Origin of the sequence: Thermanaerosceptrum fracticalcis, from assembly GCF_000746025.2 — a bacterium.
GTDB classification, from domain to species: Bacteria; Bacillota; Peptococcia; order DRI-13; family DRI-13; genus Thermanaerosceptrum; species Thermanaerosceptrum fracticalcis.
In genome coordinates this window covers 3,416,123-3,531,465 of sequence record NZ_CP045798.1, presented here as the reverse complement: position 1 = coordinate 3,531,465, position 115,343 = coordinate 3,416,123, and the positions used below count along the sequence as shown (strand labels likewise).

Annotated in this window: 103 protein-coding genes, 2 pseudogenes and 2 riboswitches (1 of these 107 cut by a window edge); of the genes and pseudogenes, 12 read left to right on the top strand and 93 right to left on the bottom strand. The window is 45.9% G+C overall.

All coding sequences use genetic code 11. The annotated features are described in order from the left end of the window. Positions 1-405 carry the 3' portion of a response regulator transcription factor gene (locus tag BR63_RS17885; RefSeq protein WP_034423525.1) on the top strand. 282 nt of this gene lie to the left of the window's left edge, so 405 of the gene's 687 nt are visible here — the last part of the coding sequence; its start codon lies beyond the left edge, outside the window; it ends in the stop codon at positions 403-405. Further along, positions 395-1,636 carry a sensor histidine kinase gene (locus BR63_RS17880; protein ID WP_034423527.1) on the top strand — a complete coding sequence of 414 codons (1,242 nt, stop codon included), beginning with the start codon at positions 395-397 and terminating at the stop codon, positions 1,634-1,636. The genes BR63_RS17885 and BR63_RS17880 overlap by 11 nt, the downstream gene beginning before the upstream one ends. A gap of 287 nt (positions 1,637-1,923) precedes the next feature. On the opposite strand, the gene BR63_RS17875 is transcribed toward BR63_RS17880, so the two are convergent. After that, positions 1,924-3,126 carry an MFS transporter gene (locus BR63_RS17875; protein ID WP_034423528.1) on the bottom strand — a complete coding sequence of 401 codons (1,203 nt, stop codon included), beginning with the start codon at positions 3,124-3,126 and terminating at the stop codon, positions 1,924-1,926. A 250-nt stretch (positions 3,127-3,376) separates the two neighbouring features. Between BR63_RS17875 and BR63_RS17870 the strand changes: the two genes are divergently transcribed. Next, positions 3,377-4,195, top strand: a complete 819-nt coding sequence (locus BR63_RS17870) for an RMD1 family protein (RefSeq protein WP_034423530.1) — start codon at positions 3,377-3,379, stop codon at positions 4,193-4,195. Here BR63_RS17870 and BR63_RS17865 read toward each other — a convergent pair. The 21 genes from BR63_RS17865 to BR63_RS17765 form a co-directional block, all read right to left on the bottom strand. After that, the gene (locus tag BR63_RS17865) at positions 4,148-4,621 is read right to left on the bottom strand and encodes a YaiI/YqxD family protein (protein WP_034423533.1); all 474 of its coding nucleotides are present in this window, start codon (positions 4,619-4,621) and stop codon (positions 4,148-4,150) included. The two genes, BR63_RS17870 and BR63_RS17865, sit on opposite strands and share 48 nt — an antisense overlap. 56 nt (positions 4,622-4,677) lie before the next feature. Beyond that, complete coding sequence (locus BR63_RS17860) at positions 4,678-7,854, bottom strand: AAA family ATPase (RefSeq protein ID WP_034423534.1); 3,177 nt, start codon at positions 7,852-7,854, stop codon at positions 4,678-4,680. Beyond that, positions 7,835-9,115, bottom strand: a complete 1,281-nt coding sequence (locus BR63_RS17855) for an exonuclease SbcCD subunit D (RefSeq protein WP_034423536.1) — start codon at positions 9,113-9,115, stop codon at positions 7,835-7,837. Before BR63_RS17855 ends, BR63_RS17860 begins: the two co-directional genes overlap by 20 nt. A gap of 186 nt (positions 9,116-9,301) precedes the next feature. Then, positions 9,302-10,765 (bottom strand): 4-hydroxyphenylacetate 3-hydroxylase N-terminal domain-containing protein, encoded by a 1,464-nt coding sequence (locus BR63_RS17850; protein ID WP_034423538.1) that lies wholly within the window; start codon positions 10,763-10,765, stop codon positions 9,302-9,304. Positions 10,766-10,955: 190 nt separating this feature from the next. Continuing rightward, positions 10,956-12,440 carry a sigma-54 interaction domain-containing protein gene (locus BR63_RS17845; protein WP_051965943.1) on the bottom strand — a complete coding sequence of 495 codons (1,485 nt, stop codon included), beginning with the start codon at positions 12,438-12,440 and terminating at the stop codon, positions 10,956-10,958. Between the two features lie 65 nt (positions 12,441-12,505). Further along, the gene (locus BR63_RS17840) at positions 12,506-13,093 is read right to left on the bottom strand and encodes a CBS domain-containing protein (RefSeq protein ID WP_051965944.1); all 588 of its coding nucleotides are present in this window, start codon (positions 13,091-13,093) and stop codon (positions 12,506-12,508) included. A 77-nt stretch (positions 13,094-13,170) separates the two neighbouring features. Further along, positions 13,171-15,090, bottom strand: a complete 1,920-nt coding sequence (locus tag BR63_RS17835) for an aldehyde ferredoxin oxidoreductase family protein (protein WP_034423540.1) — start codon at positions 15,088-15,090, stop codon at positions 13,171-13,173. Beyond that, positions 15,091-15,384, bottom strand: coding sequence for a 4Fe-4S dicluster domain-containing protein (locus BR63_RS17830; protein ID WP_051965945.1), 294 nt, complete (start codon positions 15,382-15,384; stop codon positions 15,091-15,093). It lies immediately after the preceding gene. A 59-nt stretch (positions 15,385-15,443) separates the two neighbouring features. Next, a complete protein-coding gene (locus tag BR63_RS17825) occupies positions 15,444-16,817 on the bottom strand; it encodes a solute carrier family 23 protein (RefSeq protein WP_051965948.1) in 1,374 nt (457 codons plus the stop codon). Between the two features lie 246 nt (positions 16,818-17,063). Continuing rightward, positions 17,064-18,368 carry an acetyl-CoA hydrolase/transferase family protein gene (locus BR63_RS17820; RefSeq protein ID WP_034423542.1) on the bottom strand — a complete coding sequence of 435 codons (1,305 nt, stop codon included), beginning with the start codon at positions 18,366-18,368 and terminating at the stop codon, positions 17,064-17,066. 257 nt (positions 18,369-18,625) lie between these two features. Next, positions 18,626-20,083, bottom strand: a complete 1,458-nt coding sequence (locus BR63_RS17815; RefSeq protein ID WP_051965951.1) for a sigma-54 interaction domain-containing protein — start codon at positions 20,081-20,083, stop codon at positions 18,626-18,628. A gap of 15 nt (positions 20,084-20,098) precedes the next feature. Then, positions 20,099-21,088, bottom strand: a complete 990-nt coding sequence (locus BR63_RS17810) for an electron transfer flavoprotein subunit alpha/FixB family protein (RefSeq protein ID WP_034423544.1) — start codon at positions 21,086-21,088, stop codon at positions 20,099-20,101. Positions 21,089-21,116: 28 nt separating this feature from the next. Beyond that, the gene (locus BR63_RS17805; RefSeq protein ID WP_034423546.1) at positions 21,117-21,872 is read right to left on the bottom strand and encodes an electron transfer flavoprotein subunit beta/FixA family protein; all 756 of its coding nucleotides are present in this window, start codon (positions 21,870-21,872) and stop codon (positions 21,117-21,119) included. 36 nt (positions 21,873-21,908) lie between these two features. Continuing rightward, positions 21,909-22,757, bottom strand: a complete 849-nt coding sequence (locus BR63_RS17800) for a methyl-accepting chemotaxis protein (RefSeq protein WP_034423548.1) — start codon at positions 22,755-22,757, stop codon at positions 21,909-21,911. 13 nt (positions 22,758-22,770) lie between these two features. After that, positions 22,771-23,955 carry a M24 family metallopeptidase gene (locus tag BR63_RS17795; RefSeq protein WP_034423550.1) on the bottom strand — a complete coding sequence of 395 codons (1,185 nt, stop codon included), beginning with the start codon at positions 23,953-23,955 and terminating at the stop codon, positions 22,771-22,773. A 58-nt stretch (positions 23,956-24,013) separates the two neighbouring features. Further along, positions 24,014-24,796 carry a short-chain-enoyl-CoA hydratase gene (locus BR63_RS17790; protein ID WP_034423552.1) on the bottom strand — a complete coding sequence of 261 codons (783 nt, stop codon included), beginning with the start codon at positions 24,794-24,796 and terminating at the stop codon, positions 24,014-24,016. A gap of 15 nt (positions 24,797-24,811) precedes the next feature. Beyond that, a complete protein-coding gene (locus BR63_RS17785; RefSeq protein WP_034423553.1) occupies positions 24,812-25,678 on the bottom strand; it encodes a 3-hydroxyacyl-CoA dehydrogenase family protein in 867 nt (288 codons plus the stop codon). Positions 25,679-25,714: 36 nt separating this feature from the next. Beyond that, positions 25,715-26,674, bottom strand: a complete 960-nt coding sequence (gene fabD, locus BR63_RS17780) for an ACP S-malonyltransferase (protein ID WP_051965953.1) — start codon at positions 26,672-26,674, stop codon at positions 25,715-25,717. Between the two features lie 22 nt (positions 26,675-26,696). After that, a complete protein-coding gene (locus BR63_RS17775) occupies positions 26,697-27,356 on the bottom strand; it encodes a 3-oxoacid CoA-transferase subunit B (protein ID WP_034423557.1) in 660 nt (219 codons plus the stop codon). A gap of 12 nt (positions 27,357-27,368) precedes the next feature. Further along, positions 27,369-28,016 carry a CoA transferase subunit A gene (locus BR63_RS17770; protein ID WP_034423558.1) on the bottom strand — a complete coding sequence of 216 codons (648 nt, stop codon included), beginning with the start codon at positions 28,014-28,016 and terminating at the stop codon, positions 27,369-27,371. A gap of 93 nt (positions 28,017-28,109) precedes the next feature. Further along, entirely contained in the window at positions 28,110-29,255 is a 1,146-nt protein-coding gene (locus BR63_RS17765; RefSeq protein WP_034423559.1) for an acyl-CoA dehydrogenase, read from the bottom strand. Positions 29,256-29,801: 546 nt separating this feature from the next. Between BR63_RS17765 and mmdA the strand changes: the two genes are divergently transcribed. From mmdA to BR63_RS17745, 4 genes are read left to right on the top strand one after another with little or no spacing between them, the layout of a single operon-like run. Further along, positions 29,802-31,352 carry a methylmalonyl-CoA decarboxylase subunit alpha gene (gene mmdA, locus BR63_RS17760; RefSeq protein ID WP_187142746.1) on the top strand — a complete coding sequence of 517 codons (1,551 nt, stop codon included), beginning with the start codon at positions 29,802-29,804 and terminating at the stop codon, positions 31,350-31,352. A 29-nt stretch (positions 31,353-31,381) separates the two neighbouring features. Continuing rightward, entirely contained in the window at positions 31,382-31,717 is a 336-nt protein-coding gene (locus BR63_RS17755) for an OadG family protein (RefSeq protein WP_187142744.1), read from the top strand. Between the two features lie 30 nt (positions 31,718-31,747). Next, a complete protein-coding gene (locus BR63_RS17750; protein ID WP_034423870.1) occupies positions 31,748-32,137 on the top strand; it encodes a biotin/lipoyl-containing protein in 390 nt (129 codons plus the stop codon). A 40-nt stretch (positions 32,138-32,177) separates the two neighbouring features. Further along, the gene (locus BR63_RS17745) at positions 32,178-33,356 is read left to right on the top strand and encodes a sodium ion-translocating decarboxylase subunit beta (protein ID WP_187142742.1); all 1,179 of its coding nucleotides are present in this window, start codon (positions 32,178-32,180) and stop codon (positions 33,354-33,356) included. Between the two features lie 91 nt (positions 33,357-33,447). Here the strand turns inward: BR63_RS17745 and BR63_RS17740 are convergent, their stop codons facing one another. The 3 genes from BR63_RS17740 to BR63_RS17730 all read right to left on the bottom strand — a co-directional run bounded on the left by BR63_RS17740 (position 33,448) and on the right by BR63_RS17730 (position 35,139). After that, positions 33,448-33,606 (bottom strand): hypothetical protein, encoded by a 159-nt coding sequence (locus BR63_RS17740; protein ID WP_153802164.1) that lies wholly within the window; start codon positions 33,604-33,606, stop codon positions 33,448-33,450. Between the two features lie 14 nt (positions 33,607-33,620). Next, on the bottom strand, positions 33,621-33,965 hold the full coding sequence (locus tag BR63_RS17735) for a hypothetical protein (protein WP_051966135.1): 345 nt from the start codon (positions 33,963-33,965) through the stop codon (positions 33,621-33,623). A gap of 352 nt (positions 33,966-34,317) precedes the next feature. After that, on the bottom strand, positions 34,318-35,139 hold the full coding sequence (locus BR63_RS17730) for a pyrroline-5-carboxylate reductase family protein (RefSeq protein WP_034424752.1): 822 nt from the start codon (positions 35,137-35,139) through the stop codon (positions 34,318-34,320). A 284-nt stretch (positions 35,140-35,423) separates the two neighbouring features. Between BR63_RS17730 and BR63_RS17725 the strand changes: the two genes are divergently transcribed. Then, on the top strand, positions 35,424-36,140 hold the full coding sequence (locus BR63_RS17725; RefSeq protein ID WP_034424749.1) for a FadR/GntR family transcriptional regulator: 717 nt from the start codon (positions 35,424-35,426) through the stop codon (positions 36,138-36,140). A gap of 130 nt (positions 36,141-36,270) precedes the next feature. On the opposite strand, the gene lepB is transcribed toward BR63_RS17725, so the two are convergent. The 17 genes from lepB to BR63_RS17640 form a co-directional block, all read right to left on the bottom strand. Next, a complete protein-coding gene (gene lepB / locus BR63_RS17720) occupies positions 36,271-36,795 on the bottom strand; it encodes a signal peptidase I (RefSeq protein WP_243270030.1) in 525 nt (174 codons plus the stop codon). A gap of 84 nt (positions 36,796-36,879) precedes the next feature. Next, complete coding sequence (locus BR63_RS17715) at positions 36,880-37,662, bottom strand: ABC transporter permease (protein WP_034424747.1); 783 nt, start codon at positions 37,660-37,662, stop codon at positions 36,880-36,882. Next, positions 37,659-38,627: a daunorubicin resistance protein DrrA family ABC transporter ATP-binding protein gene (locus BR63_RS17710; protein ID WP_034424744.1), complete on the bottom strand. Its 969-nt coding sequence runs from the start codon at positions 38,625-38,627 to the stop codon at positions 37,659-37,661. Before BR63_RS17710 ends, BR63_RS17715 begins: the two co-directional genes overlap by 4 nt. Positions 38,628-38,703: 76 nt before the next feature. Beyond that, complete coding sequence (locus BR63_RS17705) at positions 38,704-40,059, bottom strand: hypothetical protein (RefSeq protein WP_034424742.1); 1,356 nt, start codon at positions 40,057-40,059, stop codon at positions 38,704-38,706. A gap of 87 nt (positions 40,060-40,146) precedes the next feature. After that, positions 40,147-41,058 carry an RluA family pseudouridine synthase gene (locus tag BR63_RS17700; protein ID WP_034424741.1) on the bottom strand — a complete coding sequence of 304 codons (912 nt, stop codon included), beginning with the start codon at positions 41,056-41,058 and terminating at the stop codon, positions 40,147-40,149. A gap of 154 nt (positions 41,059-41,212) precedes the next feature. After that, a complete protein-coding gene (gene ilvD, locus BR63_RS17695) occupies positions 41,213-42,886 on the bottom strand; it encodes a dihydroxy-acid dehydratase (RefSeq protein ID WP_034424739.1) in 1,674 nt (557 codons plus the stop codon). Positions 42,887-42,927: 41 nt separating this feature from the next. Continuing rightward, entirely contained in the window at positions 42,928-44,211 is a 1,284-nt protein-coding gene (locus tag BR63_RS17690) for a TRAP transporter large permease (RefSeq protein WP_243270029.1), read from the bottom strand. 26 nt (positions 44,212-44,237) lie between these two features. Further along, entirely contained in the window at positions 44,238-44,702 is a 465-nt protein-coding gene (locus BR63_RS17685; protein WP_161781899.1) for a TRAP transporter small permease, read from the bottom strand. 72 nt (positions 44,703-44,774) lie between these two features. Next, positions 44,775-45,785 carry a TRAP transporter substrate-binding protein gene (locus tag BR63_RS17680; RefSeq protein WP_207724733.1) on the bottom strand — a complete coding sequence of 337 codons (1,011 nt, stop codon included), beginning with the start codon at positions 45,783-45,785 and terminating at the stop codon, positions 44,775-44,777. A 116-nt stretch (positions 45,786-45,901) separates the two neighbouring features. After that, positions 45,902-47,176, bottom strand: a complete 1,275-nt coding sequence (locus BR63_RS17675) for a nickel-dependent lactate racemase family protein (RefSeq protein ID WP_034424734.1) — start codon at positions 47,174-47,176, stop codon at positions 45,902-45,904. A gap of 12 nt (positions 47,177-47,188) precedes the next feature. After that, positions 47,189-48,196 (bottom strand): 4-hydroxythreonine-4-phosphate dehydrogenase PdxA, encoded by a 1,008-nt coding sequence (gene pdxA, locus BR63_RS17670; protein WP_034424731.1) that lies wholly within the window; start codon positions 48,194-48,196, stop codon positions 47,189-47,191. A 5-nt stretch (positions 48,197-48,201) separates the two neighbouring features. After that, positions 48,202-49,494, bottom strand: coding sequence for a four-carbon acid sugar kinase family protein (locus BR63_RS17665; RefSeq protein ID WP_051966132.1), 1,293 nt, complete (start codon positions 49,492-49,494; stop codon positions 48,202-48,204). 173 nt (positions 49,495-49,667) lie between these two features. After that, on the bottom strand, positions 49,668-51,509 hold the full coding sequence (locus BR63_RS17660) for a sigma-54-dependent Fis family transcriptional regulator (RefSeq protein WP_034424729.1): 1,842 nt from the start codon (positions 51,507-51,509) through the stop codon (positions 49,668-49,670). 231 nt (positions 51,510-51,740) lie between these two features. Next, positions 51,741-53,834: a glutamine synthetase III family protein gene (locus BR63_RS17655; RefSeq protein WP_034424727.1), complete on the bottom strand. Its 2,094-nt coding sequence runs from the start codon at positions 53,832-53,834 to the stop codon at positions 51,741-51,743. A 200-nt stretch (positions 53,835-54,034) separates the two neighbouring features. Next, positions 54,035-54,931, bottom strand: a complete 897-nt coding sequence (locus tag BR63_RS17650; RefSeq protein ID WP_034424722.1) for a radical SAM protein — start codon at positions 54,929-54,931, stop codon at positions 54,035-54,037. A gap of 10 nt (positions 54,932-54,941) precedes the next feature. After that, positions 54,942-57,668, bottom strand: coding sequence for a UPF0182 family membrane protein (locus BR63_RS17645; protein ID WP_051966130.1), 2,727 nt, complete (start codon positions 57,666-57,668; stop codon positions 54,942-54,944). A 40-nt stretch (positions 57,669-57,708) separates the two neighbouring features. Beyond that, the gene (locus tag BR63_RS17640; RefSeq protein WP_051966129.1) at positions 57,709-58,353 is read right to left on the bottom strand and encodes an HAD family hydrolase; all 645 of its coding nucleotides are present in this window, start codon (positions 58,351-58,353) and stop codon (positions 57,709-57,711) included. Between the two features lie 145 nt (positions 58,354-58,498). Here BR63_RS17640 and BR63_RS17635 point away from each other — a divergent pair, with 145 nt between their 5' ends. Then, positions 58,499-59,002 carry a flavin reductase family protein gene (locus tag BR63_RS17635; protein ID WP_034424721.1) on the top strand — a complete coding sequence of 168 codons (504 nt, stop codon included), beginning with the start codon at positions 58,499-58,501 and terminating at the stop codon, positions 59,000-59,002. Between the two features lie 291 nt (positions 59,003-59,293). Here the strand turns inward: BR63_RS17635 and BR63_RS17630 are convergent, their stop codons facing one another. The 5 genes from BR63_RS17630 to BR63_RS17610 all read right to left on the bottom strand — a co-directional run bounded on the left by BR63_RS17630 (position 59,294) and on the right by BR63_RS17610 (position 66,189). Then, the gene (locus BR63_RS17630) at positions 59,294-59,635 is read right to left on the bottom strand and encodes a hypothetical protein (protein WP_034424719.1); all 342 of its coding nucleotides are present in this window, start codon (positions 59,633-59,635) and stop codon (positions 59,294-59,296) included. 242 nt (positions 59,636-59,877) lie between these two features. After that, on the bottom strand, positions 59,878-63,393 hold the full coding sequence (nifJ, locus tag BR63_RS17625) for a pyruvate:ferredoxin (flavodoxin) oxidoreductase (protein WP_187142740.1): 3,516 nt from the start codon (positions 63,391-63,393) through the stop codon (positions 59,878-59,880). Positions 63,394-63,576: 183 nt separating this feature from the next. Then, positions 63,577-64,050, bottom strand: coding sequence for a NanQ anomerase/TabA/YiaL family protein (locus BR63_RS17620; protein ID WP_034421200.1), 474 nt, complete (start codon positions 64,048-64,050; stop codon positions 63,577-63,579). Positions 64,051-64,188: 138 nt separating this feature from the next. Continuing rightward, positions 64,189-65,259, bottom strand: a complete 1,071-nt coding sequence (buk, locus tag BR63_RS17615) for a butyrate kinase (RefSeq protein ID WP_034421199.1) — start codon at positions 65,257-65,259, stop codon at positions 64,189-64,191. A 21-nt stretch (positions 65,260-65,280) separates the two neighbouring features. Continuing rightward, positions 65,281-66,189 carry a phosphate butyryltransferase gene (locus BR63_RS17610; RefSeq protein ID WP_034421197.1) on the bottom strand — a complete coding sequence of 303 codons (909 nt, stop codon included), beginning with the start codon at positions 66,187-66,189 and terminating at the stop codon, positions 65,281-65,283. Positions 66,190-66,348: 159 nt separating this feature from the next. Between BR63_RS17610 and BR63_RS17605 the strand changes: the two genes are divergently transcribed. Then, the gene (locus BR63_RS17605) at positions 66,349-67,530 is read left to right on the top strand and encodes a cation diffusion facilitator family transporter (protein ID WP_034421195.1); all 1,182 of its coding nucleotides are present in this window, start codon (positions 66,349-66,351) and stop codon (positions 67,528-67,530) included. Between the two features lie 190 nt (positions 67,531-67,720). Here the strand turns inward: BR63_RS17605 and rd are convergent, their stop codons facing one another. The 33 genes and pseudogenes from rd to BR63_RS17450 form a co-directional block, all read right to left on the bottom strand. Continuing rightward, positions 67,721-68,407 carry a rubredoxin gene (gene rd, locus BR63_RS17600; protein ID WP_034421194.1) on the bottom strand — a complete coding sequence of 229 codons (687 nt, stop codon included), beginning with the start codon at positions 68,405-68,407 and terminating at the stop codon, positions 67,721-67,723. A 25-nt stretch (positions 68,408-68,432) separates the two neighbouring features. Continuing rightward, positions 68,433-68,681 carry a PGPGW domain-containing protein gene (locus BR63_RS20090; RefSeq protein WP_051965567.1) on the bottom strand — a complete coding sequence of 83 codons (249 nt, stop codon included), beginning with the start codon at positions 68,679-68,681 and terminating at the stop codon, positions 68,433-68,435. 16 nt (positions 68,682-68,697) lie between these two features. Then, entirely contained in the window at positions 68,698-69,144 is a 447-nt protein-coding gene (locus BR63_RS17590; protein ID WP_081908079.1) for a gamma-glutamylcyclotransferase family protein, read from the bottom strand. After that, entirely contained in the window at positions 69,144-70,337 is a 1,194-nt protein-coding gene (locus tag BR63_RS17585) for a DEAD/DEAH box helicase (RefSeq protein WP_153802043.1), read from the bottom strand. The genes BR63_RS17590 and BR63_RS17585 overlap by 1 nt, the downstream gene beginning before the upstream one ends. Positions 70,338-70,369: 32 nt before the next feature. Next, entirely contained in the window at positions 70,370-72,016 is a 1,647-nt protein-coding gene (locus tag BR63_RS17580) for an NAD+ synthase (RefSeq protein WP_034421190.1), read from the bottom strand. Between the two features lie 21 nt (positions 72,017-72,037). Further along, on the bottom strand, positions 72,038-72,997 hold the full coding sequence (gene pfkA / locus BR63_RS17575; RefSeq protein WP_034421188.1) for a 6-phosphofructokinase: 960 nt from the start codon (positions 72,995-72,997) through the stop codon (positions 72,038-72,040). Between the two features lie 297 nt (positions 72,998-73,294). Then, positions 73,295-74,512 carry an ABC transporter permease gene (locus tag BR63_RS17570; protein WP_034421186.1) on the bottom strand — a complete coding sequence of 406 codons (1,218 nt, stop codon included), beginning with the start codon at positions 74,510-74,512 and terminating at the stop codon, positions 73,295-73,297. Beyond that, positions 74,513-75,727 (bottom strand): ABC transporter permease, encoded by a 1,215-nt coding sequence (locus BR63_RS17565; protein ID WP_034421184.1) that lies wholly within the window; start codon positions 75,725-75,727, stop codon positions 74,513-74,515. A gap of 58 nt (positions 75,728-75,785) precedes the next feature. Then, complete coding sequence (locus tag BR63_RS17560) at positions 75,786-77,468, bottom strand: DUF6583 family protein (RefSeq protein WP_034421182.1); 1,683 nt, start codon at positions 77,466-77,468, stop codon at positions 75,786-75,788. A gap of 24 nt (positions 77,469-77,492) precedes the next feature. After that, a complete protein-coding gene (locus tag BR63_RS17555) occupies positions 77,493-78,203 on the bottom strand; it encodes an ABC transporter ATP-binding protein (RefSeq protein WP_051965564.1) in 711 nt (236 codons plus the stop codon). A gap of 144 nt (positions 78,204-78,347) precedes the next feature. Continuing rightward, positions 78,348-78,452, bottom strand: a complete 105-nt coding sequence (locus BR63_RS19890) for a TraR/DksA C4-type zinc finger protein (protein ID WP_338056066.1) — start codon at positions 78,450-78,452, stop codon at positions 78,348-78,350. Between the two features lie 55 nt (positions 78,453-78,507). Continuing rightward, positions 78,508-78,654, bottom strand: a complete 147-nt coding sequence (locus BR63_RS19675) for a YigZ family protein (protein WP_338056065.1) — start codon at positions 78,652-78,654, stop codon at positions 78,508-78,510. 35 nt (positions 78,655-78,689) lie between these two features. After that, positions 78,690-79,232, bottom strand: a complete 543-nt coding sequence (locus BR63_RS17540; RefSeq protein WP_034421180.1) for a hydrolase — start codon at positions 79,230-79,232, stop codon at positions 78,690-78,692. Positions 79,233-79,551: 319 nt separating this feature from the next. Further along, positions 79,552-80,409: a 3-methyl-2-oxobutanoate hydroxymethyltransferase gene (gene panB, locus BR63_RS17535; protein ID WP_034421178.1), complete on the bottom strand. Its 858-nt coding sequence runs from the start codon at positions 80,407-80,409 to the stop codon at positions 79,552-79,554. 353 nt (positions 80,410-80,762) lie between these two features. Next, the gene (locus BR63_RS17530) at positions 80,763-81,734 is read right to left on the bottom strand and encodes a DUF1848 domain-containing protein (protein ID WP_034421176.1); all 972 of its coding nucleotides are present in this window, start codon (positions 81,732-81,734) and stop codon (positions 80,763-80,765) included. Beyond that, entirely contained in the window at positions 81,731-82,081 is a 351-nt protein-coding gene (locus tag BR63_RS17525) for a hypothetical protein (RefSeq protein ID WP_051965561.1), read from the bottom strand. Before BR63_RS17525 ends, BR63_RS17530 begins: the two co-directional genes overlap by 4 nt. A gap of 177 nt (positions 82,082-82,258) precedes the next feature. Next, positions 82,259-82,486 (bottom strand): IS1096 element passenger TnpR family protein, encoded by a 228-nt coding sequence (locus tag BR63_RS20085; protein WP_476718259.1) that lies wholly within the window; start codon positions 82,484-82,486, stop codon positions 82,259-82,261. Positions 82,487-82,572: 86 nt separating this feature from the next. After that, positions 82,573-82,644, bottom strand: a pseudogene (locus BR63_RS20130) (hypothetical protein); the annotation flags it as partial. Further along, on the bottom strand, positions 82,619-82,774 hold the full coding sequence (locus BR63_RS20125; protein ID WP_476718253.1) for a YrrC family ATP-dependent DNA helicase: 156 nt from the start codon (positions 82,772-82,774) through the stop codon (positions 82,619-82,621). The pseudogene BR63_RS20130 and the gene BR63_RS20125, both read right to left, overlap by 26 nt. Before the next feature lie 16 nt (positions 82,775-82,790). Continuing rightward, positions 82,791-82,883, bottom strand: a pseudogene (locus BR63_RS20080) (chloramphenicol acetyltransferase); the annotation flags it as partial. Positions 82,884-83,009: 126 nt separating this feature from the next. Further along, positions 83,010-83,891: a CoB--CoM heterodisulfide reductase iron-sulfur subunit B family protein gene (locus tag BR63_RS17510; RefSeq protein WP_034421171.1), complete on the bottom strand. Its 882-nt coding sequence runs from the start codon at positions 83,889-83,891 to the stop codon at positions 83,010-83,012. Next, positions 83,888-84,844: a succinate dehydrogenase/fumarate reductase iron-sulfur subunit gene (locus BR63_RS17505; protein ID WP_034421170.1), complete on the bottom strand. Its 957-nt coding sequence runs from the start codon at positions 84,842-84,844 to the stop codon at positions 83,888-83,890. The genes BR63_RS17510 and BR63_RS17505 overlap by 4 nt, the downstream gene beginning before the upstream one ends. Continuing rightward, positions 84,844-86,553 carry an FAD-dependent oxidoreductase gene (locus tag BR63_RS17500; RefSeq protein ID WP_034421168.1) on the bottom strand — a complete coding sequence of 570 codons (1,710 nt, stop codon included), beginning with the start codon at positions 86,551-86,553 and terminating at the stop codon, positions 84,844-84,846. Before BR63_RS17500 ends, BR63_RS17505 begins: the two co-directional genes overlap by 1 nt. A 146-nt stretch (positions 86,554-86,699) precedes the next feature. Further along, complete coding sequence (locus BR63_RS17495; protein ID WP_034421167.1) at positions 86,700-87,260, bottom strand: Fe-S-containing hydro-lyase; 561 nt, start codon at positions 87,258-87,260, stop codon at positions 86,700-86,702. Positions 87,261-87,422: 162 nt separating this feature from the next. Then, a complete protein-coding gene (locus tag BR63_RS17490; RefSeq protein WP_034421165.1) occupies positions 87,423-88,268 on the bottom strand; it encodes a fumarate hydratase in 846 nt (281 codons plus the stop codon). A 12-nt stretch (positions 88,269-88,280) separates the two neighbouring features. Further along, positions 88,281-89,459, bottom strand: a complete 1,179-nt coding sequence (locus BR63_RS17485) for an NAD(P)-dependent malic enzyme (RefSeq protein WP_034421163.1) — start codon at positions 89,457-89,459, stop codon at positions 88,281-88,283. A 210-nt stretch (positions 89,460-89,669) separates the two neighbouring features. Then, on the bottom strand, positions 89,670-90,959 hold the full coding sequence (locus BR63_RS17480) for a 2-hydroxycarboxylate transporter family protein (protein WP_034421162.1): 1,290 nt from the start codon (positions 90,957-90,959) through the stop codon (positions 89,670-89,672). A gap of 106 nt (positions 90,960-91,065) precedes the next feature. Then, on the bottom strand, positions 91,066-91,737 hold the full coding sequence (locus BR63_RS17475) for a response regulator (protein WP_034421161.1): 672 nt from the start codon (positions 91,735-91,737) through the stop codon (positions 91,066-91,068). Continuing rightward, positions 91,734-93,317 (bottom strand): DcuS/MalK family sensor histidine kinase, encoded by a 1,584-nt coding sequence (gene dcuS / locus BR63_RS17470; protein WP_034421159.1) that lies wholly within the window; start codon positions 93,315-93,317, stop codon positions 91,734-91,736. Before dcuS ends, BR63_RS17475 begins: the two co-directional genes overlap by 4 nt. 531 nt (positions 93,318-93,848) lie before the next feature. Continuing rightward, positions 93,849-94,088 (bottom strand): hypothetical protein, encoded by a 240-nt coding sequence (locus tag BR63_RS17465; RefSeq protein ID WP_034421158.1) that lies wholly within the window; start codon positions 94,086-94,088, stop codon positions 93,849-93,851. A 46-nt stretch (positions 94,089-94,134) separates the two neighbouring features. Beyond that, a complete protein-coding gene (locus BR63_RS17460; RefSeq protein ID WP_081908075.1) occupies positions 94,135-95,349 on the bottom strand; it encodes a Ger(x)C family spore germination protein in 1,215 nt (404 codons plus the stop codon). Then, positions 95,346-96,995: a spore germination protein gene (locus BR63_RS17455; RefSeq protein ID WP_051965559.1), complete on the bottom strand. Its 1,650-nt coding sequence runs from the start codon at positions 96,993-96,995 to the stop codon at positions 95,346-95,348. The genes BR63_RS17460 and BR63_RS17455 overlap by 4 nt, the downstream gene beginning before the upstream one ends. 43 nt (positions 96,996-97,038) lie before the next feature. Then, positions 97,039-98,142 (bottom strand): GerAB/ArcD/ProY family transporter, encoded by a 1,104-nt coding sequence (locus BR63_RS17450; RefSeq protein ID WP_034421156.1) that lies wholly within the window; start codon positions 98,140-98,142, stop codon positions 97,039-97,041. Between the two features lie 320 nt (positions 98,143-98,462). Between BR63_RS17450 and BR63_RS17445 the strand changes: the two genes are divergently transcribed. After that, positions 98,463-98,681, top strand: a complete 219-nt coding sequence (locus BR63_RS17445; protein ID WP_034421155.1) for a hypothetical protein — start codon at positions 98,463-98,465, stop codon at positions 98,679-98,681. 651 nt (positions 98,682-99,332) lie between these two features. On the opposite strand, the gene BR63_RS17440 is transcribed toward BR63_RS17445, so the two are convergent. Genes BR63_RS17440 through BR63_RS17415 form a run of 6 tightly spaced genes read right to left on the bottom strand, consistent with a single transcriptional unit; the run spans position 99,333 to position 104,166 of the window. Beyond that, positions 99,333-101,189, bottom strand: coding sequence for a DUF342 domain-containing protein (locus tag BR63_RS17440; RefSeq protein WP_034421153.1), 1,857 nt, complete (start codon positions 101,187-101,189; stop codon positions 99,333-99,335). Between the two features lie 17 nt (positions 101,190-101,206). Beyond that, entirely contained in the window at positions 101,207-101,518 is a 312-nt protein-coding gene (locus tag BR63_RS17435) for an STAS domain-containing protein (protein ID WP_034421151.1), read from the bottom strand. Next, the gene (locus BR63_RS17430) at positions 101,508-102,233 is read right to left on the bottom strand and encodes a PP2C family protein-serine/threonine phosphatase (RefSeq protein WP_034421150.1); all 726 of its coding nucleotides are present in this window, start codon (positions 102,231-102,233) and stop codon (positions 101,508-101,510) included. The genes BR63_RS17435 and BR63_RS17430 overlap by 11 nt, the downstream gene beginning before the upstream one ends. 7 nt (positions 102,234-102,240) lie before the next feature. Beyond that, on the bottom strand, positions 102,241-102,567 hold the full coding sequence (locus BR63_RS17425; RefSeq protein WP_243270026.1) for an STAS domain-containing protein: 327 nt from the start codon (positions 102,565-102,567) through the stop codon (positions 102,241-102,243). A gap of 9 nt (positions 102,568-102,576) precedes the next feature. Continuing rightward, positions 102,577-103,839 carry an ATP-binding protein gene (locus tag BR63_RS17420; protein WP_034421147.1) on the bottom strand — a complete coding sequence of 421 codons (1,263 nt, stop codon included), beginning with the start codon at positions 103,837-103,839 and terminating at the stop codon, positions 102,577-102,579. 15 nt (positions 103,840-103,854) lie between these two features. Further along, positions 103,855-104,166, bottom strand: a complete 312-nt coding sequence (locus BR63_RS17415) for an aspartyl-phosphate phosphatase Spo0E family protein (RefSeq protein ID WP_034421146.1) — start codon at positions 104,164-104,166, stop codon at positions 103,855-103,857. Positions 104,167-104,263: 97 nt separating this feature from the next. Beyond that, positions 104,264-104,348, bottom strand: a riboswitch (cyclic di-GMP riboswitch). 147 nt (positions 104,349-104,495) lie between these two features. Next, positions 104,496-104,583, bottom strand: a riboswitch (cyclic di-GMP riboswitch). Between the two features lie 252 nt (positions 104,584-104,835). Here BR63_RS17415 and BR63_RS17410 point away from each other — a divergent pair. After that, positions 104,836-105,702 carry a LysR family transcriptional regulator gene (locus BR63_RS17410; protein ID WP_034421145.1) on the top strand — a complete coding sequence of 289 codons (867 nt, stop codon included), beginning with the start codon at positions 104,836-104,838 and terminating at the stop codon, positions 105,700-105,702. A gap of 63 nt (positions 105,703-105,765) precedes the next feature. Here the strand turns inward: BR63_RS17410 and BR63_RS17405 are convergent, their stop codons facing one another. From BR63_RS17405 to BR63_RS17375, 7 genes are all read right to left on the bottom strand, one after another. Further along, positions 105,766-107,154: a putative bifunctional diguanylate cyclase/phosphodiesterase gene (locus BR63_RS17405; RefSeq protein WP_051965557.1), complete on the bottom strand. Its 1,389-nt coding sequence runs from the start codon at positions 107,152-107,154 to the stop codon at positions 105,766-105,768. A gap of 430 nt (positions 107,155-107,584) precedes the next feature. Beyond that, positions 107,585-108,475, bottom strand: coding sequence for a GGDEF domain-containing protein (locus tag BR63_RS17400; RefSeq protein WP_034421144.1), 891 nt, complete (start codon positions 108,473-108,475; stop codon positions 107,585-107,587). Positions 108,476-108,769: 294 nt separating this feature from the next. Beyond that, on the bottom strand, positions 108,770-110,971 hold the full coding sequence (locus BR63_RS17395; RefSeq protein WP_034421142.1) for a sensor domain-containing diguanylate cyclase: 2,202 nt from the start codon (positions 110,969-110,971) through the stop codon (positions 108,770-108,772). Between the two features lie 168 nt (positions 110,972-111,139). Beyond that, positions 111,140-111,271: a hypothetical protein gene (locus tag BR63_RS20075; protein ID WP_153802044.1), complete on the bottom strand. Its 132-nt coding sequence runs from the start codon at positions 111,269-111,271 to the stop codon at positions 111,140-111,142. A 356-nt stretch (positions 111,272-111,627) separates the two neighbouring features. Beyond that, positions 111,628-111,813 carry a response regulator gene (locus tag BR63_RS17385; RefSeq protein WP_034421141.1) on the bottom strand — a complete coding sequence of 62 codons (186 nt, stop codon included), beginning with the start codon at positions 111,811-111,813 and terminating at the stop codon, positions 111,628-111,630. Positions 111,814-111,927: 114 nt separating this feature from the next. Next, a complete protein-coding gene (locus BR63_RS17380) occupies positions 111,928-114,180 on the bottom strand; it encodes an HD domain-containing phosphohydrolase (RefSeq protein ID WP_051965555.1) in 2,253 nt (750 codons plus the stop codon). 2 nt (positions 114,181-114,182) lie between these two features. Further along, entirely contained in the window at positions 114,183-115,316 is a 1,134-nt protein-coding gene (locus BR63_RS17375; RefSeq protein WP_034421139.1) for an FIST signal transduction protein, read from the bottom strand. Between the last annotated feature and the right edge of the window lie 27 nt (positions 115,317-115,343).

Sequence of the window (115,343 nt, the reverse complement as noted above, 5' to 3'; positions counted from 1 at the left end):
GCTGACGATTACCTGATAAAGCCCTTTGCCACGGAAGAACTCTTAGCCAGGGTCAGAGCTTTGAGCCGCAGACAAACGGAACTGCTGCGGGATGAAAAAATACGGCTATCTTCCCTTACCCTGGACACACTGCGCTCTGAAGTTACTATTGGTGCTGAAACCATTAAACTAACCAACAAGGAAGCACAGCTCCTGGAACTTTTTCTTCGTAACTATGGTCAAGTCATTACCAAAGAACAAATTTTTGACCGGGTTTGGGGTCTGGATACAGATGTAGAAATCAATAACCTGGAGACCTATATTCACTTTCTCCGCAAAAAGCTCAATTCCCCCCAATGTCCCGTCCGGATTGAGACAGTCAGAGGTATTGGTTACTGCCTTAAGGAGGATACCCATGTTCAATAATTTACGCATAAAACTCACGCTGATTAATGTCCTGGTAGTAGGCTTAATCCTTCTCGTTATGATGTCAGGCATCTATGTAGCCAATTCTAAAATTATACTCCGTCAATCGGAACAAATCATGCGGGTCATGGCCGCTGAAGCCGTCTCCGGTTCCAAAAGTCAACTTCCGGAAAGGCAAAGGCGTATTTTTAATTACTTTTTCGCCAAAGTGGATAAAAACGGTCAACTCATAGACACTTCTCCCAACCTGCCCATCACCCAGGAACAGTTGGCTTTACTTTTGGAAAAAGTCTCGCACTTATCACCCCATAAAGGCAAAGTATCTTTAAATAATATTGAATCTTACCGTTATCTTAAACATTCCCTCACGGATGCTGGGGAAACTGTCTACGTATTTGTTAATACCAGATCAGAAAAGGAAATCCTCAGAAACCTCCTGGCGGCCCTAATCGTATCGGGTCTGATAGGACTCGCCCTCACCTTTTTCGGCAGCCTTTTCCTGGCCGACAGGGCCTTAATCCCTATCAAAAAATCCTGGCAGCGGCAAAAGGACTTTATCGCCGACGCTTCCCACGAACTTCGTACCCCCCTGGCAGTGATCCAAACCAATCTGGAACTTGTGTTGGATAATCCCCGGGAAACTGTGGAAAGCCAGTTTAAATGGTTAGAAAACATTCAGATAGAGAGCAAAAGGATGACGAAACTGGTGGACGATCTTCTGTTTCTGGCCCGAGCGGACTTTCACGAGGAAATGCAAGACATGGCCTGTTTTCCCCTGGACCTGGCTGTAAAAGAGGCCCTGGCTCCTTTTGAACCGGTGGCAGTCAAAAAGGGCATCACATTAGAGTCATCCATTGTGCCTAATTTATCTATCTTAGGGAACGAAACCCGTCTCAAACAGTTGATTGTCATCCTCCTGGACAATGCCATCAAGTATACACCTGCCGGGGGCTCCATTGTCCTGGAACTTAAAGACAAAGGCTCTCATATTGAAATCTCCGTACAAGATTCAGGAGAAGGTATTGAAACAGTTCACCTGGAAAAAATCTTTGAACGTTTCTACCGCGTGGACAAAGCCAGGTCCAGGCAAAGCGGGGGAACAGGGCTAGGCCTGGCTATCGCCGAATGTATCGTCAAGGAACACCGCGGGACGATTAAAGTTTTCAGTACCCCGGGACAGGGTACCACTTTTCAGGTAAGCCTCCCTAAATCGAGTAGGAGGGGGCGATAAACCCCCGTCCCCTCACACTACCTAGCATGCAGTACACATTGCTATGCACCACACAAGACTCGGTACATGACTGTTGGTTAAACTTTATCATGGTAACCATTTCAGGTTACTTGTTACTCATGCGCTTTCAAGGCGCAACACGATGGACACCCTTGCCGTCAGCTAACGGTAGGCACTCGCCAGCCCCCGTTCGGGACTTTCACCCTAGAGATGACGCCCATGCTGGGCGTACAGGGAAAGACCTGACATGGTAATGTCAGGTCTTTCCCTTTTTATATAGCTGTACACTATTCCAGGCAGGAACAGGTTTCTACCCTTGATTTTAGCACATCCACAGCCTTATGGCGGATTTTCCACACGGCATAACCAGCCAGGACAAAAAGCACCGCGCTGCCATGAAAAGCGCTGGGCGTACCCAGATGTTCACCAAGGAATCCGCCCATCAAGGGCCCGAAAACAGCGCCAAAGGCCGTCAGTCCATTTAATGTACCGAAAACCCGTCCCCGCATCTCCTCTCCCGCACACTGGGTAATGAGCACATTGCCGCTGACGTTAACGGCGGCATTGGCAAAACCGAAAAGAAAACGCTGGACGCCTAACAGTAATACAGAGTAGGTTAAACCTTGAACCACACTCAACAATGCACAAAGCAATAACCCTCCCAGGAGAATTGTTACATAATTGGCTTTTTTAATTTTACACACAAGTGGTGAACCTATAGCCAGCGAAATACCAATTACAGAAAATATTATTCCTGTTATCAATTCCACATTTCCCCTGGTAAGTTCAGCTATGCGTATGGGTAAAATAGGCTGGATCATATAGGTAGCCCCTTGCAGCATGACCATACAAAAGAAATATACTTTCAGAGATCTATTAGCCATGATGCTTTTAAGGTCCTGCCAGAGGTTCACTTTTACGGCCTGCTTAATTATCCGTTCTTTCGTGCCAAATACAGCCAGGGCTGAAGCAATAAATAACAGGCCTGCCGAAATATAAAAGATCATCCTTAGCCCCAAATACTGAACCATGGCCCCTCCCATAAAGGGCCCCATAATACCCCCCAGGGCAATAAAGGTATTGAGAATACCCAAGGCATATCCCATATCCTCTTCCGGGGTATTCGTTGCGACAAACATAATGGCAGAAGGAATAAAACCGGAAAGGAGACCGTTCATGGCCCGAAAAATAAAAAGCTGCCAATGGTTAGCGGCTAAACCCATAAAGACATATGTTACAGCTATACCAAAACCCGAACGCATAAACATTACCCTTTTACCGTGAAGGTCCGCCAAAGAACCCCAAATCGGCGCCATGATGGCATAGGTTACAAAGTTAACGGAAATCATTATCCCTGACCAAAGGGATAGATTTTTTTCAAGGCCCAACTCTTCAAGAAACCTGGGTAAAAAAGGCATATTCAAGGTAAAGGACAGGTTAGCAATGAAGACGGCGATGGATAAAAACCAGAGATTTCTTCTCCACTGCACGATAAATCACCCGCTTCTTAAAACAATACGTTTATTATAACAAAATAATAAAAATTACCCTATTCTTATTTTCTATTAAATTGGGGAAAAAATAAAAGAGAAGATACTCCTTCTCTTTGATAATATCATTTACTTAAGTTATAGTTTTTTTTGCATCTGCTTAAGCACAAATAGGTTTATATTTCTCCTTCTTTTTCTGAACACTGCCGGCCAGTGTAATAATTTAATACATTTCAGAAGGAATGATTTTATGGAATCGGCTGTTTTTACCGCCGTTGTCTTAACCAACGAGATTAACCTTAACAAACTGGCAGTTCATTTTGGCATGCATAAAAAACTGCGCTGGGAAGACCCCCTTGTCCTCCAGGAAGATAACTTGCAGGGCATTCTCAGGGATTCCCACAATAAATATGTTTTTGTATTTTATTTCGGTACCGTTGTCTTTATCAATTTCTCTCACCATGAAATGATGGACGTTGTTATCTATCTAAAAAGAATAGATAAGAACATTCAGCAAATCTCCTCTTTCACTTTCCAGGATGATTTTAAGCTCTTAATAAGGCCCGATGACGAACCCTCCATTAATTATGAAGACATGGTGGCTCCGGCCTTTAAAGATTACTACCTGGAAATCGTATCCACTGTTTTAGCCAAATCCGTTGCCCTGGAAAAAATCGAACACGACATCGACGTTCTTTTTGATGATATCGAAGACATTGTGGATTATCTGGCCAAAGGCCGTTTTCAGATATCGGATAACCGGCTGGCCAAAACCTCAGCCACCATCTTGCGCTTTAAGTACAATACCATCTCCTACATTATGCTGTTGGATAAACCTGATATTACCTGGGTCAATGAGGAAGCGGGGAACCTTTTTGCCAAGCTTAGCAGTCTTTTCGAACTGGAGGAAAGGTATGAAACCTTACGCCATAAAACGGAAACGCTGATGGACATTACCGAAGTATTTACGGGTTTGACCCATGCCCAAAGAGGGACCAGACTAGAGTGGATGATCATTGGCCTAATCGCCTTTGAGATTGTTCTCTCTCTCCTGGACAAGTTTTTCTAAAGCTTTTCTAAACTTTTCGTCATCTGCTTTGGTACGGGCCGCAGGTCCCTTGGTACGCCCGCCCATTCTACGGTATTTGGCTTTAAGATGCCGTTCCTCCAGGAGAAACTCCATTCTTTCTTCGCGGAAGATATACCCATGAGGTGAAAGTGCATCTCCTCCCTTCCCCAAAACCAGGGCAGCCAATCCCCAGTCCTGGGTAACGACGATATCGCCCCTTTTTAGCAAGTTGAGAATGACGAGGTCAGCTGCCTGGGCCTCGTCACCTGCGACGATATGATGGTGTGCCCCCTCCACCCGGTGATGAAAAGATGCCACGGTCACAACCTCCCAACCGTATTTTTGTGCAATCTCACATGTAATCTCTCTCACCTTTTTAGGAGAGGCATCGGCGTCTACAATAATCCTCGGCTTACGCTCAGTCATACAGCAACCTCGCCACAAACATATTTACATTAAGTCTGCATACCGCAGCATAATCTCTAATTTATTTTTACCACTACACGGCTGCCCGTCCCATCCTGCTTAGCCGGTATAACTTCCAGGTAACGCGGCATTCTGCTTTTCAACTCCGGCACATGAGTAATAACCCCCACCATCCGCTGGGCATCGTGGAGTTTTTCCAAAGCGCCCATTACCAACTCCAATTTTTCCGGATCTAAAGTACCAAATCCCTCGTCGAGAAAGAAGAAGCCCAGGGGGTATTTGCCCTTAAGTTGGATTTTAGACGACAAAGCCAGAGCCAGGGAAAGAGAGGTTAAGAACGTTTCTCCCCCGGACAGGGTGTTCACCGGACGGCGCTGGCCGCCGCTGTAATCGTCCCGCATGACAAATCCGCAGCCCTCGTCTAATTCCAGGGCAAAGCGCTGCCCGGTTAAAGTTCCTAATCTTATGGAAGCCTCGCCGGCCATGTCCCTGAGATGCTCTGCAGCCAGGAACTGCACAAAACGCCGTCCTTTGAGGAGGTTTAAAAGCCTTCCTACCAGTTCTTTGCGTCCTGTAAACTTTTGATTTAGTGTCTCAAGTTCCTGCAAAGTGATTTGTTTTGCCTGCAAATCCTCCAGTTCTTTCTGAAGAGCGCCTTCCTGCCTCATATCCTCGTTATATTCCCGGTTCACTTTATGCAATAACTCCTTTTGCTCCGCCATCTCCTGTAAATTAAAGGGCTGGTGGATTATTTTGGCCTCTAATCCCAGGAGTGTCTGTTCCACATGGTTGAGGTTCTTCTCGTACTCCTGGATTCGCTGGCTTATTTGGGCTCTAGCGCTGGAATCCAGTAAGGCCTCCTTAATTTCCTCCAAAGTCTTAAATCCTTCCCTCGCGGCAGTATCGCTCAAGTCAGCGCGAATTTTCGCAAGGTGCTCACGGGTCTTTAAGAGGGAAACTTTACTTTCCGCTAAAGCTTCAGCAGTTTCCTGCTTTCTTTTAGCCGCTTCCTGCCACTCTTTTTCAGCTTCACTTAATTCCTGTTCTAGCTGACCCATTCTTTTTCTAACTTTCCCTGCAAATTCTGCCAGGTCTAGTCCGCCCAGTAACTCCCGGAGTCTATGCTCCAGTTCCGTTAACGAATTTTCCAGTGCCTGCACATTTTTTTCCAGGTTAACCTTATCTGCTTTTAACGTGATTAGTTTTGCTCTTAATTCGTCCATATCCTTTTCTACAGTTATTTTCTGCTGTTCTAAATTTCCTTTTTGCTCAGTAAGGACCTTTAACTGGCCGTCCGCCTTCACCAGATGCTCTTTAAGCATTCTCACCATGTCCCTTTCCGGTTTGTGGAGAGCAGCGGGTAAGATGTCTCTAACTGTATTCTTAAGATTTACCGTTTCTTCTATAAATCTATGGCGGAGCAAGTTGGCAGCTTTCACCCTGGCCTCATAATTGGGCAGGTGTAGGGATTGCACATCATCTTGCAGGTGCTGGAATTTATTAAACTTTATGTTTACTTTTTCAGTCCAGGGCCGGAGTTTTTCTAACTCCTCTTTTAATTTTAGGACCACTTGTTTAGCCCTTCCTAATTCCTCACTGCTTACCCCTTTTCCGGCAGGCTTAGGATGGTGGGCAGATCCACAAACAGGACAAGGTTCATTTTCTGTAAGTTTTTCGGCCAGTACCTGGGCCATATTTTCATAAACCAAATGGTCGTACAGTTCTTCTGCTTTTAGCTGCTCGGTACTGACCTTCCCGAGAAGCGCAGGCAACATCTCCATAAACTGACTGATAGAGACTTTCAAGGGATCTACATTAAAATATTCTCTTTTTTCGGCCAGTATTAATTTAAGCTCCTCTTCCTCTCTTTTAAGGACTTTTTCTCTTTCCTCCAGAAAAGAAGAAGCCTCTCTTTCCAGTTTTTCAGCATTCTCCAGTTCAGATAAAAGGCTTAAGACTCTGTCTATCTCCTCCCGGCAGGCCAGGACTTGAAAAAGATCTTTCAGTCCCTGCTCATATCCCTTGAGCTTGGTTTCCAACTGTTCCAACATTGCTTTTTTCTGCAAGCCTAAAGCTGTGGTTTTCTCAATCTCAATTTGCGTGGCCTTAAGAGCGTTCCTGATATTATTGAGTTCCGCCTGCAGTGTCAAGACCTGTTTTTCATATTCCCCGGCGACATTGATTTTAGGAAGATCTTCTTCTTTTAGGTGATTAAGTTCCGCTTGGCCCTCCCGGGCTTTGTTCAGTCTTTCCTGAGCCTCTATGAATATTTCTTCCGCAGCACGGTCTTTACCAGTCCTTTCAGCCAGAATTTTTGCTTCTGCCTGTTCCCGCATGAATAGGTCTTCCAACTGGTTGAAAAGACTACGCAGGGGTTCGGCTTTTTGCGCCCTTTCCAGGGTAACTTTATCCCCGGCAATTTGGGGCTTCATCCCCTCCAATCTTTCTCTTTCTTTAGCCAGCACGGCAATTTCCTCGTAGATCCTGGCTAACTGTTCAAGTTCTTTCAATTTGTTCTCGAGCTCTTTTTTAAGGGCCTCTTTTTTCTTTATTTCCTCTTTTTTAGCCTGAAGCTCTTCCCGGATTTTCTGAATAACCTCATCGGAAACATCCCCCAACTGGGTCATCAGTTTTACGTTCGTATGGATTTCCTGCTGGAGCTGGGCTTCCAGGTTTTTGGCCCGTAGGAGAAGTTCTTCTCCAAATTCCTCCAGGCAAAAGATTTTTTCCAGCATCTTGGCCCGTTCCCCTTCCGTAAGCTTGAGGAACTGATCAAACTTATTTTGGGGGAGAATGACGGCCCTGGTAAAATCCTTGAAGGTCATACCCAGGAGTCTTTCTATGGTTTCAGTAACATCCGTGGCTTTGTCAGCCAGGACTTCCACAGTGCTGCCCGTTTTCACCAGGCGGGCACCTTTATTAAGTACCGACTCATCATCATGTTTATTTCTTACATAAGAGCGCTCCACCAGATACGTTTCCTGTCCCAGCAAAAATTCAAAGGAGACAAAAAGTCTCTCGGCAAAGTGGTTCATAATCCCTTTGGTCCCACCCACCGCCCTTTCCACATTGCCAAAGAGCGCTAAGGTGACGGCATCCAGAATCGTCGATTTGCCACTGCCCGTGGGACCAAAGATACCAAAAAGCCCCAGGGAACCCAGTTCGACAAAATTGATCTCCTGTTCTTCCCGATAGCTTTGGAGCCCTGAGAACTTAAGACGGATTGGTTTCATCACCTTCACCTCCACCGGCCAGTTCTAAAAAGAGAGTCACCAGTTCATCGTCAGGGGCGTTACCCGTTTCCCTGGCTACAAACATGCGGAACTTCTCCTCCAGGGACAATTGGGAAAGCCGCTCTCCTTCTTCGCGATTTGAGCTCCCCGGCAAAATGACCCTGCGAAAAATAATGCCGGGATGGGCTTTGTTCAGCTGGTCCAGTTCCACCCCCGAGAGGGGCTCTGGAGACTCTATCTCCAGGTAAACCCAAGCCTCTTTGTTCTCTGGAGCCGCACACCATTCATAAGCCTCCTGGTAGGATTTAAATCTTTTTAACAACATGGGCTTTCCGCTGGTGAGTTTCCGCGACCATATCTTAACATCCTGCCCCGGGGTAACTTCTACGACCACCACCTCTTTCTGCTGGTCAGTTTCTGAAAAACTGTAACAGAGTGGTGAACCTGAGTAACGACAGGGCACAGGACTGCCCCCCACCCTCTGGGGCCGGTGCAGGTGTCCCAAAGCAACATAATGGGCGTTGGCCGGCAGGGCAGCAGGTTCTACCACATAGGCCCCACCCAGCTGGATATCCCGTTCAGAATCAGAGGTATGTCCACCCAGGACATATAAGTGGCTCACCACAAGGTTAACGGTGTCCTCCCGGAAAAAAGCCGCCCCCTGAGCCAAGGCCAGGGCCACACGCTCTGAATAGGCTTTCTGCATAGCCTGCTCTTCTAAAGAATCACTTAACACCTGGTTCAGCCGCTGCTCAGAAGGATAGGGAAGGGTAACGAGAACGGCATGTTCCCGGCAGCCGGGAACGGCTATTTCCAGCCAGCCAGGCCCTCCCTGTACTATATAAGCTTGCTCTCCTGGAAAAGAAAATTGACCCGCCGCTGCCACCTCATTCAAAGCAGGGCCGGGATTGGTCTTTTGAGGCAGGTCCTCGCCCGGAAACCCCAGGAGGAAAATTCCCTGTTTAGAGGCCAGGGGCTGGGCCGCTTTCAGCCTGTCAGGACTGTCGTGATTTCCTGCAATAGCCACTACGGCACGCCTGCCATTGGCACTTAACCTTTCCAGGGCACTAAAAAATAACTGTTCCGCCCCGGCCGGGGGGTTATAAGTATCGTAAACGTCACCGGCAATTAAAACCAGGTCAATCTTCTCCTCGTCAAGGATGTCACAGAGCTCATCCAGGAATTCCACCTGCTCAGGAATACGGCTGTGACCCTCCAGGGTCCGTCCCAGGTGCCAGTCCGATGTATGTAAGATACGCATAAAAAAACCCCTTTTATAGCTTGTTTTTCAATCCATAATTAGGATTCTTTTTCTCCCTAAGAGAATCCTGCTGGTTTAAGCCACAAAAAGAGGCAATGTTTTTTAAAGGGAAAAGTTGCCTAGAAAAGAAGGGTCCCCTCCCCGTAAAGGGTGAGAGGCCCACAGGATTTATCTATGTGATTTAGGTTATTTCTTGGGAGCAGCGGGCTCAGCTAATTCTGCCGTAATACCGGCAATCCTCTTGGCTTCTTTAGCAAATTCCTCCCAAGGCGTCATGGCTTTTACCACTAACTTGGCACCGTCGGGAGACCCGCCGCCGTGCATACAACCGGGGATACCGCCGCCAACAGTGAGCCACTCCACTAAGCGGGCGGCACGGGCGCGGGTTTCACCGTCGGTACCGGCGGCCAGGGATTCAAGAAGCTTTTTACCGTATTCGGGATGCCGGAAGTCTACATAGGGAGGCATACAACCGGTTTCGGCAATACCGCCGCTGATATCCTGGCACATTACTTTTGTTTGATAGGGCAGCCTGGCTACCTGGGTCTTATTGGTATGGGCAAGGAGCGGGTTGGGAATGAATGTCCCGGATTCAGTCTTCTTGCCTTTCAGCATAGCGCCCAGTCCCAGACCGTAAGTAATTTCATTGTTGATAGCCATTTCGTTGAGTTTATCCTGGAAGACTTTTTGCGACAAGCCGTTGGCACGGGCCATATTGATGGCAGCACCAATCATGACATCTCCCTGTCCGGCAACACAGGCGCCGATAGCGGCCCGGTAAATGGCGGCAAAATCGCCGATAATCTTGCCTGTGTACTTGAATTCACCGGCCAGGAAAATACGCTCATTGGGTACAAATACGTCTTCGAAGATGATAAAAGCCTGGGTGATGTTGCCAACTTTAGGAGCATCCCAGCCTTCTTCCAGATCCCTTTCGTCACTGGGGCGGCGGGTTTCCACGATAGTTATGCCCTGTGCATCGCGGGGTACAGCTCCAGCTACACAGTAATCTGCATCTTCAGCGCCGAAACCGCTGGTGGGAATAAAGACGATTTCGTTACATGCCGCCACACCGCAGATTTGGATTTTGTAGCCGTTGATTACTACACCGTCAGAACGCCTTTCCTTGATGCGCAGGTAATGGTCGGGGTTGGGCTGCTGGGAAGGCTTCAGAGCACGGTTCCCTTTAGCATCTGTAATGGCACCCGACAGGGCCAGGGCGTTTTCTTCCACATGCAGCATATAATTTTTTAGTCTTTCATGGTAGTTGGTGCCGTTTTCCTTGTCACACTTATAGGTCGCATCCCAAAGGGCAGTGAGGATCGTCCAGCCGGCACAAGTAGCCCCCTGACAAGTACCGGACCAGCGGTACTGGTCACGTTTCATTTCAGAATTACCAACAAGATCTTCCACGCTGGTCATCAGAGTATTCCAGCGGTGGGCTTTTTTGCCCGTTAAGAAAGAAGTAGTTGTATAAATGGGAGCTTTTTTCTCGTCAAAGGCCATATCATAGGAATGAGCAACAGATTCAACGTGGAGTCTTGTAGCGGGATGGGAAGTTACATCCTCAATAAGTTCACCAAACTTGTAGATGTTGGGTCTCATTTTTCTGAGGCTTTCTTTGTACTGTTCACCTGTTTTTAAGGTCATACTAAATTTCCTCCTTACTAATAATTAAAATATAATTGTATTTACTCTACTGATTATCAATGCAATTTATATGCCAACTCCAGACAAACTTCAAAGTCTCATTCCCACAGGTTTTTTTGTGAGAACAAAATTAAAACTGATGCGTGTTCGCATCAGTTTGGCTGTTCTTGTATTCTTTTTACTAATTTTATTATATTCTTATCTGATGCACCCAGACTTCATTTTGATTCTCCTGTGCATCTTCTCGACAGATATTATAATATTTTATTTTTCTGACGATGGTTGATTGGTTTACCTCAAGAAGCTGGGCAACCTTGCGGGTCGTCCTGTGTTCTTTTAGGGCGTGTTCAATTAACTGGGCTTCCACATCCTCAATTGCTGTTTTTAAAGGTACTATCCCATTTACTGTTATAGCTTTAGACTTAGCTCTGTTTTCCTGTAAAAACTCAGGCAGGTGCATTACTTGAACATGGGGTTCATTGACCAGGACCACTAAGCGTTCTACGAGATTCTCAAGTTCCCGTACGTTCCCGGGCCAATCGTACTGCAGGAGTCTTTCCACAACAGGTCCGGTGAGCTTTTTGTCCAAACCGTATTTTTCATTGAACTTTTTCAACACCTTAAATAAAAGGGGAACAATATCCTCCCGGCGCTGCCGCAAAGGAGGGATATTGATATTGACTACATTCAAGCGATAGAACAGGTCCTCGCGGAACGTCCCTTTTCTTACCATAGACGCCAAATCTTTATTAGTAGCTGCAATTATGCGGACATCCACAGGTATAGCCTTTAAACCACCTACCCTGATAATTTCCTTCTCTTGAATAGCCCTTAACAACTTTACCTGCAGGTTTAAAGGCAGTTCTCCAATCTCGTCCAAAAAGAGTGTTCCCTCTGAGGCCAATTCAAACATACCGGGTTTTCCTTCTTTTTTCGCCCCGGTAAAAGCACCTCCTTCATAACCAAAGAGTTCAGACTCCAGGAGGTTTTCCGGAATTGCGCCACAGTTAATTTTTATTAGGGGCTTGTTTTTTCTTTTACTTAAAAGATGTATCTTTTTCGCGATAACCTCTTTCCCTACCCCTGATTCTCCGGTAATAAGAACCGTTGATTCTACTCTTGATACCCTGGCCACCAGTTCCAAAACCCTTTGCATGGCAGGACTCTGGGCAACCAGGTCATCCATTTGTAATTGTTGTATCTGCATCTCCTGAAGTTCTGAAGCATAATGCCTTATGTCATCCAGTTGTTTCTTTAGATTTTCAAGTTCGGTAATATCACGAACGTTTACTACCACCTGCTCGATCTCACCCTTCTCATCGAATACCGGAGTGCTGGTGGCCATAATTTTTTGGCTGGCTTTGGGCCCTGAAGTCATTTCCAGCATAACCGTACATGTCTTTTTTGTTTCCAGAGCCTTCGTAGCAGCCGATTTGTTGTAAAGTCCCTCAGCTACCAGGTTATAGGCGCTTTTGCCGACAACATACTCACGGGAAACACCGCAGATACGTTCCCAGGCTGTATTTACATTAGTAACAATCCCATTTTTATCACAGATATATAAACCGTCATAGGAAGATTCAATAATGGCATTAAGTTTGCGGACAAGAGCCTTATGTTTATTTAATTCCTCTATGACAGACTCCAGGGTGGATATATCGAGGAATACACCCATAGCACCCACAACCTGCCCATTATAGACGAGAGGCGAGCGGTTGGAAAGAATTGTCTTCCCATTTATTACGATCTTAACGCCAATGGAAACGCTTCCCTTTGCCAGTGTCTCGATGAGGCCCCGTTAGCCGGGTCCAGCTCCGAAATATGTTTACCCAGGTACTGCTTTGCCTCACGTTCTAAAATTCTTTCTGCCGCAGGATTAAAAACAAATATTTTCCCTTCCGTGTCTATGGCAATAATGCCGTTATACGAAGAAGCCACTACCTGGCTGTATTTTTCTGCCGTTGTTTTATACCACATTAAGGCAGAGTCGATCAGGTCTGTTTTCGTAATCAACCCTACTAACATCTTACTGTCGTTCACAACGGGTATTATATCAAAATGGTCCTGTTCAAGCACTTGGAATACTTTATCATTTTCTTTCACAGGCTCATTAGGAAGGCAGAGTTGATTGATGGACGATTCATACGAAAGCTTCTCTAAGTGAGCAAAAATATCCTGAGCCTTTATAATTCCCACATATTTCCCTTCCCCGTCCATAACGGGTAAGGCAGAAAATGAGTACTGGGAAAACACCTGTATTATTTGCCTAAAAGAAAGATTCAAGCTAAGGAATGGACCTTTCAGTATGTTCAAATCTGATATTCTCATCCCATTTACCTCCGTTGCAAGCTGTATAGAAATATTCCACAACAATCTAAATATTCCTTCTCTTGCGACAAAATGGACTACACAGATATCTCCAGTTCCCGTAATTTCTCTTTTGTGGGAATACCCGCGTCCCGGTCCCAGCCACGGGCCTCATAGTACTCTTCCAATGTTTCTTTAACCTTAGCAGGATCAAGGATTCTTCCCCGGCTAGGGCCATCGGGGAGCATCTCTTGATAAAACCGCTGGGGATAAACACTGTCCTCTTTTTTCTCTCCTTCACGCAGGTTAAAAAGTTTTTGGAGATTCCAAACCCTTTCCCCTGCTCTCATTAGTTCTTCCCCTGTTATTTCTATTCCGGTAAGGGAGGAATAAAGCTCAGCAAGGAGAGTAGGCCCAACGGCCTGAAGCACTGGAGGCCGAATACACATGCCAAGGGTATTGTATAAGGAAATCAGATCCTCCGCCCACTTGGACATCTTAGGAATATTCACATCTTTTGATTCGGGATGGAATATTTCCTCCTTAATTTTCTGGGGCATATCCAGGTACTCATATAGCTCATCGGGAAAGCCAAACGCTTCCCAATTATATTCGAGAGGATTCTTATTATATCTTAAATTTTCCACAGGATTCCGGTTGCGCAGGTGGTCCCCGCCCCTGATATTGGTAATATTTCCAAAAGTCCATGTGGACCAGCGGCCCCGGGGATCGGCCATAGGTATTTCTAATCCCTTGATTTGCATGGCATAATAGGATGCTCCCGGTATTTTCTCTCCGGCTCTTTTTGTGCCCTCCGCTAAAATGTCGCCTATACCTTCCCGCCTAACAATTAAATCAATCAACCGGAAAAGGGCAGCCTCATTGCCCCATTCCAGCTTAAAACCAATCTCTTTTTCTGATAAGATGCCTCTTTGGTATAACTCCATGGCAAAAGCCACCGTGCCGGCAGTGGAAACCAGATCAATTCCGTATCGCTGGCATATTTCGGTAATTTTAGCCACAGCAGGAATGTTATTAATATCACACCCTGCCGCAAAGCCAATTAAAGGCGTTACTTCCATATCCTTTACCTGCAGGCCCGCATAAGGTCCTTCTTTTACCTCAACCCAGTGAGCGCAGGCTATAGGACAGGCTATACAGGCAATTCCCCGTTTACTGTATTTGGGTACCAGATTACGGCTGCGGGTCTCCAGCCAGCCCTTTAAAACCCCTGTTTGGAAATTTCGGCCGGGAAGTGCACCAAATTCATAATAGGGGATGGTTGCCAGCATGGTACCAAACTTACTGAAAGGACCGTAAAAGGGAGATTTATAAATAGCCTCACGGCATTTTTCCACGGCTTTCTGATATTTCTTTTTATCATGAACGCGAAGAGGTTTATTGCCCCGTACGGCAATAGCTTTTAAATTTTTTGAGCCCATTACAGCTCCCAGTCCTGTCCGGCCCCAGGCGTCATAGGGACCGTTCTGGATACTGGCAAAACGACATAATTTTTCTCCACCAGGCCCTATAGCTGCAACCTGAATCTCCTCATCCAAAAACTTTTGCCTGATAAGGCCTAACGTATCCCAGGCATCCTTGCCCCAGAGGTGAAGAGCGGGTAAAATTTCTACTTTATCGGTCGTTATATAGAGATAAACGGGTGTAGCAGCCCGCCCCCTGATGATAATCCCGTCGTAACCGGCATATTTCAGTTCACTTCCCCAAAAACTCCCGGAATTTGACGTACCAAACAGCTCTGTAGCCGGGGATTTGGCGGAAACTTCAGTACGGCAGGCCGTAGGAATATTTGTGCCGGTTAGTACTCCTACAGCAAAGCAAATTACGCTTTCCGGCCCCAGGGGATCTGCCCCGGGAGGCACTTGATCATAGACAATCTTTGTGGAAAATCCCACACCACTAATATATTTTTGTATCAATTCCGTCTCCAGAGGGATTTCTTTTACGTATTGCCTTGATAAATCAATATCCAGCAATTTCCCTGCATACCCGTACATTTATTTTCCTCCCTCCTGGATATCATCCAATAATTTAACAGAACGCAGACACCCGGATGGGCAGACTTCCGCACAACGATGGCACTTTAGACAGGTGGATAAAAATGTTATTTCGAATACTCCTTCTACATCATGTTTCCTAATTCTAATGTGAGACTTGGCCAGGTTAAATTCATTGTGGTACGTGATAGAGCAGGTTAAGGCACACGTAGTACAGCCCGTACATTTGCCCGGTGTTAATACCAGTTCTTTAGCCATATTTTGTACCTCCAAAAGCTTTATGAGGAAACACATTCAGGTTGCCTCCCCCCGGAAGGCAACCTGAATACAGCAAAATGCTAATTGGTATGAGTTTATTCTGCCAGGGCATTCCCTGCCGGTTTTGCAGGGGCTGCCGCCGGTTTACCATCGTTAACACCAATAACCAGGTGAAGAATAATACCTACAGCCAGCCCCCAGGCTGCTGTCTTAGTAGCTAAAAACAGGGCCATAATTCCTGCCACACCGCGCTCTTCCTTGGTTTTAACCATATCCATGGCAATATAACAGCAGGCAAATCCCTGTACCAAAAGGGTTAAGGAGAGGGCCGCCGGTAAAACCGGTTTAACCAGACTGATAATGGGCAGGAAGAATCCGGCAATAAACATAGCAATGGTAAAGGAACCGGCACCACCCCAGATAGAGTCCATAGCCTTGCGTCCATGCTTATAACGTTCAGCTATAGCGATAGTACCGCCGGCCCAGAGGGGACCGCAGAGAGGTCCGTAGGGAGCGAAAAGGCCCATAACCAGGTTACGGAAACCGGAAATGATGTTGGAACGGTTGGGGTTAAACTCGATGATCTCGTCATCGCGGACAGCGTCAGCTTCTTTGGTAACAACCTCAGCCAGCACAAAGTCTCCGAAAGCGATAATGTAAGCAGCAATAACTAAGGGTATAGCATCGATAAAGTATTTTATTCCCGGAAAACCAACAGCAAATATAGTATATTTAGAAACCAGTTCACCGAACAAACTAAGATCTATAATACCCATTTGAATTTTCGGAATGGGTATTTCTCCGATAATGGGACCGACAATAGCTGCCACGATAATCCCGGGAAGCATGCCATACTTGGACAACTGAGCCAGGAAAGCATTTTTTTCCTTAGCCACGGCAAACCGCCAGGAGAACAAGACCAGGAAACAGATGAGAGCACCGGTAAGAATAGTAACCTCTTGACCGGTCATACGGCCCTTGGGCTGAATAACACTAATGGTAGCAGCCAGTCCGGCGCCTAAGATAATCCCTGCCCGCATGGAAACGGGTACAAAAGAGACTATCTTTTTGGCTAATCCAGTAAAACCTAAAAAGAAAAATACGAAAGCCATTGATAATTGCAGGGCAATAATTGCCTGTATCCTATCGGGGCCAGCGGTATAACCTTTACACCAGGCAAGTACTAACGGAATAGCAGGCGTGATCCAACCTGGGAATACAGGGTCGCCAAAGGTGGGATGCAGGATGTAAAGTAAGCCGTTTAACGCCACCATAACCAGGGCCACTTCAAAAGGTACCCCCAGGATTTCCTGATGAACGGGGATAGAACCCAGGGCAACTGCTACCAGAATAAGTCCCTGTAAAGCCTCCGGCCATTCCCATTTGTAATGAATGAAGGGAAACCGAACCTTGAACAGCCCCATTGGTATATAAGGTTGTTCCTTGCCATGTTCACGGTAAATTGCCATAATTTTTCCTCCTCTTCTTGACATCTTGCGAATTTTGCACTGACCTAACCTATCCCAAATATCCTTTCTTTGTTACTAGAGACCTTATTTGTTGTAAAAATTACGGTGGTCTCTTTCTCTTAAAACCACAACCAAAATGAGTCCCCATTTGCTTCTTATAAGCTTTTATTTATCACCTCCTGGTTAATCGCGACGAATTACCGTTGCGTATTAGCCCAGATTGCACAAAACCATAAAAGTAAAATCCTAGATAACCAAATTCATTTTCCTGGCAGCAAAGGTCAATTCTTCCCTGAAATTAGGATGCGCAATAGCAATCAGCGCCTTGGCCCTTTCGCTTGCTGTTTTGCCTTTCAGTTTTGCAATACCATATTCCGTTACGATATAGTCAACATCATTTTTGGAAGTTGTCACTACAGCGCCCTCTGTAAGCATAGGCTTAATTTTACTGATGGTATTGTTTTTGGCCGTGGAATACATGGCAATAAAGGCTTTCCCACCTTTTGACCTGTTGGCGCCCCGTACAAAATCCACCTGCCCGCCAGTTCCGCTAAAGTTCTTAGGCCCTATGGATTCAGAGCAAACCTGTCCCAACAAATCAACTTCCAAACAGGCATTTATGGAAATAAAATTGTCGTTCAAACCAATAATAGTAGGTTCGTTGACATAATCAACAGGATGAAATTCTACACCCGGGTTATCATCCAGATAATCATACATTCTGCGGGAACCAAAAGCGAAAGAGGCTACGGATTTGCCTGTATTAATATTTTTCTTTTTATTGGTGACAACACCGGCTTCAATCAAATCCACCATGCTGTCAGTGAACATTTCACTGTGAATACCAAGATCTTTCTTAGACATCAGAGCTTTTCCCACAGCATTGGGGATCCCTCCGATGCCTAACTGGATGGTGGCTCCGTCTGGAATCATCTCGGCGATGCTGTTCCCCATAATAATATCTATCTCCGACAAAGGTTCGCTGGGCAGTTCAGGGAGGGGAATATGGGCTTCACAAAGGGCATCAACTTCTGAGATATGAACAAAGGCCGAACCATGAATCCGGGGCATATACTGGTTCACTTCCAGGAAAATCTTCTTGGCCCGGGACATCTGGGCTCTAGGTTCGCTGGCCGCTACGCCAAAACTGAAATACCCGTGTTTATCCATAGGAGAAACCATGGCATAAAATACATCAGGTTCCCTGTATTCCCGCCAATACCGGGGTACCTCATGGTAAAAATTGGGCATATAGTCGGCTCTTCCTTCCTGGACTGCGGGTCTGGCCGCTCCACTGGTAAACCAGGCAACATGAGTAATCCTTCCTGCGAGTTCAGGGGATAGGTACTTCCATTTCCGGCAAGCAAGGAGCATATGATGGGTAATACCCCTTAAGTCTTCCCGCAGAGCTCTTTCGGCAAGGGTCTCTACAATGGCTGCAGGCTCACCCAGAGCAGAAGGACAGCAGCAAACATCCCCCGACTTGATTTTTTTTACAATCTCCTCCGCCGAAGTTAATTTTTGCTTATACATTTCTTGCCATTTACTCATAGAAATGCTCCTTTCTGAATGTTTTATCTATTCTGTATAATAAATGCTACAAATATATAGAGATGCAACTTTTGTGCCAGACCAAACAAAATTCCCAAGACCCCGGACCATGGCTTAACCCGCTTCCTGAGTGCTTCTGATTTTCATTTTCCATATTTTTTAAAAAACAAAACGGGCAGCATTGATGCATATGAACATCATCATAAGCACTATAGACTTGCTAATCTAAGTTTTTTTTGTATCAACAATAGATGCGCTCAAGCACCATTAAGATGTTCCAAAGCATCATTTTTATCCATCCTATATTGTCTCATCTTCCTGACGATGGTGGACTGGTTTACACCCAATGCCTTGGCCATGGCCCGGGTCGAACCGTATTTTTCGAGAGCCATAGCGAGCATTTGGTATTCCACTTCTTCAACGGCTGTCTTTAAAGGCACAATAGAATCAAAGGTGATTATTTTATTATGATGAGATTTTTCCTCCTTTAAATAATCAGGCAGATGGTCTATGCCGATAACATCTTCATTTGTAAGGACTACAAGTCTCTCCAGGGTATTTTCAATTTCTCTGATATTCCCCGGCCAATGGTATTTTAAAAACCGCTCCATTACCTGTGGAGATAGTTTTTTCCTCAGGTTGTACTTTTCGTTAATTTTGTGCAGGATGACTGGTATTAATGCTACCAGGTCTTCACGACGTTCCCTTAAAGGAGGGATCTCAATATTTACTACATTAAGCCGGTAAAATAAATCTTGACGGAAGGTGCCCTTTTTCAGCATGGCTGTCAAATCCTTATTTGTAGCTGCAATTATGCGAGTATCCACCTGAATGGGTTTTATTCCTCCCACCCGGGTGATTTCTCTTTCCTGCAATACCCTTAATAACTTCACCTGCAAGTTTAGGGGTAAGTCCCCTATCTCATCTAAAAAGAGGGTACCACCGGAAGCAAGTTCAATCATGCCAGGTTTTCCTTCCCGCCTTGCACCGCTAAACGCGCCTGCCTCATAGCCAAATAATTCCGACTCCAAGAGATTCTCGGGTATGGCACCACAGTTGATTTTAATGAGAGAGTTGTTTTTCCTGTTACTTAAAAGGTGGATTTTCCTGGCAATAATCTCTTTACCCACCCCTGATTCCCCGGTAATAAGTACTGTAGAATCAACCCGGGAAACACGGACAACCAGCTCAGCAATCCTCTGCATTGAAGGGCTCTTCACCACAATATCATCAATTTTTTGTTGCTGAAGGCGTATTTCTTCCAATTCGTCGGCATAACGCCTGGTTAGTTGCATGGTTTCATTGAGCTGGGCCTTAAGGTTTTCTAAATCCGTAATATCCCTTACATTAACAACAACCTGTACAAGCTCACCTTTTTCGTCCAGGATAGGGGTTCCAGTAGCCATGATAACCTGTCCTTTTTTAGGCCCCGAAGTGATCTTTAACATGGTAGTGGATGTTTTTTTGCTTTCTATGGTTAATAATGCGGCAGAATTATCATAATAACCCTCCTCCACCAGTTCTTTCACGTTTTTTCCTATTACTGCCTGCCTGGGAAAACCGGATATTTTTTCCCAGGCACTATTAACCCTGACCACACGCCCATCCTTGTCACATATATACAAACCGTCATAAGAAGCTTCAAATATGGAGTTAAGCTCTTGAGCCATTATTTTATTCAGGTCAGAGTCGGAGGTTCTCCTGTCCTCATACATAGTGTCACACTCTTTTTACACGTCTTTTTTTAGTACTTTCTTCAGTTCTCTTGTCAGCAGAGGTACTATTTCAAAAAGATCGCCCACAATACCATAATCGGCTATCTTAAATATGGGAGCATCCGGGTCTTTATTGATAGCCACAATGACCTGGGATGTGGACATCCCTGCTAAGTGTTGAATAGCTCCCGAAATCCCACAAGCAATATAAAGTTTAGGGGATACCGTTTTCCCTGTTTGCCCAACCTGAGCGGAATGGTGGCGCAGCCCGGCATCAACTGCCCCTCTTGAGGCACCAACTGCTCCATCTAAAACCTGGGCTAACTCTTCCAAGATTAGGAAATCATCAACTTTCTTTAAACCTCTTCCCCCGGAAACAATAATTTCAGCTTCGTTTAAGTTTTTTTCCACTTTGCTTTTCTCTACAATCTTTTTAACCACATAAAGCAGATTGTCGGGTAAATCAAAATTTAGGTCTGTTATACGGGGCTTTTGATAACTCACAGAGTGTTTCCCCAGAGTGTTAGGTCGAACGGTTACGAAGGTGAGTTTGTTATTAAACTCAATATTTTCGAAAACCTTACCGCCATAAATAGGCCTGACAAAACTTATACCATTAGAAGTAAAATTAATGCTAATAACATCGCTAACCATAGGTGCAGTAAAATCCTGGGCCAGCCGGGGGGCCAGGTCTTTTCCTATAGCTGTATTTCCGAACATAACAAGCTGGGGTGCCTCTTCCCTGATAATATTAGCCAATATGTGGCAGGCAAGCTGGGGATTGTGTACTTTGAGTTTCTCATTGTTCACTGTAATTATGTCATGCACACCCCAGTGACCTATCTGTTGATACATACCTTCCGAAATTTTTTCCCCATACAATACAGCTTTTACAGAAAATCCTTTTGCTCTGGCCTGGTTGCTGGAAAAACTTAACATTTCTTCCACTACACTTTTTAGCTGACCATTTGCCTGTTCCGCGATAACCAGGATATTTTTTATCATGTTCTAATACACCTTCTGAATTTGAAAATTATAGTACCTTGTCTTCCTGTAATTTCTGTACTAACTGGAACACAGCTTGCTGGGGATCAGAATTGTCAAATAACAAGGCAGCTTTTCTTTTCCGCGGAATCTGGTAGGTAATAACTGAATCGTGTTTATTTTCCACTTCCGGGAAAATTATCTGAATCTTTTTCTTTCTAGCCTGCAAGATATTTTGCACCGTGGGATAACGAGGCACGTTAATACCTTTTTGCACAGCTATAACGGCTGGCAATTCGACCTCCACAATTTCCTGTACGCCATCTGCCTCACGTTCACAAAGGATTTTTCTCTGCTTTATGTTTATATTTAATTTTGTTACCACATTTACCAGGGGAAGCCCTAACAAAGTGCTTAGCCGGCCAGGCACTTGGGCATTATTGTCATCTATGGCAATCCAGCCCGCCAGGATTAGGTCGAAATCAGGATCTTTCTGTTTGATTGTTTCCGCCAGCAGTTCTGTAACCGTCTGGCTGTCTTTCGCACCCGCTGTGATTAACATAGCCCTGTCAGCCCCCATGGCCAGGGCATTTTTTAAAGTTGCGGCCCCATCCTTCCTGCCCACGGTATAAAGGATAACCTCCCCTCCCATATCTTCTTTAATTTTTACTGCCTCTTCCAAAGCATATTCATCATAAGGGTTAACAATATAGCTAACCTGTGTATCATCTATTTTCCCAGCGGGTGTTAAAACAACTTTAAAATCGGTAGCAAAAGTTTCTTTAAGCAATACAAGGATTTTCATACGACATTACCCCTTCTTGCCAGGCTATTTTTAATACTAGTTGTTTTCGTCACTTTCCAGTGATTCCGCCAGTTTGTTAAGGCCCTCGGACATGGCGGCAAGCTGCTCAACCGCACCTGCTACACTGGTAATAGCCGAAGCAATCTGGGAAATAACGTCATCCACATGACTTATTTGTTCGTATACGTGGTCACTATCGTATTGTATTGACTTAACCACTGATTCTATTTTTTTTATGGATTCACTGCTGTTGGAGGCCAGTTTTCTTATTTCTTCCGCTACTACTCCAAAGCCCCGTCCCTGATCACCAACCCGCGCCGCCTCAATAGCCGCATTAAGGTCTAATAAATTGGTTTGCTTGGCGATAGTTTTTATAAATCCAAGCACTTGATCAGTCTCCTGAATCCGCATTTTCAGTTGTTCAGCCAAGTGGGACAGGGTCTGGCAAACAGATGCTATTTCTTCGGTCTGAGCAGAAATCTCCTGGGTTGTACTAGCCAATACACTCGCATTTTCATACAACTTATCCGATATTTCCCTGCACTCATCAAACTTATCCAAAGGCTCAGTAATGGCAATACCTCCAATTACCTCTTTAAAACCGTTATAGATGGGTAGTGCCACTACCAGATAGGGCCGGCCATATACGGCTTTATCAATACGGACAAAAATCCTGCGTTTTTCAGTCATAGCACGGTGAACACCACTTCCGGCTTTAACTGGGTCACCGGGTTTAGCCCCCAGGTCCAGTTTTTTCCCCGGTACATAAAGCAGGCACTTTTCCCTGTCGAAGAGCCCAACACCTATATCAATGGGCATCATTTCATTCAAGAGGGGTACAAATTCCAAATATCTTTGTAGAATATCCTTATCTTCCTCTCTCATCAAATAGGCCTCCCTAACAATACTGGATTCCTTCATCAAAACTTGTTAAGTGCTCCAGTCCCTGTTTGCCCACTACAAATGTATTTTCAATCCCTACAGCACCTTTTGGAAAGACAAATTTGGGTTCAATGGCTATCACCATTCCCTCAACCAGCTGTGTTGCAATCCCCGGTGCTATGACAGGCAATTCGTCAACCTCCAAACCAACCCCATGCCCGATAAAGGATACAGGTCTATGCATGCCCATAAAATGGTCAATCAAGCCATATTTACGTACTTTTTCCCGTGCTTTCTGAAAAAGTTCCTCACATTTTATCCCTGGTTTTCCCAGATCTTTTAACAATTCTTGTATCTCCACTGCCACATGGTAAGCTCTCTCCATATATCCGGGAAGCCGTCCTACACAAAAGGTACGTGTCATATCCGTCATGTATCCGCCTACCCATGCTTCATAATCAACGATAACAGATTCATCACGTCCGATTATCCGGTTACAAGGTCCATAGGGAAAGGCAGTTGTGGCCCCGGATCCGCCCAGGGGCCCGTTGGCATAGCTCGGCACACCTCCCCCCGGCCCAGATAACAACAGGACGGGAACCAGGTCCTGATTAAATCCCCTGGTGCGTATAAACCCGGGATGGCCTTTTTCCCGGGAAAGCTTCTCAATCATACCCACTATCTGGAACTCAGCCATCCCGGCCCTTAAGTTTTCACTTACAAAGGCCATTATCTCGCTTCCCATTTTTCCTGCTTCACGGATCAGTTCCAGCTCATAAGGTGATTTAATCATCCGTACGGAACGTATCAGGGGGCTGATATCAACTGCTTTAGCAGGAGAAAATAGTTTTTCATACCGCCGGTACAAATTAAAGGTTAATACATCCCCCTCAAGACCTATGGTTTTCAGAGAACCGTACCCGAATTCACTAAGTATACCTCTTAAATCCTTTGGCTGCGCTAAATCTACAATACAATCCAGGAATGACTCACTCCGTGCCCTTTCTGTACTCTTGGTAACGAATAGCACCGGTTTACCTTCTGCGGGAATAAACAGATGGGCATGCTGGATAGTCCCTGAAAAATAAAACATATCTACATTTTGTGTAATCAAGGCACACTCTACATCCTGCTCACGTAACCCTATTTGAAAACGTGTAATACGGGCATCAAGTTCTGACTTGGGGGTGTAGTACCGCATTCATTGCCTCCTATGGGAGGCCCCCGTTTCTATCAATAAAAACGGGGGTCTTTATTTGTTATTTACCTACGAAGGTTGCTTTCCGTTTTTCCACAAAGGCGGACATACCCTCTTTTTTATCTTCCGTAGAACAGGTAACACCAAAGAGAGTAGCCTCATAATCCTGACCTGCATCAAGACTCACATCCAGACCGAGGTTAACGGCTGCTTTACACAAAGCTACAGCATAGGGTGCATTCTTCATAATTTTCTGGGCCATAGTTTTAGCTGCCTGCATTAGTTCTTCGGGGGGCACAACTTTATTGACCAATCCTATACGGTATGCCTCTTGGGCGTCAAACATTTCTCCGGTAAAGAGGATTTCTTTGGCCCGTCCCTTGCCTACTAGTCTGGGCAGGCGCTGAGTCCCAGCAAAACCGGGCACAATACCCAAACCAACTTCGGGCTGGCCAAATTTAGCCTTTTCCGAGGCAATACGTATGTCACAGGCCATAGCCAGTTCGCAGCCGCCGCCTAAGGCAAAACCGTTAATTGCAGCAATTACAGGCTTCGGCATATTTTCTATTTTGTTAAATGTGGCCTGGCCTAAGAGACCAAAGGCACGACCTTCAGCACTCGTCATGTGCAGCATCTCGGTGATATCTGCCCCCGCTACAAATGCTTTTTCTGCACCGGTAATTACTACAACCTTAATGGAATCGTCCTTGGCGATTTCGTCAAGTAATTGAGAAAGCTCACTTAATGTCTCAGTGTTTAACGCGTTAAGGGCTTTCGGACGATTCATCGTTAAAATCCCTATGCCGTCCTGATTTTCAAAGAGTAAGTTTTTATATTCGCCCATGGATTTAACCTCCTTTTATTTTTTGTAATCGTTGTAGAAACCTCTTCCTGTCTTCTTACCCAGCCAACCAGCTTCCACATATTTTTTCAGCAAGGGACAGGGACGGTATTTGGGATCGCCCAAATCCTCGTAGAGAACTTCCATTACATAAAGGATGGTGTCAAGACCGATAGCGTCACACAGGCGGATGGGGCCGATAGGATGATTGAATCCCAGCATAGCAACACTGTCAATAGTTGCAGGATCGGCAACTCCCTCATATATAGTGTAAATGGCTTCGTTAATCATGGGGATCATAATCCTGTTTCCGACGAAACCGGGGAAGTCTTTGACTACGATAGGAGTTTTGCCATTGGGTAGGCTTGCACCGAGTTCCACAACAGCCTTGATTGTCTCTTCACTGGTGGCGAGTCCTTGAACCACCTCAATCAGCCTCATGATGGGCACAGGACTAAAGAAGTGCATGCCAATTACCTTTTCCGGACGCTTGGTTACGGAGCCAATAGCTGTTACAGAAAGGGTAGAGGTGTTGGTAGCAAGAATGGTGTTGGGAGGACAGAATTCGTCCAGTTTCTTGAAAATAGCCTTTTTCACTTCCAGGTTCTCGACTACGGCTTCAATAGCAATGTCAACGTCACAGTCCTTGGCAGTCCACTCGACGCCGCCGCTGATGCGCTTCATGATGGCATCCTTCTGCTCTGCAGTTAACTTGCCTTTTTCCACGTCTTTGGCCAGGTTCTTCTCAATACCAGCAAGACCCTTGTCCACAAACTTCTGGTCGACATCAAACATGGCCACTTCCCGGCCGGACATGGCCATGACCTGGGCAATACCGCTTCCCATTTGACCGGCTCCAATGATTAAGACTTTTTTGATGTTCATAATTAACACTCTCCTCCTTTAATAAATTATTAGTTCTTATTTAAGTTCTTTTTCCATATTCCGAAGCAAGGCCTCCAATGTTTCAATATCCCGTACATTTATACAACGTACTTCCTTGTTGTGTTTTTGGGCACATCTTATGTTTAAATTGGTAAGGACATTTTTCGAACCAAGTTCAATAAATGTATCTACACCTGCCTCCAGCATAGAATCCATGGAGTCTTCCCACATAACAGCTTTATAGACATGTTCTTTTAAAAGTTCCTTTAGGTCATCTTTTTCCGGATCAAAATATTTGCCCGTAACATTGTCAACGTACTGGATTTGGGGGTTCTTAACTTCAATCTTGTCTAGTTCTTCCCTTAACTTAAACCCAGCTTCGTAAAGGAGCCTGGTGTGGAAAGGACCGCTCACTCTAAGAAAATCCGCACCTTTAGCACCTCTCTCCAGGGCCAGTTTCTGGGCATACTCAACTGGGGCATTATATCCGGCTACAATAATCTGACCGGGACAATTGAAATTGGAAGGTTCGATATGTCCCAGGTGTTTCGAATCTTCAACTATTTGCAAAACCTGTTCCCTGCTGAGTCCTGTGATCCAGCACATTTTGCCCATACCCAGGGGAACGGCATTCTGCATCAGCATTCCCCTGGTCTTTACCAGTTTTACCGTATCCTCAAACTTTAGAGCACCGGCATAAACAAGGGCAGAATACTGGCCTAAACTAAAGCCGGCAGTAACCCCAGCTTTAATGCCGTATTTTTCTACAACTTTCAAAATCGCAATACTGGTTGTATGAATGGTAGGCTGGGAATTTTCAGTTTTAACAAGTTCTTCCTCGGGCCCCTCAAAACACATTTTAGCAAGGTCAAAACCCATTATCTCGTTTGCCTGTTCATATACATCGGCGGCCTCTTTATATCTCTTGGCCAATTCAAGACCCATCCCCACGTAATGGGTTCCCTGTCCGGGGAAAACAAAAGCAATGTTGTTCACATTTTCACTCCTTGTGCCCATTTTATTCCACGCTGATAATTTTTAAATCAGGATCAACGGTAAAATCGGCTTCCGTGGCTGCACGCACCTGCTCAACGGTTACACCAGGCGCAATTTCTTTCAGGACAAGACCTTGGCTGGTTACAGCCATAACCGCCTTTTCTGTCACAATGAGGTCGACACATTTCAGCCCAGTCAGGGGAACATTACATTTCTTGACGATTTTGGGCTCACCCTTGTTGGTATGTTCCATAGCAATAATTACTCTTTTAGCCCCAACGGCTAAATCCATGCCGCCTCCCATACCTACCGTCTTCTTGCCGGGCATCCGCCAGTTGGCCAAATTACCCTCCTGGTCAACCTGCAATCCCCCCAGAACTGTTGCCGCCAGGTGACCGCCGCGAATGATACCAAAAGATACAGCACTGTCGAAAAAAGCTCCACCGGGAAGAATTGTGACAAACTGGTCACTGGCATTGATCAGTTCTCTATCAATATCCTCCTCAGAGTTAGGCATGGGGCCAATGTGTGTAAAACCATTTTCCGAATGGAAGAATACGCGTACTCCTTTAGGAATGTAATTCCCTACTAAGGTAGGTATACCAATTCCCAGGTTGACAAAATCCCCGTCCTTGAATTCCTGGGCTACACGTTTAGCAATAAAAACATCCTTTGTGTCCATCTCATAACCCCCTCAGCCCTGGACCAGATAGTCCACGAAAATACCGGGCGTCATAACTTCATCAGGGTCAATCTCCCCGATTTCTAAAATTTCATCAGCCTGGACAATAGTAATATCTGCTGCTGCGGCCATTAAAGGATTAGTGTTGCGTGCCGCTTTCCGGTAGACCAGGTTCCCCGCTTTATCTGCTTTATGGGCTTTAATTAAAGCCACATCAGCCCGTAAGGGTTTTTCCAGAAGATAATCGCGGCCATCTACAGTAATGCGCTGTTTTCCCTGTTCTATCTCAGTACCTACCCCGGTGGGAGTCAAGATACCGCCCAAACCAAACCCGCCGGCCCGGATTCGTTCTGCCAGTGTACCCTGAGGAACAAATTCAACCTCCAGGTCACCGGACTCATACTGCTCCGAGGTGGCCGGGTTTCTCCCGATATAGGATACAATGACTTTTTTTAACTGGCGGTTAGCCACTAACTTACCAACACCTTTCGTGGGCAATGCCGTTGAAATACTGATGCTTGTAAGATTCTTTGTCCCCTTTGCCACCAGAGCATCGATAAGTTTTTCCGGTGTTCCCACCCCCCAGAACCCGGCAACCATAATGGTCATCCCGTCTTTAATCATATCCACAGCTTCTCCAATAGATATAACCTTAGCCATAAACACCCCCCTTTAGTAAAAAAACTCTGCCTACACCATTTCCCTAAGACCCCTCCCTTGGCGGGAGGGGCCAAGGAAATGGCAGGTTAAACACTACCGTAAAATAATCCCTGAAATTACCACATTTTGAATTTCGTTGGTGCCTTCGTAAATTTGCGTAATCTTGGCATCACGCATCATTCTTTCTACTGGGTGATCTCTTAAGAAACCATGGCCGCCCAGGATCTGTACAGCTTCAGTGGTAACTTCCATAGCCGTATTGGTGGCAAACTTCTTGGCACTGGCAGCTTCTGCCGAAAAAGGCAGCCCGAGATCTTTTTTATGTGCCGCATAAAGGGTAAGGAGCTTAGCTGCATCGATCTTGGTAAACATATCCGCTAATTTAAAAGCAATAGCCTGCTGCTGGGCAATAGGTTTACCAAACTGGTGACGTTCCTTGGCATACTTAAGGGCATACTCATAGGCCCCCATGGCGATACCCGCTCCCTGGGCAGCAATTCCGATACGACCGCCATCCAGGGTAGTCATGGCAATCTTAAAGCCTTCGCCTTCTTTGCCCAGAAGGTTTTCCCTTGGTACTCTTACATTCTCCATAACGATTTCCCGCTGTACAGTGGAACGAATACCCATTTTCCTTTCCTGCTTGGCAAAATTAAAGCCAGGTGTATCTTTTTCCACAATGAAAGCACTAATGCCCTTAACGCCTTTGGACTTATCAGTCATAGCGAAGACCACATAGACATCTGCAAAACCGGCGTTGGTGCAGAAACATTTTGTCCCGTTCAAGACGTAATGATCCCCATCTAAAACGGCAGTACACTGGCTGGCACCGGAATCACTGCCCGCATTAGGTTCAGTCAATGCAAAAGCTCCTAATTTTTCTCCTTTGAACATAGGAACTGAGTATTTCTGTCTTTGCTCCTCGGTACCGTAATAAAAAATAGGCCAGCCAGACAAGGAAATATGCACGGAATACGCGCATCCCAGGGAAGCATCTACCCGGTTGATTTCAAAACCTACCAGGGCGTAAGTAATCTGGTCGGCACCGGCTCCCCCATACTCTTTGGGATAAGGAAGTCCCATAAGTCCCAGTTTTCCCATTTTTTTCAACAGTTCATATGTGGGGGCGAAACTTTCCCCTTCATCCCGTTCAGCGGCTCCGGGGGCAACCTCCTTCTCTACAAAGTCCCTCACCATTTTTCGAATGTTTTCCTGTTCCTCAGTAAACCTGAAATCCATAACATTACCTCCTTTTAATTTTTTCTCAATTTTGCATAATCATCTGTAATTTTCTGATCGAAACGAGCCTGTTCCCATACCTCCTTTTCAGACTTACGTGCCTTTTACATATAATTTACCTTGCAACTTTCATGCCAATTATCCCCGTGAAGAAAATACTAGAAATTCAACATATTTTCTTTACTTCATCAGGCCAATAAAGAAAAAATGATGCCAGATTGCATCATAATGTTTTTTGTAACTTTTTTTACAAGCTTTTCCCGGTTTGCGGGGGTTTAATTAAAGATATTTATTCATTCCGATGCTTTTCCAACTATGTTTGATGCAGCAAAACATCATAATTTATGTCTAAGCCCTAATTCTCCGCATCAAAATCCCATCCATCATTGCTTCTCATCATTGCTTCTTTATTAGAATTAGTTTTTTTCTTCAGAAATCATATATCCACAACCATATCCTACAGCTAATCCCAAGAAGCTGGCACGATAGTTGCATGGAATAGTACCCGGGAATTAACAAAAAACATAAAAGGAGTGATTAAATGCTATGAGTACCAAAGCTAAAATTGATGATCTTTTGGCCCGTAGTAAAAAGATTGAATCAGGCGGCGGTCAAAAAGCCATCGATAAGCAGCACCAGAGCGGTAAACTCACTGCCCGTGAGCGCATCGAGAAACTCCTGGATCCGGGAACCTTTACTGAACTGGACAAGTTTGTTGCCCATCGTTGTGTAAACTTTGACATGGCCGGCAAAGAAGCCCCCGGTGAAGGCGTAGTAACGGGATATGGCACTATTGATGGCCGTCTGGTTTATGTCTTTGCCCAAGACTTTACAGTACTGGGCGGTTCTCTCGGGGAAATGCATGCCGCCAAGATCTGTAAAGTAATGGACCTGGCGGTAAAAATGGGTGCACCCTGTATAGGGCTTAACGACTCCGGAGGGGCCCGTATCCAGGAAGCGGTAGATGCCCTTTCCGGTTACGGTCAGATTTTCTACCGCAATACCCTGGCCTCAGGGGTTATTCCCCAAATTTCCGTGATTATGGGACCCTGTGCCGGTGGCGCCGTATATTCTCCTGCTCTAACAGACTTCGTTTTTATGGTGAAAAATACCGCCCGCATGTTCATCACGGGGCCCCAGGTAATTAAGGCCGTAACCGGTGAAGAAGTATCCGACGAACAGTTAGGCGGGGCTATGACCCACAACCGTACCAGCGGCGTTGCCCACTTTGCCGCCGAGAATGAAGAAGACTGTTTTAGGCAAATCCGTACCCTGCTAAGCTACCTGCCATCCAACAACCTGGAGAATCCCCCCTATCTGGAATCGGGCGATGATCCTGGCCGCATGGATGAATCCCTCAACGAAATCATTCCCGATAACCCCAACGCTGCTTATGACATGGTGGAACTCATCCAAAAGATTGTGGATAACGGCCAATTCTTCCAGACCCAACCTTTGTATGCCCCCAACATGCTGACAGGCTTCGCCCGCATTAATGGCCAGGTCATTGGCATTATCGCCAATCAACCTAAGGTTATGGCCGGCTGCCTGGACATCAACGCCTCCGATAAAGCTGCGCGTTTTATCCGTTTCTGCGATGCCTTTAACATCCCTATAGTAACTTTTGTGGATGTACCGGGATACTTACCGGGAACCAACCAGGAGTACGGCGGTATTATCCGTCACGGCGCCAAGCTGCTCTACGCTTATTCTGAAGCCACTGTACCCAAAGTAACCGTCATTACCCGTAAAGCCTATGGTGGTGCTTACATTGGCATGTGCTCACGCCACCTGGGGGCTGACCAGGTTATGGCCTGGCCTACAGCGGAAATTGCGGTCATGGGTGCCGAAGGTGCCGCCAACATCATCTTCCGCAAGGATATAGAAACAGCTGCCGATCCTGCGAAAGAACGGGCAGAAAGAATAGCCGATTACCGCGAACGTTTCGCCACTCCCTATGTAGCTGCCGAAAGGGGTTATGTGGATATGGTGATTGAACCTAAAGAAACCAGACCCCGCCTGGCCAATGCCTTAGAGATGCTTTCTACTAAGCGCGAAACCCGTCCCGCTAAGAAACACGGCAATATTCCACTCTAAAAATCTCATCATGTAAAGGGGGGGAGGAAATGTTAGTATTCGGTTTACAGGTAACCCTTATCGGTATGGGTATTGTCTTTATAGCCCTTACTTTTCTTATCTTTGTTATCAACTTTATGGCTTCGGTAACAGGAAGTACGGTAAAAAAAAAGTCTGAAGCAGAGTCTGTAACAAAAGGAGCAGACCCGGCAGCGACTGTGAAAAAGGAAGACGACAGTGACGTCATAGCCGTTATCGCTGCCACTGTGGCTTTCTTAACCCAGGGACGGATGAGCATAAAGACCATAACCCGTGTGCCTGGCGGCCATGCTCCCTCCTGGAGCCTGGCTGGTCGTCAGGAAACAATGAACTTAAGACAATTTTAATTGGTTGATGTGGGAAAGGAGAGACAAAAAATGAAAAAATTTAATATCACAGTGAATGGTAAGACCTATGAAGTGGAAGTAGAAGAAATTGGCGGTAGTGCAGCCCCTGCGCAAAGGCCTGCCGCTCCTGCAGCAGCATCTGTTCCTGCACCTCAAGCTGCACCTGCCCCGGCTCCCAAGGCTGCCCCTGCTCCTGTAGCTGCCGGCGCTGAAGTCATTACTGCTCCCATGCCCGGTAAAATTATGTCCATTAAAGTGAAGGTAGGCCAAGCCGTGAAAGAGGGTGATCTCGTTTTAACCCTTGAAGCCATGAAAATGGAAAACGAAATCTTCTCCGGCGCAACTGGTAGCGTTAAAGAAATCAGAGTATCCGAAGGTGCGGCTGTTAACCCAGGGGACGTACTTGTAGTGATCGGCTAAGCGTGAGTGTTTAAAAATACGAGAGGGGTTGAACTCACCAATGGAACTTAATCTGACCCAGGCCCTTTACGATTTGGCCATGAGTACCGGCTTTGTCACCATAACCTGGCAGCAAATTGTTATGCTCTTCATTTCCTTTACTCTGCTGTACCTGGCCATCGTCAAAGGCTTTGAACCGCTTCTTTTATTACCAATTGCCTTTGGTATGCTTTTAGCGAACCTGCCTGATACCGGCATTATGGCACCCCAGGGAACTGCCATTGATCCCATTACCGGTAAAGAAAAGATCGTGCCCGGCGGCCTTTTATGGTACCTCTATCAAGGGGTAAAAATGGGAATCTATCCACCCCTGATCTTCCTGGGAATAGGAGCCATGACCGACTTCGGTCCCCTCATTGCCAACCCTAAGACCCTGCTTTTAGGTGCTGCTGCCCAGTTAGGTATCTTCACCACCTTTATCGGGGCCCTCTTCTTAGGGTTTAATCCCCAGGAAGCTGCTTCTATCGGTATTATCGGCGGTGCTGACGGTCCTACCGCTATCTTTTTAACCTCGAAGCTAGCGCCCCACCTCTTAGGCGCCATTGCTGTGGCTGCATATTCCTACATGGCTCTGGTACCCATTATCCAGCCGCCTATTATGCGGGCATTAACCACCAAGAAGGCCCGGATGACAGTGATGGAACAGCTTCGTCCCGTTTCCCAGACGGAAAAAATCATTTTCCCCATTGTGGTAACGGTTATTGTAACCCTGTTATTACCCGATGCGGCTCCGCTCATTGGTATGCTCATGCTGGGTAACCTCTTTAGAGAATCAGGTGTGGTGGGACGTTTGAATGATACAGCGCAAAACGCCCTCATCAACATCGTCACCATCTTCTTAGGTACAACCGTTGGTGCCACAGCCAGTGCCGAAAACTTCCTTAACTTTCAAACTATCTCGATTATTCTCCTGGGTTTAGCAGCATTTGCAATGGGTACGGCCGGTGGCGTGCTCCTTGGCAACCTGATGTATGTTCTCTCCGGGGGTAAGGTTAACCCCCTCATCGGTTCTGCCGGTGTATCGGCCGTGCCTATGGCGGCCCGGGTATCCCAGGTAGTGGGCCAGAAAGATAACCCCAGGAACTTCCTCCTGATGCATGCCATGGGTCCCAACGTGGCCGGTGTTATCGGTTCTGCCGTTGCTGCCGGTGTTCTGCTGTCACTCTTTGGTACACACTAAAAAAATGAGCCCTCCAGGGCTCATTTTTTAGTTGGTAGTTATTAGTTCGGCTATCATCTTTTCTTCCTGGCGAAAGCCGGCACCGAAGTTGTTATTTGTCAAAAAGACCTCCCTGCTTCCGCTGTTTAATCCCTTTACGTTTTTTCCCCTGAGCTTGATAAATGTCCTTTTTACTACCGGGGAAGTTATTCTTTCCTTGTTTCTTCGCTTCAATAAGTGCGCGCAGTCGTTCTTTTACCGCTTCGTCCATCTGTTTCAACCCCTCTATTTTGTCATTACTCTTGTAATTAAAGTAAAGGCAAGCCATAAGAAAAGAATGAGACCTGGAATAGCTACGATCCAGAAAAATAAACTACTTTTATCTAGTGTACTCACTTTTTGTTCTTTTATTTGCAGAAGCTCCCTGGCCTCGGGCAAATTTTCCTTAGACACATAAAGATTGACGCCTGCTTTTGGTCTCCCCTCTTCTTCCGGCATATCACCTTCACCGGGAAAAAGTTTTTTGGCAGTGATTCCGTTTTGTAATAGGAAATTACAGACAATAGCCGCTTCTTTTTGATTATACACATTGGTAAGATAGACCCACTCCTGGGAATGCTCCAAGATCATGGCAACACACCTCTATTTCGCCTGAAAGTTACACTGTACAATTCTATCACCTGAAAAATAGTGTAAACAAGATTCCCTAATCTAAAATTATCAAGGGTAATGAAGGGTATGCCATAAACGTTCCCTAGCGGAGCATAGCCAAACAAACTTAGCGAACTGAGGCAGAAAAAGCAGAGGGGATGATAGGAAGTCAGACCCAACCCGAGGCCAGTCTAGGACGGACTGTCGAGGGTGGTCTGCTTTTTCCCGAAAGGAGCTTTAGTTTGTTCTATACACAGCTCGGGATACGTAGTGGCAGACCCTGAATAAATAATTTAATCATTCTGCTGGTGACGCATAGCGGCATGTATGTCTAATGGGATAACGCCTTACGGACACTTTCACTGACGGCCTCCTGCCTGTTGCAGGTAGCCTCATATATTTCGTCCATGATGCCCGGTAAACTCTTCTCTAATATTTTTAACCCTTCTGCCGTACAACCCCCGGGAGTTGCCACCTGAGAGATAAGCTCGCTAAAAGTCAACTTTCGCTCCAGCAACAACAGGGCCGTACCCAGCATGGTTTCCACCGCCATCTCCCCCGCTATTTCCGGGGAAATGCCATGCTTGATACCTTCCTCGGCGAGAGCCCCAACCATGGCGGCCATGAAAGCCGGTCCACAGCTGGTAATATCCCCCGCTGCTCTGTACAAATTTTCGGGAAGAACATAATATTTGCCCAAAGCGTTTAAATAAGGAAGAAATACTGTTCTGTCTTGATTTCCAATGGCCTGTCCCCAGGTGACAATGGTGACACCTCTTCCTGTACTCTGGGTTACGCTGGGATAAATACGGATCAGCTTCCCATCAATAATTTGTTCCAAATCAGACAGGGAAGGTGCCAAGAGGGTAGAAACCACGAGCTTTGTTTGTGGAAACACTCTTCCCGTTCTTTCCAGGACCTGGGGTAAGTCGTTGGGTTTTACACAGATAAAAATAATCTCAGAATCATTGATCAGTTCCCGGTAGTTAGAATATATACGGAGGGAAAACCCCTCTTCTTTTAACCGCAGGGGTTTTTCCGGTGAACGGTTGATAACATTGATATTTTCAGGCCCGATGACGCCGTTTCTCACAAACCCCCTGATCAGCATAGAGCCGAGACTGCCTGTCCCAATAAAACCGATTTTCTTCATTTCCGGTCTCTCCTCCTTTGCCCTTTTCATATAAAAGTATATCTCTTTCTAAGGTCCTAAGGCAACAAAAGCCCTGCCTGGGCCGTCAATGGAAAGAGACAGTCTTACCATAACTGGTATATTTTTAATAAGGATGAGGATATCTTAAAGAAATAGATAAGATTATAGTAGAAGAACGTGGGCAGCCTCTCCCACGTTCTTCGGTTTTTGGTATATAATAAGGGATATAATTCTGATTTAAGCGGAATACTTTTTTAACATTATCATAAATGGAGGCTGGCATCATGGACTTTAAGCCTATTAAGACGAAGAAGATTTATGAAGAAATCGTGGAACAAATTCGCCACTTGATTAACTCAGGTAACCTGGCTCCTGGAGACAAGCTCTTATCCGAAAGAGAACTATCGGAGCAGTTAAAAGTCAGTCGGGCTTCGGTCCGGGAAGCTCTCAGCGCCCTGGAAATCATGGGCCTCATTGAAGTAAGGCCCGGTGAAGGAACCTTTATCAGGCAAACCACTGTAGATTCTATTATCGGTCCCTTGGCTCTGATTCTTTCTATCGAAAAGGATACTGTTATGGAACTCCTGGAAGTACGGAAAATTCTCGAAGTAGAAACAGCAGGTCTGGCCGCCGAACGGGGTACACCGGAAGAAATTGAGATCATGGGAGAGTCCCTAAAACAAATGAAACTCGACCTGGAACAGAACAAACTGGGGGAAGAGGCTGACCATAAGTTTCATTTTGCCATAGCCGTAGCGGCCCATAATTCCATTTTGCTGCGTTTAATGAACACCATCTCCGATACTATGAAACAGAGCCTGAGAACCAGCCGGCAGCGCCTGTATTTAACCCCCGGTACTCCGGAAAGACTTTATAAAGAACATAAGGGAATTTACGATGCCATCGCTGCCTCTAACCCCCGCCTGGCCAGGGAGAGGATGTATGACCACCTTTTAGGTGTGGAAAAGCAAATGATGGAAACCATAGATTTTAATAAGTGATAAAAGATAAGAGAGTGCCACAGTTGAACTGCGCCACTCTCTTTTTAGTCCCGTCGTTCGAAAAAAGTATAAAACTAATTATTCGAAGTCCGATAACGGATATCGGAAGTCGAACAGCTCGTGTTTTCTATTACCAGACTTTAAACCTGTGGAGGGGCCAATAGGTGACGAAGGCTTTACCTTTCACACTGGTAATGTCCACAAACCCCCACTCATGGGAATCATAAGACCTGTTGCGGTTGTCCCCTAGGACGAAGAGTTTGCTCTCCGGCACCGTGACTTTCTTTAAGGAATACTGAATGGGTTCAGCCAGGTATGGCTCATTTTGGGCTACATCGTTAACATAGAGTTTACCGTTTTTTACTTCTATGGTATCTCCGGGCAGCCCGATTAACCTCTTAATTAAATCTTCTTTTAAGCCGGATTGGGCCGGAGGTTTAAAGACAATGACTTCTCCCCGGTGAAGGCCGCTAAACCGGTAGGTTATCTTTTCGACAAACAATCTATCCTGGGGCATAATGGTCGGTACCATGGAGGTAGTCGGTACAATCCGGCTGTCCATTACGAAAGTTCTAATGATTAACACAAGCACTACTGCCAAAAGGATAGTCATGATCCATTCTTTGATTTCCTTGCTCAGTGTGTTAATAGTCAACACCGCTTTCCTAGAAAGTTAGAGACTCACTCCTTTAGTATAACGAAAAAACGCTGGAGAGTTAAGTAGAAATTTGCGTAGCCATTACTTGGCATGAGAAAAGGAGTAAGCTGCCAAAAGAATAAAAACAACGGCCATCCCGCTGATGACCAGCAAATCGGTTCCGAGTGAAAACTGAACCATAATATCCCTGTAAGGAGACTGGGCAAAAAAGATATTGCGGATGGCATCAACCCCGTAAGTGAGGGGGTCGATACGCATAAGGCTTTCCATCCAGGGTTGAACCCCCCTAAGGGGAAACATGGCACCGCTTAAGAAAAAGAGGGGCATTACCAGGAAGTTCATGATCATCTGAAAACCTTCCATTGATTCCATCCGTGACGCAATAATAATACCCAAAGAAGTTAAGGAAAAAGCAATGATAAATAAAACACACCAGAGGGAGAGGACAGTACCCGCTGTAAGTTTAATCCCGAGAAATGGTGCTATCATAAGGAGAATAGTGGCCTGAAGCATGGAGATAGTGCTTCCCCCCAAAGCTTTACCTACAGCCACAGCCCAGCGGGGGACGGGAGCCACCAGTACTTCCTTGAGAAACCCGAATTCCCTGTCCCAAACAATAGAAATAGCCGAATAAACAGAAGTGAAGAGGACAGACATCCCGATAATTCCGGGATACATAAACTCTAAATAACTGAAACCGGGAGGGGCATCATTGAGACGTAAAGCGGCGGAGAGCCCGTTACCCATGATTAACAGGTAAAGAAGCGGCTGTCCAATCATGCCTATGATACGGGGTTTTTCCCTGACAAAGCGTAGCACATCCCTGAGCCATATCACATAAATTGCTTTAAGTTCCCTCGTCACCTTCTCCACCTCCGTCCTTTACCCAGCCATTTACTGTTAACGAATTCTTCCCGGATCTCCCGACCCGTTAATTTAAGGAAAACATCATCCAGGGTAGGTTGACTTAGACTAATGGCCTGAATCTGTCCCGGAAACTTACTGATTAAAATAGGGATAAATTCCTCCCCGTTCCCTGTTTCTATTTGTACTTCCTCACCAAACTCCTGGGCGCTGAGGGAAAATTCTTCTTGCAGCAGTTCCTTGATCCTGTGTTTATCTTTGACTACCATTCTGATCAAATCCCCGCCCACTTGAGCCTTTAAACCGGCAGGAGTATCCAGTGCCACAATTTGCCCGTGGTCAATAATGGCAATGCGGTCGCAGTTTTCCGCCTCATCCATATAGTGAGTGGTTAAAAAAATGGTCAGTCCTTCGCGTTTTCTAAGATCGTGGATATATTCCCAGATATGGGACCTTGTCTGAGGATCCAGTCCCACAGTAGGCTCATCCAGAAAAAGGACCTTGGGATAGTGAATCAATCCCCGGGCAATCTCCAGTCTCCTTTTCATTCCTCCCGAAAAAGTACGGACCAGGGAATCCTGGCGCTCTGTTAATTCCACCATACCCAGGACTTTAGTCATTCTTTCCCGCAAAGCCTTGCCGGGAATGTTATATAAGAGCCCGTGAAACATGAGGTTTTCCCTGGCCGTCAGTTTTTCATCAAGGGTCGTTTCCTGAAAGACCATACCAATGGACTGGCGGACACCCTGGGGATTTGCCCTGATGTCAAGCCCGTTCAAGACAGCGTAACCGGAGGTAGGCTTTAGCAGGGTGGCCAGTATCTTCATGGTTGTAGACTTACCTGCTCCGTTGGGTCCCAGGAAACCAAAGATTTCCCCCCGGGAAACCTCAAAACTTATCCCGTTTACAGCTTTGACACCGGAAAATTCCTTAACCAGGTCCTGGACCTCGATGATGTTACTCATTGAAGTTCCTCCCAAACAGATATTAAATAGACCTTCCCAGCGGAAGGTCTATTACTATTCTGCCATATTTTTCATCTCATATGAAGGGTAAAATTATTGAATACACGAAAGTGACGGCCAGGGCAAACAGAATATTAAAACGTGGTACGGCATTCCAGGGATTTTCCCCGGTTAATCCTGACATGACCAGGGACATCCCGGAAAAAGGCGAGGCCATCACCGCAACGGCATATCCTAACAGCAATGTATAAGCATAAGCCCGGGGAGAGATTCCCAGGGTATTGTAGCCTATGGTAGCAGCCAAAGCAGAGATAGCTACCACGGGATGAATACCTATTAAAGATAAAATACCCATACCGGAAATAACAATAAACACAGCCAGCGCGGGAAGAGAAACCTGCTCAAGAGGTATATACTCAGAAACTTTAGCCCCTATGCCTGTAATGTCCAGGGCTTTACCGAAAAAACCTACGGAAGCAAAGAGCAGAACCTCATTCTTAAGCTTGAGCAGGGAACAATGGTAATAATGGTCCAGCTGTTTTAGGTAAATACCCATTTTCTTTTGGATAAGGGCTAACAACAGAGGGTAGATCAAAGCGACCAATGGTACAATCGTAAGAATTTTATAGGGCGTAAAAATATTAAAGAGACTAACCATAAAAATTAAGCCGAAATAAACAACTAAGAGATGTAACAGCGGTTTCCAGGAAAATTCTAGAGGTTTCGGTTGCGTAAAAGCTTTTGTTTGATTCCTTCGATTACCAATGATAAATAGAAGGGAAATAAAAAGTAACATCAAGACAGAAAGTAAAACTCCCATGGGAGCAATTTTTAACCAGGATATATGGACATATTGCAAGACAACGGCTACCGACATGAAATTGGGTGCCCAAAACACCCCGGCCAGATTTCCCCTCACCAAAGCCTGGTAAAAACCTGTTCTATTCTCAAAATCACCGGCGTTTTTCTCCAGGAGATGATATAACATATGAACACCTGCCAGGTTTAAAATGGCACCGAGAATGAAGGAGAGCCAGGCCGTAAGAATATTAAAACCGGATTTCCCCCTGACATATTTCTGGAAAAAATCCGTAATGGCTTGTTGATAATCTTCGTAATAAAGCAAAAAGGAAAAGAAAGGCAGCGCCACAAACAAAGCGACTAATCCGGCATTAAAAGTTAAAGCCGTGAGCCAGTCTGTGAAAGGAGCTCCCGCGAAGGCCAGGCTTGCGCCCCCCAGGGCGAATAACGCCATCGAGACCTTTTGGTTCGAGGAAGAAGCACCGAACACGGCTTGTCCTACTAACAGCAGTAAGAATATAGCCAGCATGACGTTTAAGACAGGTATTTTTGTAATAACGGAAGCTAAGTATACCACAAAAAAAGCTAAGTGCAGCAGCTGGCGTCCATGTGTTTGTAGAAATTTTGCCATAGTCTCCTCTATCTTATAACCAGGATATAGTAACATCAATGTAATGCTATTATAACATTATTCGACAATTGTACATACTCTTTACACTTATTTCATTATGTTATTCTTAAGTTTGTTTATGATATGGTCCATATCCTTTGGCCAAGGAACACTAAACTTAAGTTCTTCGCCTGAACGGGGGTGGGTAAAGGTTAAGCAAAAGGCATGGAGCAGCTGCCGTCTGGCCAGGAAGCTTTCGCCCCCGTAAAGCTCATCTCCTACTAAAGGATAGCCCAGATGGCTCAAATGGACCCGGATTTGATGAGTCCTGCCTGTTTCCAGGGTTAATTTTAACAACGTATAACCGTTGATGATTTCTACCACCTGAAAATGGGTGACTGCAGGCAGTCCCTCCGGGGAAATGATGCGCTTGGTGGTTTTTCCCGGCAGGCGTCCAATGGGTAAGTTAATTGTACCTGATTTTTCCGTTATTACACCTTTCACCAAACCGAGATATCGCCGGGAAATCATTCCCTTCCTTTGCTGGCGAAAAAGCTGCTGGGCACTGTAAGTATGCTTGGCCACCAGCACCAGCCCGGAAGTGTCTTTATCCAGGCGATTGACAAAATGGACATAGGCCCTTTCTCCTTTGGCCTCCCAGTGATACAGGATACCATTAGCCAGGGTCCCGCAGGGGTGGCCTTTGGTGGGATGGACACAAAGGCCTGCCTCCTTGTTTACCACCAGCACATCCTGATCTTCATAAATAATGTTAAAGGGAAGGTATTCCGGCTGCAAGTATTCACTGGCGTGCTGAGGGGGATAGATGAGGGATATACGGTCTCCCGCTTTAATCCTGTCCTTGAGGAGGAAGAGCTCATTATTGACTAAAACCTGGCCGTGATGCTTTAACCTGGTCAGGGCTTTGGCCGAAATGTGTTTTACATTGTGAAGATAATCGCCCAGGGCCATCTCTTCCCTGTCTGATTCTACAACAAATTGGATTAAGCCGGAATCCATTTTACACAGTGTCACCTCTGTCTTTAATCTAATCTTTGTACAGCATAAGACCCGGGATACTTTTCAGTATTCGTCCCGGGCCTTCCTTCATATACAAAAGTATACCACTGGCCATCATGGGTTTGCCACCCTTCCTGCCAAATAAGTTTTCCCCTTATTCAGCACGGTGCTTGATGATGGCGCCTTTATCGGCAGACTCAGCCAGTTTGCTGTAAAGATACAAATAACCTTCCGTAACCCGGGGAGGCACCGGACGCCAGTTCTCTTTTCTTTTCTCCAGCTCTTCGGGATCTACCAGAAGCTCAAGTTTGCGCCCAGGTATATCGATCTCAATTAAATCTCCGTCTTGCACCAAAGCTATTGGTCCCCCTTCTGCCGCCTCCGGGGAGATATGGCCCACAAAACATCCATTGTTAGTGCCGGAGAATCTACCATCAGTGACCAGGGCTACTTTATCCGCCAGCCCCAAACCATAGAGCAATTTCATGGCCTTGAACATTTCCGGCATACCGGGGCCGCCCTTGGGCCCTTCATAGCGAATGACAATAACCTCACCGGGGTTAATGGCTTTATTAAGGATAGCCTGGTTGGCCTCTTCTTCCGAATCGAAAACCCGGGCCGACCCTTTAAAAGTAAGCATATTAGGATTGATGGCCGCTGGTTTGGTTACGGCAGAATTGGGGGCTAAACTTCCATAAAGAACAGCCAGCCCGCCCATAGGGCTAAAGGGTTCCCGGAAAGTTTTAATTACCGCCGGATTGGTAGATTTACTTCCCTTAATGTTTTCCCCGATGGTCTTACCGGTGACAGTCATGGCACCTGTATGTAAAAGATTTGCAATCTCTTCCATCACAGCCGGTACGCCTCCTGCTTCATAGAAATCAATGACATTGAGGGGTGCAGCAGGATTCATTTTGGCAATCAAGGGAGTAGAACGACTGAGGATATCAAAAAGCTCCATATCCAAAGGAATTTTAGCTTCATAGGCAATAGCTGGAAGATGAAGAGCGGCATTGGTCGAACCACCGATGGCCGCATTCAGTCTGACGGCATTTTCAATGGACTCACGGGTAATGATTTTTCTGGCTGTAAGATTTTTTTCCACCAGGCTCACGATAACACGCCCCGATTCCTGGGCTACTTTCAACCTGTCATTATATACTGCCGGTACCATAGCGCTCCCCGTCAAAGACATCCCCAGGGCTTCGGCAATACAGCACATGGTGTTGGCCGTTCCCAAAAAGGAGCAGGAACCACAGGTAGGCGCACAGGAATCCTCCATCCTGACTAATTCCTCTTCGTTAATCTCCCCCTGCTTTAACCTTCCCACGGCTTCAATGATAGAAGTGGTATCTGCCTTGCGACCATGAAGGACAGGACCACCTAACATGGGCCCCCCATTGACGAAGATAGCGGGTAGATCCAGCCTGGCCGCAGCCATCAGCATACCGGGCACAATTTTATCACAGGAACCCAGTAAAACAATGCCATCATATTGATGGGCCTGGACCATCAGCTCAATGCTGTGAGCGATAATATCCCGCGTAGGCAGGATATACCTCATGCCTTCATGGCCTTCCGCAATGCCGTCACAGGCCCCGATTACCCCAAATTCCACAGGGGTTCCCCCCGCCTGCCTGATGCCTTCTTTTACAGCTTCCGCCACCTGGCGCAGGTTGTAATGGCCAGGCACTGTGGTACTCCAGGCATTGGCTATACCAATCATGGGTTTTTCCAGGTCAGTGTCTGAATAGCCCATGGCTTTATAGTAAGCCCTGTTGATGCTCCATTCCGGACGGGTTAGAATTCTTTGGCTGCGCCGCATCATTGAACACCTCTTTTACAGATTGCTATTAAACAGGCCAGACTTTACTTACCCAGCAAATTCGGCAGGAACATAACGATCTGGGGTAAGTTGGAGAGGATTAGAACAAGAATTATTTCGATGATTAAGAAAGGCACAATCCTGCGGCTGATTTGTTCTACTTTCAGGTTGGAAATACCGCAGGCCACAAATAAATTAACGGCCATAGGCGGGGTTATCATCCCTACAGAAGTGTTCACAACCATGATAATCCCCAGGACAATGGGATCAATGCCCAACTGCACGGCTAAGGGCAAGAGAATGGGCGCCACTAAAAGAATAATGGCCTGGGTCTCTAAAAAGGTCCCTAAGAATAAGAGAATCAGGTTGATCAATAAGGTAATTACCACAGCATTCGTAGACAGGCTCATCATGGCCGCTGTAACCTTGGCCGGGATTTGGGCGCTGGTGATCAGCCAGGAGAAGGACGCCGATGTGGCAATCACAAAGAGTACAACGGATGTGCTCACCCCTGCCTTAACAATAACAGGGCCCAAATCTTTGATGGTCAACTCCTTGTAGATAAAAATACTGACAATGAATGAGTAGACTACTGCTACAGCAGCGGCTTCCGTAGGTGTAAACACACCGCCGTAAATACCGCCCAGGATGATAATAGGCATCACCAGAGCCAGGATAGCTTCTTTGAAAGATGAGACGAACAGCTTCAAATTTGTGGGTTCCCCTTTGGGTAAATCCAGTTTTAGCGCATAAAAATAGATAACCCCGATTAAGCATAAGGCAATGATAACCCCTGGAATAAAACCAGCCATAAACAATGTTCCGATAGAAACACTGGCCACTACACCATAAGTAACCATGGGAATACTGGGAGGTATGATAACCCCTAATGTCCCCCCAGCAGCGGCCACGGCCGCCGCAAAATCCCTGGGATATCCTGCTTTAATCATGGCCGGAATCATAATTCCCCCGATGGCCGCCACAGTGGCAGGGTTTGAACCTGAAATGGCACCGAAAAAGGCAGAGGCTACAATGGTAATAATACCCAGACCCCCCGGAACTGTACCCACACAGGCTTTAGCAAAGCTGATGAGACGCCGGGAAATCCCGCCGCTTTCCATTAGTCCGCCGGCCAGCATAAAGAAAGGAATAGCCATAAAGGGAAACGAGTCCACGGCTGTAAACATGCGCTGGGCCACAACTAAAGGAGGTGTGGGCATATTGCCAAAGACCAGGGCTGTAATGGAGGACAGGCCTAAAGCAACCCCTATGGGAATATTTAAGACCAGCAGTACAAGGAGCGTACCGAACAATAACAGGGACATCATAATCTCTCACCTCTTTCCATCCTGACTTAATCCGCTTTTTTTGTTACAAAAAATGTCCCCTGGATCAGGCGTACACTCATCATCAGGCAGCCTACCGGTACGGCCAGGTAAGCAATCCAAATGGGCATAAAGAGGGCTGGCGAAGTTTGTTTGATGTTAATCTGGTGCATAATGATTTTATAGGAAAAATAGACAATCAAAGCACTAAACAAGACCACTATCGCAACCCTGATGATATCAGCAATCTTTTTCAGGCCGGACGGCAGCAAGTTGACAACCACCTCCACGCCTAAATGGGCATTCCGCTTCACACCCAAACTGGCCCCGATGTATGCCATCCAAACCATGATATACCTGGCCAGTTCCTCGGACCAGGGCATAGGCACCAGTTGAAAATAACGGGACACAGTGGCAGCGAAAACAACGATGGTCATGATGGGAAAGAGAATAATTAATAAATACTCTTCGATACGGTCAAAAAATTTTGCCAAAACCATTCACCCCCTAAGGAGAAAGAGAGACCCGCAGGAAACCTACGAGTCTCCGTTCCCTATTGTACTTCATTATTTCTTCAATAAAGCGTTGATGACATCTTCCCCGATTTCAGCCTTAAACTTCTCATAAACGGACTTGGTAGCTTCCTGTAAAGCTTTCTTATCAGGTGTGGTAACTTCCATACCCTTTTCTTTCAACTTGGCAACCAGGTCTTTTTCCAGGTTGATGCAGTATTCTCTTTCCCATTTACGGGCTTCCTGTTCTGCTTCGGAAAGGGCCTTTTGTAGTTCAGGAGACAACTTGTCATAGAAGGATTTGCTTACCAGGAAAGCAGCCGGTGCATAGAAGTGCCCGGTTAAAGCCAGGTGCTTCTGTACTTCATAAAACTTACTGGTGTAGATAATGACAAGGGGGTTTTCCTGACCGTCAACAGTTTTTTGCTGTAAGGAGGTAAATAATTCGCCAAAAGGCATGGGCACAGGCTGAGCACCCAGAACCTTAAAGGTTTCCACGTGAACGGGGTTTTCCATCAAGCGGATTTTCAGGCCGGCGATATCTGCGGGAGTGTTGATGGCTTTTTTACTGTTTGTCAGCATTCTAAAGCCGTTTTCCCAGAAGCCTAAACCTTTAATTCCTTTGGCTTCCAAAGAAGCGAGCATACCTTTACCCATCTCGCCGTCCATGGCAGCAAAGGCTACTGCTCTGTCCTGAATGATAAAGGGCAGATCGAAGACCATGAACTTCTTAGAGAAGTTAGCCAGAGGAGCAGTAGAAACCAGGGTAGCTTCCAGAGTACCCATGGATACACCCTCGATAGCATCACGTTCACTGCCTAACTGGGCACTGTGGAAAATCTGGGCTTTTAGTTTGCCGCCTGATTTTTGTTCGAGAATGGAGGCAAATTTTTCCAGACCTTTATGGTAATGGGACTCGGGAGCCAGGGTATGAGCTATCCGAATGGTTTGGGCTTTAGGTTCCTCCTTAGGAGCATTGGCCGCAGGGGCAGGCGCTTTCTGTCCGCAACCTGCTAAAGTCAGGACTAACATGGCAATTAACAGGAAACTCAAAAACTTTTTCATCACTCTTCCTCCTCCTTTTTTATCAGCAAAAATAGTGAAAAAATCAGCTAATTGACCCCAATCCCCCCTTTCCAGTAAATTTTGAAGTATTTTATGTTTAAACAAGATTCCAAAAATTAAGCATCTATTACTGGCAAGGTATCGGGGGCATGGGTGAGAACTGCAATTTTTGCCTCTTTCCCCACTTCCCGGAGAGCGTGGTTAAGAGCTTCTTCCACCGTGTTGAAAGGCACAAAGCCCAATTTCCTGGCGGCCTCATGGGAAACTCCGCCGGAAACAATATATACTTGTTCCCTTTCCCGCACCTGGGCCCAGGCAATGGCTAAGGCAGCAGCCACAGAATCCTCGATCAGCCCGTCATCAAACATTTTTTTGATGGTAACGGATGACAGTCCCGCATACTCCACCATTTCCTGGTGGGTTTTGGCTACACCTTCGGGGCAGGGTGTAACTACAATAATGATTCCTTTCTCCTTTACCGCCCTGTCGGCAGCATAAAGGGTTTTATGGGCCTGCCAAAACTCCAGGTCACAGGGATGAGAGCTGGCCAGGACAATGTCCGCTTCCTGGGGAACTCTTACCATATAGACAGCCTTACTCACCTCTACCCCGGCCTTAAAGGCTTCTTCAATATCTCCGAAAAAGCCCTGAATCACCTTACCGTTTCTGTCCAAAACCGTGTTAAAAATAGTATGCATGCCGATGGTTCTGGCAATCTTGTTTAACTCACGGCGCACCTGATTATCTTCCACGCCTAAGAGGGAGCGGGGGGCCCGCACACTCAACAAATGGGTGCTGCCTGTGGTTATTTCCCCGGAAACACCGGGCTGCACAATTTTAGCCCCGCCGGCATAGCCGGGAATATGGTGGGGCACGATGCTGCCTACCCCTATTTTAAAGTCCGCCTCATAAACCAGCTTATTGATAGAGACGGGGGTCCCGTTATCCGTCATTCCCAGGTCCACCAAGGCTTTTGCACTTTTATAATCATGATTCACAATCTTTACCCGGCGGACTACTTCTTCACCGAACTTGTCTAAAATTTCCCTGTCCGTCATATCACGGTGAGTACCCAAAGCGATGACTATAGTAATCTGCTCATCCTTTACTCCGGCTGCGTTCATCTCTCTTAAAAGGATAGGAATAATTTTATCGGTGGGCGTTAGCCGGGTGTTGTCGTCAGCAACAATCACGACATTCTTTTTACCGGCCACCAGCTCCCTTAAAGTAGGGGAACCAATGGGATGGGCCAGTGCTCGTTCTACTTCCATGGAGATATCGGCCACGGGAGGCAGGTCTACCGGAGAATACACACCCAGAAGATTTTTCTCGGGAATCTGCACATTGATCACGGAAGGGCCATAAGGAAGTTCCACTGTCTTAACGCTCACTTTTTCTCCCCCTTAACGATAATATTTCTTTAAAGCCATCTCGGCCGCCAGTTTAAAGGCTGCTTCCATACTGGCCGGGGACGCCGTACCCTTGCCTGCCTTACCAAAGGCTGTACCATGATCCACAGAAGTGCGGATAATGGGTAGTCCCAGGGTAACATTGACACCGTCGTCAAAATTGATCACTTTTACAGGAATATGTCCCTGATCATGGTACATCACAATCATGACCTGGAATTGGCCTTTCATGGCCCGGACAAACAGGCTGTCCGGAGGAATAGGCCCGATGACTTCCTTCCCTTCGGCTTTGGCTTCTTCAATGGCGGGGATGATATGCTCGATTTCTTCCGTACCGAAGGCCCCTCCCTCGCCACTATGGGGATTTAATCCGGCCACGGCTATGACGGGATTGGGAACCTGGTAGGTTTGGATCATATCATGGGCTAAATCAATGACTGTCTTCACCCGCTCTTTTGTGGCTTTGTCACAGGCCTGCCTTAATGAGCAGTGGGTACTGACATGGATTACATAATAACCATCAGTAGCAAGCATCATGGCGTAATCCTTAGTATTGGTCTTATCGGCAAAGATCTCCGTATGCCCGGGATACTGGGTAAATCCTGCCAGGTGCATGGCTTCCTTATGAATGGGCCCGGTGACTACGGCATCTACCTCCCGGTTCTTGGCCAGTTCTATTCCTTTAAAGATATAAGACACCGAAGCTTTTCCGGCAATGGCGTTGACCTGACCATAAGGAACTTCGGAAGCACCATTGATATTCAGGTGCAGCACATCGATGGTGCCAAAAGTAAACTTGGCATCCTTAACATCCTTTATGATATTAACCTCCAGAGGCTGATTTACGAATTTAAGGCTTTGCCTGATTCTCTCAGCATCCCCAATAACAAGGGGACGGGCCATCTCATAATATTCAGGTTTACTCAGTGTTTTTACCGTAATTTCCGCACCAACGCCCGAGGGATCACCCATGGTGATGGCTAATATCGGTCTTTTCTTCATCGTGATTATCTCCTTCCCTGCATGTATTTTCTTTGCAGATGTTGAATGGCTCTGGCAAAGACCTGTTCCGAACCAAATCCTCCTGCCTTGGTGACAAGCCCCATACCCTCTAAAGAACCACCGATAATTCTTCCATAAGGAATACCGGGTTCCAGTTCTTCCTCCACCTCGATGCCTACGCCGTCAAATCCCCTGATGACATGGAGCGCTGTTGTCCCTCCGGTAACGATCATCCCGGAAAACTGGTGTTCTTTCATAAAGATTTGTACATATTTTTGAATACCTTCCGCAATACAATAGGCAGATTCAACATCCGATAATCCGCGTTGCCTTCCCGCCGCTTTAGCTCTTTCCTGATCCTCTTGACCCCGGGAGGTTCGCACAATAAGGTTGTAACCGTCTTTTAGTATTCGTTTGCCTTCCTCAAGGAGTTCCTTAGCTGCATAATCCTTCTCTTCAGCAAGGAGATGGACAGGGTCAAGAAACAACTCCTTGGCCAGGTTATTGCCAATCAGATAATTCACCATGGCCTGGTTCTGCGGGTGAACACTGCCAACAATCACAAGAACGGGTGGTATCTTGGGGAAAATACGCTCCAGATTGTTCCTGATCAGAGCTCCGGAAAGACCGGCAGACCCGCAGAAAACAAGGGGAGGAAGCTGATTTTGCTCAAGACTGGCGATAATATTTAAATCCTTTTCATCTAATGCATCTATTAAAACCAGGCATTTACCCTCCGCCGCTATTTTCTTCAGGCACTCTGTGAGATAACGAGGTCCCTGGGCAACCAGCGGAGCCTCTATAAGCTTAACCGGTAGAGAAGTCTGCCCCTGTAAAACCCGTGGTAAATAAGAATCCTTCACTGGAAAACTGGGGTCCTTGGCAATAGGTGTTTCGTGAAGGGGCACGCCGTTAATCAGCAGGTATCCTTCTTTGACAAGACGACCTGTTTTAGGAAAAGCTGAGCAGATTACGGCCAGGGATAACCCCAACTCCGCCATCATGGCTTCCAGTTCCGCCCCAATGTTTCCCCGCCAGGTAGAATCGATTTTTTTATAAATCTCCCTGACACCCATTTCTTTAAGGGATCTACACACATCCCTGACAACTTTTTGGGCTTCTTGACTACTGACTTCCCGGGAATTTGTAGATATTGCCACCACATCGCAGTTATGAATTTTATAATTAGCCCCTTCCGGGTAATTCAAAACGGCGCTCCTATAGCCATAATTACTGAAAGTTACCGCAGTATCGCTGGATCCACTGAGGTCATCGGCAATGATTGCGTAATACACCATGGCACCTCTCCTTTCTTGCCACCATTTAGTATTGCAAGAAGTGTGCCAATGGTCCCATAACCTGCACAACCCCGGATTATGGGATAAATAAAGGCATATTAAACTATTATAGACTTTTCTGAAATATTTCCCTGCAACATCGCAACAGTTGCATTGCAACATTTTGCAGCACCTTATGGTTTTAACTTCTTTAGCCTTCTCCATAAGGTTGACCTGTCAATCCCCAAAAGTTCACAGGCCCGGCTCTGGTTGCCATTGCATTTGGCCAGTGCTTCCAGAATCATACCATCAGTCAATCTCCTGGGAGAATGAACAAAACCAAGTAAATCTTTTCCCTGTTTAAGGGTGGAAATCATCAGATTAGAGACATCTTCCCCCGTGATACGCTCACCTTCATGGAGAACGATTAACTGTTCTACAAAATTAAAAAGCTCCCTGACATTTCCCGGCCAATCATAAGCCAGGAGGGGTAAAAAGGCTCCTTCCTCTATCTTTAGATGAGGCGCCTGCCGGCTGCAGAAATGCTCGGCCAAAAGAACCACGTCATCTCCCCTTTCCCTTAACGTGGGAATGGAGAGGGTGAGGACATTCACACGGTAATAGAGGTCCTCCCGGAACAGTCCCTTCTTTACCGCTTCCCAAAGGTCATAATTGGTGGCGGCGATAATCCGGATATCCACGGGAATGATCCGGTCATCACCCAGGCGTATAACCTCCTTTTCCTGCATGACCCGCAGCACTTTGGCCTGAACAGCTAAGCTCATATCGCCAATTTCATCTAAGAAGATGGTTCCCCGGTGGGCTAACTCGAACAATCCTATTTTTCCGCCTTTGCGCGCATCGGTAAAGCTTCCTTCCACATACCCGAAAAGCTCACTTTCCAGCAAAGATTCGGAAAAGGCGGCACAATTCACGGCCACAAATGGTTCATGACAACGGCTGCTGGCATTATGAATACTCTGAGCAAACATTTCTTTGCCTACACCGGTTTTACCGGTCAGTAAGACGGTGGCGTGAGATTTACTGATTTTTTTGGCTTTGTAAATGGTAGCATTGATAATTTCACTATTGCCGACAATATCATTAAAGGTATGTTTGGCCACCAGTCCCCTTTGATGGAGTTTCTTTCTTACTTTAGTTTCGGTTTCCTGAATTTGCTTTAAAGGCTTGACCGATATTATTAAACCCGCATTATCCTGGCCTTGGTAAGCGATTTTCTGTGAGTTAAACAAATACTGTTGTCCTGCCATAGATACCAGTTCCTCTGCTCCCTGGTACTGGGGAATCAGGTCGCGAAGACGCCGGCCTGTAATCTTCTCCTGCGTAAGACCAAGGTATTTTTGCACGGCGGGGTTGCAGTGGGTAATGGTTTGGGTATGATCTGTGGCCAGTATACCTTCCCCCACTGCATCCAAAATTGTCCTGAGTCTTTCCTGAGCCAGGACTTCCTTCCTTCTCAACATGGCCAATTCTTCAGCCCTGGTAAGGGCGTTATAGATGGCACGCTTGCCCGAAGAGATAAGGACACCCTGAATGCCTAACTTCAGGGCTATTTCCACGGAAATGGTATCACCCACAATAACCTTAATTCCCGCTTTGATGGCCTCCAATAGCTGCTGCTCCAGTTGGATGGGGTTCTCTACAGGGATCTCCATCACCTGCAGGTTAAGATATCTCCCCACAGAAGCGGCATCATAGATGGTATTAGGGTAACCCACTACCCCTACCTTATAGGAAAACTGGGAAGCGGCAGCAAGGGCTTCCAGCAGGTCAAAGGCGGAAACGTTGATTTGCACCAGGGGTATTTTATCGATGACCTGTTGAATCCCCAGGAAAGTGCCGCCCCGGCTGATGATGGCTTCCACCCCGGTCTTCTCGGCGATTCTAGCCAGTTTTACACCCTGGTCCAGGTTTCCCACCACCACGCGACAATTTATTTCACTTTCCCTGATCACCAGATTGGCTACTTGGGCAATGTTCTCATTAGGGGCAATTAAAATCAGGTTTGGTTTCATTTAAACAGCTCTCTCCCGGGTGTTTTCAAAAACTTAGACATTTAATTTATTTAATTCTATACTAAAACCCCGAATCCCTTGATTTTAAATATAATTTTCCCCATAGGCTGTAATAAATTTTTATGAATACAATCGAAGAAAAAAGGCTGAGATTAATCTCAACCTTTTTTCCAGGAATGGGTTATATTGAGGGAGTGGTTATTTGAAATTGGGAGTAAGCTTATGGAGAGGTTAGATCATGAACAGCATTTCCGCATAGGTGGGAATGGGCCAGAGGGCCGAGTCCACCATGGTTTCCAGCTTGTCGCCGTCAGCCCGGAGATCGCCCATGGCCTTGAAGACCACATCGCGATAGAAGACACCCTGCTCATAAACATCGCCTTCTAATCCTTTAGCCTCGGCTGTTACTTTCTCCAGGTCGGCGAGCTTCTTCTTGAAGGAGGCGAGTACTGCCGATACTTCCTCCAGGGTTTCCACCTGAGCAGATACATCAGCCCCGGCGGCAGCGCTCTTCACAGCATTGATAGAATTAGCGAGGAGAGCGGTATACTTGGCGGCAGCAGGGAGAATTTGCCGCTTGGCCATAAAGATCATGGTCTGGGCTTCAATGTTAATCTGCTTGCAGTATTGTTCCAGGAGAATTTCATAACGGGAGTGTAATTCGGTTTCATTAAGCACACCATGCTTGCCAAATAGAGCTACAGCCTTTTCAGTGATGAGGGCAGGGATGGCATCTACGGTAGACTTAATGTTAGGCAGGCCCCGTTTCGCTGCCTCTTCTACCCACTCCTCAGAGTAGTTGTTGCCGTTAAAGACTATACGCTTATGCTTGGTGGCAATTTCTTTAAGGATTGCTTGCAGTTCCCCATTAAAGTCGGCAGCTTTCTCCAGGCGGTCTGCCATCTGGGAAAGAACTTCCGCCACAATGGTGTTGAGTACCAGGTTAGGACCGGCAATAGAGAGAGAGGAGGGAACCATGCGGAATTCAAACTTGTTGCCGGTAAAGGCGAAGGGTGAAGTCCTGTTCCTGTCGGTAGAATCCTTGGGAAGAGGAGGCAGGGTAGTAACGCCCACGGTCAACTGGCCGCCCTGCTTGGAGCTCTTGGGACCGCCGTTGCCCAGCTGTTCAAAAATATCTGTCAGTTGTTCGCCGAGGAAGACGGAGATGATAGCAGGCGGGGCTTCATTGGCGCCCAGGCGATGGTCGTTGCCGGGGTTAGCACAGGAGACACGAAGTAAATCAGCGTAATCATCCACAGCCTTAATGACGGCACACAGAAAGGTTAAGAACTGGGCATTTTCATGGGGCGTAGTGCCGGGTTCCAGGAGATTCTGCCCGTCATTGGTAGCCATGGACCAGTTGTTGTGCTTACCGGAACCGTTAACACCGGCAAAAGGCTTCTCGTGAAGAAGACAAACCAGGCCGTGCCTGTTGGCTACTTTTTTCAATGTGTCCATAACCAGCTGGTTATGATCTGTTGCAATATTGGTGGTATTAAAAATAGGGGCAATTTCATACTGGGCAGGTGCTACTTCATTATGCTGGGTTTTTGCGGATACCCCCAGTTTCCAGAGCTCAGTATTTACTTCTTTCATAAAGGCAGCAATCCGTTCTTTAATACTGCCAAAGTAGTGGTCTTCCAGCTCCTGTCCTTTAGGCGGCATGGCACCAAAGAGGGTTCTGCCCGCCAGCATCAGGTCCTTTCTTTGCTCATAAAACTTTTTGTCAATCAGGAAATATTCCTGTTCCGGGCCAACGGTGGCAATAACCCGGGTGGCTGTAGTATTGCCAAAGAGCCTTAGAATACGCAGTGCCTGTTTGGAAAGGGCTTCCATCGAACGCAAAAGAGGCGTTTTCTTATCCAGCGCTTCCCCGGTATAGGAACAGAAAGCCGTAGGGATACAAAGGGTTACACCCCCGGCATCTTCTTTAAGGAAAGCAGGAGAAGTACAATCCCAGGCTGTATAACCTCTGGCTTCAAAAGTAGCACGAATACCGCCGCTGGGGAAGGAGGAGGCATCGGGTTCCCCTTTGATTAATTCTTTCCCGGAGAATTCCATAATCACTTTGCCATCAGCCGTGGGAGATATAAAAGAATCATGTTTCTCCGCTGTAAAACCTGTCATCGGTTGAAACCAATGAGTGAAGTGCGTAGCCCCTCTCTCAATAGCCCAATCCTTCATAGCGCTGGCTACCACTTCGGCTACGGAAGGATCTAAAGGCAGTCCTTCATCGATGGTTTTCTTCAAGGACTTGTAAACATTCTTGGGCAGTCTCTCTCTCATGACTGCGTCCGTAAAAACATTGGCGCCGAAAATTTTCATTTTCCCATATCCCCTTTCTTTTCACATAAAATTAAAAACAAAAAAGGCGTCACAAAAAGATGATCAACATCCATCTTTTTGAGAACGCCTTTGCCCTCAAATTTATTATTTAATTTTCTATTGGTGTTAGAATAGCATATTTTTTTTGACCTGACAAGACTTTTCTTAGAGTATACAATATTCGTAACTGTCAAATTTTGCTACTCAAGACCGGCCAAGTCAAAATCCGGGATATAACCTACGTCAGAAGAGGTAAGTTCCTGGACAAAACCATTTTCCAGCCCAAGCTGGAAAAAATAATCAATCATTTCTTCATAGGCCTCTTCTCCAACAGGACGGGCCAGTGCAGGAAATTCAGGTGCACGGTGAACAGGGGTATACTGTCCCATGAGGCTAAGATAAACCTCCCGGGGTAACTCCCGGGCAATCCACTCCAGTATCTTCCGTGAATCCTCTTCCAGGCCCGGCAACAGGAGATGCCTGATGATTAATCCTTTCAGAATAATTCCCTCGTCATTGAATCGAGGAACTCCTACCTGCCTGTACATCTCCTTGATGGCACCGGTGGCAATGGAAAAATAGTTAGGGACACCGGAATACTTCACGGCGTGCTCATTGGAAAAATACTTGAGATCAGGCAAATACACATCAATTAATCCGTTTAATTCTTTAAGCGTCCCCACCTTCTCATAACCGTTACCATTATAAACCACCGGAATGGAGAGCCCTCTGTCCTTAGCCTCTTTTAAGCCCGCTTTAACCAGGGGAATAAACTGGGTAGGTGAGACCAAATTTATATTATGAGCTCCTTTTTCCTGCAGGGAAAGACAGATATCGGCAAAACGGGAAATGGAGATTTCCTTGCCAAAGTGTTCTTGACTGATTTTGTAGTTCTGGCAGTAAACACATTTTAGATTGCAGTGAGTAAAAAAGATAGTCCCCGAGCCTCTGGTGCCGCTGATACAGGGTTCTTCCCAGGGATGGAGAAAAGCCTTGGCTATCTTCAGTTCTCCTCCGGCCTGGCAGACTCCCTTTTCCCCTGCCAGCCGGTTAACGCCGCATTCCCAGGGACAGATTCTGCAGTTCGTTAAATTCATGGTTATCACCTTAGCTTCTCTCTTCTAAAGACCGCATGATCCTGTCAATCTCGCTCTGTATCTGGCCGTAGCCTGCCCAGTCGCCTGCCTTCAGCTTTTCCTTACTTTCCTTGTGCAGAGTAATCAAGCGTTTGATTAATTCCTCGACCTTGGTTTCTGCCGGAGGCAAAGGTATACCGCCAGTGTCCGTAGGTACAGGTGCGGGGATAGTTGTGCCAAATAAAGATTTCAAGGCTTTTTCCAGGGTGTCTTCCATCACAATCTTGTCTTTGTAGAAAACCAGGACTTTCTTTAACTGGGGGAATTTATTTTGCTCGGCTTCAATATAGAGGGGTTCCACATAGAGGAGGGAGCCGCCGATGGGGTAGACCAGGAGATTACCCCGGAGGACCCGGCTGCCGCCCTGACCCCAGAGGGTGAGCTGCCCGGAAATATAAGGGTCCTGGTCAATCACAGATTCTACCTGCATGGTACCGGGAACCTGGGCGCCCTTGGGGAACTTGTAAAGCAAAAGCTTTCCGTAGTTGGCACCGTCAGAACGCCCCGCCAGCCAGGCCACCATGTTTTGTTTACCTGTAGGAGTAAAGGAACGCATGAGGACAAACTCTTCCTCTTTTTCTCCCGGGAGTTTAATAATGCTGTAATAAGGTTCCTGAACTTGACCTTTACCCCAGTACAGCTCCTGGGCTAACTCCCACCTATCTTCCCGGTTATAAAAAACGGTAGGATTGCTCATGTGATAATCCCGTAAAATCAAGGATTGGATGTTAAAGAGGTCTTCGGGATAGCGGATATGTTCTTTCAAGTCCTGGGGAAATGCCTCCCAGGGTTTGAATAAACCGGGATAAATTTTGGCGTAGACCCTGACAATAGGGTCACCCTGGTCAAGGAGATAATAATTGACCTCACCCGAATAGGCATCCAGGATGATTTTCACACTGTTTCTGAAGTAGTTAAAACCATTTTTGTCATCAACAGCCTGGGAATAGGGGAACTTGTCGGTAACGGTATAGGCATCCATGAGGTAATAGAGCTTGCCGTCTTTCCCCAGAACCAGATAGGGATCCTGGTCATAGAGAAGAAAAGGTGCAATTCTTTTGACACGTTCTTTGATATGGCGTGTCTCCAAATACTGGCTCTCCGGAGTAATGTAACTGGAAAGCAGGTACTTAAACTCCATATCCCTGATGGTTAAAAGGATTTTGTTCAAAAAGTTCATGGGGATGCCTTTTTTGCCCTGGTAAAGGTATTCCTGGTTATCGTCACCTACAGGATAATCGAACTCTTTGAGGCCCGTATTGACGATGACATTATCTTTGGTGGCCTCACCGAAATAAATCCGTGGTTCTTGAACCGCAAAAAGGGGAGATTGGGGTGGTATATCTTTGATTAAGTACTGGGGCAAACCCGCTTCACTAACCAAATTGGCCGGACTCATGGCCAGCCCGAAACCATGGGTGTATTTAAACATCAGGTTATTAAAGGTCCGGGCCTGTTCCGGCAGGGTCTGGCGGTTTAATTCCCTTCCTGCCAGGAGGACCTGGGTCACTTTGCCATTAATCAGGTAGCGGTCCACATCCACATCGACGAAATCGTAATATGAACGGATTTCCTGCTGTTGTCCATAGGTGCTTTTCGTAGCCCGGTGATCCAGGAGCCTGATATTGTCGATGGTTTTTCTGTTTTCCTGTAGATCTTTGGCGGTTAGTTCACCCACCGGATACTCAACCTCTGTCAACTTATCCAGGCCATAGGCCAAACGGGTGTACATAATGTTGCGTTCCAAATAGGGCTTTTCCCGTCCTAATTCATCAGGGGCCACAATAAACTTCTGATATAAACCGGGAAACACTCCCGCAGCAAGCAGGGTTACCAGGAAAAAGACAGGAATGGCAGTGACAGCAAGAAACATGCGTTTACTAAAAATTACGGTAATAAACAAACCCGTTATGACAGAGAAAATCATCATCAGATAATAAGCTGGAAGCCTGGCCCCTATATCGGCAGCACCCGCACCAATGACAGAACCTGCCTGGGAATATAAGAGCTCATAAGTGGATAGTTTATACTGCACAGCTTGCCAGGCCATGAGCAATCCCAGTAGTATCCCAATATGGTTGAGCCCTTTCTTTTCCTCGCCGCTGAATATACGCCTGGTTATGTTCTGGAAGGAAACCTCGCTACGCCGGGGAAAAAATACCAAATAAAGGGTAAGAGCCGCCACCAGGTTGACCAGTAGCCAGACATTCACTACCCGGTAAACCAGCCACAAGACGGGCAGTTTAAAAACATAAAAGCCCACATCCAGTTGAAACTGGGGATCCGTTAAACCAAAGGGCTCAGCATTTAAATATTTGAGAATGGCTAACCACAGGTCTCCTGAATTCCCTATCACAATAAAAGCCAGGAAAGCGGCCAAAGGCAGGACAATTAAAAGTTTTAGGGGTTTTTTGGCTACTTTGAAGACCAGGTAAAGATTAAGAAAATTTAAGGCTGCTGCAGCAGCAAATATTCCTCCTCTTACCAGGACCTTGGCTAAAAAGGACTTCCAAAAAACAGGCCCGTAACCTAAAACACTGAACCAGGTCCAGTCCAGCTTGAAAGAGACAAGAAACCGCAAGATGCTGAAAAGCAAAATTACAGCCAGGAACATTATCAATTTATGAGGAATTTTAGGGGATAATTTAAACTCTCTAACATTTTCATCCCCTGGAGTCCCATGATATCCTCCGTACAACCAGCTCACTCTCCTTTACACAGCTTTTTAAAGCAGGTCACTAAAAAAACAGATCTTTAAGCTCAGCGATGGTTTCAATGTAATAGTCGGCTTGGGCACCTTTAAGTTTTGTTCTGTCACCGAAACCGTAATAAGCACCACAGGTAAGAGTCCCGGCTGCCTTTCCTGCCGCCATATCCGATGGGAAATCACCTATCATCACACTCTCGGCAGCATCGGCCCGAAAGCGCTCTAGTAAAAGCAGGATCCCTTCAGGGTGTGGTTTTAAACAGCTTACGGATTCCGGTCCTACGATATAACGAAAGTATTGGCCAACACCCAGCTGTTCCAGGATATAGCGGGAAAAGAACTCACTCTTATTGGTTACAACCGCCAGATTTTTGTCCTTAAAGTGGTTCAGAACCTCTTTCACGCCAGGATACAGTTTTGTTTTATTGAGACAGGTCGCCAGGTACCGCTCCTTAAAAGTGACCATTGCCTCATTAAAATAGCTGGCGTATTTCTCGCCAAGCCCGTCAGCTACCAGGTTTTTTGCCCCGTAACCAAAGATGCTTTTTATCTCCTCGTAGCTTTTTTCCGGAGCTCCTACGGCTTTAAAAGCGTAATTAAGAGCATCCGCCACATCAGGAAAAGAATCAATTAATACCCCATCCAGATCAAAGAGCAATGTTGTAATTTTTTTCATCCTTAACTCTCGTCTCCTACAAGTATATTTTTTCATATAAATCAACAATACTTTATTATTGTATCATATTTTTGCAAGACTCAAGGTTTTGGCTTTCTGCTCATTTATGGTATAATGCTGGGAGATACTGGTTGGAGGTGTTGTCATGCTTAAAGAAATTCCCTATAACGAACTGGCCAAAGAGGCCCTGGAATACCTTCCCAAAGGGGCTTTCCTCACAGTGGAAGCTAGGGGAAAACTAAATACCATGACCATAGGCTGGGGTTATATTGGCGTCATTTGGGGCAAACCCTGTTTTACCGTGATGGTCAGAGATTCTCGTTATACTTATGAACTGATAGAATCCGCGGATAATTTTACAATAAGCATTCCCTTTGGCAAGCTGAAGGAAGCCCTGGCCACCTGTGGCAGCAAATCAGGCCGCGACATCGACAAATTTAAGGAATGCGGCTTAAAAACCTTGCCTGCGGCCAAAGTGTCCTCCCCTCTGATTGAAGGATGTGACCTTCACTTTGAGTGCAAGATCATCTACAAACAGGCCTTAGACCCCGCTGGGATACCAACAGATGTGGATGCCAAGTTTTACCCGAAAAAAGACTACCATACCCTGTACTTTGGCGAAATAGTAGCCTGCCATCAAGAAGTATAAGGCTCGTAATAGGAAGAAAGGACTGGTGCACACCAGTCCTTTTCTACTACCCTGCCAATGATATACCCATATCCCCTTCCATATGACTAGTCATTTCATATACCATCCGACACAAGCGGGATTTATCATTTTGCCCACCGGTTCACTTTGGACCACTTTTGACAGGGGTTACCAAATGACGTATGATAAGATAGCGAGCACTAAAGGAGGGATGATTCATGGAAGAAGTCGTCCAGCATTTTCTGCGTTATGTGCAATTCGATACCACTCGAAGGGGCACAGCCGCATTTTTTATATTTCTTTATTTATTTCATCCAGCGCCTGATCAATTTCACTCTGCGACATACCGGATTGAATGAGCCGGTAGTTGATAGCATCGGCCCAGAACTTAGTCTTTTCATTAATTTTCCTGTATTTTTTCATTTCGGGTCCTTTTCTTTGGGCCCGGGCCGCACTGTTGCTGGCCAAGATCATGAGGATAAATTTTGCTTTAATATTATCTTCTTTTTCCATTTTTTCATAATTTGCTTTGAGGTAGTCCATAACCTGCTGGTAGTAATCATTAAATTCGGTAAAGGATATTTCTGTATCCATACGTAGGTATTCTTTCATTTTGGCAAAGAAATTCTCCATACTTTCAGCTCCTTAGGTATTTTGTCCTCAAAAATTGTACTACAACATATATTTAATGGCAAGCCAGCACTAAAACCCCTTTTTCATACCTTTTTCAGTTAGTGGACCTATTTCGTCCTCAAATAGCAAACAAAAAAGTAAAGAAAGCCGCACGGTAAGCACAAAACTTACCCTGCGGCTTTCTTTTTATTTTTTATTGTGTGTTACTTTAAGAGCTCTGTCTCGACTAACCCTGTGTTTCATCAGCCCTGGGCCAGGCGCTTATAAGTCTCGTATCTTTCTTTGGCATCCTCTTCCGCCTTGGTAAAGAGGGCTTCCGCAGTTTCCGGGAAAGTGTTAAGAAGCGAGGAATAACGTACTTCTCCCATTAAGAATTCCCGGAAAGAGGCCGTGGGTTCCTTGGAATCTAGCACGAAAGGATTCTTGCCCTGCTTCTTGAGTTCGGGATTATAGCGGTAGAGGTGCCAGTACCCGGCCTCCACGGCCCGCTTTTCTTCCTGCTGGGTGCAGCCCATGCCCAGCTTCAAACCATGGTTGATACAGGGAGCATAGGCAATGATCAAAGATGGACCTTTATAAGCTTCCGCTTCCGTCAAGGCTTTTATCAGCTGATTCTGGTCTGCGCCCATGGCCACCTGGGCTACGTAAACATAACCATAAGTGGCGGCAATCATGCCCAAGTCTTTCTTCTTAACCTTCTTGCCGGAAGCGGCAAACTTGGCTACCGCCGCTGCAGGTGTGGCCTTGGAGGACTGGCCGCCCGTATTGGAGTAAACCTCTGTATCAAAGACCAGGATATTGATATCTTCGCCGGAGGCCAGCACATGATCCAGACCGCCGTAGCCAATATCGTAAGCCCAGCCGTCGCCGCCAAAGACCCAGTGGGAAGGCTTCACCAGGTAATCCTTCTTCTCGGCAATTTCTTGAACCACAGAGAGGTTGGCATACTTTTCCAGTAAAGGCAGGAGTTTGGCTTTAGCCTCCTTGGAAGCATTGCCCTCATCTTTACCGGCCAACCAGAGTTTGAAGGCCTCTTTCAGTTCTTCCGGGATATCCCTTTCTAAAGCCCCCTGCATGAGATCGGTTATTTTTTCCCGAATCTGCTTAATAGCCAGGACCATACCATAGCCATACTCGGCATTGTCCTCAAAGAGGGAGTTAGCCCAGGCCGGGCCCTGCCCTTTGGCATTGGTACAATAAGGTGTGCTGGGGGCGGAAGCTCCCCAAATCGAGGAGCAGCCTGTAGCATTGGCAATAATCATTCTGTCGCCAAAGAGCTGGGTAACCAGTTTGGCATAAGGTGTTTCACCACAGCCGGCACAGGCCCCGGAGAACTCCAGGAGTGGCTGGGCAAACTGGCTGCCTTTAACAGAGTGGAGGTTCCAGAGTCCTTCCTTACAGGCAACGGTAGTAGCATATTCCCAGTTGGCAGCTTCCTTTTCCACCATTTCCGCCACCGGCTTCATCACCAGGGCCTTCTGTTTCGCGGGGCAGGTTTGGGCACAGCTGCCACAGCCGGTACAATCCAGAGGACTGACCTGTATGCGATAGGCCAACCCCTCCAGCTGCTTACCGACAGCTTTTTTAGTAACAAAGCCCTGGGGTGCCTTGGCCTGTTCCTCTTCATTCAGCAGTACAGGCCTGATGGCGGCGTGGGGACAGACATAAGCGCACTGGTTGCACTGGATGCAATTGTCCGTCTGCCATTCCGGCACCTCGATGGCAATGCAGCGTTTCTCGTAAGCAGAAGTGCCATGGGGGAAGGAACCGTCTTCCCGTCCTACAAAGGCACTGACGGGCAACTTGTCACCCTGCTGGGCATTCATAGGTTCCACGACTTTTTGAATAAATTCCGGTACATCCCTGGTGGCAGCGGCCTCCTCCAGGCTGACTTCAGCCCAACTGGCGGGAACATCCACTTTAACCAGGGCTTCCAGGGCCTTATCTACGGCAGCCTGGTTCATTTCCACGATGGCATCGCCTTTTTTACCGTAGGTTTTTTCAATGGCATCTTTCAGGTATGTAATGGCGTCATCAAGGGGAATAACATTGGCCAGTTTAAAGAAGGCAGCCTGCATGACCATGTTAATCCTGCCGCCTAAGCCCAGTTTAGCGGCGATATCCACGGCATCGATGATATAGAAATTTATTTTATTTTCTGCCAGGTACTTTTTCATGTCCGCCGGCAGCTTTTCCGAGAGTTCTTCGGGTTTCCAGTTGCAGTTCAGGAGGAAAGTCCCGCCTTCTCTTAAGCCTTCCAGGACCTGGTACTGGTTTACATAAGACTGTTTATGGCAGGCAATAAAGTCCGCTTCATCAATGAGGTAAGTGGATTTGATGGGTTTCTTACCGAACCGCAGGTGAGAGATGGTCACCCCGCCGGATTTCTTGGAATCATAGGCGAAGTAAGCCTGGGCATAGAGGTCTGTGTTGTCGCCGATAATTTTAATGGCATCCTTGTTGGCCCCTACTGTTCCGTCGGAACCAAAGCCCCAGAACTTGCAGCGGCTGGTACCCTCGGGGGCAGTATTGATCTTCTTCCCCAAAGGAAGGCTGGTGAAGGTTACATCATCCACAATACCAATGGTAAAGCGGTTCTTAGGGGTATTCTCCTTAAGATTATCGAAAACGGCTTTGATCTGGGTTGGTGTGGTATCTTTGGAACCCAGGCCATAACGGCCGCCCACAATAAGAGGTGCATTTTCTTTACCAAAGAACAGGGTGCATACATCCTGGTAGAGAGGTTCACCCAGCGCGCCTGGCTCCTTGGTCCTGTCTAAAACTGCGATTCTCTTCACAGTCTTGGGCAAGACATTGAAGAAGTACCTGGCAGTGAACGGCCTGTAAAGATGTACCTTAATGACACCGACCTTTTCACCTTTGGCCCTTAAGTAGTCAACGGTTTCCTCGACGGTTTCGCAAACGGAACCCATGGCTACGATAACATGTTCAGCCTCGGGATCACCGTAGTAATTAAAAGGATGGTATTCCCGGCCGGTAAGTTTACTGATTTCGGCCATATAGGCTTCTACCAGGTCAGGGACAGCCTCGTAATAGGGGTTGGAGGCCTCACGGGCCTGGAAGAAAATATCGGGGTTCTGCGCCGTACCTTTCGTATAGGGATGCTCCGGCGACAAAGCCCTGTCCCGGAAGTCCTTAATGGCTTGATGGTCAACTAGTTTGGCAAACTCCTCGTAGTCAATGATTTCAATCTTTTGAATCTCATGGGAGGTTCTAAACCCGTCAAAGAAATGGAGAAAAGGCACCCGGGATTTGATGGCTGTTAAATGGGCGATTCCCCCCAGGTCCATTACTTCCTGGACACTGCCGGAGGCCAAAAGGGCGAAGCCTGTCTGTCTGCAGGCCATCACATCGGAATGGTCGCCAAAGATAGAAAGAGCATGGCTGGCCACGGCGCGGGCACTTACATGAAAAACCCCGGGCAGAAGTTCCCCCGCTATCTTGTACATATTGGGAATCATGAGCAAGAGCCCCTGTGAGGCCGTAAAAGTCGTAGTAAGAGCACCGGCAGATAAAGAACCGTGGACCGCACCGGCTGCTCCTGCTTCGGATTGCATTTCGGCTACCCTCACTGTTTGGCCAAAGATGTTCTTTTGACCATGAGCGCTCCATTCATCCACAACTTCCGCCATGGTAGAGGAAGGTGTGATGGGATAAATGGCCGCCACTTCCGTAAAAGCGTACGCCACATAGGCCGCAGCGGTATTACCGTCCATGGTCTTCATCTTTTTACCCATAAGATCTAGCTCCTTATTAATAAAATTTTTTAATACCAATTATATATAAACTTTAAAATAAATTGTTGGAAATATAAGCAAATAACAAAAGTTTTAATTTTGCATATAATCGCGCATTTGTACAACAAAATTTTACTTTTTTAAGGAATAAACCGACCATAATCGTGGCCGGTTTCCGTCTACTTACATTGCGCTAACCGCAATTTTCAGTACCACTTTTTTCACTATAGAGAGCTCTGCCCCGTACATGCAGCCGGGACGGTGGACATCATGGGGGAAGAAAACGGCGTACATCCCCTGGAATACAACCAGGTCGATCTCACCTTTTACAGTTTTGTAAAAGATAGCATCTTTCTCTGCCAGGAGATTTTCTTTTATTTCATGCTCCGGGGAGTTCAGAGCATAACCCATAACCTCGACGCCTTCTGCTATATACTGGACATCAATATACTTTTCGTGGGTTTCCGCTTTACGCTGGGCTTTGGGCTGGGTTTGACTGTCCTGGACCAGGGCAAACATTTTATCACCGTCCAGCTCATAGCGTCCTGGCGCCAGGGTGGAGAAATCAGTGTTAGCCAGGTATGCCAACCCTTTAACCAGCGTAGGTGAGAAGGCGCCTTTTTCTACATCCAAATTTTTGATGTGTCCGAGAATCATCGATAATCCTCCTCCAGGTTGAGATTAGCGCTATAATATTTCCATAAGAATCGACTTAATCCTCCCCTGAATTCTGACATAACCTAAGAAAGCTAAAAATAATTTATGATGTAAAACATTGTTGCGTTTAGTGAAACACTATAAATATTCTTTATAGACCTCTGTCCCCTGTAAGACCCGTAAGGCCCCTCCTGCCAGGGCTTCCATTTCTCCTTCGCCGGGGAAGATCATCACGGGGGCAATAAACTCCACTCTTTCTTTTATCCAGTTAGTTAGCATCTGGGAATAAGCCAGGCCGCCCGTTAGGGCAATAGCCTCCACTTTCCCTTTCAGCACCGCAGCACAACTGCCAATCTCTTTAGCTACCTGATAGGCCATGGCCTCATAAACCAGGCGGGCTTCTTCATTTCCCTGCTTAATCATCTCTTCCACGACCCTGGCATCGTTAGTACCCAGATAACCCACCAGGCCCCCCCGCCCCACAATACATTTGTATACTTCATTCCGGCTCAAGCCCTTTTCAAAGCACATTTCTACAATACTGCCTACGGGAACCCCCCCGGAACGTTCCGGGGAAAATGGCCCATCTCCGTCTAAAGCATTATTAACGTCAATTACCCTGCCTTTTTCATGGGCTCCTACGGAAACACCGCCGCCCATGTGAGCTACTATCAGATTACATTCTTCATACTTTTTGTTAAGGGCCTCTGCTGCCTTGCGTGCAATGGCTTTCTGGTTTAAGGCATGAAAAAGGCTTTTCCGTTCCACCCCTTTCATGCCCGATACTCTGGCCAGCGGCTCCATTTCGTCTACCACTACGGGGTCTACAATAAAGGCAGGGATGCCAAACCTCTCGCCTATCTCTCTAGCAATCAGGGCACCCAGGTTAGATGCATGTTCCTTTTTGGCATGCTTCAAATCATGGCACATGGCTTCATTGACAAGATAAGTTCCGCCGCTAATAGGTTTAAGTAATCCCCCCCGACCCACCACAGCCTGCAAACTACCGAGGGGAATTTGGGCTTCCTCCAGGGAAGAAGTAATTACCTCCATGCGGAATAAAAACTGGTCGGCCACCCGCGGGAACTTCTCCAGTTCCTCCGTACTATGACGCAGCGTTTTCTCAAAGTCCAGGTTTTCATTGACAAAGACAGCAATCTTAGTAGATGTTGAGCCAGGGTTAATGGCCAGGATTTTATAGTTCTCCATCTTATCCGTCTCCTCTTATCTTTATTCATCCCCTTGGGCCAGCAGCATGCTCAAGGCAATAGAATTCAGCTTGGCCTCAGCCGTATCGGCACGAGAAGTAAGCACAATGGGAGCCAGGGCGCCCATTACTACCCCGGCATTATCGGCATTGGCCAGGTAGACCAGGGTCTTATACATAATATTACCCGCTTCAATGTCGGGCACTATAATAATGTCAGCCTCACCAGCAACGGGGCTCTTAATACCTTTGTGCCTGGCTGCCTCCAGGGAAACAGCATTATCCAAGGCCAGGGGTCCATCAATAATAGTCCCTTTGATCTGGCCTCGTTCACTCATCTTGGCCAGCAGGGCAGCATCCACAGTGGCCGGCATATCCTGGTTTACAGTTTCCACTGCACATACCGCCGCCGTTTTGGGCTGGCTTATCTTTAATTTTTTCGTGACCTGTAAGGCATTCTGGATAATTTGTACCTTCTCCGGAAGGGTAGGCGCAATATTCATAGCAGCATCGGTAACCAGCAGTAAACGAGAGAAGTGGGGGACTTCAAATAAAGCTACATGACTGAGAACATTGCCCGTCCTTAAGCCCACATCCTTTTCCAGGATAGCTTTGAGGAAAGGAGCAGTACCGATTAATCCCTTCATGATGATATGGGCCTCGCCCTCACGAATTTTCCTGACAGCTTTACGGGCAGCCTGGAACTGGTCCGGCTCATCAATTACTTTAACCCCTGTTAAGTCAAAAGCTACCTCATCCGCTATCTCACGGATTTTTACCTCATTGCCGATGAGAATTGGCTCGGCCAGTTTCATCTGGCTGGCCATTTTGACCGCTACCAATACATCCTCATCATCGGCTGCTGCCACGGCAATGACTTTTTTTACCGGGTGATTGAGAACTGCCTCTTTGATTTCCTGAAAAGACCTCATAAAGTATCCCCTTTCATCCGTTACTTATCCGTAAAATATAGTTCTGGATAAAACCTGTTTTTCCTGCAATTTTTAACCCGTATTTTGTATTATTGGCCTTTTCTTACCTTTTGTTGTATGATGTTACAGGAACCAATCCCTTCTTAAGAGGTGAATCTTTTGTTTAGTGAATTCTTGGTTAAATCTTTGATCAAAGACTATCAACACACGGAAAAAACTGAAGTACGGGTTAAATACGGCTACCTGGGAGGTGTGGTAGGTATCTTGGCTAACCTCCTCCTTTTTACCGTAAAGTTGACCACCGGTCTGGCCTTAAACAGTATCGCCTTTATCGGTGATGCCTTTAATAATTTAACGGACGTAGCCTCTTCCCTGGTCACCATTTTGGGATTTAAGCTGGCCGGCAAACCCGCCGACGAAGAACACCCCTTCGGTCACGGCCGCCTGGAATACATTGCAGGCTTAATTGTTTCTTTTCTCGTCATACTGGTAGGTTATGAACTGATCAAGTCTTCCCTTGACCGCATTCTTCACCCCGTTCCGGTAACCTTCAGCCTGCCCGCTTTTCTTATTATCATCTTTGCTATCTTAACCAAAGGCTGGCTCTCTCTCTTTAACCGTTACCTGGCCAGGGCCATCGATTCACAAGCCCTTTCCGCCACATCCTTTGACAGCCTGAGCGATATGATCTCTACAGGCTGCATTGGTCTGTCTCTCCTGGCTTCTTTATGGACCTCCTTCCCCTTGGACGGGTATGTGGGAATCATTGTCTCGGGTATTATTCTCTATTCCGGTATCTCCCTGACGAAAGAAACCATTAGTCCCCTGCTGGGAGAAGTCCCTGAGCAGGAACTGGTGGAGAACATCACGAAAAAAGTCCTCAGTTATGAGGGAATAACCGGTGTCCATGATTTAATCGTGCACAGCTACGGGCCCGGCCGGCATATGGCTTCCATACACGCCGAAGTCCCTTCGAATAAAGACATCATGGAACTCCACGAGCTCATCGATCACGTGGAACGCCAGGTTTCCAAAGAACTGGGGATTGTTCTCACCATTCATATGGATCCTGTCAACGTTGATTCGGAAGAATTAATGAGGATGCAGGAAGAAGTAGCCCAGATTTTACAAGAATTTCCCCAGGTACAGTCCTTCCATGATTTCCGTATCGTGGGCAAAAACGAAAAAGAAAACCTTATCTTTGATGTGGTAGTGAAAAGCGGGATGAGTAAAGAAGAAGAAAAGGAGCTCCGCAAAGCCATCACCAGAAAGGTGCAGGAGAAACATCCCCATTTCTTCTGCATTATCACTATCGATAAAGACTATACCGCGCAGGGATAAAATGCGGCTATGCCGCTTCGATTTCCGACATCCGCTTTCCGACTTCCGATTAATTAGATTATACTTTTCCTGAGAAAATATAAAACCAAAGGGTATGCTTTACGTTTCACCAATGAACGATAAAGCATACCTTTTTTGTGATTTGCGCTATTTTACTAAATTAGGCAGCCAGAGAAGATTCAGTCTCCCTTTATGCTATGCTAAATTGCTCTTTCCCTGCACCACAGATGGGACAGACCCAGTCAGCAGGCAGCCGGGAAAAAGGAGTGCCGGGTGCGATGCCCGTCTCGGGATCACCCTGCTCCTGGTCATAAATATACCCGCAAACGTTACATTTGTATTTTTCTCCACTTCCTACTTCTGCTGGGGGCTCATTTTTGATGTAGGTAGGCGCCGTCTGGGGTGCTGCACCCCGTTTAATCTCATGATAGTAGGCATAAGTCATGGGTTCCTCATCTACAAAGATATCAGCATCAATTACCCTGCCAAGGAAAATGGTATGGGTGCCAGCATCTATTTCATCTATCACCTGGGCTTCCAGAAAACCGATACTATAGTCTAAGACAATAGGTACCCCTGTTTGTCCAGGCCTGTATTTTATCCCCTCAAACTTCTCAACTTCCCTGCCGCTTTTAAAACCAAACAACCCGATAAAAGTCATAGGAACGTCCTTATTTAAAATCGCGACAGTAAAAACCTTACTTTCCCGGATAAATTCATGGGTAAGATTTTGTTTGTTTATGCTGACAGCAACGGTCGGGGGTTCAGATGTAATTTGGAAAACGGTATTTGCAATTTGCCCGTTATATTTTTCCCCCTTCTTCGAACTAACCAGATACATGCCATAACTAACCTTGTGCAGAGTTTTGCTGTTCACTTAACCCACTCCTCTCAAAATACATCTAATTCAACCTGATATAACGCTTTGCGATCCCTTTCGCTTTATCAATTTTATCAGCTAACCGGGGAAATCTCCATCTTATTTTGAGTAAGATTCTCTTAGCCCATAGTGAATTATGGGACAGTATATAGAGGCCTATCAGCAAAAAAAGTATCCCTTGTAAAAAAGGAAGAAAAAGGCCCAGTATGCCTAAGAATATAAACGTCCAGCCTAGGCATGACAATAAAATACCTTTAATTCTTGCTTTCATCTATGAAATAACTCCTTTAGATTGCAGGACTAATTTTGTCCTTATCTCTTTTATATTGCACATAGTTGCCCGAGATTATTTGGGGTTCATCTTTAATTTCCCCGTTATAATAGTAAACCCAGGCCATCACCGTATCTTCTCCAGTCAATAGCCTCACCGGGGTCTTACTTCTCATAAATTCACTGGCTTTAAGATCATTGGCATAATAGCCTTCGTACTCATCAAGGACATTAAAACATTCTGCAAAATTTAATACTTCAAACACTTTTCCATAGACTTTAGCCTCAGGGTACATACAAGGTATGGCTCCCGGATATTCCCCTAAATCGTATAATTCTGCCAATATATAGCCTTCAGCAATATACCGGCAATAAGCGGGAATGATTCTGTCGATCTCTGGATCATTGGTACCCGTCAACAGAGAACCGTAAACAAATAAACAGTCTTCTTGCCTCTCCATCATTAACCATCCTTTTTCCTGTAAAGCTGGCGGTGCTTTTTCTCTTTCTTTTTCCTGTAGTCTATGGGAAAGACCCGGTTTTCGGCAATTCCCATGTGCTCAATGGAAGTTTGCAGCAGTTTCTGGTATTTGGCCATAATGAATTTTTGTTCTTCCGTGACAAAACTGATGGCCGTTCCCTTTTTACCGGCCCTCCCAGTGCGTCCCACCCGGTGGAGATAGTGTTCTTCATCTACGGGCAAATCGAAATTAAAGACCACGTCTACTCCGGGAATATCCATGCCCCTGGCCAGGAGATCCGTTGTTACCAGGAGGTCGGCCTTTCCCTGGCGGAATTTTTCCAGAACTTCTTTACGATGGGGCTGGGCTAAATCACTATGGAGCCCAACAGCATTGAGGCCTAGCTCCTGCAGCCTCCCCGCCAAAGGTCCTACCCCTTCATTGCGATTGATAAAAACCAGGGCCTTTTCCGGCCGGTAAATACGGTAAAGTTTGAGAAGGGTCTGGGTTTTGTTCCGCTCATTACACGTAAAGTAAACATGTTTGATAGTAGAAGGTGTACGCCTTCCCTCCCCGGTCTGAATAAACTGGGGCTCGGACATAAAACTCCCGGCATTCTCCAGAACTTCCGGCGGAACCGTAGCTGAGAAAAAAAGAACCTGCCGCGTTTTCAGGGTAGCCTTGAAGACCTTTTTTACATCCTCCATGAAGCCCTGTTCCAGCATCTTATCCACTTCATCCACCACAATAGCCCGGACAGCCTGGCCATTAATTTTACGTTTTTGCAACAGTTCCGCTATCCTTCCGGGCGTTCCCACGGCCACTTTGGGCTTTTCTTTTAGGGCTTCCAGCTGTCTGGCGGGATTAGCTCCGCCGATGAGAGGCACAGCCCCTATGTTATCTGCCACTTCTTTAAGCTGCCTTAACACCTGCATGGCCAGTTCCCTGGAAGGTACAAGAATCAAAACTTCCAGATCCTTCGTTTCATGCTTAACATTCGTAAGCAAGGAAGCCAGATAAGCCAGAGTCTTGCCGGTGCCTGTGGGTGACTGGACAATCACATTCTTCCCGGCCAAAATGGCCGGGATAGCCGCTTTTTGCACTTCGGTAGGCTCCTTAATTCCTATAGCCTTCAACTTTTCAACTAACCACTGGGCCACACCCAGATTAAGAAAGCTGACATTCTGGGACATCATATCCAACCTACTTTCCTACTTCCTAAGATAGATTAGCTGTCCCGTTTAGCGGCAAGAGGTATCCTGCGTCCTATGCCAAAGGCTTTCGTATTGACCTTAAGACCGGGGGCAGCCTGTCTTCTTTTATATTCATTCTTTTCCACAGTTTTTATGACCCATTTTACTGTCTCCGGATCAAACCCCTCCTCAACCAGGTCTTGCGCCCCATAGCCTTCCTCAATGTATAATTGCAGGATTTTGTCCAGGTACGGGTAAGGCGGCAGCGTATCCTGGTCTGTCTGGTTGGGCCTGAGTTCTGCGGAAGGCGCCTTGTCAATAATCTCCTGGGGTATGATTTCACCGTGACGATTAATAAATTTAGCCAGTTCATAGACCATGGTTTTGGGCACATCGGAAATCACGCTTAATCCCCCGCTCATATCACCATAGAGGGTGCAGTAACCCACAGCCATTTCACTCTTATTGCCTGTAGACAGGACAAGATACCCAAATTTATTGGAAAAAGCCATCAAAATATTACCGCGTATCCTGGCCTGGATGTTTTCTTCTGTGGTATCTGCCTCTCGCCCCGCAAAATGCTTCTTTAGTGTGTCTAAATAGGCCTGGTAAATACCTGTGATGGGAACCACCCTAAATTCCACACCCAGGTTGGCTGCCAATTTCCGGGAATCTTCCATACTTCCCCGTGAAGAGTACGGTGAGGGCATGGATATCCCCAGGACATTCTCCGCCCCTACGGCCTCTTTGGCGATACAGCAAACCAGGGCCGAGTCAATACCGCCGGATAACCCTATCACCGCTTTTTTAAAGCCGCTTTTCTTCATATAATCCCTAACCCCTAAAACCAAAGCCTGATAAACGGCTTCGATTTTCTCCTGGGGCTTGTACAGTCCGGGTATGCCCTTTTCACCGGTATCTACGGTCTTTATCTCTTCCTGGAAAGCTTTACAAACAAGCAAGGGTTCACCCTTTTTATCGAGAGCTATACTTCTCCCGTCAAAAATCAGTTCGTCATTGGCTCCCACCTGGTTGACATAGATGAAAGGCACCTCGTATTTTCGGGCATGATTTTGGATCAACCTGTATCTGATTTCCTCCTTTCCCACATAAAAAGGAGAAGCGGAAATGTTGATTAAGAGGTTGGCGCCTTGGACCGCCAGTTCCTCAATGGGGTCAAAGGCATACATTTTTCTTTTCGGCCACAGTTCCGGGTCGTTCCAGGCATCTTCACAAATAGAAATACCCAGGGTTTCCCCTTTGAAGGGAATGGTTTGGATGGACGGCGCAGGGTCAAAGTACCTGGCTTCATCAAAAACATCATAAGTAGGCAGCAGGGACTTATGCTGGCTTAATAATATCCTCCCCTGGTAAACCAGCAGGGCGGAATTATAGAGACCTTTTCCCGTATTTTCTCCTGAGGTAATAGGCGCACCAAAGAGCAGTCCAGTCTCCGGAAATTTCACCGACTCCACCACAATTTTATCGATGGCAAGCCGGATTTTATTAATGAAGGAGTCCCGTTCCAGGAGGTCCCGTGGAGGATAACCGGCAAGAAACAGTTCCGGAAAAACAATTAAATCAGTATCGCAGCTGTAATGAGACAATGTATCTATAAGCCTGGCCATATTGCCCTCAATGTCGCCAACCACCGGGTTTAGCTGGGCGATGGTTATTTTCATGTTTGCTTCTGCCTCCTCCAATTAGATGGACAAAATCCCCGCCAGGTTGTACTGGTCCAGGTCAATTTCTTTTTTCTGCTGTAAAGCCCATTGGATATCAAAGCTTTTGATTTCTTCTCCGGCGATTCCTATCATCTTTGCCCGCTCCCCTTTTAAGAGAAGTCTTACGGCTTCCGCTCCCATGCGGCTGGCGAGAATACGGTCCAGAGCTGTAGGTGTCCCGCCCCGTTGAATGTACCCTAAAATAGACAACCTGGTTTCCAAACCGGAAAGTTTAGTAATCTTCTCAGTGATTTCCCGTACATCACCGACGCCTTCTGCCACCAGGATGATACTATGGCGCTTACCCCGGGCCAGCCCCCGCCTGATGTTATCCACCACAGTTGTCACATCGGCAGGAATCTCGGGAATTAAGATGGACTCCGCTCCCCCTGCCAGCCCTGCGGCCAAGGCAATAAAGCCGGCGTTTCTTCCCATTACTTCAATAACAAAGATGCGCTCATGGGAGGTTGCCGTATCCCTGATCTTATTAATAGCATCAACTACCGTATTTACCACGGTATCAAAACCAATGGTCAGGCTGGTACAAGGGATATCATTGTCAATAGTACCGGGCACACCAATCGTTGGTATTCCCAGTTTATCCAAGGCCGCGGCTCCCCGGAAGGTCCCGTCCCCGCCGATGGCCACCAAACCCTCTATCCCCGCTTCTTTCATTTTTTGCACTGCTCTTTGACGGCCATCTTCTGTAAGGAACTCCTGGCTGCGCGCGGTATGTAGGATAGTACCCCCCCGGTGGATAATGTCGGCCACAGAACCAAGGTCCATTTTCACGAATTCGCCATGGATTAAACCGCTGTATCCCCGCATGACGCCAATAACTTCCACATTATGATAGATGGCAGTTCGTACAACTGCCCGGATAGCCGCATTCATGCCCGGGGCATCGCCACCGCTTGTTAGTACCGCAATACGCTTCATATCTGCCACTCCTTACTATATTGTTGCAATAGGATTTAAACATAATATAACACAAAACAGGGTTTCACAAAAACTATGGCTCATAGAGCATTTTACGGGTCATCCCTCCGTCAATGATCAGGTTAATACCCGTAATGAAATGCTCTTCTTCCCCCCTTCATCAACCGTATACTAACAATTACATCATACTAGAACATAGGGGAATGCCTTCCCCTAAGACCCCAAGGAATTATATAAATTCCTTAGGAAGAACAAAATTTTACCAGGCAATACTGAAATATAGTAGGGAAATGGCGTTTACTGTAAAACTGCCCTGCGTATTTTCCAGTAGGCCGCAGCCAGCATGAATAAAGTAAAAACAATAAGTGCCAGGCAAGTCCGTAGTAGATCGGTGAATACATAGTTGTTTAACACCAGGTCTTTTATCATCCGGAGGGCCCAGCCCTGGGGAGTGAAGAGAGACATTATTTTGATCGTCTCAGGAGGGTCAAGAAAACTCCAAAAACAGCCTCCGATGAAGCTGGTAAGAAGGGAAATAGCCGGGGCACCCGCCTGCAGCTGCGCCGGTGTCTTTAAAAAAACCGACAGAAACAGCCCCAGGGCTATAACTGCCAAAATATATAAAATTAAAATGATGTAATGATAAAAAGACGTAAAAAGGAAGATATGAAAGAACAGTCTGGTTAGGGAGAGAAAGATCCCTAACTGCACCAGGGCAAGGACAAGAAGAGAAAGAATGTTAGCCAAAAAGTATTTTGGCAAGAGGCCAGGGACAATGACCAGTCTCTGGAGTGTAAAATTGTTGCGTTCTTCTATCAACCAGCTGCTGTTAAACATGATGAAGAACATGAGAAACATCAGGATCATTCCCAAAGACTGTAAAGAAATAATAGGTAGGGTTTTGTGGGTCGGAACAATAATACCTGTACTTCCCAGTTCCCGGTATTCCATCTTCATTAATGGCTCCGGTTCCCATAAAGAATCAGCGTATTTCCAGGCGCTTCCCCATAAGTCAGATGGCTGCCCGGTCATTTGGAGCTGAAACTGTTTATAGATTTTCGTAACCCAGTTAGCCGCTGAAGCATTGGAAGCTAGCCTCATCACTTCACTGGCCAGCATCTCCTGGATTATCCCGTAAGATAGAGAGACAGGTGATTTCAGCAAAGTTATGGACTCATTGATATTCTCCTGGAGAATGGCTTCTTTGAACCCCCTTTTAATAATAAAAGCCACTTCTGCCTGATAATTTTTTACCAGATTTTCAGCTTTGGTTTTATCGGTAACAATAAGCTGAATTCCTTCTTTTCCCGCCAAACGCTCTATAAGCAAGCGGGAATAGTCGCTGTTATCTTCATCAGCGATCACCACAGGAATAAGATTTTGCTTCTCATAACTCTGTACCCCACTAACAAGGAAAGCAAAGAGCAGGGGAACCAGGACCATCACTATAAGAAAGCCCTTATCTTTAGCAAGTATTTTTATTTTATAGAAAGTTATGATTAACAGCTGGCTCATCTATTTCCTCCTCGGCCATGCCAGAATTCCTAGAGAGATGATAAGAAGTACACTGCCAATCATCATAAGATGCCAGACATCCGGTGTCAGAGAGAGGGTAGGATCGGCAGCAAAAATCTTTGTAAAGCCGCTAGCCATCCACTTATTAAAAGTAAAGTCACTCACCCTTTTGATGGTATCGGGCAGGGCAATGAGGGGGTAGATATTCCCCCCGATAATGGCAAGTAAGGGAGTACCTAGATAGCCAAGCAAATCGGCGATTTGTACTGTGGAGGAAACAGCCGCAATAAATGTAGCCCAGGCCGCTACAGCAAAGGACGAAGCGGCCAGAAGCACAAGGATACTAACCACCGGACTTCCCAGATATGTTTTAAAAAAGGCGCTGGTTAGGAGCAAAATAAACACTAATTGAACCAAAACCAAGACAAAAGAAGCTGTGAACTTACCAAGCAAGATTTGCCACATTTTGAGAGGTGAGGCCCTTAACCTGTCTCTCAGACCGGGGGCTTTCTCATATACGAGAGACTTCATTCCCATAAAACCCAAAAAAGAGGCAAAAACCGCCAGAAGTGAGGCTGTGAAATATTCAGCCGCCGTTATTTTGGGCAAAAAGGAAACCGTTTCTTCCCGAAAAACCCGGTTTCTTCCCAGGGAATTCATGGTGAAACTATAGGTCAGCTGTTTTTCCAGCTTAGCCAGCAAGTCCTCCCCTGCCCCGCCCCAGTAAGCGTAGCGCCAGGCAGTGATAATTCCGCTTTGCCCCGCCGAAATAAGGTTGGCAGCACTCAGCAGTTGATGCTTCATAAGGTTTGCTGCAGCTCTTTTTTCCTTATTGCCGATAAAGACAAAGGGCTTATTCTCGCCTGTGTAAATACTGTCCATAAACCCAGCAGGTAAAAGGATAATACCTGCCACCTCATTCTTTTCCAGCATCTCCAGGGCTTTTCTTTCCTCAGTCTCCTGTATTTTTACTAATTCTTTCAAATGACTGGCCGTCTCAAACTGGCTTAAGAGCATTTTAGAATAGGCCGTTTTATCTTCATTTACTAAGGCAATCTGGAATTTTTCACTAAAGCGTTTATTGTCAAGATAAGGAGTGAAAACCTGTACAAAAAACCAGATAAAGAAACAGGGCAGCAAAAACAGGGAGATTAGGGCAACCCTGTCTTTCCATAACATCTTCAGTTCATTTTTGATAAGGCAATAAATGATCATATTCTAGTCACCCGATATAAGTTTGGGGAAGAGGCTTCCACCTCTTCCCCATGATAGTTTATTGCATGTAGGGCTGGAACAGGGCCATATTTTTCTCAACAAACTGCTGGACTGCGGCCATCAGTTCCTGCTGGAGCTTAAACATTTCTTCTTCGGATATATTGACTACATCCACAGTATTGCCGGCCTCGAGCTTAGGAAGTTTGACTTCTGCGCCAAATTCATCTTTTTGCTTCACTGTTACATTCAAGTTAGCCCCCTGAATACCTTCCGAGGGTACATCAAAGGTCAGCTTTAAAGTGGAGTCCATTTCCCTGTTCTTATCCTTCTCATTTACGGCCATGTTGGTTTTCAATTCTCCGGAGAATTTGCCTGTTCCCTCCTGATCTTTGGCCGTAACGGTGAATTTTACCTCATCGTCTTGTTTTGCCCCGTCTTTTACTTCAGAGAAATCGCTCTCCAGAAGCAGCGAAAAATCCTCTTTGTCATCCTTCAGGGAGAAGGAGAAGGTTCCTTTTTTGGTCTTGCTGTCTATGGGCTTCTTGGTATAAGCTGCCTTTAGCTCACCACTTTTACCCTGTTCTCCACCTGAAACAACAAAAAGTCCGTTCTCCTGTTTGCTTGCATCCACCCACCGGGCTGTCTTGATTACTGTTTTATCATTGGCATTACCAAAGGTAACTTCCCGTTCCAGGATATTGTCTTTACCGTCAATATAAAGAACCATTTTTACTCCGTCGGCTAATTTAAGATCCTTGAGACCGTCGTGAATATTCTTGCTAAACTCCTGCAGCATCCCTTTTATTTCCGACTTTTCTTTTTCCTTGATACCCAGGGCTGCCAGGTCATAACCGGCATCATCCATTAATTTTATGATACTTTTCTGTTTGGTGTAGACCAGGTTTAAAAGCTTCTCGTCTTCCGCCATCTTGTCAGCCATTTTTTTCATTAAATCTGCAATTTCAGCTTCCGTAAATGATATTGTCAAAATCCGGGTATTAATTTTCATATTTCCCTCGGGGAAAGTCCCCTTCTGCATGGTAACCTGTGTTTTCTTCAAGCTATCCACGTATAGCTTAGCGTAATCTTCAAAAAGGGCTTCTCTCTCTTCTTTAGGAATACGAAAAGCATCGAGCACATCATTGTAGGTTAGGATTTTCTTGGGCAGGGCAGTCACACCAAATTTTTCCTTGAGCTTATCCCTGTCTTTTAAATCTACGACAGCATACTTGTTGTAAATGAGCGGAACACCAAAACCAAACTTAGTCTTATCTACAAAAGTTTCGAAGCCAATGAGTTTATTGCCTTCCAAGGCAACATCAAACTTTGTATAGTACTGCTGGTTTTTCTCGTCAACAAAACTCTCAGCGATAATTTTGCTTTTTTCTAAAATATCTAGAAGGATCCACAGGTTAGGGTCGGGCAATTCTAAACCTTTGATACCGGCTGATATTTCCACAGTACTGCGCACAGGGTTTTCCAGATAAGGCTTTACATATTCCTTATAGTACCAGTCATAAGATTCTCCCCAGGTCTTGACCAGTTGGGAGAGATGTTTACCCTCGGCCTCAAGATAAATTTGCTTGGGACTCTTGAATAAGTCATGAACAAAATAACCGTAAGCGCTGCCAGCAAAAAGAAACACCGCTAAGAGAACGGCGATCAGTATGTTCCTTTTTTTACTGCTATTTGTTGGCTGTGGCGCAATCAATTCTTCGCGTGAGGTCATATTCGTCTCCATTATTTCCCCTCCATCTTTTTGGCTTTATTTAGTTTTTTTATTTGAAGTAGCGAAGTAACCTTCCAGTTCAGCCATAGTGCCAACAGTCTCTATCCGGCCTTCCTTTAAAAAGGCAAGCCTGTGGCATATCCCGTCTACTTCTTCCAGATAGTGACTGGTATAAATAACAGTAGTTCCCTCTTCACTTAATTTTTTCACCGCAGACAAAATACACCGTCGGGATTCTACATCTACCCCTGCTGTAGGCTCATCCATAATGAGTATTTGGGGATTATGCAACAGTGAAGCGGCTATGTTCAACCGTCGTTTCATACCGCCGGAATAATGGTCTACAGGATCTTTTATACGGTCTTGCAAGGCAACAACGAATAAGACATACTCAATACGTTCCTGCAGTACTCTTCCCCGTAAGCCATAAACCTGACCCCAAAATTTAAGGTTATCTATCCCGCTTAGTTTTGTGTAAAGGGCTATTTCCTGAGGTACAAAGCCAATAAGCTTTTTGACAAGGTGAGCCTGTTTAACCAAACTTATATCTTTTATATAGATGTCTCCGCTTGTAGGTTTGGAAACAGTAGCCATCATCGATAAAAGAGTGGATTTACCCGCCCCATTAGGACCCAACAGACCAAAAATCTCACTTTTGTAAATATCCAGGTTTACACCGTTAATGGCAACTTTTCTACTATAGCTTTTAATTAAATCTCTAATCTGGATAATTATTTCCTTTGCCATTCCTTCCCCCGTTCAGAGCGGTTCGTATTTCATAATGCTATATTTAACTTCCTCTAAAAATGAGCTTTTTCCTGCTTGCGTTCCTAGTATATTATAAAAAAAATATATGTATTTTTTAGAACAGATTACAAAAAGAGATAGCTTTCACCATCCCCTCGGATACTCCTGAGCACAATCAAGGCAGACTTTCCTGCCTTCCTTTAATCTTATCTTGTGTTCAGGCGCGCCGTCCCCACATTCTCCGCAGATTACTCTGGTAAAGATTTTAGCCCTTTCTGGTAACTTAAAACTTGGTTTTTTAATATCAAACGCCGGTCTTACGATTAAAAAAGGTGAAAGTCTGCTTTCCTGCTGTACCGCTTAGTTCGCCATCATCGCTGCACCTTTCCTGTCCGTCCAATAAGCGGTAGGCAAAAACATTATGGGTAGCATCCCTGTATCGCTTGTTGATATTCCTGGTGAGAGAAAGTCGTGACTTGTACCTTTTTATTTAACCAGGCGGGATATAGCTTTGAAAGTGTCTGTTCCCGCAAAACGGCATAGTTCAAACAAGATAGACTCATAAGTGGAAACAATGGCCCCTTCCTGCTTCATTCTTTCCAGAGCCACTCTCCTGTCACTCTCTTTCCGGGAGGAGACACAATCCTCGATCACAACCGGAAAATAGTTTTGCTCCAGCAAATCAATCACCGTCTGTAATACACAGACATGGGTCTCTATCCCTGCAATAATGATAATTCTTTTGCCCAGGCTGGCGATACGCTCTTTAAAAACCGCTTCGTCGCAACAACTGAAAGAATTTTTTTCTATGTGTGTATATTCACCTAGGGCTTCCTTGACGGGATATACCGTAGTTCCTAATCCTTTGGTGTACTGCTGGGTCACCAGCATAGGAATATTGCACTGTTTTAAACCCTTGATTAATATAATGAGATTTCTTGTAAGTTCTTCTTTTCCAGCTATATGGGGAAGGAGCCCTTCCTGCATGTCAATGACAACCCCCGCCGTATTCTCTTTTAGTATCCGCATAAATAAATTCCTCCTTAATCTTGTTTCAGTTAACAATACACTTATTTACTTATCTAATTATGCATATATCTTCATTTTTCCTTTTTAGTTTCCTAAATTAAAAGGCCGGTGACAAAATCCCGTCACCGGCCTTTTAATTGCTTTGTTTAGTGGGCTAAAGCGCTGTCTACGGTTAAAATATTTATTTTTCTCTGGAGCACCAGTAAAATCAGATTCATTAGGAATACGACATTTCTATCCTCTAAAAATAGGGTAAGGGGCACCGTCCTTTCCGGGCGATGACCCTTAAAAAGGGAGGTAGTGTAAGCCAGGAATTATATTACTTTTCCTTTTCCAGGAGAGCTAAGAATTCTTTGACCTCTTCCTCTTTCATCTTGTAGGTATGCTCCCCGTCCACTGGGAATTTGCCTTCCCGTACATCCTGGGCATATTCCTTAAAGGCGTTGGTGAGAACTTCTCCTACGTTGGCATACTTCTTAACAAACTTGGGTGTGAAATTATCATAGAACCCTACCATGTCGGCATAAATGAGCAGCTGTCCGTGGGTGTAAGGACCGGCTCCAATGCCTAATATGGGAATATTAGCTCTTTCGGTAATAGCTTTACCTACAGCTGAAGGTACGCCTTCCACCAGAATACTGAATGCCCCCGCTTCTTCGACGAGTTTGGCTTGCTGTACCAGGCTTAAGGCCGCCTGACCGGTACGGCCCTGGGCCTTATAACCGCCCAACTGTCCCATGAACTGGGGAGTTAGACCAATGTGGCCCATAACTAAGATTCCGGCCTGCTGGATAGCTTTGATGCGGCTGGCAATCATGGGTCCGCCGCCTTCCAGTTTGATGGCGTCAACCAGAGCTTCTTTAACGAACCGTCCCGCATTGGCAATTGCCTGTTCATCAGAGGCCTGATAAGACATGTACGGCATATCCCCTACAATGAAGGTGTTGGGCGCACCACGGCGTACAGCCTGGCAGTGGCGAATCATGTCATCCATTGTCACCGGGAAAGTGGTGTCGTAACCCAGGCTTACCATACCCAGGGAGTCACCTACCAGTATCATGTCTACTCCGGCTTTCTCCTGCATTTTGGCTGTCAAATAGTCATAAGCAGTGAGATAGACGATTTTCTCCCCGTTCGCCACCATTTGATTAAAATCATGAATAGTTTTTTTAGCCATAATAACACCCGCCTTATTAGAATTTTATGTATTATAAAGCTAGCGCTTTATAAACAAAAACTATTGTGCGATATTATCATACATCGTTCACGGTATAACATAAAATAAAAAGCGGCTACTAGCTACCGGTATCAAATATCAGGTATTGGAAAATATTTTCCTGCTTAGCTATATTTTAGCATAGTACAGTCTTACATTTAAGCAAAAAATTTTGCTTTTTTCTAACTATTTTTTATTTTAAAATCAGTAGCTAAAAAACCCAAAAAACAATCTAAAACTTTTCATAAACAAACATGAGGAGTTTTTTGTTTTACCAATCAGGAAGTATGTATTTTGGGGTCTGCATAAACCGCTTAATCGAATAAAGATAATTGCCCGGATTTAACTCTTGGGGTTTTATCTTTCAATATGATTATATCTTCAGTATATCTATTAATTAAGGAAGAGCTATCTTTAAAATGCTTATTCAGGTTGTTATGAACCATCTTCTCACTAAAATTGGCATAGCAATAGCTGCATTGGAATTGACAAGTATTGTAGACACCCATATCAACGGACTCCACACATAAACATTCCTTCCTTTGGTTTGGGTCTTTTCGATACCTTTTTTGAATGCCGAACAGCTTCTGTATGAGCTTTCCGTCAATGCAACTGCCAGGCTCAATACCAATTTGATCTAAATCCACAGTCTCGGTACACGAAAATATCTGTAAACCATTTTTATGGGCAATTTCTTTGAATTTTTCCGCCAGTTCCAGTAGTTCCTTACGATGCTCGTTAGCAGTAAAGTCAGTAAACTGTATGCCATATTGGGTTTCAAGTTTCTTAAGCCTATTGTTTACTTTACTATAAAACTCCAAAAAGCTGATCATTGCACGTTGGGCCTGCCCCTTTAAACACGAGGAAATATAAGCTATTTTCTCCAGGTGGTATTCCACAGGTGTGAGAGAGCTGATCACGATAGGATCATACCGCCAAATGACTTTTCCTTTACCAATCCGTTTGCTCAATTCTACAAATGTTTCTATTCTTTCGTGAACCGGTGGAACATGGGGCTCAAAAATCTTGGGGTAATCGTTTAGGGTATATTGAAAATAATAGTGATAGCCCCTTTGATCAAGATAGTCCAGATGCTTGATAAAGGGTTGGGGATTTTTCGTCCAGAAAACAATGGCATCCACATCTTCGGGTAACAAACTATAACCCTTTACCTGCCGGGGGTTAAAGGGATTGATATTGTAAAAAAATCCTTCTTCTATTCTTTTGATAAACCAGTCACCAAAAAAGGCCGGAATATCTGTCCGGCGACTAGCGCTAATAATCAAGGGGCTGCCTCCAACAAGTCATCACATTGTTCATTATATACATTTTCAGTATCTTCACCATACTCTAAACTGCCTTCACGGAGTTTGTGGAAATGATCCAAAATTTCTTTGGTTACGTTCCTTATTTCCTCAGAATCGCTTTGAAGGTACTTTTGCAGCATTTTCCTATTGTTTTTTGAAAGGTTTGAGTATTGGTACAACATGTACATTCTATTCATTGCTGTCAACTTATCCCGCTCGGCAGCAGGTTTTTTTGAACAGTCCTTACAAACATGATTTCTGTGCCCTTTGCCGGAAAATTTTTCATCGGCCCTTATCCTGCCACAGATCTTACAATAATGTCCCATCTTACACAATCACCACTTATCCTGTTTATAACAAATTAGAACCGTACCGCATGAGAACTATGGACTGGCGCTGCTGAACCAACTTTAATAATCCGGATATTGTTCAGGGGCTCCCCCTTTACCCTCGATAACTACCGGCCTTATGGGCGGCACGTCGGATTGAAGTATCTCCTCAACCTACACATCAAACTTCCACTCGTCGCCAAAGTCGAACAGGTACAAAAAACTTTTCCCGCGTACGAGGCCAAGCTGCCCTATTACCGCATTGTCGACATACGGCGGATGGTTGTCCTCTTTGCTCCAGTAAGCGTTACGCGACCAAGGTTTTCCATCCATGAAGAAGGCGAAAAGATGGTCGTCATTAAATCTAAATGCCTCCTGTATGGCCTCATGGAGATGTTGCAGGGTATGAAATGCGGAAATTTTGATGCGCCGCCAGGTACGCTCGCCAGCCTGTAAGGATTGGCCTTCACGATATTGATACTCTCATTGCCATAGGTTTTATATATTTTTATTGCATAAGCTGTAGAAACCCCATTACTTTGGAACAATGGACCCGACATCTACAGCAGCAAGATTCCCGACCACCGTAACAAGGTCAGAAAAACCCTTGGATTTTATTTTTATGACGCAGAAACCGTTTTCTTCGTTTTCATAGGTGATTCGTTCAACAACACCGCTTATATATTCCATACCAAATCCTGCCAATCGGTCTAATAAGTAATATTCCAGCTGGATTTCCACCTACAATTGTATAAGGCGGCACATCCTTTGTCACTACTGATTTAACCGCTGCAATAGCATTTAGCAAAATGACTTTTTACACGGTCTGCCGTCCCTTGTCGCAAGGGGATGGCATTATTTATATTGACTTCTAAAGGAAAAAAGGCGGCCTTCTTTGTAAGGCAGGCCACCTGAATACAGCAACTTATTTACTTAACTGCAAGCTGGTCAAGACAGGGTTAAAATCAACAATATGCCGTTTAAGTCCCAGTTCTTCCGGGCTGATACCTAAGGCTAATCCCACCAACTGGGGTAGATGAAGAACAGGCATGGTAATTTTCTCACTGAAATGCTTTTGACTGTCAGGCTGATACATATCTAACTGCATTTGACAGAGGGGGCAGGGGGTGACCAGGCAGTGGGCTCCTGCTTCCCTGGCTGATTGACAGGTCAAGCCGGTGAGTTTCAGGACTTCTTTTTCCGCGGGGAATACGGCGTGAAAACCGCAGCAGTCCAGTTTACGCCCAAAATCCACTGCTTCAGCGCCCAGGGCCTGGGCCAGGAGTTCCAGGGACTGGGGATTTAAGGGGTTTTCAAAACCCATGATATCAGGGGGACGCAAGATATGACAGCCGTAGAAATTGGCTACTTTAAGGCCTTTCAAAGGTTTTTTTACTTTTTTCTTTAATTTATCCAAGCCGTAATCCTTAAGGAGCGCCCAGAGAAGATGAGTGACCTGGGAAGAACCGGTATAAGTGAGTCCTGCTTCTTTCAAGACCTTATTGACTTTCTCTTTTTCTTTAGGGTCCTGGTCCAGTTGCTGTTTAGCCTTGCGCAGCATGAGGGTACAAGTGTTACAGACGGTGAGGAGGGGGAGACCTAATTTTTCGGCCAGAGAGATGTTACGGGCATTAATAGCCAGGGCTAAAGAATGGTCTATATCTTGGATGTGACTGGCCCCGCAGCAGGTCCAGCCTTCTAACTCCAGAAGTTCTATACCCAGTATTTCCGCCACTTTCTTAGTAGCCAGCATGGCCTCACCGGCTGCAGCCTCCAGGGTACAACCAGGAAAAAATCCGTATCTCATTTAGCTTCCCCCTTTCGGACCAGCCTGTAGATTTTCCTGACACCTTCAATGCCTGGGACCGGTTTAGGAATGTGTAAAGGGTTGATTTTACCTTTTTTCAAGAGACGCAGAGCAAAGGGAAGGCGATGGAGGGTATTAAAGAAACCTTCGGTCTTGATGGGCAAGGTCATTTCATTAAGACGACCGGAATTTTTTACATCATCATAGAAGGCATAGGCATGACGAGCCCCCTTGTTCCGGGTATAACCCATGTTCATGCTCTCCTGGCGGAGGCCGCTGATATGGTCGGCAGGTCTCACACCTTTGGGACATTTGGTAATACACTGCATGCAGCGCACGCATTTCCAGAGGCCGCCCTTTTCCAGGGCAGGGGTAAGGTGTTGGGCAGGAGCGCCATCCCGGGAATCCACGGTAAAACGATAAGACTTGGTAAAAATGAAGGGCTCATAAAAACCTTGGGAATTGGTAGTATGCTGGGTACATTCGGAAGTGCAACAGCCGCAGAGGATACAGTCTGTAGGATTGGAAATTTTGTGGAATTCTTCTTCCGACTGGCTAAACCCACGAGTACAGTCTTTTTTTTCATCGACAATAAGCCAGGGTCTAACCTCTTTCATTCTCTCCAGCTTGGGGTCCCAATCGACAACCAAGTCACGGACCACAGGGAAATTGCTAAGGGGTTCGACGGTAAGGACAGAAGTTTGATAAACTTCCAAAAGTTCATCCAGAGAAGTCTTGCAGGCCAGGACAGCATTGCCATTGACTCTCACGCCACAGCTCCCGCAGATGGCGTGACGGCAGGCGGAGGTAAAGTTAAGGGTGGGGTCCTGTTCGTCCCGGATTTTGATGAGTCCCCAAAGGAGGGTTTTGTTTTTTTCGTAAGGAAAGGTATATTGCTGAAACCACTCTTTAGTGCCGTCAAAGCGTTTAATGCGATAAGTGATTGTATCCATCAGTATCTCCTTTCTTCAGGTTGATACTTGGTGATTGTCACCGGTAAATAATCCAGTTTGTACTGGCTGCCTGTTTTGGTGATGAGGGTATGTTTCAGGAAGTTACGGTCATCTCTTTCGGGATAATCCTCACGGGCATGGGAACCGCGGCTTTCTTTTCTGGCAATGGCCCCCATGGTTACAGCTTTGGCCAGTTTCAGTAAATTGCCGATTTCTATATAGTTGATAAAGGCCATGTTGTAACGCTGGCTGGAGTCACCTATATAACAGTCCTGGTAATCCTCCAGAAGTTGATTAATTACCTCTAAAGCATGGACCATTTCTTTTTCCGTACGGAAGATTCCCACATTATACCACAAAGTTTCCGCCATGGTATCACGGATGGTAACAACTTTCTTTCCTGTGGTTTTTCGGCGCATGGTCTCAAAATGTTCCTGCCAGTACTGGGCTCGCTTTTCCAGTTTGGCGGGATCGCCGGGAGCCCGGTTCATGGCGCTCTCAGCTACCCCCAATCCTGCATGTTTACCAAAGACAATAATGTCAGCCATGGAGTTGCCCCCTAAGCGATTGGCCCCATGAATGGAGACACAGGCACATTCCCCTGCTGCATGGACACCCTGGACAGGGGTACTGGATGTCCTAAAGTCCGTAATGTGAATGCCACCCATCATATAATGACAGCTGGGGCGAATAGGGATGGGGTCTTTAATAGGATCAAGGTTTTCAAAATCCATGGCCAGCTCGCGAATCTGGGGAAGACGTTCGAGAATTTTCTTTTCTCCCAGATGTCTTAAATCCAGGAGAACATAGGCATTAATCCCCTGACCGATACCACGGCCCTCCTTGATTTCCGTTTCAATGGCCCGGGAGACCAGGTCTCGAGGGCCCAGTTCCATTTTTTCCGGGGCATAGCGGGCCATGAATCTTTCCCCGTCCTTATTCAGGAGATAACCACCTTCACCCCGGCAGGCCTCAGACATGAGAATGCCAGTGCTGGCCAATCCCGTGGGATGGAACTGGACAAATTCCGGGTCTTTCACAGGAATTCCCGCTTCAAAGGCAGCAGCTGTACCATCACCCGTCATATTAAAGGCATTGGTGGTCCGGTTCCAGTACATGCGGCCAAAGCCGCCGGTGGCAATAACCACCGCTCTGGCGCAAATTGCATGAATTTCCCCGTTTCTGATATTCATAGCCACGAGACCCTGGAATTCCTCTTTTTCTACAACAAGTTCCAGGAGAAACCATTCGTTTAAGAACTTGACCCCCTGTTTGAGACACTGTTCATAGAGGGTATGCAATATCACATGACCTGTTTTATCCGCCGAATAGCAGGTACGGGGCGAAGAAGCGCCCCCAAAGGGACGCTGGGCGATACGCCCTTTTTCGTCCCGGGAAAAAGGTACGCCAAAAGAGTCCAGTTCCCAGATACATTCGGGCATATTGCTGACAAAGAATTCGATGGCATCCTGGTCGCCCAGGAAATCACTGCCTTTTACCGTATCGAGAAAATGTTTTTCTACGGAATCTGTAGGGTCCTTATAGGCCAGGGCGGCGTTAATTCCACCCTGGGCTGCCCCGGTATGGGAACGGGTGGGAAAGGTTTTGCTTAAAACTACCACGTTCAAACCCGGTTCTTTGCTGGCTTCCAGGGCTGCCCGTATGCCGGCGCCGCCGCCGCCTACAATAACCACATCAAAATTGAGCATACTCCACCTCCGGTTTGTGATTAATAGTACATATATAATTGTACCTTATTTCACTAAATGTGAGAAAAAAATAAAAAGATAAAATTAAAAGTACTTTCTTATTTCCCGAACAAAGGCGCTTGCGTGCACTTTGTTCAGGAAATCATTTAGTCAGCCAGACGATAAGCTTCTACGCCGATTTTATACTGGTCATTGCCCTGGGCATCGATGACCACAATACACGGGAAATCTTCTACCTCCAGGCGGTAAATAGCTTCAGGCCCCAATTCCGGGTAAGCTACTACATCGGCTTTTTTTACGGAACGGGCGATGGTTGCCCCTGCGCCGCCAATAGCGGCAAAATATACGGCGCCGTATTTTTTCATGGCATCTATCACCTGGGGACTGCGGGGGCCTTTACCGATCATACCCTTTAATCCTTTTTCAATCAGGAGAGGAGCATAGGCATCCATACGCCCGCTGGTGGTAGGACCGCAGGAACCAATAGCCTGTCCAGGCTTAGCGGGACAGGGCCCTACGTAATAGATGATCTGGTCCGTGAAATCTACCGGCAGGAGCTGGCCTTCCTGCAGGGTTTTGGCCAGATATTTATGGGCTGCATCACGTCCGGTATAGATAACTCCGGTAATGGTCACCCGGTCTCCTGCTTTTAAGTCCTGTATCTGCTCAGGTTTTAAAGGGGTGGTAATCTTTTTTACCTGTGCCATTTCCTTCACGTCCTTTCATAGTTGATAGTTGGTAGATGGTAGTTGGTAGTAATTGGATGCTTCCCGACTCCCGACTTAAAATATTTTGGGGTAGCGGGTACGGGTGGCGGGAGGCGATGAAAATATCGGATGTCGGAAGTCGGAAGTCTGATGTCGTTACCCTCAGAGAATTGCTTCTGCATGCCGTGCGGCATGGCAGTTTAAATTTACAGCCACGGGCAGGGTGGCAATATGGGTGGGGTAATCTTCAATGTGAACAGCCAAGGCCGTAATGCGACCGCCCAGACCTTGCGGGCCTATTCCTAAACGGTTGATTTTCTCCAAGAGTTCTTCTTCCAGGGCCTGGTAGTTAGGATCAGGATGGGGCTCACCGATCTTGCGGGCTAAGGCCTTCTTAGCCAGCAAAGTAGCCTTTTCCATAGTTCCGCCTATGCCCACGCCAACGATAACAGGAGGACAAGGGTTTCCTCCCGCTTCCCGGACGGTCTTTAAGACAAATTCTTTTACCCCTTGAATTCCTTCGGCCGGCTTGAGCATTTTTAGAGCTCCCATATTTTCACTGCCGGCTCCTTTGGGTACCACGCTGATTTTCAAGCGGTCACCGGGTACAATTTCCGTATGGATCACAGCAGGTGTATTATCTCCTGTATTTTTGCGCAGAAAGAGGGGGTCTTGTACTACGGACTTGCGCAAATATCCTTCCTCATAGCCCCGGCGTACTCCTTCGTTGATGGCAGCCTGTAAATCACCACCCACAATATGAACATCCTGGCCTAGCTCCACAAAGACCACGGCCACTCCTGTATCCTGGCACATGGCCATGTTTTCCTGCCGGGATAAAGCGATGTTGTCGAGAATTTGTGACAGGCAGTACTGACCAAATTCTGATTCTTCCCTGTCAAGTCCCAGGCGAATAAGTTCCTCCACATCCTCTCCCAGGTTACAGGATGCCTGGATACATAAATTTTTTACAACATCTATTATTTTATCAACAGATATCTCTTTCATCCCTAAACCTCCTTATAACCGGGCTACTCCGGTATCTCTTGCCGTCTTGGCCACAGCATCAGCCACAGCATCAGCCACTCTGGGATCCAGAGCATAAGGCAACACATTGGTCTCACTGAGTTCAGCATCAGGTATAATGCCGGCCAGGGCCACGGCCGCTGCAAGTTTCATTTCTTCGTTTATCTCCTTTGCGCGCACAGACAGTGCTCCTTTGAAGACTCCCGGGAAAACAAGCACATTGTTCACCTGGTTGGGAAAATCAGAACGCCCTGTACCTATAATAGCTGCTCCTCCGGCCTTCGCTTCATCTGGCAAAATTTCCGGTACAGGGTTGGCCATGGCAAAGATAACAGCATCCTTATTCATGGTTTTTACCATTTCTTTGGTTACAAGGCCAGGCTTGGAAACACCGATAAAGGCATCGGCTCCCACAAGGGCATGGGCCAGAGTTCCTGTCTTCAGATCCGGGTTGGTCACTTTGGCCAGCTCCTCATGAGACCAGTTCAGCATGGTTTCCGGTTGATTCCGGTTTATGATGCCGTTTCTGTCGACCATATAGAGTTTCTTTACCCCATAGGCCAGTAAAATCTTGCCAATGGCGGTTCCCGCCGCTCCTATGCCGTTAATGACTATTACACTTTCCTTAAGGTCCTTTTTTACAACCTTGAAAGCATTTATCAAACCGGCCAGAACACAGACAGCAGTACCGTGCTGGTCGTCATGGAAAACAGGTATATCCAGTTCTTTTTTTAGACGGTCCTCAATTTCAAAACAGCGGGGAGCGCCGATATCCTCAAGGTTAATCCCTCCAAAGACAGGAGCTATGTGTTTGACTGTCCTGATTATCTCCTCTACATCCTGGGTATCCAGACAAATGGGGAAAGCATCGACATTGGCAAAAGCCTTAAACAGAATAGCTTTTCCTTCCATAACGGGTAACCCTGCCTCCGGTCCGATGTTGCCTAGCCCCAGTACGGCAGACCCGTCTGAAACTACGGCAACCATGTTGCCTTTACATGTATACTTATATACGTCTTCCTTATTCGCTTGAATCTTTAAGCAGGGTTCAGCCACTCCCGGAGTATAGGCAACACTTAAATCTTCCCTGGTTTTAAGTGGTACCTTGCTGATAATTTCGATTTTGCCGCGTTTTTCCTCATGCAATTGCAAAGCCAAAGCATTATAATCCATTTAATAAACCCTCCTTCCTTTCTGCTGCCGAAAAAATTTTTTCACTTGAATCGCCACCAATTGTTTTATTGAGTTAATAATATCTAAGAATTATATAGAAATATAATATAAAATATATATGTTATCATAGATATAAACTATAATGTCCGCTTTATATTTTAAGAAGGGGCCAAACCAGCCCCTTCTTAAAAAGTATGTTAACTTTCATCATTATTTCAGCAAGGGCACGAGTAGTCCAGCGATAATCAGTATCAGAGCGCCGCCCAGGCGGGATGATATCTGGGCGAAAGGCATCAATTCCATACGCTTGGCTGCAGAAAGGACCGCCACGTCGCCGGTTCCACCCATGTTTGCCATACACAGACCTGCGGTAAGCGCCGACTCTATAGGATAGAAGCCAACAAATTTGCCGAAGATGCCGGCGCCGATAATAGCGCCAATTACGGTCATGAGGATAATAAGAACATAGGCGCCGGTAAAGGCATCCAGAACTGCCTTCAGATCTGTATAGGCAACGCCGATACCGATCAGCAGGGCCAGTGTAAAGTTTTTGGCCACGAACTGGTACCACTGGCTTGCACCATCTTCGATGACCTGGGGCATCAGTTTAAAGACCTTGCAAATGGCGACAGTAATGATCATTAAGGCATAGGAATGCAGGGGAATAAACTTAGCCAGTAGTACACCCCCGGTAAAGAAGGTTGTAGCGGTCAAAACTCCTATACCCATCTGACCAAGGTCAATTTTCGAACCGCTATCGGTCTTTAAAGAAAAACCATGCATAATAACACCGTTGCCAGTCCACTCGGGTTTTCTCTTCCCTATTTTATCCAGCAGCCCTGCGGCCACAATGGATGCAGCGTTACCAAGAGCCACAGCCGGGACCAGGATGGATAGGTAATGCTTGGCATCGCCGCCACCCAGGGTCTTGGCATAAATCTGGGACATGGGAACGGCGCCGGCTCCCATACCTCCGCCCATGATAGGCATGGCAATCTGCAGCATGGCTTCTCTCCAGCCATAGCCTATGATGAGCCCCACAATTGCTGCCAACCCAAAACTGATGATCAACCCGCCGACTAGAGGTATGGCATAACGCGCGCCGGCCTTAACCAGAAGTTTGGGGTCCATACCCAGTATACTACCGCAAATTAGAGCAGCGATGTAAAAATCAAGAAATCCCATACTTTGCATAAAGTCACTAACAGTCTTGATGGTATCTTTCGGCATCAAACCACCATACACCAAAAAGGCGCTCCCAAAGATGGCGACAATAGGGCCCCCGCCCAGATAATCCTTGATAATGGGCAGGTTATCGCCCAGCAGACCGGCTATGGCGCCCAAGACCATCATGTAAGCAAAAGCACCAATCATGTTTTTGGGTAAAAGATTCATGTGGGATGCCGCGAGTACTATCACGGTAATGATTGCAAAATAAACCACGGGCACTCCCATAACAGTGTACTTTTTTGCTGCAGAAGCCTTGATCTCGACCGACATATAAAACCTCCTTTTCTATAGATAATTTTGATCCATCTGCATTTTACAGGAGGTTTTTTTAATTAACAATTTTTCGTAAATATCGGTCTTTTTGGTCTTTGTGGTCTCAGGCTTTCTCTTTGTATTTTTTCACGGGCCGCCCGATGCTGCCGTACTCCAGGCTTATTTCCACCTCCTGAGTCATGACCAGGTATTCCAGGTATCTTCTGGCCGTAACTCGGGCCAACCCGAGATTATCGGCGATCTCATCGGCGGTAAAAGATTGTTTTTTTTCCTTGATAAATTCTTTGATGATGTTTAGTGTATATAAACTAAGTCCCTTGGGTATATCTTCCTCAACTTTAGTCTTTTTTACCATGGAATCGATGTCCTCCTGGGATATGCTTTTTTTCCCGTGCAGCCTGCGGGCCATATTCAGATAGTTTTCCAGAGAGGCTTTCAACCTGTCCAGACGAAAGGGCTTTATGAGATAATCAACAACTCCATATCTCATCCCTTCTTTCAAATAAAGGGGGTCCTGGGATGCCGTAACCATAATCACATCCATGTCCTGACCGTTTTTGCGCATCTCTTTCAAAAATTCCAGCCCGTTTAACTGAGGCATAAAAATATCCAGAATTACAAGGTTTGGCTTGTACTGGTTGATGGCCTCCAACCCTTCGGTACCGCTCCTTGCTGTGCCTACAACAGTAAACCCGGGGATATCCTGTACAACTTTCCTGTTAATATCAATAACCATGGGGTCGTCTTCGATTATCAACACCCGGATTTCTTTCACCCTGTTATCCTTCCTTTCGGTATGGCGATTTGAAAAACAACACCACCTGTGGATTTATTATACCAGGATATATTTCCGTCCTTCTCTTCCACAAAGTGTTTTACCAGGGTTAAACCTATCCCTTTGTTTTCTTCACCTTTTGTTGTAAATCCCTGTTGATATATCTTGTCGTTAATCTCCCCGGCAATTCCCTTGCCCCAATCTTCTACTTCAATATACAACTTTTCCTCGTCATCCCTTATCAAAACCCTTACCCGTCGCCTGCTGTCTTCCAGGTTCTTAACAGCATCAAAAGCGTTATCGATCAAATTACCGATAACAGTGATTAACTGGATACAGGAAGATTTTGAAGAAACATGTTCCAGGGAGCTTTCCTCATCTAAAATGAATTCTATACCAAGTTCATTAGCCAGGGCCAGTTTGCCTATCAACAATCCCCCAATGAGGCTGTCCTTGACTTTTTTTACCAGGATATCTATCTTGTCCTGTTGTTTTTCACTGGTATTCATGATAAAATCAATGGCTTTTTCATACTGCCCCAATTGCAGCAGTCCGGCAATGGTGTGGATATTATTCTTAAACTCATGGCTCTGGGCCCGAAGGGCATCCACATATTTTTTAACACCCGTCAACTCTTCGGCAAGTTTTTGTATCTCCGTCATATCACGAAAGCTAGCTACAGCCCCCATAACCTGATTATTCAATACTATGGGCACCCTGTTGGTGAGTACCCTGTTCTCATGGAGCAACTGGTCCTGGTCAAATTCAGCCTTGCCCGTTGCCAGGATCTCCGGCAGCCGCGTATTCGGTACTATGTCAACTACGGGCCTCCCTATCACATCTTCCTTTAAACCTAGAAGCTTTTTAGCCCCATCATTCATCACGGTTATTATACCTTGTTTATTAATGGCTATAATTCCTTCCCTGATAGAACTCAAAATGGCCTGTTTCTCCTCCACCAAAGTCGCAATTTCGATAGGCTCCAAGCCAAACATGGCCTTTTTAACATTGCGGGCCAGAAGCACGGCTCCGATAAAACCTATGGCCAGACCCCAGATTAATGCCCTCTTGATCTTCTTTTGCACAAAATCGATTGATTTCTGAACATCATTGGATAAAACCCCCACCGAAACGGCCCCCACCTGGCGTTTATCCCTGTAAATGGGCACAAAGGCACGCAGAGATGGACCAAGGGTTCCCACGGAACGTGAGACATATTCCTTGCCTGTAAAAACCTCCCTCTCATCCCCGCCGACAAACTTCTGGCCAATTCTTTCTGCTACCGGGTGTGAATAACGGATGCTCTCCATATCTATTACCACAATAAATTCTGCCTTGCTTTTTTTCCTGATCTCCTCGGCGATGGGGTTAATTATTAAGTGCCCGTCTTTTTTCCCAACATTATTTTTTATATCAGGTATTTCAGCTACTGCACGGGCTAAGTCCAGGGCTAGCTGGGATATCTGGCTTTCTATTTCCACACTGACATAGTCAGTGATAAAATATCCGGCAATCATAAGGGAGAATAAAACTACCAGAAAAATTAGTAAAAATATTTTTGTTTGTAGGCGTAATCTCATATAGCATCCCGTGCCTTCTCGTTGCGGTTTATTATGCCGCAGTTTCACGTAGATAAAGCTCACGGCTCAAGGGGTCTCAACCCGCCTTTTATGTTTTTTTGCATTTATATTTTTACTTCTATATAAGCTTCTGGATTTCCTGTTAAACTAACAAAAAATCGCCAAACTGATTAGCTTGACGTAATGTCTGATTTATTTCCAATAAGTAAACATCTCACGTTTATATGCTTCAAACTCATCCGGGAAAGGACAGTGCCTTTTGTACTTATAACCCTCCTTTATCCGTTTTTCTTAGATATTTTTTCTTAAATTCGTCAACTGATAATCCAAGATGTCATATTCAATGACATGCCAGTATTTACCTGGAATTGATTGTCTTAAATTTTATGCAATGAACCCGATAGGTTCTATAATTGAGAAAAAAAGAACCGACATAGGTAATTACGTTCTAAAAAGCCATGCCTGTTAAGGAAAAATTTGTTAATGCATTACTGAATTTGTGGAGGGTCGTAGAAGAAAACTGGTTTTTATTCATGGTGAAAGGATTCTTTCCACGGTCTTAAATATCGGGCGAGTAACTGTTTCAATGCCCTTTGTAATGTTCGGTATGGGCAGTTGCAAAACTTGGCCCAGACTTAAAGTGATTCCAATGGCAATCAAAACAAAGAAAATTACTATTTCGCGGTAAATTTTTTGTTTAATTAACCGGGGTAGCTCTATGGCGACGATAACCGCAAAGCCGGTTAAAATCAGCAAAACATCTAACAGCATTATCAACCATCCTGTCTCAAAGGGCTTGAGTTTAAAATGCAATTATTTAATGAGTCAAAAGCGGTGGCTTGCCAACCATTCCTATACGTCGAATGTGGGCAACTACCTGGACACGTACCTCTATGCCCGGAAAAATTTCCGGCCAGTCTTTCTTAATTTTCTTCCATTCCCGGGGGAATTTACGTCGAAACGCTTCTCCGAAACCGAAGGCATCGGAGCCCAATTCCTGTGCTTTGTACACGGCAGTCTTTACTTCATTACCGATAGCTGCAGCGTGCAAACGGTCCAGTTCTTTAATTACTTCCGGTTTAGAGACATCAAGGGGGCCTTCCACTTCAACAAGGTTACCTTCTTCCTGGATTTTTACCGTCATAATAATTCCATCTTCTGTTATTTCCGGTTCAATCTTAGCATTGGCACGTATAATTTCTATGGTAACCTTTTTACCCTCCTGGCCGGGGCAAGGGAAAACAATTTGCCCTCCTCTTACCTCGTTGAGTACCCACAAAAGTCCGCGAGTTTCGGTTTCATCGAGAAACCCCACCATACGGTCATTGCGGAAGAGGGCGGCCCCGGTAAGCCGGATGGTTGAGGACGGTTCGGGAGCTGCCTTTTCACCCTCCTTGACTTGTGCCGTAGGGTTAGAAGCCACTTCGATTACACCTGCATAAGGTTCCTGTCCTTCCAGGCTAAGAGCTTCCAGAAACCGTGATAGAGGAACAGGTGCAAACCTGGAAGTTTGTCCTCGCCAGCGTACGATGTCATCTATACGGAGCGCCGGTAAAATAGCATGGGGGTTAGGAGTATCAAGTATTTTTACCGGTTCTCCGCGGGCAACGAAGACCATTGTTAAACCACGCCGGATCTCTACGCTGCGTTTTAAAAAGTCGAGTACATCATACACACCTTTTTCAGCCATTGTTTTACTGAAGATAAGGGTACGATTCTGGGCAAAAAACAGCCGCCGGGATGATTCATGGGAAATCTCCCGCAGTGCATCAAAAACGGTGGGGCCGGTTCCCTCATAGTTGCGGTAAGGCTTGGCAGCAATACTGGCCCCGGGTGTAACTCCTCCCCGCTCTCCACCTCCAAGTACACGCGGATTAGGTACCTGGGCAATGATCCGGATTTGCTCCTGAGGGCCCCTATCGATGGCCATAGCCATAACATAACCGAGAACCTCTACTTCCCGCATGTCCCAGCAACCGGCGGTTAAGCAAATAAGTAAAACCAGTATAATCAACCTGATGCGGCATTTCATGTTGTTCCCCCCTGCGGGTGCCGGTCTGGCGGTTCAGGCTTAAGACCGGGCACCTGCCGTTTCCGGTTGCTTTTGGAAAGTTCTGTGGGCCGCCTGCGCATCATCCATATCGGCGCTCTGATAAAAACATCTTTCCAGTCGTCAGGGTGAAAAGGGGTTAATCCGGCCAGGTACGGTAATCCAAAGGAACGCATCCCGGCGAAATGGATCAAGATGGCAAGCACTCCCGCGGCCACGCCGAAAAGGCCTAGCAAGCCGGCCAGGAACATCATTGGAAAGCGCAAAATGCGGATGGAAATGGCCAGATCAAAGGAAGGTGAGAGAAAGGAGGAAATCCCTGTTAAGGCCACCACAATTACCATCAGCGGCGATACTACACCTGCCATTACCGCTGCTTCACCAATTACCAGCGCCCCGACAATGCTTACTGCCTGACCTACCGCCCGGGGCAGACGCACACCGGCTTCCCTTAAAATTTCGAAGGCAATTTCCATCACCAGTGCTTCCACCACGGCAGGGAAAGGTACTCCCTCACGTGCGGCAACGATGCTTAAAAGAAGCCTGGTGGGAATCATTTCCTGATGGAAGGTGGTCACAGCCACATACACGGACGGGAGGAGAAGGGAAACGGCGAAAGCGCTCCAGCGCAAAAGGCGAATAGAAACGCCCAGGACAAAGTGGTGGTAAAAATCCTCCGGGCTCTGCATGTGGGCTACAAATTCACCTGGCAAAATGAGGACATGAGGTGTGTTTTCAGTGAGTATGGCTACCCGTCCTTCAAGCAGGTTGGCTGCCACCCGGTCCGGCCGTTCGGTAGTAATGGCCTGCGGGAAAAAGGAAAGAGGATGATCCCGCAGCATTTCCTCCAGGTAATTTGATTCAAGAATACCGTCGATATCGATACGCTGAAGCCTCTCCCTGACTTCGGCAACCAGTTCCGGCGCAGCCAGGCCCCTGACGTATCCCACCACAACCTGCGAGTGGCTGATCCGGCCGAGGACCATGTTTTCCAGTATCAGGTTTGGCGTCTTGAGCCGCCGTCGCAGAAGGGTAATATTGGTATGTATAGCTTCGGTAAATCCCTCACGAGACCCCCGTACCACCGCTTCTGTCATCGGTTCTTCCGGAACACGGGTTTTAAACCCGGCGGCTTCCAGCGCCAGGCCCCTTGATTCACCATCCACTAAAAGAACAACAGAGCCTTCCAGAACATGATCCATTACGTCGTGCAGGTTGACGCACTTTCTGACCACGTCCACGGGAAGGGCAACACGTAAAATTTGCTCCAGGAAGGAACCCTGCGCTGATTTAAGTGGCCTGTAATAGATCATTAATGGTTTGAGCAGGTTTTCGTTTAAAAGCACCCGTTCTACCATACCCTCCAGGAAAATTACCGCTGCTTCCGCGATGCCGCCTCCTATTTCAAACTGCCGGATAATAAAATCAGGACAAACACCGGATATTTCCTTCAGGCGCTTAATGTTGGTCGCCAGGTCCGCCTCGATGGGAATACGCTCCAGATCGTACTTTTCCACAGTAGTTTGATGAAGCCAGTCCATGTCATCCGGGCAGGTGTTTTTTCCTGTGGTCTTACATGCATAATTCCCGATCAAATGGTGCAGCTTTTTTACAATACGCTTTCGCACAGAAAAAACACCTTCCTTTTTATTATAGTGCCACAAGTAATGGTCATGTTTTCCTGGTGGAAATATTGCGAATGCCGGCGATGATTAAAAGAAAAATGGTGATTATAAAATTGACAAAGATAATGGTTATGGGGAATACTTCTCCGGAAAAAGCGAATAACTCGGTAATATTCTTCCATGCCTGTACCGCCAGCGCCATCATTATGGCCATGGAGGGTAAGATTAACGGACGATAGTCTTTGACGTTGAGCCACTGCGACAGGGCAAGCACCCCGGCGAAAAAGAAAGTGGTTAACTTAATCAGCATAGCCGCCACCCAGACCATCATGAAAAGAGCATCCAGCCGTTCCAAAAACGGTAGCGCCTCTAATTTAATCCGACGGGCCATATTGAAGGTGGGGAAAAGAAAAGAGGCTGTTTCCGTCGGGCCGAGTAGTCCAATTGCTCCGGTAACTACCACCTCCATGGCTATAAAAAGGGTTAGAATGGCCAGGAGGCTGGTCTTAACCACTTTTTCTTTATTATTTATAAATGGGTAGAGCATCAGGATCACGGCGGTTTCCCCAAACCATGCACCTGGTGAAATTGCTCCCAGTAATACTGGGTTAAACCCGTTCTCCAGAACAGGTAAGAAGTTCCATATTTTAATATCTTTGACAATTAAGGCTTCTGTTAATACCAGCGTTGCCATTGCAACCGTCAAAACAATAGAACTCGTTCGGCAGATCACCTCAAGCCCGCCATAAGCCGCATAAGCAGCAAGCAGAGAAAGAACAAGCATAAAAACAACAGAAGGCGTACGCGGCATATAGGAGGAGGACATCAGGGCGGCAAATTCTTGCAATATGAAATAACCAACGTAGAAGAAATAGAAGAGATAAACAAATCCCACCACCTTGCCCGGCACCTTACCGAGAATGAGTGGTGCATACTGCACAACCGACGCATTCGGAAAACGCCGGGCCAGGCTGACGGCTGTATAAACCTGAAGACTACCAAAAAAACAGGCTATGATTACGGATAGCCAGGCATCCTGCTTTGCATGCTTTGTTGTAATAGCCGGGACGAACAAGATGGCTGTAGCCAAAACAATGCTCACCTGATATACCATAGCCTGGTAGGCTGAAATTTTTCCTTCCTCCCGCATCGGTTTCACTTCCCCTGAACCTAACCTGGATTTTCTTCAGCCACCATTATGCCGGCTGCGAATATCCAGCGAATTTTAGAAGAAACGCATTTACAGATAGCAGCGGCGATAATGTATCTGGTCTAAAAGTTTCGTATCGCCCTTGCTGAATATTTATTCTTACTCTTACACCGCTATTTATGCATATCGGAGTAAAAAACATTTATCGTGCCCTTGATTTTTTAGCAAGTTGAACATGTCTTCCGTAAAATCAAGACTAATTTGGAATTAAGACCCATGTATTATTGGAACGAATAACGCATCAGGGGTCATATTATGGTATGTTTTCTGGCGTTTATTTACAGACCCTTTTTCGCAAAGTGCTAAGGGAAAAAGAACCAAAAACCAGTTATTACGATATTATAAAGGAACTTGCCCGGGTAGCTGTAGTTCAGCTGGAAATAGCTAAGAAGAAGTATCTGGTACGTACGGAAATACGGGGATTGGCTGCCGCCTGGCTTTTAAAATTGTGGGTAAACAAATACCGGCTCATGTTATAGAATTATCCAGTTAATTACAGGTGTAGTAGTACACCTATTTGCCGTGTCCTTCAAAACCAGTGGTGGCGCGGTTTTGTTTTTTTATGCTGTCAAAGTTGAGGTCAAACATAAACGCGAGAAAGCCGAGAAGGAAGGAATGTCAAATATAAAACGTGGGTAAACAATCAATCTAATACCCACGTTTTATTGTGTTATATGGTTATAATTAGTAACGCTTGACCAACTTTAATCCTGCACATCAAACTTCCACTCGTCGCCAAAGTCGAACAGGTACAAAAATCTTTTCCCGCGTACGAGGCCAAGCTGACCTATTACCGCATTGTCGGCCTTTAATTATGAATCTGTCCATTAATGTCTCCTACAATCGCTTCACCTCCGTGAAGCATGACAGAAACTAACCCGCTGTATGTCCGGGAGTATGTATTACACTCCCTTTAACGCCTTGCCCGCTTTTAATTACTTAAAATAGTTCTATCCTTTTCCCCGCAGGAATGTTTAGGAGCTTCTTCAGGCCTGGTTCCAGAAAAGACATATACAGTTTTCCCAGTCATAAAACACTATATTACAAGTTTACGCTCCTTCAATTCCGAAGACAAGTCAGATAACCCCTTTTTGGGCATAATAACGGGATAGTTCTATTCATGTATTGTGTTAACAGAACCGTCCCCTTGACATTACGCAGGATCTCAGATTCCCTTCTTTATCCAACCACAATCTGACATCTTTTTCCTTCCTATCAAAACGATAAACCCGGCCACCCACCAATACCAAAGCATTCTCAAAGGCGTATTTTACGGTAACCATAGCTCTTGGGCCAGCCACCACCTTAGTAATAGACCCGCCTCTGGATCCCAGTTCTCCCACATGCACATCTTCCCCAGCCTGAATCTCACCCCCGCGAAATACCCCGGCTACAGTCACTTTTTTACCAGCATGAATTCGCGAATTATAACAACCGCCACCCACCACCCTGACATCACCGCTTGCTATAACGGTGGAATTGAGGATATTTGACACTACCACATCACTTTCCGCAGACGGCGGAGACACAAAGGCTTGTTCCCATTCCGAAGCTCGTTGGGCTAGTTTTTCTACCTCCTGAAGGTTACGTACCATCAAAGGGGAGTGAACCACTACCCGTTCGACTTCCTTAATAAACTCGTCCAGGCCTTCACCGGCTAATCCTGATGGAAGAGTTTCAACTTGCTTCTTGAAGACTTCTGCAGCAGCAGGAAGATGCCGAAACTTCCCCTCCAACAGCAATCTTAACAAAGGACCGATACCGCGTTTGAGATCACCTTGTTTGAATGCTGGGTGACCAAGTAGCTGATAGATAGCCATGATCATCTCTCGCAAACCAATTGCTAAAGCGCGAACCTGTGGAAGGATTTCTTGCATAAAGTCAGGAGTTCCTCCTGCGGTTACTGCCGATGCCAGAATATTTCCCCTGATCAGGATAGATCCTGTTGCTTGAATTCTCGCCCCAGAGACTAACCCACCTACCCTAACATTTCCGCCCGCTTCTACCGTCATTCCTTCTTCCACATTACCGGCAATTACCACATCACCTTTAAAGGAAATGTTTCCGGAAGCAAGATCCACATTACCCGTATGTACTAGTTCAGGTAATACACTTACCCTCACCAAGTTGGCCTGGCGGAAAGCCACAGGACGTCCAGCCCGGGCCGCTACGGCCCGTTCACCATCCCTAGTGAGCACCGCTCCTTCACCTGCAGAAAGGATAAAATCCCGGGGCGCGGGCGGTACAATTACTTCTCCTTTAACGCTGGTACCAGGACGACCCAGCCCCGGCAAGTGTTTGACAGCTAAGATTTCCCCCTCCACTACCGAAGTAAAAACATACCGTTTTCGGAAATCCACCGTTTCCTCTTCCTCTGCCAGTACAGGCAGTTTGGAATCGGAAGGAAAAAGCAATTCCACCCGGCCGTCTTTTCCTGGTTCCGCAGGGATTCCCCGGGCAATAACCACCTCCTCTTCAGCACAGGATGTAACACCACGAGAGCATGCTTCCCAGTCTACCCCATATTTAATACCCAGCCGGGACAACTCCTGCAATAATTCGTGCCATGTAAGGGGTGGAAGACGTTCTTCCCGCTCCACTACCGCCAGTTGCAGTTTACTGGCAGCCGGGAGTTCCGCCACCTCCCGGTGAATTACTACAGTTGGGCGAATCCGCAGTATTGCTTGTAAACCATCAGAAGAAATGGTAACAGACCATTCCCCTTCTCTTCGTTCATTCACCGCATCCACCCGCACCGTATCCTGCATAGATACGGGGGTGGGTTGAGTGCGCTCCTGGCCGTTCACAATCAGTCTTACCCCCGGGCAAGGAATCACCACTGGGTAGGGTCCCTCCGGCTGGTACTGGACAACAAGGCACCCCTCTTTCATAAATGCATACGAACTGTTCACTTCCCCGTCCGGACAAGCATTATCGGTTCCACTCGCTGTTATGGCTAGGGAGCCCTGATTAGCCTCTTCCTTCATTAGAACCTCACCTCCTGTTAAGCGTTGGGCTTTGTCTCTAGTACTTCAAGCACTCGGAAAAAACCTATCACTTCCAGGTCTTCTTGAATATGACTGGGTATGCGAACAATTCTCAGGGTGCGGCCCTGCTTGTAGAAAATTCTGGCCTGGCTCAGAAGCATACCCACCCCTGAAGAGTCTATAAACTGAAGTCCTTGCAGATCTACCTCCACCACTTCCTCCGGGAGGCGCTGAATTTCCCGTTGCAACAGTTCCACATTGCTAAAATCCAGTTCACCTTCAACTTCCAGGGATGCCATCCCCTTCTCTTGCCGGACTCTAATCTCCACCCATATCACCCGCCTTTCGCGTTACTTTCATAACAACCAGGGTCACGTCATCCTTTTGAGAAATCCCGCGAGTAAATGTATCCAAATCAGCCAAAATGTTTTCTTTCATGCACTCAGCATCAGCGCCATTCTGCAAACGTACTACTCTCTTCAATCGTTCTTGTCCGTACCTCTGTTCGCCAGGGCCGCAGGCTTCAACTAGTCCATCGGTGTACAGCACTACCGCATCTCCGTCGGCAAGAAAAAATTCCTCTGCCCCTGACCCAAGATAATCCTCCAAAAGGCCTATAGCGACTCCCCAGCACTGTACTACCCTCACTTGACCATTAGATAGAAGGAGGGGGGGGTGGTGTCCTGCATTGACGCAGGTAAGGCGGCCAGTTATTCCGTCATAACACAACAGGCAAAGGGTGGCAAAAGAGCCACATTTTCGTAGTTCATATCCTCCCAGCTTGTTTAACCGGCGCACTACTTCCAGGGGATGGGGGTTGATCCTAATACACTCCCTGACCAATTGGCGGATTGCTTCCATCTGCCGCGCCGCCTGGAATCCTTTACCCATTACATCCCCGATCACGATAAACACGCTGCCTTCGTTGCAGGAGATAAATTCAAAAAAATCTCCACCCTCTTGTCCGGCTGGCAGGCTGCAGCCACTACCTTCCAATCCGTAGCCCCTTAGGATTTTCCCATTTTCTTCAACCACTTCTCTCATCCCATTCCTACCTCTCTTCTCCAGCCAGAGCGCCGTTTTGTGCCAGGAGCCTGTCCAGACCTACCAGCCGCATCACTTCCGCTACATCGGGTTGCGGATGTAAAATTAACAACTGGCCACCTTTTTGCTGCCAGTTGTTGTTGATGTCCAGCAAACCTTTCAGACCAGTTGAATCAACAAAAGACAACCCCGAGAGGTCAAGTTCCAGTGTGTGTTCATCCCCTTCCCTAACAACCTCGTGCAAAAGCGATACTGTTTCCATATCTAATTCGCCGTTTAGCATTACCCGGCGTACCCCCGGAACAGCATCTACCGCTACTTTCAGCAATAACATCACCTTCTTTCAGTCAGTTTTTTCAATGTTTAACTTATCTGTGAGCACATTGCCAAAATCAAGGGCCAAAGTGGTACCTGACGGTCCTGTATTAAGATAAAGGTAGTCCGCGTAGTAAAGCATCAAGGTAAATCCACACCCCATGGAATTCTTGGTAGAATAATGCTGCATCAGCGTGGCCCGGGCCAATTCACTGGTTTTGATTCCCGGGCCCCGATCCTGCACGATAATCCTAACAGCATCCCCAACCCGTCTAACTTGCCAGCAACCGCCCCCTGCATGTTTGAGAGCGTTGGTTAGTGCCTCTGAAAAGCACAAGACAATCGCGTGCTGCCTCCGACTATCTATACCAGGCAGAGATCCCCGCAGGGCCCGGCGGGCTTCTGGAATGTCATGGGCTTGCCTGGCCTCACCTTTTGCTATTTCCACTCCTTCTGATAGCAACCTTTTCGCCTCTTCACCGTTCACCAGGTGTAGCCGGCCTCCCGTTACCGCCGATATAGCCTCCCGGTAAGCCTCCATCTCCTGACGGTGAATCTTTCTTTCCTTTTCAATCACCTCTGTGATATCGAAGGCTAACAGTCCACCGCTCCTGTGGTCGAACGGTACCCCATGAAGGTCGAATACCTTTTGGCCGTTAGCGCTAATAATTACCTCGCGCCGGTGTTCAGCATGTCGGGTGGCCTGACGCATCAGCTTCTCCGCTTCTTCCATAGGCAGGTCCAGGTCGGCCTGACCTGAAAGGTAGCGGAAGCGCCCACCTTCATATTTCAGCACCTTCCCTACCCTGAGAGCGCTAATTAATTCGGATTTCTCCAATTCAGCCAATAATTTCTCCCTGACCAAGTCCTGAAGGTGCTCCGGTAAATGTCGAGAAATCTCTGCCACTAATTCCCCATTGCTTCCGATCAGCAATTGGTACTCCTCGTTGTTAAGGCGGCTGGCAGTCTCCTGCCTCCGATGTACACAGAGGATGTCAAACACATGGACGTTATTTTTCCCCTTGAATGGTACTCCGGCAACCTCGACCCACAGACTTTCCTGTAGCTTAATTACGTACCGACCCGGAACGGGAGCTTCCGTTTGCAGCCCAAATTCCGTGGTATTTAACGCCAGAATGTCTGCCGGATACTTCTTGCCCTGCTCATCTTCCAGTAATATTCTGATAGGTGGCGAAGGCACCCGACGAAGGGGGCCCTGCTGAATAAAATACTTGCACTCTAAACAAGGACAGTCTGGTTCTTTCTTTGCACATTCAAGACACCGTCGCATTTTTTCACCACCTTTCTACCTGTCAGCCCTGCCGGCTGCATTTTCTTTCAATTGCCACAATATTACCAGCAAACGGTACAGCCATTGGCTCTGGGCGTATACCAGCGGATGTAACAAATCCGCCAATTGTACAAGCCATTGCTTTTCCTCTTCTATCTGCCTTTCCAGCCTGGCCGGGTCGCGGTATGTAGCGATTTGCCAAAAGGGCTCTTCCGCCAAAGCCGCTACCATCTTCGGGTCGAACTGGGAACCGGCACCCTGATAAACTTCTTCCAGCGCTTTTGCCCCCTCAGCCCCTCGTATTCCTTTATTGTCGCCCCCTTCCATGAGTATTTGCGGGTAGATTTACTTATTAAGCAAAAACGGCAGCCAAGTAGCTGCCGTAATAGAGAACATTATTTTAAAATAAATAGTGAACCTTGATTGCGGCAACCTGGCAGTCATACCTCAAGGGCTACAGACCCATGGCTTTGCGTCCCAACCTTTCGGATGGTTTGCCTTTAGCACAATAAATTTTAATAATTAAAAGTTAAAGGGCTGATTTAACACTACTGGTGCATGCATTTTTTTCAGCTAGTGAAAAGTTCAACCCTTTGTAGATCTTTTTATGGGAAATTCTGATTAGGTAAGAATCCATAGAAAAAAATAACATCTCCTTCGGCAACCGGCTACCATAGCTCTATATAAAGCCTTAGGTCCTTGGCTTTGTGCCCCTACCTTTCGATAGGTTTACCTTTATCGGTTTATGCTTGAAAAGAAACTGCATTAGATGTCTGTCAAATCGTTTCTTACCACTTCGCTGTTACAAATAAAATTGTTAGTTTGATGTCCGAGTTACCTGCTTCAATTATTCTACAATATTCTACAAAAAATTAGTTTTTCCTCCTTTTAGCAACAGGATGTGTCAAAAATACGAGTATAATCCCTGATTGCATAAAATAAAAATATAGATTTTCTGTGTTATAATAGTTTAAAACTATTCTTCGGAGGTTTTCTATGGAACTACGCCAGCTTGAATACTTTCAGATGGTCAGCCGTTTAAACAATATCACAAGGGCCGCGGAACGTTTACATGTTACCCAGCCCTCTATCACAATAGCTATCCAGAAGCTAGAGGATGAGTTGGGTGTCACGCTCTTTGACCGTAGCCAAAAACAGATTACTCTAACGGCAGAAGGCCAAGTCTTTTTGCAACGCGTTGAAAATATCCTGCGCAGCATCCAAGATGCTATGCTAGAAATGAATGACTATAGAGACCTTCAAAAAGGCTCAATAAAAATAGGGATACCGCCTATGATTGGCTCATTCCTTTTTCCGGAAATATTCGCCAACTTTAAGACACTATATCCCCATTTAGAATTATGTATAATCGAAGAGGGCTCTATAGCTATTAGGAAACTCCTTGAAAAAGGAGAGCTTGACCTTGGCATTGTCATTATTTCGCACCCTTCGCCGTTATTAGAAACATTACCGATAACCAAAGGGGAGATTCTTTTATGCCTGCCCCCCAATCACCCCTTAGTCCATTGTTCCTCTGTACCCTTTTTCCAACTACGCGGTGAATCATTTATCTTACTGAAGGAGGATACGTATCACCGTCAGATTATCATGGAAGAATGTTCAAAAAATAAGTTTACACCTAACATCATCCTCTCTTCCAGCCAGATAGAAACAATACGAGGTTTAGTGGCAAAAGGAGTTGGTATTTCCTTCTTACTTGATGTAATCGCTCGTAAAAGTGCTGACGTTATAAGCCTTCCATTATCTGAACCTCTTTTCATCGAAATTGGGCTTGCCTGGAAGAAAGATAAATATTTATCCAAAGCATCTCAGGTGTTTATAGAATTCGTCAAAAACCTTTAACCAATGTCAATATAACACTATATGCATGTTAATAACCGCCCAAAAATTAAGGCCCAACAAACTTCAACAAACAGAGCCTGAAAAATTATCCGGTGATTTTCCCTTGCTGTAGCATCTTATTTTTAAATACTCTTCAAACATATTTATATCCATAGGCCTGTTAAACAGGTAGCCCTGCCCGTAATCACAACTCACATCTTTTAAGAATTTTAACTGTTTCTCTGTTTCAATTCCTTCCGCCACAACTTTTAACCCTAATTCTTTGGCCATGGACAGAATGGTTCTGATAATTTTTTCTTCCCTCATCTTCCCTATGTTATCAATAAACATTTTATCGATCTTTAATTTATCGATTTGAAGGTTTAAAAGCATGGCAAAGGAGGAATAACCCGTTCCGAAATCATCCATGGATAATTTGATGCCCAAATCCTTTATTTTTTCAATGTTTTCCTTTATCCTTTTCATGTTTCCCGCTGAAACGCTCTCGGTAATTTCAAATTCTAAGTATCTTGTATCGATCTGATAATACTCGATGATGCTTTTAACTGTTTCTGCAAAATTCCTGTTTTCCAACTGTTTTGCTGATATATTGACAGCAACGGGAATCAGGGGCAGTCCTTTCCTCTCCATGCTTTTTATAAAATTACACACATTTTCCAGGACATATTTTCCGATGCTGTGGATCAGCCCGGTTTCTTCTGCTATGGAAATGAATTTTTCCGGCGGCACAAAGCCCAGTTTTACATTCTTCCACCTTAACAGGGCTTCTGCCCCTTCTAATTTATTCTTACTTATTTCGACAATGGGCTGAAAACAAAGGCTAAGCTCCTGATTTTCCAGGGCCTTTCTTAACTGGGTTTCAATCATAAACCGTTCCTGGACTTCTTTTTCCATCTCCGATGTAAAAAACCTTATGTTATATTCCTCATCTTTATCTTCCTTCGCCTTATACATGGCAATGTCTGCATTTTTGATCAAGTTATCCGAATCTCTTCCGTCAAAGGGATAAAGGGCAATGCCGATGCTGGCCGATAAATAAAATTCATGTCCATCAATATAACATGCACTGTCAAAGCTTTGCAGTATTTCTTTCGCTATATTATACAGCTCAGCTCTTGAATGTACGTCACAAACCAGCATCACAAATTCATCTCCGCCGTACCTGGCAAGAAGGCAGTTTTCAGAGACAGCACTCTCCAGTCTCCTGGCCGCTTCAAAAATAACCCTATCCCCCGTATGATGGCCTAATGTATCGTTGATTTCCTTGAACTTGTTAAAATCAATGAACAATAAACCAAACCGGTCCTTTTCCCTGTCAGACTTTTGAATGAACCTGTCCAGTTGTTCTATAAAAAATGCTTTGTTGTATAAACCCGTTAGGCTATCTTTTATAATCAATTTCTTAAGCTCATTCTCCATTTCTGTCCTTTCATTTTTTAACTGTTCAAGCATATCTATGTCTACCACCACTGCAAATATTAAATCGTTGGCATATAAACCTGAATTTCGAACCCATATAGCTTATAATTCATCAAAATAAATTGAAAAGGTGCGCCAAATCTGGAAAAATGGCAGTTGAAGACACAACCAAATTTAACAGAAAAGAGCACCTTATGGTGAATCACCAATACCATCTTACCACATTGGATACTCATGCTAGAAGGCTTGAAATTGAAGCAACGTTAGAACGCGCTACTTAATATCATCGGTAGAGTCAACAAGTGCCCTGAAGTGCTGGTTCTCCTGCCACAACCTGTCCTCAACACCGTCTCTCTATTCTTATTTTAGCAAGTTGTCAATTTGCCATTGTCATTAATCGGGTAATCCCGGTGTAAGAAAGCTAAAATAGAACAAGAGGATAAACCTAATATGTTATCCCCCATCACTTGATAACGATTTGGTTCTTACCCTGCTTTTTAGCCAAGTACAGGGCATCATCGGCCCTTTTAATCAGCGAATCAATATCAGTGGAAGAATCTTCCTCCAGAAAACTAATCCCGAAACTGGCCGTAACCTTTATATAACATGCACCCTTCTCAACAGGGATAACCGATTCCTCAATTTCCCGCCGCAGCCTTTCTGCTATCTCCTTAGCTGTCAATAAAGATGCTCCCGGAGTGCAGATGATAAACTCCTCCCCGCCATAGCGGCCTATAAAATCATATTTTCTTACCAAATTTTTTGTCTTACCAGCCACCATACGAAGAACCTCGTCTCCTGTCTGGTGTCCGTAATTGTCATTGATGCTCTTAAAATTATCTATGTCACTCATAATTAAAGCCAGTGGTATTTTGGTCCTCTGGCACCTTGCTATCTCACTGTCCAGCCTCTCCATAAAAGCACGCCGGTTAAGGACTCCTGTGAGATGGTCCAAATTTGCCAACCGCCTGATCTCGTTCTCAAGGTTTATTATCCTTTCCCCTATCTTCAGGCGGCATTTTAAAACCTCTTCGTCAAAAGGCTTGATGATATAATCATCGGCTCCTGCTTCCAGACCCTTAACAATATTCTCTTTGCCGGCATTGGCCGTAAGAAGAATTAAATAGACATAGCCCTCTTTCTCCCAAGCCCTGACTTTTCTGCATAATTCCAAACCATCCAGCCCCGGCATAATCCAGTTGATAATGGCCAGCCTGGGCCCGTCTTCCTGCTTAATGATTTCCAATGCTTCAATACCGTCAGAAGCTATAACAACATCATACTTCCAGGCACGCAGGGTATCAACCAGAATCTTTCGATAATATTTACTGTCCTCCGCGACAAGAATCTTCATCACTTATCCTCCCACAGGGGTATGCGAATCTGAAAATAATTTAATGTAATTCTCTTTTTTCTGCTCAATCTCCTTTTTTTAATGAAAAATCTATCCTATACTATGTTGATACGGGCCACTTGGGCGCTTTTTTTCTCCGGCTGCGGTTCGTTTTTGTTGAGCGGCCGCTTACCTGTCACTCATAACATTATCTTTAACTGCATATCTATGACACTGTGGAAGAGGCAAAACAGGCGATAGCGGGCTACCTCCAGTTTTGCACCACAGCTCGGGTTCATTCAGCCTTAGGCTGCCTTACTCCACAGGACTTCGGGGCGCACTACACTTTCTCATCTTATCTTGGTACATCTTCATGTCGCTCTCCTTAAGGGTATCTTGCCATTTACTATTCCCCTGCGCTTCCCACGTGGCCCAACCGATACTCAGCGATATACCGGGTCTTTGCGCCTTCTCCCTTACGCCGTTAACAGCTTCAATCTCCTGGTAAATCCTTTGCACCACCATTTGAACTCCTTTTTCATCAGTTTCTGGCAGGACAAGCAGGAACTCGTCGCCACCATAACGGAAGGCTATATCGCTCTTGCGGATTGATGCCAGCAATTGCCGGGCCACTTCCTTAAGCACTTCGTCTCCCTCTATATGAGAATAGCAATCATTGATTTCTTTAAATTTATCTACGTCCACCATCACAAAAGAGAGGGGATGATTATAACGCCTGGCCCGCTCAACTTCCTCCTTTATTCTCTCATTAAAGTAAGTGCGGTTGTACAGGCCCGTAAGCCCATCTATTATTGCACGTTTCCTGAGTTTTTCTTCCAACTGTTTAAGTTCGGTTATATCAACAAATATATACAGTATTTTCGACTCTTCTTGTTCGCCATCCGTCATCAGGGTGCAGGTAGCTCTAACGGATTTAAGTTCTCCACTTGAGGTTTTAACTTGCAGTTCACAGCACGATGCCTTCTCTCTTTCCTCTCCCCTGACCTGGCTTTTAACTTTAGGCTGGTCTGAAACAATTATAAATTTCAGCAGGTTTTTGCCAACCAGGTTTTCTTCTTTACAATCGATAAGAGAACAAAAAGCAGGATTTGCGTATTTTATATTTAAGTCAAAGTCCGTCAGTATCACACCTTCACCAAGAGTTTGTACTAAAGTCCGGTAATGTTTTTCCGACCTTTTCAACGCCCTGGCTATTTCACGGCGCTTCTCTTCCGTATCCAGGCTATACAGCCCGTAGGCCAAACTCGTGGCCAGCATTTTCAAGAGCTCAATTTCTTCTTCGTGAAATGCGTCCGGATGGCCAGAATAGATATTCAAAACCCCGAAAGACCTGTTTTCGTAAATTATGGGTACCGCCGCTGCGGAAGCATAGCCCCGCTTTTTTGCCTCACTGCGCCATGGTTCGTACGAAGGGTCTTCAGCAATATTTCTCACCACCGCTGGTTTTCGGGTTTTTATGGCCCTGCCAGTGGGACCCTGGCCTGTTTGTGTCTCATCCCATGTTATTGTTACAGCCTTGAGGTAACCGTTCTCCTCCCCGGACCATGCTGCCGGCATTACCCTGCGATTATCTTCTTCAATAGTTCCGAACCAGGCAAAAATATACCCCCTGCTTTTGGTTAAAGTCTCGCAAACTTTTTCCAACAACTTATTTCGATCCTTTTCAACAACTATAGTCTGTAAAACCTCCAGTATGCAACGTCGAATACCTTCAAGGTACAATATCCGCTGTTCATCTTTTATGCGTTCCGTGATATCTGTAACTGCAATAATTCCCCCTAAAAACCTGCCTTTTTCAACTAAAGGATTGGCTGCAACAGATATATAGCACTCCCTCCCATAAAGCGACCAGAAAGGTGTTTCTATGGAGAGCGTTTTACATTCTCCTTTGCGGTCAAACAGGGCATCCAGCCCAAGCTCCTTAACAGAGGGGATTTCCCGTATATCCCTCCTCACTGTTACAGGTTCTTCGTCTTCTTTTAACCCAAGGATTTTTTTCATGGCGAGATTCATGTATTCAATACGGAATTTATCGTCGATTTTTATCAAGCCTACAGGGCTGGCATCGAATGTGAGCATGAGCTCCTGGCGCAAGTTTTTCAGCAATCCGTTTTCCTCTTGTAAACTCCGGTAAGCCACAGAAAATCCCTTCACCACAAGGGCCAGACCAGTTACCAGTACTATACCTTCTAGCGTGGTATTAAAAAACTCAGGCTCCGAGGTGAATTCATCAAGAAAATTAACCAGCTGGGCCAGCGCTATTAATAACCAGCCCCTCTTTAAATACCTGATATGTAACCTCGCTATGTACGCAAATCCGCAAATAAGAATTAACAGCGTGACCCCCTCAATTAATATGTCTTGGATATCAAGCTTCTGGAAGGTATGGAGCTTAAATAAAAAAAGCCAAATAGCCGCCGTAGACACTAACGCGAATATGAACCCTAAAAGGTCGTTCACAGGTACTTCAAAAAGCTTTTTTGGTGAAACCCCCACTCTTACTCCCGCGCCCCATAGCCTTGAAATTTACATACAGATAAAAGGCGCGGCAACACCTCCTTTTGGTACCTATTTACCAAATTATCTACTATATCAATAGTACAGCAAATTAAAACGCTGTCAAATAGAATTGAGTCTGATTGTGTCTAGTCACTGTACGAAGTTTTAGGCCTGGTGCACTACATAGCAGGTTACCAGCTTAACTTCGGCTTTCCTTTGCTCGCTCCTTTGTTGTCCAATAAATACTCCATCGGCTTCTAAGTATAATATCTCTACCGCTCGCTTCCCTTCTGATATTTCTCCCTTTTCAAATGCCGCTTCCCATAATGTTCAGCCTTCTTCCCGGGCATTCTCCCCTGCCTTCTTTTATGCTATTGGGGATTGCATTAAACCACGAAAGATTATAGATGCCATTCACGAAGGCTTTCGTCGAGCTTATAGCTTATAGTTGGGAGTATACAAAATTTCCTGCTTGAATTTGACAGTTGTCCTAAATTGCTACAAGCTATAACAGTAAAAAACTTTCATCAGGCACCACCAGCCGGTGCAGATCCTCGTACGTCCCCCTGACCAGAGGTTCAAGCAGTGCCCTGAAGAAGCTTTAAATGGGAAATTCGGGCTTGAGGTCAAAGGTGGAAAAACATAGATCTCATTCAATGAATTTTCAAATATCTGCCGGTGCATGTTTGCATAGGCATTTGCTTCATAAAGCTGCAGTGCCAGTTCAACTGTGCAATTTCGGTCATATACCCGTACTTAATCATGGTATTTGCTGTTATTTGTGCAAGGAACCTGCTGTCTTCTACAATAAGAATCCTCTTGCCTTTAAATGCGTTCACCGATAAACCAACCCCTGAGCATTTATTTCTTCCGCGGCAACGGTAAGTTTTTCGCTGGAATCGCTTATTTCATCGGTTGTGACAATAACTTGCTTCAGTAATCTAAGGTCTTGTCTAATACTGACCTTCATGAAAATTTTTATCACTTTTGCAGCAGCTTTCAATAAAAGCACTTACTACCTCCGGGTCAAACTGCGTCCCCGCATTCCTTTTTATTTCAGCTATTGCTTCCTCCCTGCTCATTGCTTTCCGATATGTCCTGTCATTGGTCATAGCATCAAAGGCGTCAGCAACCGCCAAAATTCGTGATAACAGTGGGATTTCTTCCCCTTTTATCCCCTGGGGATAGCCTTTGCCGTCCCATCGCTCATGATGGGAGAGGATGTATTCTGCAATAGGGGCCAGTTCCGGCGCCGCCTGGGCGATCCTGTACCCTATTTCAGGGTGTTTTCTCATTTGTACCCATTCTTCCTCAGTTAAAGGCCCCGGCTTCATCAATATGCTTTCCTGAATCACCACCTTACCGATGTCGTGGAGTATCGCCAGAAGTTCCAGCTCGTCCATTTGTTGGGGGTTCAGGCCCATACTCTCACCGATCTTTCTGCACATTTCTTTCAACCGTTCTGCGTGTTCTTTCGTTTCCATGCTCTTTTCAAAAAGAGTAGCCTTCAGGGAGGATATAACGGCATTTCTGTAGCTTTTGGCATGCAAAAGCTTATTGCGGTACATCCAGTCCTCGGCTTCTTTCAATACCTGCCAGATGTTTTCTTCGGCTCTGCTTTTTGCGGCATAGCCAAGGGCAATGCTCACCTGTACGGGCCCGTCCTTCTGGGAATCGCATTTTTCTTTGATCCGCCGGTTGATTTCCTCAGCCGTTTTTATGTCGGTCTGAGGCAAAAGGATAACGAATTCATCCCCGCCCCACCGAGCAATAAGGTCTTCCCGGCGGCAGGACTCTCTAATGATTTCCGCAGCCTTTATCAGCAGCCTGTCGCCCTCCTGGTGCCCGAATACGTCATTAGCCAGCTTCAGGCCGTTGAGGTCGCCCATGATTATGGATACAGGCAGTTGACGCGGCGTATCCAGCCTCTTTATCTCTTCTTCCAAAAACCTGCGGTTGTAAAGGCCGGTCAGTTGATCGTACGAACTCAAGTATTTCAACTGTTCCTCATAACGTTTGTGCTCTGTGATGTCGTTATAAATCACATAAGCACCAAGTAATTCACCATCAATAATAATGGGAAGGCCTCTTATTATAACTTCAACAGGTAATCCTTCTTTAGTATAGTGTGTGCCTTCCACTACAATTTTCTTTCCCGATAATAAAGCTTTTGTATAATATCTGTTGGCGGTGTTTTCTTTTCCCATATCAAGGACGTAGTCAAGATCTTTTCCTCTTATTTCTTCCAATTTATACCCAAAAAGCTTATAAAAACTATAATTGATTTCCTCTACACAATAATTATGGTCAATGCGAACTATGGCATCTGTTGAGTTTTTAAACAAAACTTCCAGCCATTTCTTTTCAGTTTGAATTTTTTTATCGGCTTCCATGCGTTCTGAGATGTCTCTTGAAACAGCAACTGTACCTACGCATCTGCTTTCCGCATCATAAACAGGAACCTTAATTGTTTCAAAAGGAACCAGACTACCATCATGACGTTTAATCCATTCTTCATAGCGTTGAACGCTACCTGATTCCATAATCCTATGATCAAGTTCCCTGTATTTACTTGCTTCCGCTTCATTATGAATATCCCAATCAGTACGCCCGTTTATTTCTTCCGGTAAAAGAGATAGAAACTTTCCCACGGCTTCATTTACTACTTTATAAACCCCATTTTGGTCCTTGTAAAAAATCAGATCCGGAATGGTGTCTATAATTACTCTCAGTAAATGACGCTCCTTCTTCAATTCGGCCTCTATAGTTTGACGTTTCATAGCGGCATCGAGATTAGCAAAACAGTTTTGTGCCAGCATATTGGTAATAGGTAGAAGCTCTTTTAAAAACACTTCTTCAATAGGAACGTTCCTTCCCAACAGAAGCAGTCCGAAGTTTCTCAGTGGAAACCCATAGTAATTTAAATCCTTCTCTATTACGATGACGTTTTTGTCCTCGTCTTGCAACAATTTCCTTTCAAATTCTCCAATAACCTCATGATAAACAGGATTCTTAAGGATTACCCGTGGAACAGCATAGATAACTTCCAAACGATTGCTTTTGTATTGTAAAACACTGCCATGGGTGCAGTCCAGTTTCCTCGAGAATGCAGATGTGGCCTTTTTCACAAGCTTGTCCAGTTCCTGCTCGCCACTGACAGAAAGAGCTAATTCGAGCAGAATATGACTCCATATTGTATAATCCATTTTTAATCCTCCAACAATCCGATGACTGAAGTCTTATTATAAAATTCAAGATAATTTTTTCCCGTATTAGCAATCTCCCCCATAGTCAACGCCCCCAAAAGCGGGTATCCTGCATACACCGCTTCCAGTTCTTCATTAAAATCAGACTGGAGAAAGAGAACCCTGGAAACACAGTCCGCAAAAAAGGTAGTTAGTGGTTTTTCTTTTTCCCCATTGACTGTTTTCCAATAGGATGCTTCGGCCAATTGACGGGCTTTGGCTGCACCAGCAATCAAAGAGTCTTTATCTCCTTTTAATATATAGACAAAAGAATTCAAAGGAACTTCTCCGACACAAATCAACCTGCTGCCATCCAGCGCAATAGGATCTCGAACCACCATTTCTTCTGCCATTTTTACAATCCCAAAGGGAAACCCTTTTGCCAGCTGGAAGAAATCAGTATTGTCAAAAGATTTCCCGGATATTTTTTCTACCGTTTCCCGATATACTTCAAATGCCGGTCGCCAGTTCAGTGAAATTACTGTATTGCGGTCTGCTTCCGTTACTTTCAGTGGACCTGCCACAGGCTTCCAGCCATGGGCAACCCCTACCCCGCTTTTTATATCTGTCAGGGCAAAAACTGCCGAATCTCCTAATAATCCTTCCCCGGTAAACATACAGGGCTTCCTTTCAAATGTCAATGAACCGGCACCCCCACCAATATAATTCGGGAGAAGTCCCCAACAATTAAACATGCTCTCAATTAGGGCAGAGATATGTTGGCTGAGTCCGTCCACAAAGACAAACATCGTTTTATTTTTAAGAGATTGCCCTTCAAAAGTATGTTCTATGATTGCGTCCAGATCTGTAGACATGTCACTGACACCTCTAATCACCGCAGTGCTTACAGGTTGACTGATACCAGCAACAACGGTTCCCTTGTCGAGTATTTCTTTGTTAAATAAAATCTGAGGAAAAATTCCTCCAAATACTGGTTTTTTACACTGTTTTAAAACCTCATCAACCTTTTCAGGGGTAAAACCGTTGGCATCACAAGCCAGAATGAGAACTCCCGATGTATTCTCATCATCAGCTGCCTGTTTTAGCAGGTACTGCAACCTTTCCACAGTACCTTTCCTGTCTAAATTTATAAACATACCATCACCTCTTTTGTTTTGCAGGTA

Excerpts from the sequence above, each read along its gene's own strand:
- BR63_RS17495 (WP_034421167.1), bottom strand. The coding sequence starts at position 87,260 with ATGGCACAGGTAAAAAAGATTACCACCCCTTTAAAACCTGAGCAGATA.
- BR63_RS17655 (WP_034424727.1), bottom strand. The coding sequence starts at position 53,834 with ATGAAAATTTTCGGCGCCAATGTTTTTACGGACGCAGTCATGAGAGAG.
- BR63_RS17640 (WP_051966129.1), bottom strand. The coding sequence starts at position 58,353 with ATGAAAAAAATTACAACATTGCTCTTTGATCTGGATGGGGTATTAATT.
- BR63_RS17510 (WP_034421171.1), bottom strand. The coding sequence starts at position 83,891 with ATGAGATACGGATTTTTTCCTGGTTGTACCCTGGAGGCTGCAGCCGGT.
- BR63_RS17580 (WP_034421190.1), bottom strand. The coding sequence starts at position 72,016 with ATGAAAATAACCATCGCCCAGCTAAACCCGGTGGTTGGCGACATTGAG.
- nifJ (WP_187142740.1), bottom strand. The coding sequence starts at position 63,393 with ATGGGTAAAAAGATGAAGACCATGGACGGTAATACCGCTGCGGCCTAT.
- BR63_RS17450 (WP_034421156.1), bottom strand. The coding sequence starts at position 98,142 with ATGCGGGAGGAAGGAAAAATTTCAGCCTACCAGGCTATGGTATATCAG.
- BR63_RS17810 (WP_034423544.1), bottom strand. The coding sequence starts at position 21,088 with ATGATAAAAAATATCCTGGTTATCGCGGAACAGGCAAATGGTCAGCTA.
- BR63_RS17795 (WP_034423550.1), bottom strand. The coding sequence starts at position 23,955 with ATGCGGTACTACACCCCCAAGTCAGAACTTGATGCCCGTATTACACGT.
- BR63_RS17840 (WP_051965944.1), bottom strand. The coding sequence starts at position 13,093 with ATGAGAATATCAGATTTGAACATACTGAAAGGTCCATTCCTTAGCTTG.
- BR63_RS17865 (WP_034423533.1), bottom strand. The coding sequence starts at position 4,621 with ATGACTGAGCGTAAGCCGAGGATTATTGTAGACGCCGATGCCTCTCCT.
- BR63_RS17440 (WP_034421153.1), bottom strand. The coding sequence starts at position 101,189 with ATGAAGGAAGAGGCTAATCAGGGCTCCCTAGCCATAACAGCGAGTGGA.
- BR63_RS17700 (WP_034424741.1), bottom strand. The coding sequence starts at position 41,058 with ATGGATTCCGGCTTAATCCAATTTGTTGTAGAATCAGACAGGGAAGAG.
- BR63_RS17630 (WP_034424719.1), bottom strand. The coding sequence starts at position 59,635 with ATGGAGAATTTCTTTGCCAAAATGAAAGAATACCTACGTATGGATACA.
- BR63_RS17465 (WP_034421158.1), bottom strand. The coding sequence starts at position 94,088 with ATGCTGTTAGATGTTTTGCTGATTTTAACCGGCTTTGCGGTTATCGTC.
- BR63_RS17805 (WP_034423546.1), bottom strand. The coding sequence starts at position 21,872 with ATGAAAATCCTTGTATTGCTTAAAGAAACTTTTGCTACCGATTTTAAA.
- BR63_RS17415 (WP_034421146.1), bottom strand. The coding sequence starts at position 104,166 with ATGGAAGGGGGCGACAATAAAGGAATACGAGGGGCTGAGGGGGCAAAA.
- BR63_RS17560 (WP_034421182.1), bottom strand. The coding sequence starts at position 77,468 with ATGGAGACGAATATGACCTCACGCGAAGAATTGATTGCGCCACAGCCA.
- BR63_RS17680 (WP_207724733.1), bottom strand. The coding sequence starts at position 45,785 with ATGAAAAAGTTTTTGAGTTTCCTGTTAATTGCCATGTTAGTCCTGACT.
- panB (WP_034421178.1), bottom strand. The coding sequence starts at position 80,409 with ATGGCTAAAAAAACTATTCATGATTTTAATCAAATGGTGGCGAACGGG.
- BR63_RS17705 (WP_034424742.1), bottom strand. The coding sequence starts at position 40,059 with ATGGCAAAATTTCTACAAACACATGGACGCCAGCTGCTGCACTTAGCT.
- BR63_RS17690 (WP_243270029.1), bottom strand. The coding sequence starts at position 44,211 with ATGATGTCCCTGTTATTGTTCGGTACGCTCCTTGTACTGCTGGTCTTA.
- dcuS (WP_034421159.1), bottom strand. The coding sequence starts at position 93,317 with ATGAGATTACGCCTACAAACAAAAATATTTTTACTAATTTTTCTGGTA.
- BR63_RS17850 (WP_034423538.1), bottom strand. The coding sequence starts at position 10,765 with ATGACCTTAAAAACAGGTGAACAGTACAAAGAAAGCCTCAGAAAAATG.
- BR63_RS17750 (WP_034423870.1), top strand. The coding sequence starts at position 31,748 with ATGAAAAAATTTAATATCACAGTGAATGGTAAGACCTATGAAGTGGAA.
- BR63_RS17820 (WP_034423542.1), bottom strand. The coding sequence starts at position 18,368 with ATGAGTAAATGGCAAGAAATGTATAAGCAAAAATTAACTTCGGCGGAG.
- BR63_RS17870 (WP_034423530.1), top strand. The coding sequence starts at position 3,377 with ATGGAATCGGCTGTTTTTACCGCCGTTGTCTTAACCAACGAGATTAAC.
- BR63_RS17860 (WP_034423534.1), bottom strand. The coding sequence starts at position 7,854 with ATGAAACCAATCCGTCTTAAGTTCTCAGGGCTCCAAAGCTATCGGGAA.
- BR63_RS17845 (WP_051965943.1), bottom strand. The coding sequence starts at position 12,440 with ATGGGTGTATTCCTCGATATATCCACCCTGGAGTCTGTCATAGAGGAA.
- BR63_RS17785 (WP_034423553.1), bottom strand. The coding sequence starts at position 25,678 with ATGAACATCAAAAAAGTCTTAATCATTGGAGCCGGTCAAATGGGAAGC.
- BR63_RS17725 (WP_034424749.1), top strand. The coding sequence starts at position 35,424 with ATGGACTTTAAGCCTATTAAGACGAAGAAGATTTATGAAGAAATCGTG.
- BR63_RS17800 (WP_034423548.1), bottom strand. The coding sequence starts at position 22,757 with ATGAGAGAGGAAGATAAGGATATTCTACAAAGATATTTGGAATTTGTA.
- BR63_RS17650 (WP_034424722.1), bottom strand. The coding sequence starts at position 54,931 with ATGAATTTAACGAACTGCAGAATCTGTCCCTGGGAATGCGGCGTTAAC.
- BR63_RS17485 (WP_034421163.1), bottom strand. The coding sequence starts at position 89,459 with ATGGATTATAATGCTTTGGCTTTGCAATTGCATGAGGAAAAACGCGGC.
- BR63_RS20090 (WP_051965567.1), bottom strand. The coding sequence starts at position 68,681 with ATGAAAGCAAGAATTAAAGGTATTTTATTGTCATGCCTAGGCTGGACG.
- BR63_RS17855 (WP_034423536.1), bottom strand. The coding sequence starts at position 9,115 with ATGCGTATCTTACATACATCGGACTGGCACCTGGGACGGACCCTGGAG.
- BR63_RS17765 (WP_034423559.1), bottom strand. The coding sequence starts at position 29,255 with ATGGATTTCAGGTTTACTGAGGAACAGGAAAACATTCGAAAAATGGTG.
- BR63_RS20125 (WP_476718253.1), bottom strand. The coding sequence starts at position 82,774 with ATGGAATATATAAGCGGTGTTGTTGAACGAATCACCTATGAAAACGAA.
- BR63_RS17635 (WP_034424721.1), top strand. The coding sequence starts at position 58,499 with ATGCTTAAAGAAATTCCCTATAACGAACTGGCCAAAGAGGCCCTGGAA.
- BR63_RS17410 (WP_034421145.1), top strand. The coding sequence starts at position 104,836 with ATGGAACTACGCCAGCTTGAATACTTTCAGATGGTCAGCCGTTTAAAC.
- mmdA (WP_187142746.1), top strand. The coding sequence starts at position 29,802 with ATGAGTACCAAAGCTAAAATTGATGATCTTTTGGCCCGTAGTAAAAAG.
- BR63_RS17745 (WP_187142742.1), top strand. The coding sequence starts at position 32,178 with ATGGAACTTAATCTGACCCAGGCCCTTTACGATTTGGCCATGAGTACC.
- pdxA (WP_034424731.1), bottom strand. The coding sequence starts at position 48,196 with ATGAAGAAAAGACCGATATTAGCCATCACCATGGGTGATCCCTCGGGC.
- BR63_RS17425 (WP_243270026.1), bottom strand. The coding sequence starts at position 102,567 with ATGTTATTGCTGAAAGTAGCGGTAGATGCTGTTCCGGGGGTACGCCGG.
- BR63_RS17590 (WP_081908079.1), bottom strand. The coding sequence starts at position 69,144 with ATGATGGAGAGGCAAGAAGACTGTTTATTTGTTTACGGTTCTCTGTTG.
- BR63_RS17730 (WP_034424752.1), bottom strand. The coding sequence starts at position 35,139 with ATGAAGAAAATCGGTTTTATTGGGACAGGCAGTCTCGGCTCTATGCTG.
- BR63_RS17400 (WP_034421144.1), bottom strand. The coding sequence starts at position 108,475 with ATGAAGATTCTTGTCGCGGAGGACAGTAAATATTATCGAAAGATTCTG.
- BR63_RS17570 (WP_034421186.1), bottom strand. The coding sequence starts at position 74,512 with ATGAGCCAGCTGTTAATCATAACTTTCTATAAAATAAAAATACTTGCT.
- BR63_RS17665 (WP_051966132.1), bottom strand. The coding sequence starts at position 49,494 with ATGGTGTATTACGCAATCATTGCCGATGACCTCAGTGGATCCAGCGAT.
- BR63_RS17660 (WP_034424729.1), bottom strand. The coding sequence starts at position 51,509 with ATGAAACCAAACCTGATTTTAATTGCCCCTAATGAGAACATTGCCCAA.
- BR63_RS17420 (WP_034421147.1), bottom strand. The coding sequence starts at position 103,839 with ATGCGACGGTGTCTTGAATGTGCAAAGAAAGAACCAGACTGTCCTTGT.
- BR63_RS17500 (WP_034421168.1), bottom strand. The coding sequence starts at position 86,553 with ATGCTCAATTTTGATGTGGTTATTGTAGGCGGCGGCGGCGCCGGCATA.
- pfkA (WP_034421188.1), bottom strand. The coding sequence starts at position 72,997 with ATGAAGCGTATTGCGGTACTAACAAGCGGTGGCGATGCCCCGGGCATG.
- buk (WP_034421199.1), bottom strand. The coding sequence starts at position 65,259 with ATGGAGAACTATAAAATCCTGGCCATTAACCCTGGCTCAACATCTACT.
- BR63_RS17735 (WP_051966135.1), bottom strand. The coding sequence starts at position 33,965 with ATGATCTTGGAGCATTCCCAGGAGTGGGTCTATCTTACCAATGTGTAT.
- BR63_RS17505 (WP_034421170.1), bottom strand. The coding sequence starts at position 84,844 with ATGGATACAATCACTTATCGCATTAAACGCTTTGACGGCACTAAAGAG.
- BR63_RS17480 (WP_034421162.1), bottom strand. The coding sequence starts at position 90,959 with ATGTCGGTCGAGATCAAGGCTTCTGCAGCAAAAAAGTACACTGTTATG.
- BR63_RS17405 (WP_051965557.1), bottom strand. The coding sequence starts at position 107,154 with ATGCTTGAACAGTTAAAAAATGAAAGGACAGAAATGGAGAATGAGCTT.
- BR63_RS17525 (WP_051965561.1), bottom strand. The coding sequence starts at position 82,081 with ATGGGACATTATTGTAAGATCTGTGGCAGGATAAGGGCCGATGAAAAA.
- BR63_RS17755 (WP_187142744.1), top strand. The coding sequence starts at position 31,382 with ATGTTAGTATTCGGTTTACAGGTAACCCTTATCGGTATGGGTATTGTC.
- BR63_RS17610 (WP_034421197.1), bottom strand. The coding sequence starts at position 66,189 with ATGAGGTCTTTTCAGGAAATCAAAGAGGCAGTTCTCAATCACCCGGTA.
- BR63_RS17815 (WP_051965951.1), bottom strand. The coding sequence starts at position 20,083 with ATGTATGAGGACAGGAGAACCTCCGACTCTGACCTGAATAAAATAATG.
- BR63_RS17775 (WP_034423557.1), bottom strand. The coding sequence starts at position 27,356 with ATGGACACAAAGGATGTTTTTATTGCTAAACGTGTAGCCCAGGAATTC.
- BR63_RS17460 (WP_081908075.1), bottom strand. The coding sequence starts at position 95,349 with ATGAAATGCCGCATCAGGTTGATTATACTGGTTTTACTTATTTGCTTA.
- BR63_RS17380 (WP_051965555.1), bottom strand. The coding sequence starts at position 114,180 with ATGGATTATACAATATGGAGTCATATTCTGCTCGAATTAGCTCTTTCT.
- BR63_RS17790 (WP_034423552.1), bottom strand. The coding sequence starts at position 24,796 with ATGGGCGAATATAAAAACTTACTCTTTGAAAATCAGGACGGCATAGGG.
- BR63_RS17770 (WP_034423558.1), bottom strand. The coding sequence starts at position 28,016 with ATGGCTAAGGTTATATCTATTGGAGAAGCTGTGGATATGATTAAAGAC.
- BR63_RS17540 (WP_034421180.1), bottom strand. The coding sequence starts at position 79,232 with ATGCGGATACTAAAAGAGAATACGGCGGGGGTTGTCATTGACATGCAG.
- ilvD (WP_034424739.1), bottom strand. The coding sequence starts at position 42,886 with ATGATGCGGCGCAGCCAAAGAATTCTAACCCGTCCGGAATGGAGCATC.
- BR63_RS17375 (WP_034421139.1), bottom strand. The coding sequence starts at position 115,316 with ATGTTTATAAATTTAGACAGGAAAGGTACTGTGGAAAGGTTGCAGTAC.
- BR63_RS17825 (WP_051965948.1), bottom strand. The coding sequence starts at position 16,817 with ATGGCAATTTACCGTGAACATGGCAAGGAACAACCTTATATACCAATG.
- BR63_RS17585 (WP_153802043.1), bottom strand. The coding sequence starts at position 70,337 with ATGATGTCCCAGAATGTCAGCTTTCTTAATCTGGGTGTGGCCCAGTGG.
- BR63_RS17555 (WP_051965564.1), bottom strand. The coding sequence starts at position 78,203 with ATGGCAAAGGAAATAATTATCCAGATTAGAGATTTAATTAAAAGCTAT.
- BR63_RS17445 (WP_034421155.1), top strand. The coding sequence starts at position 98,463 with ATGTTTTCTGGCGTTTATTTACAGACCCTTTTTCGCAAAGTGCTAAGG.
- BR63_RS17830 (WP_051965945.1), bottom strand. The coding sequence starts at position 15,384 with ATGTGTTTCCTCATAAAGCTTTTGGAGGTACAAAATATGGCTAAAGAA.
- BR63_RS17880 (WP_034423527.1), top strand. The coding sequence starts at position 395 with ATGTTCAATAATTTACGCATAAAACTCACGCTGATTAATGTCCTGGTA.
- BR63_RS17710 (WP_034424744.1), bottom strand. The coding sequence starts at position 38,627 with ATGAGTAACATCATCGAGGTCCAGGACCTGGTTAAGGAATTTTCCGGT.
- BR63_RS17430 (WP_034421150.1), bottom strand. The coding sequence starts at position 102,233 with ATGAGAGAAGTGGTTGAAGAAAATGGGAAAATCCTAAGGGGCTACGGA.
- BR63_RS17835 (WP_034423540.1), bottom strand. The coding sequence starts at position 15,090 with ATGTACGGGTATGCAGGGAAATTGCTGGATATTGATTTATCAAGGCAA.
- BR63_RS17565 (WP_034421184.1), bottom strand. The coding sequence starts at position 75,727 with ATGATCATTTATTGCCTTATCAAAAATGAACTGAAGATGTTATGGAAA.
- BR63_RS17490 (WP_034421165.1), bottom strand. The coding sequence starts at position 88,268 with ATGAAAGAGATATCTGTTGATAAAATAATAGATGTTGTAAAAAATTTA.
- BR63_RS17740 (WP_153802164.1), bottom strand. The coding sequence starts at position 33,606 with ATGGACGAAGCGGTAAAAGAACGACTGCGCGCACTTATTGAAGCGAAG.
- BR63_RS17620 (WP_034421200.1), bottom strand. The coding sequence starts at position 64,050 with ATGATTCTCGGACACATCAAAAATTTGGATGTAGAAAAAGGCGCCTTC.